Origin of the sequence: Streptomyces sp. NBC_01176 (assembly GCF_045039825.1) — a bacterium.
In the GTDB taxonomy this organism is placed as follows: domain Bacteria; phylum Actinomycetota; class Actinomycetes; order Streptomycetales; family Streptomycetaceae; genus Streptomyces.
Genome location: NZ_CP108600.1, coordinates 6,088,952 through 6,204,294, shown reverse-complemented (window position 1 = coordinate 6,204,294; position 115,343 = coordinate 6,088,952). Strand labels below are relative to the sequence as shown.

95 protein-coding genes and 1 tRNA gene (1 of these 96 cut by a window edge) are annotated in these 115,343 nt (G+C 71.7%); 48 read left to right on the top strand and 48 right to left on the bottom strand.

Going from position 1 to position 115,343, the window contains the following annotated elements:
• The 3 genes from OG199_RS26765 to OG199_RS26755 all read right to left on the bottom strand — a co-directional run.
• Positions 1-793 carry the 5' portion of a von Willebrand factor type A domain-containing protein gene (locus tag OG199_RS26765; protein ID WP_405831621.1) on the bottom strand. 908 nt of this gene lie to the left of the window's left edge, so 793 of the gene's 1,701 nt are visible here — the first part of the coding sequence; its start codon is at positions 791-793; its stop codon lies off the left edge, out of view.
• A 161-nt stretch (positions 794-954) separates the two neighbouring features.
• Positions 955-1,818, bottom strand: coding sequence for an ABC transporter permease (locus OG199_RS26760; protein ID WP_405831619.1), 864 nt, complete (start codon positions 1,816-1,818; stop codon positions 955-957).
• Positions 1,815-4,469 carry an alpha/beta fold hydrolase gene (locus OG199_RS26755; protein WP_405831617.1) on the bottom strand — a complete coding sequence of 885 codons (2,655 nt, stop codon included), beginning with the start codon at positions 4,467-4,469 and terminating at the stop codon, positions 1,815-1,817. The genes OG199_RS26760 and OG199_RS26755 overlap by 4 nt, the downstream gene beginning before the upstream one ends.
• A gap of 116 nt (positions 4,470-4,585) precedes the next feature.
• On the opposite strand from OG199_RS26755, the gene OG199_RS26750 reads away from it, so the two are divergent.
• Positions 4,586-4,996 carry a GNAT family N-acetyltransferase gene (locus tag OG199_RS26750; protein ID WP_356798871.1) on the top strand — a complete coding sequence of 137 codons (411 nt, stop codon included), beginning with the start codon at positions 4,586-4,588 and terminating at the stop codon, positions 4,994-4,996.
• A gap of 3 nt (positions 4,997-4,999) precedes the next feature.
• On the opposite strand, the gene OG199_RS26745 is transcribed toward OG199_RS26750, so the two are convergent.
• The 6 genes from OG199_RS26745 to iolC all read right to left on the bottom strand — a co-directional run bounded on the left by OG199_RS26745 (position 5,000) and on the right by iolC (position 12,868).
• Positions 5,000-6,409 (bottom strand): APC family permease, encoded by a 1,410-nt coding sequence (locus tag OG199_RS26745; protein ID WP_405831615.1) that lies wholly within the window; start codon positions 6,407-6,409, stop codon positions 5,000-5,002.
• A gap of 329 nt (positions 6,410-6,738) precedes the next feature.
• Positions 6,739-8,250: a CoA-acylating methylmalonate-semialdehyde dehydrogenase gene (gene mmsA, locus OG199_RS26740; protein ID WP_356798867.1), complete on the bottom strand. Its 1,512-nt coding sequence runs from the start codon at positions 8,248-8,250 to the stop codon at positions 6,739-6,741.
• A gap of 14 nt (positions 8,251-8,264) precedes the next feature.
• Positions 8,265-10,166, bottom strand: coding sequence for a 3D-(3,5/4)-trihydroxycyclohexane-1,2-dione acylhydrolase (decyclizing) (iolD, locus tag OG199_RS26735; RefSeq protein ID WP_356798865.1), 1,902 nt, complete (start codon positions 10,164-10,166; stop codon positions 8,265-8,267).
• Positions 10,167-10,174: 8 nt separating this feature from the next.
• Positions 10,175-10,999, bottom strand: a complete 825-nt coding sequence (gene iolB, locus OG199_RS26730; protein WP_356798863.1) for a 5-deoxy-glucuronate isomerase — start codon at positions 10,997-10,999, stop codon at positions 10,175-10,177.
• 7 nt (positions 11,000-11,006) lie between these two features.
• Positions 11,007-11,921, bottom strand: coding sequence for a deoxyribose-phosphate aldolase (locus OG199_RS26725; protein WP_405831613.1), 915 nt, complete (start codon positions 11,919-11,921; stop codon positions 11,007-11,009).
• Positions 11,918-12,868, bottom strand: coding sequence for a 5-dehydro-2-deoxygluconokinase (gene iolC / locus OG199_RS26720; RefSeq protein ID WP_401803987.1), 951 nt, complete (start codon positions 12,866-12,868; stop codon positions 11,918-11,920). The genes OG199_RS26725 and iolC overlap by 4 nt, the downstream gene beginning before the upstream one ends.
• A 122-nt stretch (positions 12,869-12,990) precedes the next feature.
• On the opposite strand from iolC, the gene OG199_RS26715 reads away from it, so the two are divergent.
• Positions 12,991-13,920, top strand: coding sequence for a sugar phosphate isomerase/epimerase (locus tag OG199_RS26715; protein ID WP_356798857.1), 930 nt, complete (start codon positions 12,991-12,993; stop codon positions 13,918-13,920).
• A 501-nt stretch (positions 13,921-14,421) separates the two neighbouring features.
• Positions 14,422-14,622: an AlpA family transcriptional regulator gene (locus OG199_RS26710; RefSeq protein ID WP_266699298.1), complete on the top strand. Its 201-nt coding sequence runs from the start codon at positions 14,422-14,424 to the stop codon at positions 14,620-14,622.
• Between the two features lie 292 nt (positions 14,623-14,914).
• Here OG199_RS26710 and OG199_RS26705 read toward each other — a convergent pair whose 3' ends face one another.
• Both OG199_RS26705 and OG199_RS26700 read right to left on the bottom strand, forming a co-directional pair.
• On the bottom strand, positions 14,915-15,949 hold the full coding sequence (locus tag OG199_RS26705; protein WP_356798855.1) for a zinc-dependent alcohol dehydrogenase family protein: 1,035 nt from the start codon (positions 15,947-15,949) through the stop codon (positions 14,915-14,917).
• A gap of 42 nt (positions 15,950-15,991) precedes the next feature.
• Complete coding sequence (locus tag OG199_RS26700; protein WP_405831611.1) at positions 15,992-18,391, bottom strand: MMPL family transporter; 2,400 nt, start codon at positions 18,389-18,391, stop codon at positions 15,992-15,994.
• Between the two features lie 231 nt (positions 18,392-18,622).
• Between OG199_RS26700 and OG199_RS26695 the strand changes: the two genes are divergently transcribed.
• From OG199_RS26695 to OG199_RS26685, 3 genes are all read left to right on the top strand, one after another.
• Positions 18,623-19,309, top strand: coding sequence for a TetR family transcriptional regulator (locus OG199_RS26695; protein ID WP_356798907.1), 687 nt, complete (start codon positions 18,623-18,625; stop codon positions 19,307-19,309).
• A 401-nt stretch (positions 19,310-19,710) separates the two neighbouring features.
• Positions 19,711-19,950: a heavy-metal-associated domain-containing protein gene (locus OG199_RS26690; protein WP_356798851.1), complete on the top strand. Its 240-nt coding sequence runs from the start codon at positions 19,711-19,713 to the stop codon at positions 19,948-19,950.
• A gap of 195 nt (positions 19,951-20,145) precedes the next feature.
• Positions 20,146-22,341: a heavy metal translocating P-type ATPase gene (locus OG199_RS26685; RefSeq protein ID WP_405834675.1), complete on the top strand. Its 2,196-nt coding sequence runs from the start codon at positions 20,146-20,148 to the stop codon at positions 22,339-22,341.
• Positions 22,342-22,905: 564 nt separating this feature from the next.
• Here the strand turns inward: OG199_RS26685 and OG199_RS26680 are convergent.
• From OG199_RS26680 to OG199_RS26665, 4 genes are all read right to left on the bottom strand, one after another.
• A complete protein-coding gene (locus OG199_RS26680) occupies positions 22,906-24,195 on the bottom strand; it encodes a citrate synthase (protein WP_168528218.1) in 1,290 nt (429 codons plus the stop codon).
• Positions 24,196-24,470: 275 nt separating this feature from the next.
• The gene (locus OG199_RS26675; protein WP_405831609.1) at positions 24,471-26,765 is read right to left on the bottom strand and encodes an ATP-dependent RecD-like DNA helicase; all 2,295 of its coding nucleotides are present in this window, start codon (positions 26,763-26,765) and stop codon (positions 24,471-24,473) included.
• 75 nt (positions 26,766-26,840) lie between these two features.
• On the bottom strand, positions 26,841-27,041 hold the full coding sequence (locus OG199_RS26670; protein WP_401804001.1) for a DUF397 domain-containing protein: 201 nt from the start codon (positions 27,039-27,041) through the stop codon (positions 26,841-26,843).
• A gap of 8 nt (positions 27,042-27,049) precedes the next feature.
• Positions 27,050-27,886: a helix-turn-helix domain-containing protein gene (locus tag OG199_RS26665; protein WP_401804003.1), complete on the bottom strand. Its 837-nt coding sequence runs from the start codon at positions 27,884-27,886 to the stop codon at positions 27,050-27,052.
• A gap of 204 nt (positions 27,887-28,090) precedes the next feature.
• On the opposite strand from OG199_RS26665, the gene OG199_RS26660 reads away from it, so the two are divergent.
• The 6 genes from OG199_RS26660 to rbsD all read left to right on the top strand — a co-directional run bounded on the left by OG199_RS26660 (position 28,091) and on the right by rbsD (position 34,674).
• Positions 28,091-28,495, top strand: coding sequence for an ATP-binding protein (locus OG199_RS26660; protein WP_356798844.1), 405 nt, complete (start codon positions 28,091-28,093; stop codon positions 28,493-28,495).
• Positions 28,496-28,718: 223 nt separating this feature from the next.
• Positions 28,719-29,810 carry a LacI family DNA-binding transcriptional regulator gene (locus tag OG199_RS26655; RefSeq protein ID WP_405831607.1) on the top strand — a complete coding sequence of 364 codons (1,092 nt, stop codon included), beginning with the start codon at positions 28,719-28,721 and terminating at the stop codon, positions 29,808-29,810.
• Positions 29,807-31,363, top strand: a complete 1,557-nt coding sequence (locus OG199_RS26650) for a sugar ABC transporter ATP-binding protein (protein WP_356798840.1) — start codon at positions 29,807-29,809, stop codon at positions 31,361-31,363. The genes OG199_RS26655 and OG199_RS26650 overlap by 4 nt, the downstream gene beginning before the upstream one ends.
• Positions 31,353-33,305 (top strand): substrate-binding domain-containing protein, encoded by a 1,953-nt coding sequence (locus OG199_RS26645; RefSeq protein ID WP_405831605.1) that lies wholly within the window; start codon positions 31,353-31,355, stop codon positions 33,303-33,305. Before OG199_RS26650 ends, OG199_RS26645 begins: the two co-directional genes overlap by 11 nt.
• Before the next feature lie 83 nt (positions 33,306-33,388).
• Positions 33,389-34,288 (top strand): ribokinase, encoded by a 900-nt coding sequence (locus OG199_RS26640; RefSeq protein WP_356798836.1) that lies wholly within the window; start codon positions 33,389-33,391, stop codon positions 34,286-34,288.
• The gene (rbsD, locus tag OG199_RS26635; protein ID WP_356798834.1) at positions 34,285-34,674 is read left to right on the top strand and encodes a D-ribose pyranase; all 390 of its coding nucleotides are present in this window, start codon (positions 34,285-34,287) and stop codon (positions 34,672-34,674) included. Before OG199_RS26640 ends, rbsD begins: the two co-directional genes overlap by 4 nt.
• Before the next feature lie 44 nt (positions 34,675-34,718).
• Here the strand turns inward: rbsD and OG199_RS26630 are convergent, their stop codons facing one another.
• The 3 genes from OG199_RS26630 to OG199_RS26620 all read right to left on the bottom strand — a co-directional run bounded on the left by OG199_RS26630 (position 34,719) and on the right by OG199_RS26620 (position 37,616).
• A complete protein-coding gene (locus OG199_RS26630; protein ID WP_405831604.1) occupies positions 34,719-35,651 on the bottom strand; it encodes a hypothetical protein in 933 nt (310 codons plus the stop codon).
• Positions 35,652-35,858: 207 nt separating this feature from the next.
• Complete coding sequence (locus OG199_RS26625) at positions 35,859-36,272, bottom strand: hypothetical protein (protein ID WP_405831603.1); 414 nt, start codon at positions 36,270-36,272, stop codon at positions 35,859-35,861.
• Positions 36,273-36,611: 339 nt separating this feature from the next.
• Positions 36,612-37,616 carry an ArsR/SmtB family transcription factor gene (locus OG199_RS26620; protein WP_401804019.1) on the bottom strand — a complete coding sequence of 335 codons (1,005 nt, stop codon included), beginning with the start codon at positions 37,614-37,616 and terminating at the stop codon, positions 36,612-36,614.
• Positions 37,617-37,970: 354 nt separating this feature from the next.
• On the opposite strand from OG199_RS26620, the gene OG199_RS26615 reads away from it, so the two are divergent.
• The gene (locus OG199_RS26615; RefSeq protein WP_405831602.1) at positions 37,971-38,402 is read left to right on the top strand and encodes a DUF937 domain-containing protein; all 432 of its coding nucleotides are present in this window, start codon (positions 37,971-37,973) and stop codon (positions 38,400-38,402) included.
• An 88-nt stretch (positions 38,403-38,490) separates the two neighbouring features.
• Here OG199_RS26615 and OG199_RS26610 read toward each other — a convergent pair whose 3' ends face one another.
• The 3 genes from OG199_RS26610 to OG199_RS26600 are packed head-to-tail and all read right to left on the bottom strand — an operon-like array spanning position 38,491 to position 41,647.
• Positions 38,491-39,288, bottom strand: a complete 798-nt coding sequence (locus OG199_RS26610; RefSeq protein ID WP_405831600.1) for a sugar phosphate isomerase/epimerase family protein — start codon at positions 39,286-39,288, stop codon at positions 38,491-38,493.
• A 59-nt stretch (positions 39,289-39,347) separates the two neighbouring features.
• Positions 39,348-40,499, bottom strand: coding sequence for a dihydrodipicolinate synthase family protein (locus OG199_RS26605; protein ID WP_356798825.1), 1,152 nt, complete (start codon positions 40,497-40,499; stop codon positions 39,348-39,350).
• Positions 40,496-41,647: a Gfo/Idh/MocA family protein gene (locus OG199_RS26600; RefSeq protein ID WP_405831598.1), complete on the bottom strand. Its 1,152-nt coding sequence runs from the start codon at positions 41,645-41,647 to the stop codon at positions 40,496-40,498. Before OG199_RS26600 ends, OG199_RS26605 begins: the two co-directional genes overlap by 4 nt.
• Positions 41,648-41,967: 320 nt before the next feature.
• Between OG199_RS26600 and OG199_RS26595 the strand changes: the two genes are divergently transcribed.
• On the top strand, positions 41,968-43,017 hold the full coding sequence (locus OG199_RS26595; protein ID WP_356798821.1) for a LacI family DNA-binding transcriptional regulator: 1,050 nt from the start codon (positions 41,968-41,970) through the stop codon (positions 43,015-43,017).
• A gap of 374 nt (positions 43,018-43,391) precedes the next feature.
• On the opposite strand, the gene OG199_RS26590 is transcribed toward OG199_RS26595, so the two are convergent.
• A complete protein-coding gene (locus OG199_RS26590) occupies positions 43,392-44,819 on the bottom strand; it encodes an alkaline phosphatase family protein (RefSeq protein WP_405831596.1) in 1,428 nt (475 codons plus the stop codon).
• A 387-nt stretch (positions 44,820-45,206) separates the two neighbouring features.
• On the opposite strand from OG199_RS26590, the gene OG199_RS26585 reads away from it, so the two are divergent.
• The 3 genes from OG199_RS26585 to hemC all read left to right on the top strand — a co-directional run bounded on the left by OG199_RS26585 (position 45,207) and on the right by hemC (position 48,116).
• On the top strand, positions 45,207-46,160 hold the full coding sequence (locus OG199_RS26585) for a GNAT family N-acetyltransferase (protein ID WP_405831594.1): 954 nt from the start codon (positions 45,207-45,209) through the stop codon (positions 46,158-46,160).
• A 28-nt stretch (positions 46,161-46,188) separates the two neighbouring features.
• Positions 46,189-46,989 (top strand): sugar phosphate isomerase/epimerase family protein, encoded by an 801-nt coding sequence (locus OG199_RS26580; RefSeq protein WP_356797490.1) that lies wholly within the window; start codon positions 46,189-46,191, stop codon positions 46,987-46,989.
• 191 nt (positions 46,990-47,180) lie between these two features.
• Entirely contained in the window at positions 47,181-48,116 is a 936-nt protein-coding gene (gene hemC / locus OG199_RS26575; RefSeq protein WP_356797488.1) for a hydroxymethylbilane synthase, read from the top strand.
• Between the two features lie 55 nt (positions 48,117-48,171).
• On the opposite strand, the gene OG199_RS26570 is transcribed toward hemC, so the two are convergent.
• Positions 48,172-49,092, bottom strand: a complete 921-nt coding sequence (locus OG199_RS26570) for an EamA family transporter (RefSeq protein WP_356797486.1) — start codon at positions 49,090-49,092, stop codon at positions 48,172-48,174.
• 88 nt (positions 49,093-49,180) lie between these two features.
• Between OG199_RS26570 and OG199_RS26565 the strand changes: the two genes are divergently transcribed.
• From OG199_RS26565 to OG199_RS26555, 3 genes are all read left to right on the top strand, one after another.
• Positions 49,181-50,098 carry a LysR family transcriptional regulator gene (locus OG199_RS26565; protein WP_401804037.1) on the top strand — a complete coding sequence of 306 codons (918 nt, stop codon included), beginning with the start codon at positions 49,181-49,183 and terminating at the stop codon, positions 50,096-50,098.
• 331 nt (positions 50,099-50,429) lie between these two features.
• Positions 50,430-52,262, top strand: coding sequence for a glycoside hydrolase family 3 protein (locus tag OG199_RS26560; RefSeq protein WP_405831592.1), 1,833 nt, complete (start codon positions 50,430-50,432; stop codon positions 52,260-52,262).
• Positions 52,263-52,373: 111 nt separating this feature from the next.
• Positions 52,374-53,006, top strand: a complete 633-nt coding sequence (locus OG199_RS26555; protein WP_401804042.1) for a hypothetical protein — start codon at positions 52,374-52,376, stop codon at positions 53,004-53,006.
• A 24-nt stretch (positions 53,007-53,030) separates the two neighbouring features.
• Here the strand turns inward: OG199_RS26555 and OG199_RS26550 are convergent, their stop codons facing one another.
• Complete coding sequence (locus tag OG199_RS26550; RefSeq protein ID WP_405831590.1) at positions 53,031-54,473, bottom strand: S28 family serine protease; 1,443 nt, start codon at positions 54,471-54,473, stop codon at positions 53,031-53,033.
• Positions 54,474-54,614: 141 nt separating this feature from the next.
• Positions 54,615-55,004, bottom strand: a complete 390-nt coding sequence (locus OG199_RS26545; protein ID WP_356797476.1) for a hypothetical protein — start codon at positions 55,002-55,004, stop codon at positions 54,615-54,617.
• Positions 55,005-55,183: 179 nt separating this feature from the next.
• Between OG199_RS26545 and OG199_RS26540 the strand changes: the two genes are divergently transcribed.
• A complete protein-coding gene (locus OG199_RS26540; protein WP_356797474.1) occupies positions 55,184-55,690 on the top strand; it encodes a hypothetical protein in 507 nt (168 codons plus the stop codon).
• Positions 55,691-55,701: 11 nt separating this feature from the next.
• On the opposite strand, the gene OG199_RS26535 is transcribed toward OG199_RS26540, so the two are convergent.
• The 4 genes from OG199_RS26535 to OG199_RS26520 all read right to left on the bottom strand — a co-directional run bounded on the left by OG199_RS26535 (position 55,702) and on the right by OG199_RS26520 (position 61,043).
• On the bottom strand, positions 55,702-59,421 hold the full coding sequence (locus OG199_RS26535) for an ABC transporter ATP-binding protein (RefSeq protein ID WP_356797472.1): 3,720 nt from the start codon (positions 59,419-59,421) through the stop codon (positions 55,702-55,704).
• A 77-nt stretch (positions 59,422-59,498) separates the two neighbouring features.
• Positions 59,499-59,669 (bottom strand): hypothetical protein, encoded by a 171-nt coding sequence (locus tag OG199_RS26530; protein ID WP_405831587.1) that lies wholly within the window; start codon positions 59,667-59,669, stop codon positions 59,499-59,501.
• A gap of 190 nt (positions 59,670-59,859) precedes the next feature.
• Positions 59,860-60,801: a serine hydrolase gene (locus OG199_RS26525; RefSeq protein ID WP_405831585.1), complete on the bottom strand. Its 942-nt coding sequence runs from the start codon at positions 60,799-60,801 to the stop codon at positions 59,860-59,862.
• A gap of 56 nt (positions 60,802-60,857) precedes the next feature.
• Positions 60,858-61,043 (bottom strand): hypothetical protein, encoded by a 186-nt coding sequence (locus OG199_RS26520; RefSeq protein ID WP_405831583.1) that lies wholly within the window; start codon positions 61,041-61,043, stop codon positions 60,858-60,860.
• Positions 61,044-61,311: 268 nt separating this feature from the next.
• On the opposite strand from OG199_RS26520, the gene OG199_RS26515 reads away from it, so the two are divergent.
• Complete coding sequence (locus OG199_RS26515; protein ID WP_356797468.1) at positions 61,312-62,118, top strand: endonuclease; 807 nt, start codon at positions 61,312-61,314, stop codon at positions 62,116-62,118.
• An 85-nt stretch (positions 62,119-62,203) separates the two neighbouring features.
• Here OG199_RS26515 and OG199_RS26510 read toward each other — a convergent pair whose 3' ends face one another.
• From OG199_RS26510 to OG199_RS26500, 3 genes are all read right to left on the bottom strand, one after another.
• Complete coding sequence (locus tag OG199_RS26510; protein WP_356797466.1) at positions 62,204-63,892, bottom strand: thiamine pyrophosphate-binding protein; 1,689 nt, start codon at positions 63,890-63,892, stop codon at positions 62,204-62,206.
• Positions 63,889-64,881 carry an agmatinase gene (gene speB / locus OG199_RS26505; RefSeq protein ID WP_356797464.1) on the bottom strand — a complete coding sequence of 331 codons (993 nt, stop codon included), beginning with the start codon at positions 64,879-64,881 and terminating at the stop codon, positions 63,889-63,891. The genes OG199_RS26510 and speB overlap by 4 nt, the downstream gene beginning before the upstream one ends.
• A 396-nt stretch (positions 64,882-65,277) precedes the next feature.
• Positions 65,278-66,747: a sodium:solute symporter gene (locus OG199_RS26500; RefSeq protein ID WP_356797462.1), complete on the bottom strand. Its 1,470-nt coding sequence runs from the start codon at positions 66,745-66,747 to the stop codon at positions 65,278-65,280.
• A 258-nt stretch (positions 66,748-67,005) separates the two neighbouring features.
• Here OG199_RS26500 and OG199_RS26495 point away from each other — a divergent pair, with 258 nt between their 5' ends.
• Both OG199_RS26495 and OG199_RS26490 read left to right on the top strand, forming a co-directional pair.
• Positions 67,006-68,580, top strand: coding sequence for a PucR family transcriptional regulator ligand-binding domain-containing protein (locus OG199_RS26495; RefSeq protein ID WP_405831581.1), 1,575 nt, complete (start codon positions 67,006-67,008; stop codon positions 68,578-68,580).
• Between the two features lie 143 nt (positions 68,581-68,723).
• Positions 68,724-69,512: a phosphatase gene (locus OG199_RS26490; RefSeq protein ID WP_405831579.1), complete on the top strand. Its 789-nt coding sequence runs from the start codon at positions 68,724-68,726 to the stop codon at positions 69,510-69,512.
• An 87-nt stretch (positions 69,513-69,599) separates the two neighbouring features.
• Here the strand turns inward: OG199_RS26490 and OG199_RS26485 are convergent, their stop codons facing one another.
• The 4 genes from OG199_RS26485 to OG199_RS26470 form a co-directional block, all read right to left on the bottom strand.
• On the bottom strand, positions 69,600-70,574 hold the full coding sequence (locus OG199_RS26485; protein ID WP_356797458.1) for a cation diffusion facilitator family transporter: 975 nt from the start codon (positions 70,572-70,574) through the stop codon (positions 69,600-69,602).
• 19 nt (positions 70,575-70,593) lie between these two features.
• Entirely contained in the window at positions 70,594-71,484 is an 891-nt protein-coding gene (gene tesB / locus OG199_RS26480) for an acyl-CoA thioesterase II (protein ID WP_356797456.1), read from the bottom strand.
• 47 nt (positions 71,485-71,531) lie between these two features.
• Positions 71,532-72,689: an acyl-CoA dehydrogenase family protein gene (locus OG199_RS26475; RefSeq protein ID WP_356797454.1), complete on the bottom strand. Its 1,158-nt coding sequence runs from the start codon at positions 72,687-72,689 to the stop codon at positions 71,532-71,534.
• A 175-nt stretch (positions 72,690-72,864) separates the two neighbouring features.
• Complete coding sequence (locus tag OG199_RS26470) at positions 72,865-73,461, bottom strand: TetR/AcrR family transcriptional regulator (protein ID WP_356797452.1); 597 nt, start codon at positions 73,459-73,461, stop codon at positions 72,865-72,867.
• A gap of 99 nt (positions 73,462-73,560) precedes the next feature.
• Here OG199_RS26470 and OG199_RS26465 point away from each other — a divergent pair, with 99 nt between their 5' ends.
• The 10 genes from OG199_RS26465 to OG199_RS26420 all read left to right on the top strand — a co-directional run bounded on the left by OG199_RS26465 (position 73,561) and on the right by OG199_RS26420 (position 86,754).
• Positions 73,561-75,177, top strand: coding sequence for a carboxyl transferase domain-containing protein (locus tag OG199_RS26465; RefSeq protein WP_356797450.1), 1,617 nt, complete (start codon positions 73,561-73,563; stop codon positions 75,175-75,177).
• 13 nt (positions 75,178-75,190) lie between these two features.
• A complete protein-coding gene (locus tag OG199_RS26460; RefSeq protein WP_405831577.1) occupies positions 75,191-77,119 on the top strand; it encodes a biotin carboxylase N-terminal domain-containing protein in 1,929 nt (642 codons plus the stop codon).
• On the top strand, positions 77,116-78,081 hold the full coding sequence (locus tag OG199_RS26455) for a hydroxymethylglutaryl-CoA lyase (RefSeq protein ID WP_401804058.1): 966 nt from the start codon (positions 77,116-77,118) through the stop codon (positions 78,079-78,081). Before OG199_RS26460 ends, OG199_RS26455 begins: the two co-directional genes overlap by 4 nt.
• An 11-nt stretch (positions 78,082-78,092) precedes the next feature.
• On the top strand, positions 78,093-79,253 hold the full coding sequence (locus OG199_RS26450) for an acyl-CoA dehydrogenase family protein (RefSeq protein ID WP_356797500.1): 1,161 nt from the start codon (positions 78,093-78,095) through the stop codon (positions 79,251-79,253).
• A 245-nt stretch (positions 79,254-79,498) separates the two neighbouring features.
• Complete coding sequence (locus tag OG199_RS26445; protein WP_356797444.1) at positions 79,499-80,545, top strand: ABC transporter substrate-binding protein; 1,047 nt, start codon at positions 79,499-79,501, stop codon at positions 80,543-80,545.
• Positions 80,546-80,585: 40 nt separating this feature from the next.
• Positions 80,586-81,440, top strand: a complete 855-nt coding sequence (locus OG199_RS26440) for a siderophore-interacting protein (protein WP_356797442.1) — start codon at positions 80,586-80,588, stop codon at positions 81,438-81,440.
• Between the two features lie 281 nt (positions 81,441-81,721).
• Positions 81,722-83,164, top strand: coding sequence for a lysine decarboxylase DesA (desA, locus tag OG199_RS26435; RefSeq protein WP_356797440.1), 1,443 nt, complete (start codon positions 81,722-81,724; stop codon positions 83,162-83,164).
• Positions 83,148-84,440 (top strand): lysine N(6)-hydroxylase/L-ornithine N(5)-oxygenase family protein, encoded by a 1,293-nt coding sequence (locus OG199_RS26430; RefSeq protein ID WP_356797438.1) that lies wholly within the window; start codon positions 83,148-83,150, stop codon positions 84,438-84,440. Before desA ends, OG199_RS26430 begins: the two co-directional genes overlap by 17 nt.
• Positions 84,437-84,985 carry a GNAT family N-acetyltransferase gene (locus tag OG199_RS26425; protein ID WP_405831575.1) on the top strand — a complete coding sequence of 183 codons (549 nt, stop codon included), beginning with the start codon at positions 84,437-84,439 and terminating at the stop codon, positions 84,983-84,985. Before OG199_RS26430 ends, OG199_RS26425 begins: the two co-directional genes overlap by 4 nt.
• Positions 84,982-86,754, top strand: coding sequence for an IucA/IucC family protein (locus OG199_RS26420; RefSeq protein WP_405831573.1), 1,773 nt, complete (start codon positions 84,982-84,984; stop codon positions 86,752-86,754). The genes OG199_RS26425 and OG199_RS26420 overlap by 4 nt, the downstream gene beginning before the upstream one ends.
• Positions 86,755-86,809: 55 nt before the next feature.
• On the opposite strand, the gene OG199_RS26415 is transcribed toward OG199_RS26420, so the two are convergent.
• Positions 86,810-88,396 carry a beta-N-acetylhexosaminidase gene (locus OG199_RS26415; RefSeq protein ID WP_405831572.1) on the bottom strand — a complete coding sequence of 529 codons (1,587 nt, stop codon included), beginning with the start codon at positions 88,394-88,396 and terminating at the stop codon, positions 86,810-86,812.
• A gap of 105 nt (positions 88,397-88,501) precedes the next feature.
• On the opposite strand from OG199_RS26415, the gene OG199_RS26410 reads away from it, so the two are divergent.
• A complete protein-coding gene (locus tag OG199_RS26410) occupies positions 88,502-89,377 on the top strand; it encodes a DUF4429 domain-containing protein (RefSeq protein ID WP_356797430.1) in 876 nt (291 codons plus the stop codon).
• Positions 89,378-89,440: 63 nt separating this feature from the next.
• On the opposite strand, the gene OG199_RS26405 is transcribed toward OG199_RS26410, so the two are convergent.
• Positions 89,441-91,009: a purple acid phosphatase family protein gene (locus tag OG199_RS26405; RefSeq protein WP_405834673.1), complete on the bottom strand. Its 1,569-nt coding sequence runs from the start codon at positions 91,007-91,009 to the stop codon at positions 89,441-89,443.
• A 164-nt stretch (positions 91,010-91,173) separates the two neighbouring features.
• On the opposite strand from OG199_RS26405, the gene OG199_RS26400 reads away from it, so the two are divergent.
• Positions 91,174-91,431, top strand: coding sequence for a hypothetical protein (locus OG199_RS26400; RefSeq protein ID WP_148008533.1), 258 nt, complete (start codon positions 91,174-91,176; stop codon positions 91,429-91,431).
• A gap of 13 nt (positions 91,432-91,444) precedes the next feature.
• On the top strand, positions 91,445-93,262 hold the full coding sequence (glmS, locus tag OG199_RS26395; RefSeq protein ID WP_351716474.1) for a glutamine--fructose-6-phosphate transaminase (isomerizing): 1,818 nt from the start codon (positions 91,445-91,447) through the stop codon (positions 93,260-93,262).
• 112 nt (positions 93,263-93,374) lie between these two features.
• Here the strand turns inward: glmS and OG199_RS26390 are convergent, their stop codons facing one another.
• Complete coding sequence (locus tag OG199_RS26390) at positions 93,375-93,944, bottom strand: acetate uptake transporter (protein ID WP_405831569.1); 570 nt, start codon at positions 93,942-93,944, stop codon at positions 93,375-93,377.
• A gap of 211 nt (positions 93,945-94,155) precedes the next feature.
• Positions 94,156-94,683, bottom strand: a complete 528-nt coding sequence (locus OG199_RS26385) for a universal stress protein (RefSeq protein WP_054232865.1) — start codon at positions 94,681-94,683, stop codon at positions 94,156-94,158.
• 347 nt (positions 94,684-95,030) lie between these two features.
• Here OG199_RS26385 and OG199_RS26380 point away from each other — a divergent pair, with 347 nt between their 5' ends.
• The 5 genes from OG199_RS26380 to OG199_RS26360 all read left to right on the top strand — a co-directional run bounded on the left by OG199_RS26380 (position 95,031) and on the right by OG199_RS26360 (position 98,911).
• A complete protein-coding gene (locus OG199_RS26380) occupies positions 95,031-95,657 on the top strand; it encodes a hypothetical protein (RefSeq protein ID WP_405831566.1) in 627 nt (208 codons plus the stop codon).
• 378 nt (positions 95,658-96,035) lie between these two features.
• Positions 96,036-97,274 (top strand): helix-turn-helix domain-containing protein, encoded by a 1,239-nt coding sequence (locus OG199_RS26375; protein WP_356797423.1) that lies wholly within the window; start codon positions 96,036-96,038, stop codon positions 97,272-97,274.
• 179 nt (positions 97,275-97,453) lie between these two features.
• Positions 97,454-98,056, top strand: a complete 603-nt coding sequence (orn, locus tag OG199_RS26370; RefSeq protein WP_356797421.1) for an oligoribonuclease — start codon at positions 97,454-97,456, stop codon at positions 98,054-98,056.
• Between the two features lie 107 nt (positions 98,057-98,163).
• Positions 98,164-98,236, top strand: a tRNA-His gene (locus tag OG199_RS26365).
• A 120-nt stretch (positions 98,237-98,356) separates the two neighbouring features.
• Positions 98,357-98,911, top strand: a complete 555-nt coding sequence (locus OG199_RS26360) for a GNAT family N-acetyltransferase (protein ID WP_405831564.1) — start codon at positions 98,357-98,359, stop codon at positions 98,909-98,911.
• 143 nt (positions 98,912-99,054) lie between these two features.
• Here OG199_RS26360 and OG199_RS26355 read toward each other — a convergent pair whose 3' ends face one another.
• A complete protein-coding gene (locus tag OG199_RS26355; protein WP_356797417.1) occupies positions 99,055-99,885 on the bottom strand; it encodes a serine/threonine protein kinase in 831 nt (276 codons plus the stop codon).
• Positions 99,886-100,111: 226 nt separating this feature from the next.
• Positions 100,112-101,167 carry a LacI family DNA-binding transcriptional regulator gene (locus OG199_RS26350; protein WP_356797415.1) on the bottom strand — a complete coding sequence of 352 codons (1,056 nt, stop codon included), beginning with the start codon at positions 101,165-101,167 and terminating at the stop codon, positions 100,112-100,114.
• Positions 101,168-101,592: 425 nt separating this feature from the next.
• On the opposite strand from OG199_RS26350, the gene OG199_RS26345 reads away from it, so the two are divergent.
• From OG199_RS26345 to OG199_RS26330, 4 genes are all read left to right on the top strand, one after another.
• On the top strand, positions 101,593-102,921 hold the full coding sequence (locus tag OG199_RS26345; RefSeq protein WP_356797413.1) for an ABC transporter substrate-binding protein: 1,329 nt from the start codon (positions 101,593-101,595) through the stop codon (positions 102,919-102,921).
• Positions 102,918-103,946, top strand: coding sequence for a carbohydrate ABC transporter permease (locus OG199_RS26340; RefSeq protein WP_401804084.1), 1,029 nt, complete (start codon positions 102,918-102,920; stop codon positions 103,944-103,946). The genes OG199_RS26345 and OG199_RS26340 overlap by 4 nt, the downstream gene beginning before the upstream one ends.
• Entirely contained in the window at positions 103,943-104,854 is a 912-nt protein-coding gene (locus OG199_RS26335; protein WP_356797409.1) for a carbohydrate ABC transporter permease, read from the top strand. Before OG199_RS26340 ends, OG199_RS26335 begins: the two co-directional genes overlap by 4 nt.
• A 130-nt stretch (positions 104,855-104,984) precedes the next feature.
• Positions 104,985-106,418, top strand: a complete 1,434-nt coding sequence (locus OG199_RS26330) for a GH1 family beta-glucosidase (RefSeq protein ID WP_405831562.1) — start codon at positions 104,985-104,987, stop codon at positions 106,416-106,418.
• 210 nt (positions 106,419-106,628) lie between these two features.
• Here the strand turns inward: OG199_RS26330 and OG199_RS26325 are convergent, their stop codons facing one another.
• From OG199_RS26325 to OG199_RS26315, 3 genes are all read right to left on the bottom strand, one after another.
• On the bottom strand, positions 106,629-108,116 hold the full coding sequence (locus tag OG199_RS26325; protein ID WP_405831560.1) for a cellulose binding domain-containing protein: 1,488 nt from the start codon (positions 108,114-108,116) through the stop codon (positions 106,629-106,631).
• 208 nt (positions 108,117-108,324) lie between these two features.
• Positions 108,325-109,701, bottom strand: coding sequence for a HAMP domain-containing sensor histidine kinase (locus OG199_RS26320; protein WP_356797403.1), 1,377 nt, complete (start codon positions 109,699-109,701; stop codon positions 108,325-108,327).
• A complete protein-coding gene (locus OG199_RS26315; RefSeq protein WP_401804090.1) occupies positions 109,698-110,414 on the bottom strand; it encodes a response regulator transcription factor in 717 nt (238 codons plus the stop codon). The genes OG199_RS26320 and OG199_RS26315 overlap by 4 nt, the downstream gene beginning before the upstream one ends.
• 109 nt (positions 110,415-110,523) lie before the next feature.
• Here OG199_RS26315 and OG199_RS26310 point away from each other — a divergent pair, with 109 nt between their 5' ends.
• Positions 110,524-111,060: a hypothetical protein gene (locus OG199_RS26310; protein WP_405831558.1), complete on the top strand. Its 537-nt coding sequence runs from the start codon at positions 110,524-110,526 to the stop codon at positions 111,058-111,060.
• A 124-nt stretch (positions 111,061-111,184) separates the two neighbouring features.
• Here the strand turns inward: OG199_RS26310 and OG199_RS26305 are convergent, their stop codons facing one another.
• On the bottom strand, positions 111,185-112,054 hold the full coding sequence (locus OG199_RS26305) for a spermidine synthase (protein WP_401804092.1): 870 nt from the start codon (positions 112,052-112,054) through the stop codon (positions 111,185-111,187).
• A gap of 53 nt (positions 112,055-112,107) precedes the next feature.
• Positions 112,108-112,440, bottom strand: a complete 333-nt coding sequence (locus OG199_RS26300) for a hypothetical protein (RefSeq protein WP_356797498.1) — start codon at positions 112,438-112,440, stop codon at positions 112,108-112,110.
• A 396-nt stretch (positions 112,441-112,836) separates the two neighbouring features.
• Between OG199_RS26300 and OG199_RS26295 the strand changes: the two genes are divergently transcribed.
• Entirely contained in the window at positions 112,837-114,354 is a 1,518-nt protein-coding gene (locus OG199_RS26295; RefSeq protein ID WP_405831556.1) for a hypothetical protein, read from the top strand.
• A 163-nt stretch (positions 114,355-114,517) separates the two neighbouring features.
• On the opposite strand, the gene OG199_RS26290 is transcribed toward OG199_RS26295, so the two are convergent.
• On the bottom strand, positions 114,518-115,114 hold the full coding sequence (locus OG199_RS26290) for a histidine phosphatase family protein (protein ID WP_356797393.1): 597 nt from the start codon (positions 115,112-115,114) through the stop codon (positions 114,518-114,520).
• Positions 115,115-115,343 lie beyond the last annotated feature (229 nt).

Below are 115,343 nucleotides of genomic sequence, written 5' to 3'. Positions count from 1 at the left end.
CGGCCTCGTCGCTGAAGGTGACCAGGGCGACCGAGTCGTCGTCGCGGAGCTGGTCCGTCATCACACCGAGGGAGTCCTTGGCGAGGTCGAGCCGGCCGGGTTCGCCCATGGAGCCGGAGACGTCGATGACGAAGGTGAGGGCGGCGGGCGGCCGTTCGCCCTCGCGCGCGGCCGTGCGGGTGGCGAGGCCGACCCGGACCAGTGACCAGTCCTCGTCCCGGGTGCGGGCGCCGTCGACGGTGACGGAGAAGCCGTTGCCGTCGGGGCGCCGGTAGTCCTGGCGGAAGCTGTTGACGAACTCCTCGGGGCGGACGGTGGTGGGGTCGGGCAGCCGTCCGTCGGCGAGCGAGCGGCGGGCGTAGCCGTAGGAGGCGGTGTCGACGTCGAGGGCGAAGGTGGAGAGGTAGTCGGGGGACGGCGCGATCTCCCTCCGCGCGTCGCCCGTCTGTTCGCCGTCCGGCTCGCCCTGGCCGGAGCCCGAGGTCCGGTTCGGGGCGGGCAGCGGACCCGAGTATCCGCCGGAGCGGTGCGCGCCGTCCGCGGAGCTGTGGCTGCCGTCGCCCCCACTGCACCCGGAAAGCAGCAGACCACCCGCGAGTACGAGGGCGAGCAGGGTGCCGCGCGGCCGCCACCGACGAACGGGGCGCTCCGACCGCCCGGGGTGCTCAGGGGACCCGGCGCGTTCGGGCCGTCCCGGGTGTGCCGGCCACCCGGCGCGTTCGGGCCGTCCCGGGTGTGCCGGCCATCCAGGACGTACCGTCCGCCACGGTCGCCGTATGTGGTCGTTCCCCATCCGTGCCCCCTCGGTGAGTCGCCCGTCGGCCGTGTACTGGGCCGATGTCTGTGACTGTGACGTCCGAGGGGGCTCCGGCGTGCGCCACGGAGCGTTGCGGATGGATCTCGAAGCGGCCACGAAGGGCGGTCGTCGAGACCGGTAGGTGACGCTCCGGAGATCTACGACACGATGTCCTTGCGCCGGAAACCCCGGAAGGCCAGGGCGAACAGGACCAGCGCGTACGTTACCGAAATCGCCGTGCCCTTGATCATGCCCGCCCACTCCAGCTGCGGCTGAACGGCGTCGGCCCACGCGAACTGCCAGTGCGCGGGCAGGAAGTCACGCCAGTGGCCGAGGGCGGTGACGGCGTCCAGGACGTTGCCCACGATCGTCAGGCCGACCGCGCCGCCGACCGCGCCGAGCGGCGCGTCCGTCTTGGTCGACAACCAGAACGCGAGCCCCGCCGTGACCAGTTGGGAGACGAAGACGTACCCGATCACCACCAGGAGCCGCTGGGTCGCGGTGCCCGTGGGGAGCGCGCCGCCGGTGGGGATCTCCAGCGGGCCCCAGCCGTAGGCCGCGGTGCCCACCGCCAGCGCGACGACCGGCAGCAGCACCATCGCGGCGAGGCTGAGGCCCAGCGCGACACTGAGCTTGGACCACAGGAGCCGGGTCCGCGGCACCGGCGCCGCCAGCAGATAGCGCAGCGAGGACCAGCTCGCCTCGGAGGCGATGGTGTCCCCGCAGAACAGCGCGACCGGGATGACCAGCAGGAAGCCGGCGGACACGAACAGGTTCACCGCGGCGAAGTTCGCGCCCGACGCCGTGGCCGTGTCCATCAGTGTGACCTGCCCGTTGCGCGAGCCGGGCCGGCCGCCGATCGCGAACGCGACGACGAGCACGAAGGGCAGCACCGCCAGGATCGCCCCCATGACGAGGGTGCGGCGGCGCTTGAGCTGCCGCAGCAGCTCGACGCGCAGCGGCAGTGTGTGCCGCGGACGGTAGCCGTCCGCGGTCTCGGCCCGCTCGGCGAGCGTGCTCATGCGGCACCTCCGATCAGGGTGAGGAAGGCGTCTTCCAGGCGCCGGTGCGGGCCCACCGACGCCACCGGCACTTCGAGCCGTACGAGTTCCACGACCAGGCGTTCCGCGCTGCCGTCCGCGTCGAGGCGGATGAGCAGCCCGCCCTCGGCGGCGGCGGCCGAGGCCACGCCCGGCAGCGCGCCGATCTTCTCGACGACCGGCCCGTCCACGGGCGACCCCGTGCCGACGAGGAGGGTGTCGCCGGAGCCGATGATCTCGCTCACCGGGCCCGCCTGCACCAGCCGTCCGCGGTCCATGACCACCAGGTGCGTGCAGGACTGCTCGACCTCGGCCAGCAGATGGCTGGAGACGATGACGGTGCGGCCCGCCGCGGCGTAGCGGATCATGACCTCGCGCATCTCGCGGATCTGGGGCGGGTCCAGGCCGTTGGTCGGTTCGTCGAGGATCAGGAGGTCCGGCAGGCCGAGCATGGCCTGGGCGATGGCGAGGCGCTGGCGCATGCCCTGGGAGTAGGTGCGGACCGCGCGGGCCAGCGCGTCCCCCAGGCCCGCGATCTCCAGCGCCTCCGCCAGATGCGCGTCCTCGGGCGGACGGCCTGTCGCCCGCCAGTACAGCTCCAGGTTCTCGCGGCCCGAGAGGTGCGGCAGGAAGCCGGCGCCCTCCACGAAGGCTCCGACCCGGGAGAGGACCGGCGCGCCCGGCCGGATCGCGTGCCCGAAGACGCGGATCTCGCCGCCGTCGGGCTTGATCAGGCCCATGAGCATGCGCAGGGTCGTCGTCTTGCCCGCGCCGTTCGGCCCCAGGAGTCCCAGGACCTGGCCTCTTTCCACGCGGAACGACAGGTCGCGTACCGCGTACCGGTCCGCGGACTTCGCGTACCGCTTGCTCAGGTCGGTGATCTGGAGCGGGACTTCGGCGAGGGCCGGGTCGGGCGCCCCCGGCGTCATACGGCGGCGGCCGGTGAGCAGGAGCGCCAGGGCGACCAGCGCGCCGGCCAGGGGCAGCCACCACACCCACGAGGGCAGGGGCGCCGCGGCGGTCCGCACGCCGGGGGCCGTGGGCACCTTCAGGTCGCTCTTCAGGGAGACGGTGTACGTCGCCGGGGCGACCGGTGACGCGTAGCCGAGGTCGGTCGAGGCGAGGACCAGCCGCAGCCGGTGGCCCTTCTGGATCTCGTGGTCGATCGCGGGCAGGACGATCGTGACGTCCTTGCCCGCCTTGGCTCCCGTCACCCGCAGCGGGGCCACCAGTTGTGCCGGCAGCACCGGCTGGGTGCCGCCCGGGCCGACGTCGTACACCTTCCCGAAGAGGACCGCGTCGTCGGTGCTCGATGTGACGTGGACCCGCACGGTCGGCGATCCGGTGACCCGCAGGCCGGTGCGGACGGGCGCGGAGTCGAACCGCGCGTACTGGCCCGGGAAGTCGAGCGAGACGCCGACGCCGAGGGAGGAGAGCTGGGAGAGGCCGCCCGCGCCGCCGAGCCCCGGGAGGGCGGAGATCGCGGGTGGGCTCGCGCCCGCCGGGTTCTGGAAGCTCTGCTTCCGGCCGGTGCCGAGTGGAATCGCGTGCTCGGTGCCCTCCAGGCCGGGGTATGCGTCGCCGCTCGCGCCCTTGAGCTGTACGGCGCCGTCGGTGGAGTCGATGCCTCCGGTGCGGGTGACGCGGAACGCGGGGCCGGTGTCGGCGTTCTTGTCGTCCTTCAGATAGCGGTCGAACCAGGAGCCGACGCGGGCCTCGACCCGGCCGGTCTCCATGTCCCCGCCGTCGTGGCCGCCCGCGATCCAGTCGACGTCCACGGGCGCGCCGTTGGCCCGGATCGCCTGGGCCATGGCGTCGGCCTGGCCGAGCGGGAAGAGGGAGTCGGTCTGCCCCTGCATGATCAGCGTGGGCACCTTGATGCGGTCGGCGACGGCGGACGGGGAGCGGGCCTCGAGCAGGTCACGGGCGGCGGCGTCCGGCTTCCCGGCCTCCGCGACCCGGTTGTACATGGCGCACAGCTGCGGCTCGAAGTGGGAGCAGCCGCCGCCGGAGTTGATGAAGATGCCGGCCCAGAGCTTCTTGAAGACACCGTTCGGGAAGAGGGCGTCCGCCAGGTTCCAGTACGTGATCGACGGGGCGATCGCGTCGACCCGCGGGTCGTGTCCGGCGGCCAGCAGCGAGACCGCTCCGCCGTACGAGGCGCCGGTGACGCCCACGCGCGGGTCGCCGGCCTTGTCGAGCCGGACCTCGGGGCGCGTGGCGAGCCAGTCGATGAGCCTGGAGACGTCGGCGACCTCGCCCTCGGGGTCGTTCAGCCCGATCCTGCCGCTGGATCCGCCGAAGCCGCGCGCCGACCAGGTGAGCACCGCGTACCCGTCGCGGGCGAGCTTCTCGGCCTCCTGCCGGACGTCGTCCTTGCTGCCGCCGAAGCCGTGCCCGATCAGCACGGCGGGGCGACGGCCGGAGCCCGCGGTGAAGTACGAGGTGTCGACGCGCACCCCGCCGCCCATGGCCATGACGCGGTCGGCGCGGTGGACGGCCGGCCCGCCGTCCGAGGCCACAGCCGTCCACGTGCCGGCGCCGGCGAGCACGACGACGGCGGCCGCCGCGGCTGTCCACCGTCGCCGCTTCCGCGGTGCGGGCCCGCGCAGTCGGGGCAGTCGAAGATCCATGCGTCAACGGTACGGGCCGCCGCCGACAACCGATGCCGCCGCCGGTCTGAACCCTCGCCCCTCCTGCGGGAGTAGACGTGGGCTTCGGCGTACCGCGCCCGTGGTACGAACGCCCCATGGAGATTCGCCGCGCCACCTCCGTCACCGAACTCGTGGCGGCCGAGCACCTCTTCGACCACGCCGTCCGCCCCGAGTGGGCCCGGCGCTTCCTGGACTCCCCGGGTCATCACCTGTTCCTGGCCCACGAGGACGGCGGCCCGGTCGGTTTCGTCAGCGGTGTCGAGACCGTCCATCCGGACAAGGGCGCCGAGATGTTCCTGTACGAACTGGCGGTCGCCGGGCCCTTCCGGCGTCGCGGCACCGGTCGGGCCCTGGTCCTGGCGCTCGCCGCGCTCGCCCGTGAACGCGGCTGCTACGGGATGTGGGTCGGTGTGGACACCGGAAACGACGTCGCCCTCGCCGCGTACCGCAGTGCGGGTGGCGAGGACGACGGGACGTGCACGGTGGTGACGTGGGACTTCACATGAGGGTCAGGCCTGCGCGTCCTCGGGGATCGACACCAGCCAGCGGGTCTCGCGGCGCGGTCGCAGGTAGAAGGCCCAGTAGAAGGTGGCGACGGCCGTGATGCCGCCGGTCCACACGAGGTAGACCGTCTCCTGCTGACTGAGGATGTAGGCGAGGACGGCGATCAGCAGGACCGGCACGGCGGGCCACAGTGGCATGCGCCAGGCGGGGGTGTGGGCGTGGCCGCCGCGCCGGGCGAGCAGCGCGGCGACCGCGACGAGCAGGTACATGGCCGTCACGGACACACCCGTGACGCCGTACAGCGTGTCCAGGTTGACGAAGCAGAGGGCGGCGCCCGGGACGCCGACGAGGAGGGTGGCGACCCAGGGGGAGCCGAAGCGGCCGAGCCGTGAGAGGCCCTTGTTGACCGGTCCGGGCCAGGCCTTGTCGCGGGCCGAGGCGAACAGCACCCGGGAGTTCTGGATGACCATGACGATGCCCGCGTTGATGATGGCGAGGGCGACGCAGAGGCTGACGAAGGTGCCGACGGCGGAGTTGGACCAGGCGGTGACCATGGTGCTGATGTCGCCGCCGGTGAGGGCCGCGAGGTCCGGGGCGCCCATGGTGATCGCGACGACCGGGACCAGGATGATCACGGACGAGATGGCGAGGGTGGCCAGGACCGTACGGGCGACGTTGCGGCGCGGGTTCTCCAGTTCCTCGGAGAGGTAGACCGCGGTCGAGAAGCCCTGGGTGATGAAGAGCGCGATGGCGAGTCCGGAGACCACGAGCATGGCCGTCACGGTGTCCGTGTGCCCGCCGGAGCCCGCGATCTGCATCGAGACCAGGCTGCCAGCGCCCCGCTGGCTGTGCGCGAAGCCCAGGACGGCCACCACGGCCGCCGCGATGACCTCCAGGACCAGGAAGACACCGGTGATCCAGGCGTTGGCCCGCAGGTCGAGCAGGCCCGCGAGGGTGGCCAGGAGCATCACGCCCGCACCGGCCAGCGACGCGTTGAGGTGCACGATCGGCGCCAGGTAGTCCGCGGTGCCCATCGCGATCACCGGCGGCACGATCATGACGACGAGCAGGGAGAGCACGAAGACCAGCCAGCCCGCGAGCCGGCCGGCCAGCGTGGAGACCATGGCGTACTCGCCGCCCGCGCTGGGGATGAGGGTGCCCAGCTCCGAGTAGCAGAACGCCACGGCGATACAGAGCAGCGAGCCGATCGCGATGGTGAGGGCGGTCGCGGTGCCGAGGGACGAGAACAGGTCGGGCACGACCACGAAGAGCGTGGAGGCGGGCGTCACGCAGGAGAGCGTGAGCAGGGTGCCTCCGACGATGCCGATGGAGCGCTTGAGCTTCTGGGGGCTGTCGGAGGCCGTGGAGGCGGTGTCCGGGGCAGCGGTCTCGACAGGGCGGAGCGTGTCGGTCATGGAGCGGTTCCGATCGACTCGTGCGTCAGAAGACGACTCGTGCGTCAAGTGATTCGGTCGGGAGCGCTATCGCCTCCGGCGGCTCGCTTCGTGCATCTCTTCTCTTCGTCCGCTCCCGGTTGGACCGAATGGAACCCCGACGAAAACCGTCGCGTCAATGGGTGTTTACCTACGGAATCCGCACCCGTAAGACCGTCTCAACGTTCATCGGGACGCAACAGGTCAAGCGGAGGAGTGCGTTGGCTCACTACGGGAACCGCAGCACCCGCACAGAAAAAAGTGAGGCCGTCCGCTATACGGACGGCCTCACAGGACGTGTGCGGGGGTTCTCAGTGGTTGCGCGGGAAGCCCAGGTCGACGCCGGACGGCGCCTCCGACGGGTCCGGCCAGCGGGTCGTGACGACCTTGCCGCGGGTGTAGAAGTGCGTGCCGTCGTTGCCGTAGATGTGGTGGTCCCCGAAGAGGGAGTCCTTCCAGCCGCCGAAGGAGTGGTAGCCGACGGGTACCGGGATCGGCACGTTCACGCCGACCATGCCCGCCTCGATCTCCAGCTGGAAGCGGCGGGCCGCCCCGCCGTCCCGGGTGAAGATCGCGGTGCCGTTGCCGAAGGGCGAGGCGTTGATGAGGGCGACGCCCTCCTCGTACGTCTCCACACGCAGCACGCACAGCACGGGGCCGAAGATCTCGTCCCGGTACGCGTCCGCGGTCGTGGGCACCTTGTCGAGCAGCGAGAGGCCGATCCAGTGGCCGTCCTCGTACCCCTCCACGGTGTAGCCGGTGCCGTCGAGGACGACCTCGGAGCCCTGCGCCGCCGCGCCGTGCACGTAGGACGCCACCTTGTCGCGGTGCGCCGCCGTGATCAGCGGACCCATCTCGGAGGCCGGGTCGTCGCCGGGACCGATCTTGATCTTCGCGGCGCGCTCACGGATCTTCTCCACCAGCTCGTCGCCGATCGCGCCCACCGCGACGACCGCGGAGATCGCCATGCAGCGCTCGCCGGCCGAGCCGTACGCGGCCGAGACCGCGGCGTCGGCGGCCGCGTCCAGGTCGGCGTCCGGCAGGACCAGCATGTGGTTCTTGGCGCCGCCCAGGGCCTGGACGCGCTTGTGGTGCGCGGCGGCGGTGGTGTGGATGTAGCGGGCGATCGGCGTCGAGCCGACGAAGGACACGGCGGCGACGTCCGGGTGCTCCAGGAGCCGGTCCACGGCCACCTTGTCACCGTGCACGACGTTGAAGACACCGTCGGGCAGGCCGGCCTCGGCCAGCAGCTCGGCGAGCTTCATGGCGGCCGACGGGTCCTTCTCGGACGGCTTCAGCACGAAGGTGTTGCCGCACGCGATGGCGATCGGGAACATCCACATCGGCACCATGGCCGGGAAGTTGAACGGTGTGATGCCCGCGACGACGCCCAGCGGCTGCCGGATCGACGCCACGTCGACCCGGGAGGCCACCTCGGTCGACAGCTCGCCCTTCAGCTGCACGGTGATCCCGCACGCCAGGTCGACGATCTCCAGGCCGCGCGCGACCTCGCCGAGCGCGTCCGAGTGCACCTTGCCGTGCTCGGCGGTGATCAGCTCGGCGATCGCGTCCCGGTTGGCGTCCAGCAGCGCCCGGAACTTGAAGAGGATCGTGGTCCGCTTCGCCAGCGAGGACTGGCCCCAGGTCGCGTAGGCGTCCTTCGCCGCGGCGACCGCGGCGTCCACCTCGTCCACGGTCGCGAAGGCGACCCGCGTGGTCACGGCGCCGGTCGCCGGGTCGGTGACCGGTCCGTACGTACCCGACTCGCCCGCGGCGTTGGCGACGGGCTTGCCACCGATCCAGTGGTCGACGGTCTTCGTCATGGCCAAGAACTCCTTCACAGATGGCGGCGTCGGGCGGCGACGTGCCGGTCGTACTCCTCACGCGCCTTGACCGCCGACGTTCGGGTCGCGGTCTCGGCCACAGGTACATCCCACCAGGCTTGGGCCGGGGGCGCGCCCGACACTGTGTCTGCCGTTCTGGTCTCCACGTAGACACAAGTGGGAGTGTCCGCGGCGCGCGCCTCGGCCAGGGCCGAGCGCAGGTCACGGACGGTCTTCGCGCGCAGCACGCGCATGCCGAGGCTGGCCGCGTTGGCGGCGAGATCGACGGGCAGCGGGGCTCCCGTGTACGTGCCGTCCTCGGAGCGGTAGCGGTACGCGGTGCCGTACCGCTCGCCGCCCACGGACTCCGAGAGCCCGCCGATCGAGGCGTAGCCGTGGTTCTGCAGGATGAGGACCTTGATCGCGACGCCCTCCTGCACGGCGGTGACGATCTCGGTCGGCATCATCAGATACGTGCCGTCGCCGACCAGCGCCCACACGGGGCGGTCGGGCGCCGCCAGCCGGACGCCGATCGCGGCCGGGATCTCGTAGCCCATGCACGAGTAGCCGTACTCGACGTGGTACTGGTCCCGCGACCGGGCCCGCCACAGTTTGTGCAGGTCACCGGGGAGCGAACCGGCCGCGTTGATCAGGATGTCGTCGTCGGTGACCAGCTCGTCGAGGACGCCGAGGACCTGCGGCTGGGTGGGCCGCAGATCGATGTCCTCGGCCTCGAACGCCGCGTCGACCCGGTACTCCCAGCGCTCCTTGTCGTCCGTGTACTCGGTGACGTACCCGGGCTCGGCGTGGTGCTCGTGCAGCAGCAGCGCCTCGGTGAGGGCCTCGATCCCGGCCCGCGCGTCGGCGACCAGCGGTATCCCGGACAGCTTGTGACCGTCGTAGGGCGCGATGTTGAGGTTCAGGAAGCGGACGCCCGAGGCGGCGAAGAGGGTGCCGGAGGCGGTGGTGAAGTCGGTGTAGCGGGTGCCGACGCCGATCACCAGGTCGGCCGTGCGGGCGAGCTCGTCGGCGGTCGCGGTGCCCGTGTGGCCGATGGCGCCCACGTCCTGCGGGTGGTCCCAGCGCAGCGATCCCTTGCCCGCCTGGGTGGAGGCGACCGGGATCCTGGTGGACACGGCGAGTTCCGCGAGCGCCTCCTCGGCGCGGCTGTGGTGCACGCCGCCGCCCGCGACGATCAGCGGGCGCCGGGCCCCGCGGATCGCCGTGACGGCGGCGGCCAGCTCGACCGCGTCGGCCGCCGGCCGGCGCACGGTCCAGGTCCGCTCCGCGAAGAACTCCACCGGCCAGTCGTACGCCTCCGCCTGCACGTCCTGCGGCAGCGCGAGCGTGACGGCGCCGGTCTCGACCGGGTCGCTGAGCACGCGCATGGCCTGCAGGGCGGCCGGGATCAGCGCTTCGGGACGGGTCACCCGGTCGAAGTACCTCGACACCGGGCGCAGACAGTCGTTGACCGACATATCACCCGCGTACGGGAGTTCGAGCTGCTGGAGCACCGGGTCCGCGGGGCGGGTCGCGAAGGTGTCACCGGGCAGGAGGAGCACCGGGAGATGGTTGATCGTCGCGAGCGCGGCGCCCGTGACGAGATTGGTCGCGCCGGGGCCGATGGACGTGGTCACGGCGTGCGCCGACAGCCGGTTGCTCTGCCGTGCGTAGCCGACCGCCGCGTGGACCATGGACTGCTCGTTGCGGCCCTGGAGGTACGGCATCTCGTCCGGGTACTCGACGAGCGCCTGGCCGATCCCGGCGACGTTGCCGTGGCCGAAGATGCCCCAGGTGGCGCCGATCAGCCGCTGCCGCTCGCCGTCCCGCTCCGTGTACTGCGCGGCCAGGAACCGCACCAGCGCCTGCGCGACCGTCAGCCTGGTCGTCGTCGACTCCTCTGACACCTTCGCCATCGGACCTGTCATCGGTAGCCCTCTGTGCTTTCTACGTGTCCCGGGTGGAAGCAGATCCGCCATTCCCTCTCCTCGCCCGGTCCGGCCATCACATTCAGGTAGTACATCGTGTGGCCGGGGTGGGCGATGGACGGCCCGTGCCATCCGTCGGGGACGAGCACGGCGTCGCCGGTGCGGACCTCGGCGAGGACGTCGGTTCCGCCCTCACGCGAAGGGAATACGCGCTGATAGCCGAATCCGTTCGGGCCGTCGATCTCGAAGTAGTAGATCTCCTCGAGCTCGCTCTCCTCGCCCGGCCGGTGCTCGTCGTGCTTGTGCGGCGGATACGAGGACCAGTGGCCGCCGGGGGTGATGACCTCGACGGCGATGAGCTTGTCGCAGTCGAAGGCGTCGGCGGAGGCGAAGTTGCGCACCTGACGGGCGAAGCTGCCGCTGCCGCGGTCTTCGACGGGAACCTCCGGCGCGGGGCCGTAGCGGGCGGGGAGTCGGCGCTCGCACTTCGCTCCTGCCAGGGCGAAGCGGCCTCCCGCGCCGGAGGCGATCTGTGCCCGGGCGTCTCGGGGCACGTACGCGAAGTCGGTGACCCCCGCGAACACGCTTTCCCGACCCAGGATTTGGAACTCTTCGTCCTCTGTGCGCACCGTACAGGCGCCGTTCAGCGGAAGCACGATCCACTCGCTGTCACCGGTGGTGAAGATGTGCGTGCCGCCGGGCTCCAGCTCCACCACGCGCAGGCTGCTGTGGGTCCAGCCGGCCCGCTCGGGGTCGATGTCGACGGCGTACAGCCCTCCGGCGGTGGCGCCCTTGGGGACGTACAGGTCGTTGCTCGTCATCGGATCCTCACAACAGTCCTACGGCGGTGTCCACCGCGGCGGTCACATCACCGTCGGCCGGGTACAGCAGCGAGCGGCCGACGACCAGGCCCTGCACGGTGGGGAGCTGGAGCGCGCCGCGCCACTTCTCGTACGCGCCCTCCTGGTCCTCTCCGACGTCGCCGCCGAGCAGCACGGCGGGCAGGGTGGAGGTCTCCATGACCCGGGCCATGTCGTCCGGGTTCTCGGTGACGGGGACCTTCAGCCAGGTGTACGCCGAGCTGCCGCCCAGGCCACTGGCGATGGCGATGGACTTGATCACGGCGTCGGCGCTCAGATCGTTGACCAGTTTGCCGTCCGCACGGCGACGGGAAAGGAACGGTTCCACGAAGACCGGGAGTTGACGCTCCGCCATCTCGTCTATCGCGCGGGCGGTGGACTCCAGGGTGCGCAGGGAGCCCGGGTCGTCGTAGTCGATGCGCAGCAGCAGCTTGCCCGCGTCGAAACCGAGCCGCTCGATGTCCCGCGGGCGGTGGCCCGTGAAGCGGTCGTCCAGCTCGAAGGAGGCGCCCGCCAGGCCGCCGCGGTTCATCGAGCCGAGGACCACCTTGTGATCCAGGGCGCCGAGCAGCAGCAGGTCGTCGAGGATGTCCGCGGTGGCGAGCACGCCGTCGACGCCGGGGCGGGAGAGAGCGAGGCAGAGCCGCTCCAGCAGGTCGGCGCGGCTCGCCATGGCGAACTTGCGGTCGCCGACGGCGAGCGCCCCGCGGGCCGGGTGGTCCGCGGCGACGATCATCAGCCGCCCCGTGTCGTCGAGGAGGGGCCGGCGCGTGCGGCGCGCGGCGGCCTCGGCGATGGCCTCGGGGTGGCGGGCGCGCAGTTGGACGAGCGCGGAGACGTCGACGTCCAGGGGGCCCTCGTGGCCCACGCGTCCCGCCCTCATCGGACCGCTCCCGCCACGAGCGCGTCCTCGACCTCTTCGGGAGTCGGCATCGCCGAGGAGCACTCCAGCCGCGAGGCGACGATGGCCCCCGCGGCGTTCGCGTGCCGCATGATCCGCTCCAGGTCCCAGCCGGACAGCAGGCCGTGACAGAGGGAGCCGCCGAAGGCGTCACCGGCGCCGAGGCCGTTGAGGACCGTCACCGGAAGGGGCGGGACCTCGGCGGACGTGCCGTCGCGGTGGACGGCCAGGACGCCCTTGGGTCCCTGCTTGACCACGGCGAGTTCGACACCGGCGTCGAGGAGGGCGCGGGCGGCCGCGTGCGGTTCGCGCGCGCCGGTGGCGATCTCGACCTCGTCGAGGTTGCCGACGGCCACGGTGGTGTGGCGCAGGGCCTCGGCGTAGAAGGGCCGGGCGGATTCCGGGTCCTTCCAGAACATGGGCCGCCAGTCGAGGTCGAAGACCGTCGTACCGGACCTGGCGCGGTGGGCGAGCGCGGTGAGTGTCGCCGTGCGGCTGGGCTCCTCGCTCAGGCCGGTGCCCGTCATCCAGAAGATGCGCGCCTCGCGGACGGCGCCCAGGTCGAGGTCGTGGGCGTCGAGCTCCAGGTCCGGTGCCTTGGGCTGCCGGTAGAAGTACAGGGGGAAGTCGTCCGGCGGGAAGACCTCGCAGAACGTGACCGGTGTCGGCAGCCCGGCGACCGGGGTGACCCAGCGGTCGTCCACGCCGAAGTCGCGCAGGGCCTCGTGGAGGTACGTGCCGAAGGGATCGTCGCCCGTGCGTGTGATCACCGCCGTGTTCCGCCCCAGCCGGGCCGCCGCCACCGCGACGTTCGTCGCGGAGCCGCCGAGGAACTTCCCGAAGGACGACACCCTCGCCAGCGGGACCCCCGTCTGCAACGGATACAGGTCCACACCGATCCGTCCCATGGTGATCAGGTCGTACGCCATCGAGTTCCCTTCGCTTCGGCCTCCCCAAGGTCTAGCCCCGCTCGGGACGCCCTGTCAACGGTTTGTCCAGACATTCGGACCAGGCCTTGACACCTCACCGGGGCCGTCGGAAGCTGACGCCCATGACGTCGTTGTCACCGCAGACATCACCCCAGTCCTCACTGTCCCGCATCCGGATCGGTTCGGCTCCGGACTCCTGGGGCGTGTGGTTCCCCGACGACCCGCAACAGGTCCCCTGGCAGCGCTTCCTCGACGAGGTCTCCCAGTCCGGATACGAGTGGATCGAACTGGGCCCGTACGGCTATCTGCCGACCGACCCGGCCGTCCTCGGGGAGGAGACCGCGCGGCGCGGGCTCACCGTGTCGGCCGGCACCGTCTTCACCGGGCTGCACCGCGGGCCGGAGGTGTGGGACGCCACCTGGGCGCACGTCTCCGACATCGCTGCGCTCACCCAGGCGATGGGCGCCGAGAACCTCGTCGTGATCCCGGCCTTCTGGCGGGACGACAAGACGGGCGAGGTACTGGAGGACAGCACCCTCACGCCCGCGCAGTGGCGCGACCTGACCTCCCAGACCGAGCGGCTCGCCCACGAGGTGCGCGAGCGCTACGGGCTGCGGATCGTCGTCCACCCGCATGCCGACACGCACATCGACAGCGAGGAGAACGTCACCCGTTTCCTCGACGCGACCGATTCGTCGCTGGTGTCGCTGTGCCTCGACACCGGGCACTACGCCTACTGCGGCGGCGACAGCGTCAAGCTCATCGAGACGTACGGGGAGCGCATCGGGTACCTGCACCTCAAGCAGGTGGATCCCGCGATCCTGGCCGAGGTGCGGGCGAACGAGGTGCCGTTCGGGCCCGCCGTCGCGCGGGGCGTGATGTGCGAGCCGCCGTCCGGCGTACCGGCGCTGGAGCCGGTGCTCGCCGCCGCGCAGAAGCTCGACGTCGACCTTTTCGCGATCGTCGAGCAGGACATGTACCCCTGCCCGCCGGACAAGCCGCTGCCGATCGCCCAGCGGACCCGGGCGTTCCTGCGCTCGTGCGGGGCCTGACGGCCTCCGGGACTCCGCGGGGCTCGTAGACGGAGCTCGTGGACGCAGCTCATAAACGGGGCTCGTAGTCGGGGCTCGTAGTCGGGGTGGGCGGGGCCCGCGGCGCCCGTGGTCGGGGTGGGGGGCCGGGGCCGCGGAGGCGCAGGCGTGCCCTGGGGCCGCGGGGGCCGAGACGGGGGACGAGGGGACCGCGAGGCACTTCCGGCCGAGGCCGGCGTGGCACCCGGCAGCGGAAGCCCCGTGGCACCGGCCGCGGAGCCCGTCCGGCCCGCACCCTCGCGACGCTCCCTCCCATTGCGTCACCTGTGTCACAAATGCCACCTTCCTGTCACACATGTCCCGTGTACGCGGGTCTTGCGTCACACCCGGTCGACAAGCACTGCCCTGCTCTCACGCTGTGTCGTTCACCGGGCACAGGCTTTGTGATCACCAGCGCAGCGCCCGGCTCCCCCGACGGCCGCCCCCGGCCGCCGCCGCGGCGCGCGCAGGGAGGTGCCACTCATGACCGACCGAAGGCTCTGGTCGTACAAGGAGATCGCGGCGCACATCAAGGTGCAGCCGGACACCGTGCGGTCGTATCGCAAACACGGGCTGCTGCCCCCTCCTGACCATGTGGAGGGCGGGAAGCCCTACTGGTACGCGGACACCGTCCGCGCGTGGGTCGCCTCCCGCCCGGGAAACCGCGGCCGCAGATCCGACTGACCGACCGACCGACCGACCGCGCAGGCCGGCCCGCGGTCCCCGCCCCACCCCTGCCCCCGTCCCGGCCCGGTCCGTGTCGTCCCGTCCACTGCGCCGGTCCGTGCCGTCCCGTCCACTGCGCGGGTCCGTGTCGTCCCGTCCCCTGCCCCGGCCTGTCCCGCCCCGCCCCGCCCGGCGTCCACCGGGTGGGGGCGGGACACACGAACCCCGCTCCTCTCCCCCGCTCCGCACGGCCCCTGATCCGGGCGGGGGGGGTGGGCCGTCCGTCGCGGTCACCCCGCGACGGGCCCGCTCACCTCCACGGCTCGATGACCGTCACTCCGGTCCCGGGCGCCGTCCCCATCGCGGCCAGCGCGGCCGGTGCTCCGTCCAGCGGCAGGGTGGAGGTGACCAGGAGGTCGGGCCGGAGGACACCCGCGCGCACCAGCTCCAGCATCCGCGGGTAGGCGTGCGCCTGCATGCCGTGGCTGCCCAGCAGTTCCAGTTCGAGGCCGATCACCCGGGCCATCGGAACGGCGGGATCCTCGGGCAGCAGACCGACCTGGACGTGACGCCCCCGGCGGCGCAGCCCGTTCACCGAGGCCGCGCAGGTGACCGGGGAGCCCAGCGCGTCGAGGGAGAGGTGGGCGCCGCCACCGGTCAGTTCGCGCACGGCCTCCGCCGTGTCCCCGGCCCGCGCGGCGTCCACGGTCTCCACCGCACCGAACGTCCGGGCCAGCTCCAGCGCCCGGGGCGAGACGTCGACCGCCACGACCCGTGCCCCGGCCGCCGCCGCGATCATCACCGCCGACAGGCCCACACCCCCGCAGCCGTGCACCGCGACCCACTCCCCCGCGGCCACCCTGCCCTGCGCGGCCACCGCGCGGAACGCCGTGGCGAACCGGCAGCCCAGCGCCGCCGCCGTCGAGAAGGACATCTCGTCCGGCACCGCCACCAGATTCACCTCGGCGTGCTCCAGCGCCACGTACTGCGCGAACGAGCCCCAGTGCGTGAATCCCGGCTGGGTCTGCCGCTCGCACACCTGCTGGTCGCCCGCCGCGCAGGAGGGGCAGCTCCCGCAGGCGCAGACGAACGGGACGGTGACCCGGTCGCCGGCCCTCCAGCCCGCCACCCGCGAGCCCACCGCCTCGACGACTCCGGCGAGTTCGTGCCCCGGCACATGGGGCAGGGTGATGTCCGGGTCGTGCCCCATCCAGCCGTGCCAGTCGCTGCGGCACAGCCCGGTGGCCTCGACCCGCACCACCACCCCGTGGTCGGCGGGCACCGGGTCCGCCACCTCACGGACCCCGGCCGGCTCCCCGTACCGCTCGAACACCACTGCCCGCATATGACCCGCCCTCCGCCCGAAGATCACCTTCCGGGGTGAACGCTAGCCGCGCACCTCGACCCTGTCCCGGTCCCGGTCGTCCGTCTGCTCGCTCGGGCTGCCGGGTTCCTCGCCCTGCGTGGCCGCCGGCTCCCGTGTCTCGTCCTCGCTGAGCCCGAACCGGTCGTGGAAGCGGCGCAGTGGCGCGGGCGCCCACCAGGTCGCGCGCCCGGTGAGGCGCATGACCGCCGGGACGAGCAGACTGCGCACGACCATCGCGTCCATCAGGACGGCGAGCGCGATGCCCAGGCCGAGCATCTTGGTGTTGGTCACGCGCGAGGTGCCGATCGCGACCATGACCACCGCCAGGATGACCGCGGCGGCGGTGATCAGTCCGCCGGTGCGCTGGAGGCCGAAGCGGACCGACTCCCGGTGGTCGCCCGTGCGGTCGTACTCCTCCTTCATGCGGGAGAGGAGGAAGACGCCGTAGTCCATGGACAGTCCGAAGGCGACGCAGAACATCAGCACCGGGAGGGTCGTCTCGATCGATCCCGGGCTGGTGAAGCCGAGCGGGCCGGAGAGGTGGCCGTCCTGGAAGACCCAGACCACCGCGCCGAACATCGCCGTCAGACTGAGCGCGTTGAGCAGCACCGCCTGGACCGGGATCAGCACACTGCCCGTGAGCAGGAAGACCAGCAGCAGCGTGACGATCGCGATGAACGCCGCCGCCCAGGGGAGCCGGTCGGCTATCGCGCGCTTGGAGTCGACCAGGACCGCCGCCGTGCCGGTCACCGCCGTGCCGAACGGGGCTTCCGTCGCGCGCAGTTCACGCACCAGGTGCTGGGCCCCGTCACCGACGGCCTCGCCCTTCGGCTGCACCGTGAAGTACGCGGTGTCGCCCTTCACCAGGGGCCCGTCCACCCGCAGCGCCTCGGGGAGGGACGCGATACGGCTCTTGTAGGACGCGTACTGCTCCTCGGTGGCCGGGCCCTCCGCGAGGATCTCCAGCCCGCCGCCGGGGCTGCCCGGGAAACCGTCCCGGATGTGCTGCTGGACGACGTGGGACGCTGCGCCCGAGGGCAGCTGCCGGTCGTCCGCGGTGCCGAACTTCACGCCCAGGAAGGGCAGTCCGAGGACGATCAGCCCGACGGTGGTGGCCACCGCGAAGAGCGGCGCCCTGCGCATGACGAGGGAGGCCATGCGTCCCCAGGCCGCGCCGTCGCCGGACGTGCGCGGCTCGCCGCGCCGGAACAGGCGCCGCAGGTCGAGGGAGTTGACCCGGTGGCCGAGCAGCACCAGAGCCGCCGGGAGCAGGATCAGGGCGGCCGCCGCGGCCAGCAGCACCACCGCGATGCCCGCGTAGGCGAAGGACCGCAGGAAGTACTGCGGGAAGAGCAGCATCGCGGCGAGCGACACGGCGACCGTGAGGGAGGAGAAGAGGACCGTGCGGCCCGCCGTGCGCAGGGTGGTGCCGACAGCGGTCACCGGTTCGGCACCGGTCGCCAGTTCCTCGCGGAACCGGCGGACGATGAACAGGGCGTAGTCGATCGCGAGGCCGAGCCCGAGGGCCGTCGTGAGGTTCATCGCGAAGACCGAGACGTCGGTGAACTCCGTGAGACCGCGCAGCACGGCGTTCGTGCCCAGGATCGCGACGATGCCGACTCCCAGCGGCAGCAGGGCCGCGACCGCGCTGCCGAAGACCATCACCAGCAGCACGAGGGTCACCGGCAGGGCGATGAACTCGGCCCGGGTCAGGTCCTCCCGGATGGTGGTCTGCATCTCGTGCTGCACGGCGACGGGGCCGCCGACCTTGATCTCGACCGGGCCGTGCGTGCCGCGGTAGGAGGGGGCGAGACGGTCCAGGGTCTCGCTCGCCGTCTTCTCGTCGCCCGTGATCCGTGCGGCGATCAGTGCCTCGTGGCCGTCCTCGGCGCGCAGCGCCGGGGTTCCCGACGCCCAGTACGAACCGACTCCCGTGACACCCCGCTCGGTGGCGAGCCGTGCCGCCAGCCGCTTCGCCTCGGCCGCCACCGCGGGAGCGTCGACCGTGGCGCGCCCCGAGTTGACCAGGAGCAGCAGATTGGGCTGGGAGGCGGGGAACTCGCGCTCCAGCGCCTTCGTCGCGTACGTCGACTCGGCGGTCGGGTCCTGCCAGCCGCCGCTGCCCAGCCGGTCGGCGACCCCGCTGCCGGCGACCACCGCGAGGGCGGTGAGCACCAGCGCGACGAGCAGGGACAGCCGGGGCCGCGCGGTCACGAACCGGGTCCAACCCCCCACCCGTGGACCGCCGTCCGTCCGCGCGCTGTCGCCCGGCCGGGGGCTGTCGCCCGGCCCGGGACGGTGGCCCGCGAGCGCGGACTCACCCGTCGGTGGAGCACCGTCCGTACCGTCCCCGCCTCGCGCGCCCCTCTCGCGCCCCGCGCCCCTGCCCCGGTCCTGATCTGCGCTGTTGACTTCGGTCATCGCGCGGTGTCCCCTTCACCGTGACCCTGTGTCCGTGCGTCCGCGGCCGTCCGTGCGCTCAGGCAGCATGGGTCTGTCATTGCCACAGAATCGGCAAACACGAGAGATCGCTCGCGTTTCACCAGAATGCGAGCGACCGCTCGCGTTTGTCAAACACGTCCGGAGAGTTGGGGATAACTCGTGCCCGACAAGCCCGAGAAGCGGCGTACCGCCGACGAGCGGACCGCCGACGTGCGGCCCGCCGCCGAGCGGACCCCCGGCGACCGGACCGCCGACGACGAGCGGCCCCGCCGGCGACAGGCCCGCGGCGAACGACGGATCGCCCAGCTGCTGGAGGCCGCGGCCTCCGTCTTCTGCACCACCGGCTACACCGCCGCCAGCACCAACGCGATCGCCCGGGAGGCGGGCGTCTCGCCGGGCACGCTGTACCAGTTCTTCCCGAACAAGGAAGCCATCGCGATCGAACTGGGCGACCGGCTCATGCACGAGATGCGGGCCACCTACGGCGAGGCGCTCGGCCCGGTCACCCCCACGACCACGCTGGAGGAGGCCGTCGGCGCCGCCGTCGACCGCTTCGTCGCCTTCAACTGCGAGCACCCCGTCTTCTTCGCGCTGATGCACGGCCCCGACATCCCGGGCCGGATCGCCGAGGAGCACGACGCGCTGCACCTGACCCTGGTCTCGCGGGTCGAGGGCCTGCTCTCCGCGTTCCTGCCCGACGCGCCCGCCGCCGGCGTCACCCGCACGGCGCAGGTGTGCGTGGGCATCTACAAGGCGGGGCTCGAACTGATCCTCGCCCACGAGGGGGCCGAGCGCGCGGCGTACGTCCAGGAGCTGAAGAACGTCCTGTTCCGCTACGTCGAACCACTGGCCGACGGCAAGGCACTCGCCCCCGACACCTTCGCCACCCGGCCCTGACCCGGGTCCCGCCCTCCCGCGCATCCGCGACCGGGTCGGCCCGCGCGCGCCACCCGGCCGCCGGGTCGCGCCCACCTGGCCGCCGGGTCCCGCCCGTAAACCGCGCGGACACGCAGAACTGCGGCGTAGCAGGTTCTCTGCCATAAGGTTCGGACAAATCGGTCCGACATCCCGCACGACCCGAGACGCGCCCCCACTCCCCGCACCGACCCGCGCCCACCCCGACCCTGCTTGGAGAAATACCCCCTAGGGGTATAGTCTGGTGAGCATCGAAGGGAACCCTGGAATCTCAGGACCCCTTTAGACCCACAGGCACCACGCCGCGACCCGCCCCCGACCGACCCGCCTCCGACATTCCGCCCACCCCGCGACCCCGCACACGCCTCGACGAGGAGCACGCCATGACCGCGCAGACCGACACCCAGGGTTCCATCACGGCCGTCTACCAGGTGAGCGGCATGAGCTGCGGGCACTGCGAGGGCTCCGTCTCCGGCGAGATCTCCGGGATCCCCGGCGTCAGCTCGGTCCAGGCCGTGGCCGCGACGGGCGAGGTCACCGTGGTCTCCGTCGCGCCGCTGGACGAGGCGGCCGTGCGCGCCGCGGTCGACGAGGCGGGCTTCGAGCTCGTCACCAAGGCCTGAGCCGGCCGCCCTCCGCGTCGCACCCCAGTTCCGCCTAGCTCTCCACACCGGGCCGTACCGACCAGCTGATACTGGCTCCGTGCGGCCCGGCTCATTCCCTGGAGCCGGACCATGACCACCGCAGCACCCGAGTCACCCATAACCGAGACGCCCCCGACCGCCTCGCCGACCGCCGTCACCGCCGAAGTCGAACTCATGATCGGCGGCATGACCTGTGCCTCCTGCGCGGCCCGCGTCGAGAAGAAGCTCAACCGCATGGACGGCGTCACCGCCACGGTGAACTACGCGACGGAGAAGGCGAAGGTCGTGTACCCGGTGGGGGTACAGGTCGCCGACCTGATCGCCACCGTCGTGAAGACGGGATACACGGCCGAGGAACCCCCGCCGCCGCCGACCGCCACGCCGGAACCGGCCGCCACCGCCGCCGAGGACCCCGAACTCGCCTCCCTGCGCGAGCGGCTCGTCGTCTCCGCCCTGCTCGCGCTCCCCGTCGTCCTGATGTCGATGGTCCCCGCGCTCCAGTTCGACAACTGGCAGTGGCTCTCGCTGACGCTCGCCGCGCCCGTCGTCGTCTGGGGAGCGCTGCCGTTCCACCGGGCCGCGTTCACCAACGCGCGGCACGGCGCGGCCACCATGGACACGCTCGTCTCGGTCGGCACGCTCGCCGCGTTCGGCTGGTCCCTGTGGGCGCTCTTCGGAGGGGACGCGGGAATGCCCGGCATGCGGCACGGCTTCGACCTCACCGTCTCGCGCACGGACGGCTCGTCGACGATCTATCTGGAGGTCGCCGCCGGGGTCGTCGCGTTCATCCTGCTCGGCCGCTATCTGGAGGCCCGTTCCAAGCGGCGGGCGGGGGCGGCGCTGCGGGCGCTGATGGAACTGGGCGCCAGGGACGTGGCGGTGCTGCGGGACGGCCGCGAGGTGCGCGTCCCCGTCGAGCGGCTCACGGCCGGCGACCGTTTCGTCGTACGGCCCGGCGAGAAGATCGCCACGGACGGCACCGTCGTCGAGGGCGCCTCCGCGGTCGACGCCTCCATGCTGACGGGCGAGTCGGTGCCGGTCGACGTCACGGTGGGCTCGGCGGTGACGGGCGCGACCGTGAACGCCGGGGGCCGGCTCGTCGTCGAGGCGACCCGGGTCGGAGCGGACACCCAGCTCGCGCGGATGGCACGGCTCGTCGAGGACGCGCAGAACGGCAAGGCCGAGGTGCAGCGGCTCGCCGACCGGATCTCCGGCGTCTTCGTACCGGTGGTGCTGCTGATCGCGCTCGGCACCTTCGCGGTCTGGCTCGGCGTCACGGGCGACACGGCCGCCGCCTTCACCGCGGCCGTCGCCGTGCTGATCATCGCCTGCCCGTGCGCGCTCGGCCTGGCCACCCCGACCGCCCTGATGGTCGGTACCGGCCGCGGCGCCCAGCTCGGCATCCTCATCCGCGGACCCGAGGTGCTGGAGTCCACCCGCCGTGTCGACACCGTCGTCCTGGACAAGACCGGCACGGTGACGACGGGGCGGATGACACTGCGCGAGGTGTACGTCACCGCGGACGGCGACGAGAAGGAGCTCCTGCGGCTCGCAGGCGCCCTGGAACACGCCTCCGAGCATCCGGTGGCCCGGGCGATCGCCGCGGGCGCCCAGGAGCGGGCTGGAGCCCTTCCCGCGGTACAGGACTTCGAGAGCGCCCCCGGGCTGGGCGTGCGCGGGCGCGTGGAGGGCCATGACGTCCGCGTGGGGCGGCTCGATCAGGGACCGCTCCCGGAGGAGCTGGCCCGGGCGAAGGCCGGGGCCGAGGCGGACGGGCGGACGGCCGTCGTGGTCACCCGGGACGGGGTGGCGCTCGGCGTCCTGACCGTCGCCGACACGGTCAAGGAGACCAGCGCGCAGGCCGTGCGCGAGCTGCGCGCCCTGGGACTCACCCCCGTACTGCTGACCGGCGACAACCGGGCGGTCGCGGAGTCGGTGGCGCGCGCCGTGGGCATCGACCCCGGTGACGTGGTCGCCGAGGTGCTGCCGCAGGACAAGGTCGACGTCGTCAGGCGGCTGCAGGGCGAGGGACGGACCGTGGCGATGGTCGGCGACGGGGTGAACGACGCGGCGGCGCTCGCCACCGCCGACCTCGGCCTCGCGATGGGCACGGGCACGGACGCGGCGATCGAGGCGAGCGATCTGACGCTGGTGCGCGGGGACCTCCGGGTGGCGGCGGACGCGATCCGGCTGTCCCGCCGGACGCTGTCCACGATCAGGGGGAACCTGGTCTGGGCCTTCGCCTACAACGTGGCGGCGCTGCCGCTCGCCGCGGCCGGACTCCTCAACCCCATGATCGCGGGGGCCGCGATGGCCTTCTCGTCCGTGTTCGTGGTGACGAACAGCCTTCGACTCAGGACATTCTCATGACGACGGAGTAAGAGTCCCCCTAGAGTCCAACGGGAGCCTCACATAAGCTCTTCACAAGGCTCGCGCATCTTCCTTACGCTTGGCCCCCGATTCCCGTATCGGGGCTCTTGCGTATCTTCAGGACATACGCAAGAGACACAGATCACAGTGATGTGAACGTAACCAGCGAAGGGGTTCGTGAGTCTAAGTTGGCGATGCCAGGGACGTCTTGGGGGGCGTTTCTGACATCTGGGGATGTCTTGGGGGACGTTCCCGGAACTGCGTTGCCGGGGCACGTACACCGGGGAGCTTTGAGCGGCCCTCCCGTCGGTACGGGTCCCGGCAGATCGCACCGGAGCGCGCGCGGGAGCGCGCGGTAGCACGAAGAGTTCTGCTCGTTTTGCTCGCAGCGATTCAGGCGCTGTCCACAGACGCCCGGCCGGATCCCGTGGGGGGAATCCGCACCGGGACAAGGAAAGCGCCCTGACTGCCGGCCCGTGGGGGGACCGGTAGCAGGGCGCTTTCCGTTTTGCTCGGCTTGCTCGGTTGTGAACTCTTCGTACGGCTATGCCCGCACGAAGATGATCAGCGAGCCTCGACCGGCACGAAGTCGCGCTCGACGACACCCGTGTAGATCTGACGCGGGCGGCCGATGCGGGAGCCGGGCTCCTTGATCATCTCGTGCCACTGGGCGATCCAGCCCGGAAGGCGGCCGAGGGCGAACAGGACCGTGAACATCTCGGTCGGGAAGCCCATGGCGCGGTAGATCAGGCCCGTGTAGAAGTCCACGTTCGGGTAGAGGCTGCGCGAGACGAAGTAGTCGTCGGAGAGCGCGTGCTCCTCCAGCTTGAGCGCGATGTCCAGCAGCTCGTCGGACTTGCCGAGCGCCGAGAGGACATCGTGCGCGGCCGCCTTGATGATCTTCGCCCGGGGGTCGAAGTTCTTGTAGACGCGGTGCCCGAAGCCCATCAGGCGGACGCCGTCCTCCTTGTTCTTCACCTTGCGGATGAAGGAGTCGACGTCGCCGCCGGAGGCCTGGATGCCCTCGAGCATCTCCAGCACCGACTGGTTGGCGCCACCGTGCAGCGGGCCCCAGAGGGCGGAGATGCCGGCGGAGATCGAGGCGAACATGTTCGCCTGCGAGGAGCCCACCAGACGCACGGTGGAGGTCGAACAGTTCTGCTCGTGGTCCGCGTGCAGGATGAGCAGCTTGTCGAGCGCGGAGACGACGACCGGGTCGAGCTCGTACTCCTGGGCGGGGACCGAGAAGGTCATGCGCAGGAAGTTCTCGACGTACCCGAGGTCGTTGCGCGGGTAGACGAAGGGGTGGCCGATCGACTTCTTGTAGGCGTACGCCGCGATCGTCGGAAGCTTGGCGAGCAGGCGGATCGTCGAGAGGTGACGCTGCTTCTCGTCGAACGGGTTGTGGCTGTCCTGGTAGAACGTCGACAGGGCGCTGACCACCGACGACAGCATCGCCATCGGGTGGGCGTCGCGCGGGAAGCCCTGGAAGAAGCGCTTGACGTCCTCGTGCAGCAGGGTGTGCTGCGTGATCTCGTTCTTGAAGGTGGAGAGCTCGTCCACGTTCGGCAGTTCGCCGTTGATCAGCAGCGAGGCCACCTCCAGGAAGGTGGAGCGCTCGGCCAGCTGCTCGATCGGGTAGCCGCGGTACCGGAGGATGCCCTGCTCACCGTCGAGATAGGTGATCGCGGATTTGTAGGCGGCGGTGTTGCCGTACCCGCTGTCCAGCGTCACCAGCCCGGTCTGGGCGCGGAGCTTCCCGATGTCGAAGCCCTTGTCGCCGACGCTGCTGTCGATCACCGGGTAGGTGTACTCGCCATCGCCGTACCGCAGTACTACAGAGTTGTCGCTCACGTCATCCCTCACCGACGTTGTGCCTCTTCTTCGAGGTGCCCTGACTGTCTCTACCATCCCCCATTTGGCCCTGGAGAGTGCACTCGGGGTCGACCATTGGGCCTATCGGCGGCACTCAGTGCCGCCAACCTGCTCATCCTGCCCCCCTTCGCCCTGGTTCCGGAAGTGGTGTGTGACCTTTACGACTCCTTTGATCGATCATTTTTTTGGGAGACCCGGCCGAGCGGTCCGGACGGGGCCGTGCCCGGGGACCGGCCGGAACCGGTCAGGGCCGGTCAGGGCCGGTGGGCCGGTTCCGGCGCGGGCACGTGGGACAGGGGGCGGCCCGCGAGACGGAAGGCCAGGGCCGTACCGCGCCTGCCGGCCGACACCGTGCGGACGGCCTGGCCGATCGCCTTGCGGGAGCCGACGAGGACGACCAGCTTCTTGGCGCGGGTGACCGCCGTGTAGAGGAGGTTGCGCTGGAGCATCATCCAGGCCCCCGTGGTGACCGGGATCACCACCGCGGGGTACTCGCTGCCCTGGGAACGGTGGATCGTCACCGCGTACGCGTGGGCTAGCTCGTCCAGTTCGTCGAAGTCGTACGGAACCTCCTCGTCCTCGTCCGTCAGCACCGTCAGACGCTGTTCGACCGGGTCGAGCGAGGTCACGACGCCCACGGTGCCGTTGAAGACACCGTTCTGGCCCTTCTCGTAGTTGTTGCGGATCTGGGTGACCTTGTCGCCGACGCGGAAGACCCGGCCCCCGAAGCGCTTCTCGGCGAGCTCGGGACGCGCGGGCGTGATCGCCTGCTGGAGCAGGCCGTTGAGGGTGCCCGCGCCGGCCGGCCCCCGGTGCATCGGCGCCAGCACCTGCACGTCCCGGCGCGGGTCCAGCCCGAACTTGGCCGGAATCCGCCGCGCCACCACGTCCACCGTGAGCCGCCCGGTCTCCTCGGTGTCGTCCTCGACGAAGAGGAAGAAGTCCTTCAGTCCGTCGGTGACCGGGTGCTGCCCGGAGTTGATCCGGTGCGCGTTCGTCACCACCCCGGACTGCTGGGCCTGGCGGAAGATCCGGGTCAGGCGGACCGACGGGACGGGGCCGCCCTCGGCGAGCAGGTCCCGCAGGACCTCGCCCGCGCCCACGCTGGGGAGTTGGTCGACGTCTCCCACGAACAGGAGGTGAGCGCCCGGCGGCACCGCCTTGGCCAGCTTGTTGGCGAGCAGCAGGTCGAGCATGGAGGCCTCGTCCACGACCACCAGGTCGGCGTCCAGCGGCCGGTCCTTGTCGTACGCCGCGTCCCCGCCGGGCTTCAGCTCCAGCAGCCGGTGCACCGTCGAGGCCTCGGCGCCCGTCAGCTCGGCGAGCCGCTTGGCCGCGCGGCCCGTGGGCGCGGCGAGGACCACCTTCGCCCGCCTGGCGCGCGCCAGTTCGACGATCGAGCGGACCGTGAACGACTTCCCGCAGCCGGGGCCTCCGGTGAGCACGGCGACCTTCCTGGTCAGCGCCAGCCGTACGGCCTCCTCCTGCTCGGGCGCCAACTCGGCGCCCGTACGCCCCTTGAGCCAGGTCAGCGCCTTGTCCCAGGCCACGTCCCGGAATCCGGGCATCCGGTCCTCGTCGGCGCGCAGCAGCCGCAGCAGCTGTGCGGAGAGGGAGAGTTCGGCGCGGTGGAAGGGCACCAGGTAGACCGCCGTCACCGGCTCGCCACCGTCGGGACCGGGCACCTTCTCGCGTACGACGCCGGGGTCCGCGTCGTCCTCCGGGGGTGCCGCGAGTTCGGCCAGGCACTCGATGACCAGGCCCGGGTCCACCTGGAGGAGCTTCACCGCGTCCGCGATCAGCCGCTCCTCCGGGAGATAGCAGTGCCCCTGGTCGGTGGACTGCGAAAGGGCGTACTGGAGGCCCGCCTTGACGCGCTCGGGGCTGTCGTGCGGAATGCCGACGGACTGGGCGATCCTGTCGGCGGTGAGGAAGCCGATGCCCCAGACGTCGGCGGCCAGGCGGTAGGGCTGGTTCCTGACCACCGAGATCGACGCGTCGCCGTACTTCTTGTAGATGCGGACGGCGATCGACGTCGACACCTCGACGCTCTGGAGGAAGAGCATGACCTCCTTGATCGCCTTCTGCTCCTCCCAGGCGTCGGCGATCTTCTTCGTCCGCTTGGGCCCGAGGCCGGGGACCTCGATGAGCCGCTTCGGCTCCTCCTCGATGATCCGGAGCGTGTCCAGCCCGAAGTGCTGCGTGATGCGGTCGGCGAAGATCGGGCCGATGCCCTTGACCAGGCCGGAGCCGAGGTAGCGGCGGATGCCCTGGACGGTGGCCGGGAGGACCGTCGTGTAGTTCTCCACCGTGAACTGCTTGCCGTACTGCGGGTGGGAGCCCCAGCGGCCCTCCATCCGGAGCGACTCGCCGACCTGCGCGCCGAGCAGCGCGCCGACGACGGTCAACAGGTCCCCGGCGCCCCTGCCGGTGTCGACACGGGCGACCGTGTAGCCGCTCTCCTCGTTCGCGTAGGTGATCCGCTCCAGCACGCCTTCGAGGACGGCCTGGTGCCGTTCGCCTGTGGGAGTCCCCGCCTGGTGAGCCATGATCCGACGGTACCGGTGGGGACCGACAGGGGGGACCCTGCCCAGGGGCGCCGTCGAGGGGACACCCCCGACCGCTCACCGCCGCCGGGCGGGCCCCCCGGGTACCTGCTTCAGGGATTCGAGGAAGGCGGTGAAGGTGGGGGTGGGGAAGGTGAGGGTGGCCCGGGCGGGGGTCTTGGAGTCGCGGACGGCCACGTCGGTGTCCGTGGTCGCGATCTCCACGCACTCGTTGCCGTCTCCCGGGCCCGAGTAGGACGACTTCCGCCAGTTGTCCATGTGGTTCCTCATAGCTCTTTCGTCAGCCGGTGGATGAACTCGCGCGACTGTCCGGGGTCGAGTGACGCGCCCTCCACCTTACGGAAGCTCGTTCGATATGTGTCGAGCTGGGCTTCGGAATCGAGGAAGGCCGAACCGTGCAGCGCGTCGCGGACCACTGTGTCCAGCCTGGGCAGCGGGCCGCCCACGTACGTCATCGTGCCCGAGGCTCCGGCGAAGCCGTCCAGGTCCAAGGGGATGACGCGCACGGTGACGTGGTCGGCCTCGGAGAACTCAACCAGTCGGGTCAGTTGGGCCCTTGAGGTGGCACGGTCGCCGACTCTGATCCGAAGCGCCGCCTCGTGGATCACGGCCTCATACGGGATGGTGACCTGCTGACGCGCCTTTCGGTGCTGGATGCGCACCTCGATCTCGTCGCTGGTGAGTTCGGGCAGCCGGGACGAGAAGACCGCACGGGAGTAGTCCTCCGTCTGCAACAGTCCCGGTACGTACAGGATGGCCACGTGGCGCTGAAACCGGGCGTGGTGCTCCAACTCGGACAGGTCCAGGAATGACGTGGGGAGCAGGCCCCGGTACTCCTCCCACCAACCCCGCGTGCGGTCGATGGCCATCGCCACCAGAGCGTCGATGAGCTCCTCATCGGTACAGGCATAGTGCGAGGCGAAGCGGCGCAGTCGCTGCTCGCTCACACCCACGAGCCCTGCTTCGATCTGGCTGATCTGGACGCGACTCGTACCGAGCAGGGCAGCCGCCTCGGTGGCGCTGAGTCCCGCTGCCTCGCGGAGCCTGCGCAGTTCGGTGGCCAGGCGCATCTGACGCGCTGTCGGTTCGCGCCTCAGGACCATCTCGCTCCTCGGTTCAACACGCTTGCTGATGCGACTCGTTCGAGGGGCAGATTACGCGATCGACTTGCCCCGGATTAATTGTTAGCCGTACCGTCGGTGACGCAACACACACGCAGCGGAAGCGCACCGCTCCGTCCTGCCATGACGGATGCAGCAATGCCACCGTGCGTGCATTTCCCCCACAGTCACCGGAGTTGATGACGCATGCCCGAAGCATGGGAGTACACCCTCACCATCCCCAACGACCTCCGCGCGGTCACCGTCAGCCGCCGCACCCTCCGGCTGATCCTCACCGCCCACGGCCTGATCCGCCTGGTCGATGTCGCCGAGCTGCTCGCCAGCGAGCTGGTCTCCAACGCCGTACGGCACACGAAGGGACCGGCCGCCCTGCGGGTGCGCTGGGCGCCGCCGGGCACCCTGCGGCTCGGAGCGTGGGACGCCAACCCCGAACCGCCGGAGCCGCCACGGTCGCTGGACCGGTTCGCCGAACGGGAGGAGGGGCGGGGGTTGGCGCTGGTGCAGGCGTGCTCGGACCTGTGGGGCTGGCAGCCGTTGTCCAGGTTCGGCAATCGGGGCAAGTACGTGTGGTGCGAGCTGGCCGCGGCGTGATCCTCGCCCCGCCGCCGCCCGAGAGGCCCGGCGAGCGGGGAACCCCTCCGGAGCCCGCCCACGGGTGCCGCCGGCCGTCCCGCCGACCCTCCCGCGACGCCGGTGGGACCCGGATCACGTTCATCACGATCCGGTCTCAGAAGGCCTTTGGACCCTTGCCGGAAAGCCGTGTAATCGATTCCAATCCTCCGTGTAATCGATTCCACGAGGAGGTGGGGCGGTCATGGCGAGCATCAAGGATGTCGCCGCGGAGGCGGGTGTGTCCGTCGCCACGGTCTCCCGTGTGCTGAACGACCACCCGTCGGTCAGCCCGGACGCACGCACCCGAGTGCTGACGGCCGTGTCGAACCTGGGCTACCGCCCGAACGCCGTCGCCCGTTCGCTGCGCACCGACCAGACGCGCACCCTCGGCCTGGTCATCAGCGACGTGCTCAACCCGTACTTCACCGAATTGGCCCGCTCCGTCGAGGAGGAGGCCCGCGCCCTCGGCTACAGCGTGATCATCGGCAACGCCGACGAGCGGCCCGAGATCGAGGACCACCACGTACGGACCCTGCTGGACCGGCGCATCGACGGGCTGCTGGTCTCCCCCACCGACGGCGGCTCCCCCGGGATGCTGGACGCGGCGCGCGCGGGCACCCCGATGGTCTTCGTGGACCGCTGGATCGCCGGCGTGGACGTGCCCGTCGTACGGGCGGACGGACGCACGGCCGTACGTGACCTCGTGGCCCATCTGCACGGTCTCGGGCACCGCCGGCTCGCCATCATCGCGGGCCCGGCGGCGACCACCACCGGCAGTGAGCGCGTGGCGGCTTTCCGGGACGCGCTCGCCGCCCACGGCATCGCCCTGCCGGACGCCTACATCGGACAGGGCGACTTCCAGGCCGAGAGCGGGCGCCACGCCACTGAACGGTTCCTGGACCTGGCCGAACCGCCCGAGGTCGTGTTCGCCGCCGACAACCTGATGGCGCTCGGCGCGCTGGACGCCGTCCGGGCACGGGGGCTGCGGGTGCCCGAGGACATCGCGCTCGCCGCCTTCGACGACATCCCGTGGTTCGTGCACACCGATCCCCCGATCACCGCGATCGCCCAGCCGACCGGCGAGCTGGGACGGGCCGCCGTACGCGCGCTCGTCGACCGGATCGAGGGGCGCCCACCGCAGTCCGTCACCCTCCCCGCCCGTCTCGTCGTCCGCCGCTCGTGCGGCGAGCCGCCCCCGGTGCGGACGACCCCCGTACAACCGCCCCCCACCCAACCGACCCCACCAGAGACGACCCCCGCACAGCAGTCCCCCGTACAAAGGAGCCAGTCGTGAGCAACCAGGACGAGTTGCTGCGCATCGAGGGCATTCGCAAGACCTTCCCCGGCGTGGTCGCGCTGGACAGCGTGGACTTCGATCTGCGCCGCGGCGAGGTGCACGTGCTGCTCGGCGAGAACGGCGCCGGCAAGAGCACGCTGATCAAGATGCTCTCCGGCGCCTATCAGCCCGACTCCGGGCGCGTCCTCGTGGACGGCGAGGAGGTGCGCATCCACGGCGCGCAGGACTCCGAGCGCCTCGGGATCGCGACCATCTACCAGGAGTTCAACCTCGTTCCCGATCTGACGGTCGCCGAGAACATCTTCCTGGGACGGCAGCCGCGCCGCTACGGTCTGATCGACCGCGGCACGATGGAGACCGAGGCCGCCGCACTGCTCGAACGGGTCGGCGTGAACGTGTCGCCGCGCGCGCGGGTGCGTGAACTCGGCATCGCGCGCCTCCAGATGGTCGAGATCGCGAAGGCGCTGAGCCTGAACGCGCGCGTCCTGATCATGGACGAGCCGACCGCGGTGCTCACCTCCGAAGAGGTCGAAAAACTCTTCGTCATCGTGCGCCAGCTGCGCGAGGACGGGGTCGGCATCGTCTTCATCACCCACCACCTGGAGGAGATCGCGGCCCTGGGGGACCGGGTCACGGTCATCCGCGACGGCAAGAGCGTCGGCCAGGTGCCCGCGACCACGCCCGAGGACGAACTCGTCCGCCTCATGGTGGGCCGGTCGATCGAACAGCAGTATCCGCGCGAGCGCCCCGAGGCCGGGACCGAGGCCGGAACCGGTGCCGGCACCGCGTTGCTGACCGTCGAGGGGCTGACCCGGGACGGCGTCTTCCGCGACGTGAGCTTCGAGGTGCGGGCCGGCGAGGTCGTCGGCATCGCCGGGCTCGTGGGCGCAGGCCGTACGGAGGTGGTCCGCGCGGTCTTCGGCGCCGACCCCTACGACAAGGGCGCCGTGAAGGTCGCCGGCGCCGAGCTGCGCCGGCACGACGTGAACGCGGCGATGCGGGCCGGCATCGGGCTCGTCCCCGAGGACCGCAAGGGCCAGGGGCTTCTCCTCGACGCCTCCGTGGAGGAGAACCTCGGCCTGGTCACCATGCGGGCCGCCACCCACGGCGGACTCGTCGACCTCAGGGGTCAGCGGGTGGCCGCCGCGCGGATCGCCGAGCAACTCGGCGTCCGGATGGCGGGCCTCGGCCAGCACGTACGCACCCTGTCCGGCGGCAACCAGCAGAAGGTCGTCATCGGCAAGTGGCTGCTGGCCGACACCAAGGTGCTCATCCTCGACGAGCCGACCCGCGGCATCGACGTCGGCGCCAAGGTCGAGATCTACCAGCTCGTCAACGAACTGACGGCCGCGGGCGCGGCCGTCCTGATGATCTCCAGCGATCTGCCCGAGGTGCTCGGCATGAGCGATCGGGTGCTGGTGATGGCCCAGGGCCGGATCGCGGGCGAACTGTCCGCGGCCGAAGCCACGCAGGACTCCGTGATGGCACTCGCCGTCAGCACACCGACCACCAACTCCGAAACCGCTGTGGAGGGCTCCCGTGGCCACTGACACGCTCAAGAGCACATCGGGCGCGAGTGGCGCCTCGGCGGTCCGCCGCCTCCTGCTCGACAACGGAGCGCTCACCGCGCTCATCGCCCTCGTCATCGCGATGTCGGCACTGTCCGGCGACTTCCTGACGACGGACAACCTGCTCAACATCGGCGTCCAGGCGGCCGTGACCGCCATCCTCGCCTTCGGCGTGACCTTCGTCATCGTCTCGGCGGGCATCGACCTGTCGGTCGGCTCGGTCGCCGCGCTCTCCGCCACCGTGCTCGCCTGGACGGCGACCTCGGAGGGCGTCCCGGTCTGGATCGCGGTGATCCTCGCGGTCGCCACCGGCATCGCCGCCGGCCTGGTCAACGGCGTGCTCATCTCGTACGGGAAACTGCCGCCGTTCATCGCGACGCTCGCCATGCTCTCGGTGGGCCGCGGCCTGTCCCTGGTGATCTCGCAGGGCAGCCCGATCGCCTTCCCCTCCTCGGTCTCGCACCTCGGTGACACCCTCGGCGGCTGGCTGCCCGTCCCGGTCCTGGTCATGGTCGTCATGGGCCTGATCACGGCCGTGATCCTCGGCCGTACGTACATCGGCCGCTCCATGTACGCCATCGGCGGCAACGAGGAGGCGGCCCGTCTCTCCGGCCTGCGGGTGAAGAAGCAGAAGCTCGCGATCTACGCCCTGTCGGGTCTGTTCGCGGCCGCCGCGGGCATCGTGCTCGCCTCCCGGCTCTCCTCCGCGCAGCCGCAGGCCGCGCAGGGCTACGAGTTGGACGCGATCGCCGCGGTCGTCATCGGCGGTGCCTCGCTCGCGGGCGGCACCGGCAAGGCGTCCGGCACGCTGATCGGCGCGCTGATCCTCGCGGTGCTGCGCAACGGCCTCAACCTGCTGTCCGTGTCCGCCTTCTGGCAGCAGGTCGTCATCGGTGTCGTGATCGCGCTCGCGGTGCTGCTCGACACGGTGCGGCGCAAGGCCGGGGCGACCCCGGCGCCCGCGGGAGCCGGTACACCGGGCAACCGGGGCAAGCAGGCCGCGACGTACATCATCGCGGCCGTGGTCGCGGCGGCGATCGTCGGCGCGATGTCCTTCCTGCACACCGACTCCTCCTCGACGGCGTCGAAGAAGGTGGGCCTGTCCCTCTCCACGCTGAACAACCCCTTCTTCGTCCAGATCAAGGCGGGCGCGCAGCAGGAGGCGAAGAAGCTCGGTGTGCACCTGACGGTCACCGACGCGCAGAACGACGCCTCCCAGCAGGCCAACCAGTTGCAGAACTTCACCAGTTCGGGCCTCGGTTCGATCATCGTCAACCCGGTGGACTCGGACGCCGCGGGCCCGGCGGTCCGCTCGGCGAACAAGGCCGACATCCCCGTCATCGGTGTCGACCGGGGCGTGAACAAGGCGAACACGGCCGCGCTCGTCGCCTCCGACAACATCGCGGGCGGCAAGCTGGGCGCCAGGGCGCTGGCCGAGAAGCTGGGCGGCAAGGGCAAGATCGTGATCCTTCAGGGTCTGGCGGGCACGTCCGCGAGCCGTGAGCGGGGCGCGGGATTCGCCGAGGGCCTGAAGGCCTACCCCGGCATCAAGGTCGTCGCCCGGCAGCCCGCGGACTTCGACCGCACCAAGGGCCTCGACGTGATGACGAACCTGCTCCAGGCGCACCCCGACGTCCAGGGTGTCTTCGCCGAGAACGACGAGATGGCGCTCGGCGCGATCAAGGCGCTCGGTTCCAAGGCCGGCAAGTCGGTCTCGGTCATCGGCTTCGACGGCACCCCCGACGGGCTGAAGGCGGTCAAGAACGGCACGCTGTACGCCTCCGTGGCCCAGCAGCCGACGGAGCTCGGCCGGATCGCGGTGGAGAACGCGCTGAAGTCCGCCGAGGGCAAGAAGGTCGAGAAGACCGTGATGGTGCCGGTGAAGGTGGTCACGGCGCAGAACGTGGCCGGGTTCACCGGCTGAACCGACCGGCGACGGGGCGGCCCGGCGGTCCACGCGACCGGCCGGCCGCCCCGACTCACCTCAGCTACACAGGGAGACAGTTCATGTACGACTACGACCTGCTGGTCGTGGGCTCGGCCAACGCGGACCTGGTGATCGGGGTCGAACGGCGGCCCGCGGCCGGTGAGACGGTGCTCGGCTCCGACCTCGTCGTCCACCCCGGCGGCAAGGGCGCCAACCAGTCGGTCGCCGCCGCCCGCCTCGGGGCCCGTACGGCCCTGCTGGCCCGGGTCGGCGACGACGCGCACGGCCGGCTGCTGCTCGACTCGCAGCGGGCGGCCGGCGTCGACACCGCGGGGGTGCTCGTCGGCGGCGCACCCACCGGCGTGGCGCTGATCACGGTGGACCCGTCCGGGGACAACAGCATCGTGGTCTCCCCGGGCGCGAACGGCCGGCTGACACCCGAGGACGTCCGGGCGGCCACGCCTCTCGTGCGGGCCTCCCGGGTGGTCTCGGCACAGCTGGAGATCCCGTTGGAGACGGTCGCGGAGGCCGTACGGACACTCGCGCCCGGCAGTCGTTTCGTACTGAATCCGTCGCCGCCGCGGCCGCTGCCCGCCGAGGTGTTGGCGGCTTGCGATCCGCTGATCGTGAACGAGCACGAGGCCCGGGTGGTGCTCGGCGACGGTGCGGGCCCGGAGCCCGAGGACTGGGCGACGGCCCTGCTCGCCCTGGGCCCGCGCTCGGTGGTCGTCACGCTGGGCGCGCGGGGCGCACTGGTGGCGGACGCGGACGGTGCCGTGCGGGTGCCGTCCGTGCGGGTGGAGACCGTGGACACGACCGGTGCGGGGGACTCGTTCACCGCGGCGCTGGCCTGGCGGCTGGGGCTCGGCGAGCCACTGTCCGTCGCCGCCGCGTACGCGGCCCGGGTGGGTGCCGTCGCCGTCACCCGGCCCGGTGCTCAGGAGTCCTTCCCGACCGCCGAGGAGGTCGAGTCGTTGTGAAGAGAGCCGGAATTCTGAACCGTCATCTGGCGGGCGCCCTGGCCGAACTGGGCCATGGGCACGGGGTGCTGGTGTGCGACGCGGGCATGCCGATACCGGACGGGCCGCGCGTCGTGGACCTGGCCTTCCGGGCCGGGGTGCCCTCGTTCGCCGAGGTGCTCGACGGGCTGCTCGCGGAGCTGGTGGTGGAGGGCGCCGTGGCCGCGCGCGAGGTCCACGGGGCGAACCCGGCGGCCTCCGCGCTGCTGACCGCCCGCTTTCCCACGCTGGAACTGGTCCCGCACGAGGAGCTGAAGACGCTGTCGGCGGGCGCGCGGCTGATCGTCCGCACGGGGGAGGCACGGCCGTACGCGAACGTGCTGCTGCGGTGCGGGGTGTTCTTCTAGACGCCGGTGCCGGACCGGACGTGGTGCCGGACCGGACGGTTGGGCTACGGAGCCGGGAAGACGAGCCGCAGACCGTGCTCCCGCGCGGCCCGGTGGAGTGCCGGGACGATGGTCGCGCGCAGGGTGCGGACCTCGGCGGCGTGGTCGGCGAGGAAACGGGCGCGCAGCCGTAGACGGGCCGGTTCGCGGACGGCCTCGACGGGGCGCATGCAGTCGGCGTACGCACTGCCGAGGGCGCGATCGACGGCGGGCAGCCGGTCGGGGGCGGCGGTCTGTTCCTGGATGTCGGCGAGGGCGAAGAAGCCGTTCTCGTCGCGGACCCGGATCCCGTGCCCGGCCAGGCAGCCGGGCAGGGTGCGCAGTGCCTCCCGCACGGCGGGATCGCGGCGCAGGGGGACGAGGGTGTCGAACCACCGGCCCTGGAGGGCGGCGTAGGTGTCGCGCAGCGCCGTGGCGGCGGCCGTCCCCTCGGTGACGCAACGGCGCGCGGCGGCCGAAGCGCCGGAACCATCGCCGGACCCACCACCGTCACCGCTCACGCTCGCACCAGACGTAGCGGCGCCGGTCGTCACCGGTCCCGGTACGGCGGCGGGTACCGCGGCGCTCTCGCTCATCCCGTGCCGGGCGACGAAATCCAGGTCGGGGAGCTCGTAGTAGCGGATGAACGTGAGCGGGGCCCGCGCGGGAAGAGCCGTCCCGTGGTCCCGCGCGCACGACGCGGCGACGGCCCGCGCCTCCTGCCGTACGAAGACGTCCAGCCCCTGGGTCCAGCGGGTCTCGACGCCGGTCGCGGGCAGGACCATGCGGACCGGGTCGTCCGGCAGGGCGGCGCTGAGGCGGGCGGCGGCCACGCGTGCCGCCGGGGCCGGGGCCGACGGCGGGGCGGGGTCGGCCGAGCAGGCCGCGGTGAGCAGAGCGGCGACGGCCAGGACCCCGCCCCTGACCGGGAACCGGCGCCTGCCATCCGTCTCGGCCAAACGCACCATCCGAATCACTCCCCCCCCGCCTCCCCATCTCCTCCGCGGTCCCCCGTGTCCTGTCCCCGTGTCCCCCGCCCCTGGTCCCCTGTCCTCCGACCCCGGTCTCGCCCGTCGGCCCCCTGCCCCGGGCGGGGATGCCGTCGGCCCGCGCCGATGACATCCCCGCGGGACAGGAGACCGGGGCGGCGAACGCTCCGCTCCCGGTCAGTGGGTGATCTTGACGGAGTCGCCGCCGTCGAGCTGGCTCGCCACCGTGAACGGGGTGTTGTCGGAGACGTCGGTGCACAGCCAGTACGTGGAGTCGTTGACGCTGTGGCTGCCGTCGGAGGCCCAGACGTAGCCCTTGCTGCAGGTGTGCCAGACGCCGCTGGAGTTGCGCAGCCGGCCGGCGTAGTAGTCCCCGTACGGGGAGGTCGAGTCGTCCGAGTAGGTGAGGTTGAGGTCGCCGCAGCTGCTGGTGGCGGACTTGTTGCGGATGGTTCCGACGCCTTCGTTGCCCCCGGTGGTGAGCGTCGAGGTCACACAGGCCTGTGGGGCGGCGGAGGCCGCGGGAGCGAGCGTCAGACAGGTCGCGGCGGAGACGAGCGCGAGCGCGCCGGCGCCGATGGCTCTGTTCATGCTTCCCCTTTTCGGTGTTCCGGTTGTTCCGGTTGTTCCGGTGTTCCGGTTGTTCCGGTGTTCCGGTTGTTCCGGTGTTCCGGTGTTCCGGTGTTCGGTCGTGCCGTCGCTCGTGCACACGACGGTGGGTCCGGACGGACAGTGGCTGCCGCGCCCGGGGTGCACGCCACAGACGCTCGCAGAGCCGGCCCGTGCGGACCACGACCTTCGACCGGGCTCGAAAGTGCCCGGCCCGGCGGCGGAGTCCCTTGCTCCGGCGGTGACCGTGCGGCCGGTGGGGCCGGTGGGACGGTCCGGGGCGCGTTTCGCCTGCCGCGGACCGTGGGTCATGACCGGAACTCAGTGCCGGACCGCCGGGCCCCCCGGGGTCACCGGTCTCCGGCGGAGCAAGGCCGCCCCCAGCGGGGTGAGGGTGTGCAGCACGGTGTTGTGCCACCGCCTGCTGGTGATCAGCCCCGCGTCGCGCAGCACCGTGGTGTGGTGCGTGGCGGTGGAGGGCGAGACCCCGAGGAAGCGGGCCAGCTCCGAGGTGGTGGCGCCCAGGGCCAGGGACCGCAAGGCGGCGGCGCGGGTCCCGCCCAGCAGCGCGGCGAGGGGGGCGTCGGCGGCCGGCCCGGCGGCGGGCGGCCGGGAGGTGTGCAGGGGGTAGATCAGCACCGGTCGCAGGGTGTCGTCGGCCATCGAGATCGGCGACTGCCAGCAGAAGTACGACGGGACCAGGCGCAGCCCTCGGCCGCCGAGATACAGGTCGCGGTCCTCCACGTAGTCGACGTGGAGGACGGGTGGATGCCAGCGCATGACCGGCGACAGACCGGCGAGCAGCCCGTCGATGCCGGTGTCGAGGGTCTGGCGGGCCCGCAGCGCGCGCTCCCCGGCGATCCCCGCGCAGATGCGGTCGTGGTGCGGCGCGATGACCGCTTCGTGATAGGCGCGCAGAGCCTTGACGAGCTCCTCGCGGGTGTCGCGTTCGACCAGCCGGGGTGCCCAGGACGGGGCTCCGCTGAGCCGGTCCAGCAGACCCACCTCGTGGGCGACGCGGGCGGGCGGGGTGTCGACGATCGCCGCCAGTCCCCGGTCCAGCCCGTCGACGGCCTCGTACGGGGTGAGGAAGTCGGGGAGGTACAGCGCGCGGGGCAGGACCGGGACGAGCAGCCGGCGGACCGCCGCGCCGAGCCCAGTGCCCGCGAGGGTGTCCCGGGTGGTGCGGTACCAGTCGGCGTACGCCCAGCGCCCGCGCGTGGTCTGGAGCCTGTGCAGGCTACAGGTGATCTCCCAGAGCGGGTCGGGGGTGCCCGCCACCCGGATACGGGTGAAGTCCTCGGGCGTGAAGTGGATGCGCAGCACGGGATCCGCCCCCCGAATCGACCGTCGTCCGGCTCAGGGAGCAGCGTGGGCGTCCGCCGTCACGCGGGCAACGGTGGATTCAGCCGCTCCCCGTGGGGCACGGTCCGTGCACCGGTCCCGGCCATGGGCGGAGGCGGGGACACGAGCGGAGGCCGGAATGCTTCGAGGGGGCCCGGTCCGTCGACCGGGCCCCCTCGCGTTCCCCTCCGTATCAGAACCCCCGCGATCCCCCCAGATCCCCCCTCCAGAAGTCCTGATGCCAAGTACGACCCACCAGGTGCGGGGAGGGTTGTACGGACTTCCGGGATTTTTTTCGGCGCGCCGACCGACCGGGGTGGACGTAGCGTTTGCGGCATGAACGAGGAGCCACTCCAGAAGGATGTGCTCGACGCGCTCGACGACGCCGGGCTCCAGGAGATCGCGGGTCTGCTCGGCACGGACGCGGCCGGAGCGCGCGAGGTCGTCGGTACGACGGTGTCGGAGTTCTCCGGAGGCCTCCAGGACCGTGCGGTCACGGATCCCGGTGAGGTCCAGCAGGCCTACGCGGAGGCGCAGGAGGCCCCGCTGAGCGGTGTGGCCACCCTGGGCGGCATGGGCGGCCTGGGCGGCATGGGGACCGGCGGCCTGATGGGCGGCCTGCTCGCCCGCATCAGCAGGCCGGTCGCGAACGCGGTCGCCAGGAAGACGGGGCTGCCTCCGGCGACGGTGGCCCGGGTGATCGACCTGGTGATCCCGGTGCTGCTGTCGGTGCTGACCAGGCGGGCCGCCCGCGGTACCCGGAAGTAGCCTCCGCACGCTCCGGCGACGGGCGGCCGGCGCCACCCCGCGCGGCTGCCCACCACCGGCTACCGACTACCAGCCACTTGCCGCCCGGCTACCCGGCATGCTCCACGAACCGTGCCACCGTCTCCGCCAGCACCTCCCGCCCGTCTCGGGCCCAGAGCCCGTCGTTGAACAGCTCGACCTCGATGGGACCGGCGTAGCCCGCCGCCTCCACGTACCCCCGCCACTCCCGCATGTCGACGGTCCCGTCGCCGATCTGGCCGCGGCCGTTGAGGACGCCCTCGGGCAACGGGGTGATCCAGTCGGCGAGTTGGAAGGTGTGGATACGTCCGGACGCCCCCGCGCGAGCGATCTGGGCGGGTGCGGTGTCGTCCCACCAGATGTGGTACGTGTCCACGGCGACGCCCACCTGGTCGGCGGGGAAGCGTTCCGCGAGGTCCAGGGCCTGGGCGAGGGTGGAGACGACACAGCGGTCGGCGGCGTACATCGGGTGGAGGGGCTCGACGGCCAGCCGGACGCCGCGTCCGGCGGCGTACGGCCCCAGCTCCGCCAGCGCGTCGGCGATGCGCTCACGGGCGCCGCGCAGGTCCTTCGACCCGGCGGGAAGTCCGCCGGAGACCAGGACCAGCGTGTCGGTGCCGAGCGTCGCGGCCTCGTCGACCGCCGCCCGGTTGTCGTCCAGGGCGCGGGCGCGTTCGGCGGGCTCGATCGCCGTGAGGAACCCCCCGCGGCACAGTGTCGTCACCGACAGCCCCGCGTCCCGCACGAGCCTGGCGGTCGCCTCGATGCCGTAGGACCGGACCGGCTCCCGCCACAGCCCCACGCCCGGGACGCCGAACTCCGCGCAGGCACGGACCAGTTCGGGGATGCTGAGCTGCCTGACGGTCATCTGGTTGATGCTGAACCGCTCAAGGACGTCGCCTGCCGGCCGCACCGGGCCGACCGGGATCACTGGTCCACCCCGTACAGCGCGAGCAGGTTCTTGATCCGGGTCTCCGCCAGGGCCGGGTCGGGGAACAGCCCCAGTCCGTCGGCCAGTTCGTACGCACGCCCGAGGTGCGGGAGGGAGCGGGCCGACTGCAGGCCGCCCACCATCGTGAAGTGCCCCTGGTGTCCGGCGAGCCACGCCAGGAGGACGACTCCCGTCTTGTAGAAGCGGGTCGGCCTCCGGAAGAGGTGACGGGACAGCTCGACGGTGGGATCGAGCAGGCCACGGAATCCCTTCACATCACCCGTGTCGAGCACCCGCACCGCCTCGGCCGCCAGCGGCCCCAGCGGGTCGAAAATGCCCAACAGGGCATGGCTGAAGCCCTGTTCGTCGCCCGCGATCAGCTCCGGGTAGTGGAAGTCGTCGCCCGTGTAGCAGCGGACCCCGTGCGGGAGCCTGCGGCGCAGGCCGACCTCGCGCCGGGCGTCGAGGAGGGAGACCTTGATGCCGTCGACCTTGTCGGGACGGGCCGCGATCACCTCCAGGAGGACGTCCGTCGCCGCGTCCAGGTCGTTCGACCCCCAGTAGCCCTCGAGCGCCGGATCGAACATCGGGCCCAGCCAGTGCAGGACCACCGGCCGGGAGGCCTGGCGCAGGAGATGTCCGTAGACGTCGAGGTAGTCCTCGGGGCCCCGCGCGGCGGCGGCCAGGGCCCTCGAGGCCATCAGGACGGCCTGCGCGCCGCTCTCCTCGACGAGCGCGAGCTGCTCCTCGTACGCGGCGCGGACCTCCGCCAGGGAGCCGGCGGTGATCTGGTCGGTCCCCACTCCGCACGCGATCCGGCCACCGACCGCCTTCGCCTCCGCCGCCGACCGGCGGATGAGTTCGGCCGCGCCGGACCAGTCCAGGCCCATCCCGCGCTGCGCGGTGTCCATCGCCTCGGCGACACCGAGGCCGTGGGACCACAGGTGGCGGCGGAAGGCGAGGGTGGCGTCCCAGTCGACGGCGGCGGGTGAGTCGGGGGACACGTCGGCGTACGGGTCGGCGACGACGTGCGCCGCCGAGAAGACCGTACGGGAGGTGAAGGGCGGCCCGGTGGTGAGGGCCAGGGGCTCGGCGCGGGGCTCGTACAGCCGCACCCCGCCCGCCGGGTCCGGCAGTCGGACGGTCACAGCGAGATCTCCGGCACGACGAGACGGCGGCCCTCGGCCGAGGACTTCAGGCCCAGCTCGGCGAGCTGCACGCCGCGGGCGCCGGCCAGGAGGTCCCAGTGGTAGGGCGCGTCGGCGTAGACGTGCCGCAGGAACAGCTCCCACTGGGCCTTGAAACCGTTGTCGAACTCGGCGTTGTCGGGGACCTCCTGCCATTGGTCGCGGAAGGAGTAGGCGGCCGGGATGTCGGGGTTCCAGACCGGCTTGGGAGTGGCGGACCGGTGCTGGACACGGCAGTTGCGCAGTCCGGCGACAGCCGACCCTTCCGTCCCGTCGACCTGGAACTCGACCAGTTCGTCACGGTTGACGCGCACGGCCCAGGAGGAGTTGATCTGGGCGACGGCACCGCCCTCCAGCTCGAAGACGCCGTACGCGGCGTCGTCGGCCGTGGCGTCGTACGGCTTGCCCTGCTCGTCCCACCGCTGCGCGACGTGGGTGGCGGTGAGCGCCTGGACGGAAGTGACCCGGCCGAAGAGCTCGTGCAGGACGTACTCCCAGTGCGGGAACATGTCGACGACGATGCCGCCGCCGTCCTCGGCGCGGTAGTTCCAGGAGGGACGCTGGGCGGACTGCCAGTCGCCCTCGAAGACCCAGTAGCCGAACTCCCCCCGTACGGACAGGATCCGCCCGAAGAAGCCGCCGTCGACCAGGCGCTTGAGCTTCAGCAGCCCCGGGAGGAACAGCTTGTCCTGCACGACCCCGTGCTTGACGCCCTTCGCGTGGGCGAGCCTGGCCAGCTCCAGGGCGCCGTCCAGGCCGGTGGCGGTCGGCTTCTCGGTGTAGACGTGCTTGCCGGCCGCGATGGCCTTCCGGATGGCCTCCTCGCGGGCGGAGGTGACCTGCGCGTCGAAGTAGAGGTCGACGTCCGGGTCGGCGAGGACCGCGTCCACGTCCGTCGACCAGTGCTCCAGCCCGTGCCGCTCGGCGAGCGTCCTCAGGGCGTGCGCACGGCGTCCGACGAGGACCGGCTCGGGCCACAGCACCGTGCCGTCGCCCAGATCCAGGCCGCCCTGGTCGCGCAGGGCGATGATCGAGCGGACGAGGTGCTGGCGGTATCCCATGCGTCCCGTCACGCCGTTCATGGCGATACGCACCGTCTTGCGTGTCACGTCTTCCCCTTCGTACGCGGGTTCCGCGCCGCGTACGCCCCCCACTGACGAGCGTGACAGCAAGCGCTTTCTATCCTAGGGAGAAGCTAGCCTCTGTCCAGCCGATCGGACAAGACCACGCGGATGACGAGATGTTCGACCGCCCGGACGGCTGGACTTGGGGGCGCGGGCACGATCGGATGGACCCGCACGTGGCGGGCGTACACGGGTGCGGGGGTGTGTGCGACGCCTGGCCGCGCGCCTCGGCGCCCCGGCTCCTCGCACCCGCCTGTTTGACAGCACGACGACGACAACGCGACGCGTGACCGGAGGACGACGAGATGACCGTGACCCTGGCGGACGTGGCGGCGCGGGCGCAGGTCTCGCCGGCGACCGTGTCCCGGGTGCTGAACGGGAACTATCCCGTCGCGGCGTCCACGCGCGAGCGGGTGCTGCGCGCGGTGGACGACCTGGACTACGTACTGAACGGGCCCGCCAGTTCACTGGCCGCCGCCACCTCCGACCTGGTCGGGATCCTGGTCAACGACATCGCCGACCCGTTCTTCGGGATCATGGCGGCCGCGATCCAGTCGGAGATCGAGGGCCCCGGGGGGCGTGCGGGCGGGGAGCGGCTGGGGGTGGTGTGCAACACCGGTGGCATCGCGGAGCGTGAGCTGACGTACCTCACACTGCTGCAGCGGCAGCGCGCCGCGGCGGTCGTGCTGACCGGCGGCGCCGTCGAGGACGCGCCGCACGCGGCGGCGGTCGCGGCGAAGCTGCGCAAGCTCGGGGACGCGGGGACCCAGGTGGTCCTGTGCGGTCGTCCGCCCGCGCCGGACGCCCCCGGGGCGATCGCGCTCACCTTCGACAACCGGGGTGGCGGGCAGCGGCTCACCGAGCATCTGATCGGACTCGGGCACCGGCGGATGGGGTACATCGCCGGGCCCGAGGAGCGGACCACGACCCGGCACCGACTGGAGGGGCACCGGGCCGCGCTCGCCGCGCACGGGATCGAGGACGATCCGCGGTGGACCGTGCACGGGCGCTACGACCGTCGTTCCGGGTACGAGGCGACGGTCGAACTCCTGCGCAGGGAGCCGGGGCTGACGGCGGTCGTCGCCGCGAACGACACCGTCGCGCTCGGCGCGTGTGCGGCGTTGCGCGACGCGGGGTTGCGTATTCCGGACGATGTGTCGGTCGCCGGGTTCGACGATCTGCCGTTCAGTGTCGACGCGGTGCCGGCGCTGACGACCGTGCGGTTGCCGTTGTCGGAGGCGGGGGCGCGGGCGGGGCGGGTGGCGATGGGCCGTGAAGAGGCTCCCCCCGGGGGGATCGCCACGGTGCGGGGGGAGTTGATGGTGCGGGGGTCCACCGGGGTGCCCAGGGCTTGAGGCACCCCGGTCCTCTTGCCGGGCGCCGCCCCACCACCCAAACGGTTCCTCGCCCCAGCCGCCCCTACCCGACCCATCCCGTACCTGAGGGCTCCGCCCCCAGACCCCCGCCAAGGGGCTGCCGCCCCCTGGACCCCCGCTTCGCCCGAAGGGCTCGTCCTCAAACGCCGGACGGGCTGAAAAACCACACCGCACTCCCGTACCCGACGACGCACGGAAGGGGCCGTGCCGGTGTGTCGCAGGCCGTCGCTTACGTTCGGATCGAGCAGCGGCTCGCCCACCCGGCCCACGCCTGATCCAGCGGCGACGGCCTCGACACACCGGCACGGCCCCGACCCACCCACCGCGGACCACAAAGCGGCACCGGCAACCGCTCACACGTGCGGCCGCCGCCCCCGCTCCTGGTGCGGGAAGGACTGGTCGGCACCGGGAAGCGTCGGCTTCGGCAGCGTCGCCACCTCCTCCTTCGCCTTCTCCAACTGCTCCGCCGTGTCGTCCGGCAACCGCGGCGCACGCGGCCGGGAGTCGGAGAAACGGAACGCGGACGTCAGGTCACCGAACGCCGACCGCCGCCACTCACTGACGTTGGGCTCCTCGACCCCCGTGAACCGCTCCAGGAACTGCAGCGCCGACGTGTGGTCGAACGACTCCGTCGCCACCCAGCCCCCCACCGTCCACGGCGAGACGATGATCGCGGGCACCCGGAAACCACCCCCGATCGGCAGTCCCTGCACGAACTCGTCGGCCGTCCCCGCCGTCGGCGTGGGCGGCGGCACATGGTCGAACAGGCCGTCGTTCTCGTCGTAGTTGAGAATGAACGCCGTCTTCCGCCACACCTTCGGGTTCGACGCGATCGCCTCGATCTTCGAGGCGACGAAATCCGCACCCGCCGCGGGCAGATAGTCCGGGTGCTCCGACTGGTAGCTGGTCGGCATGATCCACGACACCGCCGGCAGCCGGTCGTTGCGGGCGTCGTCCTCGAACGTCCCCTCCGGCTGCGGCCGCACCCCCCGCTCGTACAGGTCGGATCCCGGCTGCGCGGCGCGGAAGTTCGCGAACTGCTCCAGCATGTTGCAGCCGTAGTCGTCGTCCTGCTGGTACACCTTCCAGCTGATTCCGGCCCCCTGCAGCCGCTCCGCGTACGTCGTCCACCGGTACGGCGTCGGCGCCTTGTTGACGAGGACCGGGCCGCCCTGGGTACCGCCCGGGTCGATCGTCCCCGTCATCCAGTAGAGCCGGTTGGGCCAGGTGGGTCCGAACACCGAGCAGAAGTAGTTGTCGCAGATGGTGAACGTCTCGGCGAGCGCGAACTGGAACGGGATGTCCTCGCGGGTGTAGTACCCCATCACGTACGGACCGTTCGCCCCGTCCGCCTTGCGGTGCGCCGGCAGCCACTGGTCCATCCTGCCGCCGTTCCACGCCTCGTGCTGCACCGCCCACGCATGGCTCGTGGAGGGGATGGCCTGGGCGCTGGACGTGTGCGTGTCGAGGTGGAAGGGGAGCAGGTACCCCTTCGGGTTCACGGCATCGGGCTGGTAGAAGACCGACCGGCCGGTGTCGAGCTTCAGCGCGTGGGGGTCGGCGAATCCCCGGACGCCGGACAGCGTGCCGAAGTAGTGGTCGAAGGACCGGTTCTCCTGCATCAGCATGACGACGTGCTCGATGTCGCGGAGCGAACCGTGCCGGGGCGGTCCGGCCGCGACGGCCTTCTGGACGCTCGGCGGGAGGAGGGAGAGTGCCGCGGCGCCGCCCAGCGCGCCGGCGGCCGAACCCAGGAGTCTACGACGGGTCAACTCGGCCATTGCTGCTCCTTCTTGAGACTTCGTCAGCTCTCCGGAGTCGAACTGCGGGGCACGCCGGGGCGCCCCCGCCGTTTCACTCTCCTAGGGGTTTCCGGGGGTTGGCAGAGGCGCGCGATGAACTTGTGGCCAACGCGCGGAAAGGGGTTGGCCAAGCCATGACCCCGGTCGCCGGAACGTCGCCCCGCCGTCGCCGGAGCTTGGCCGCCTTCACCTGGACTCCACGACCGCCGGACACGTCCGCCCCGTGGACTCCACCTCACCAACGCCCGTACGCTCGACCCGTCACCTCTGACTGGGTCAACCGTCCCCACCCCTCCCCCGATCCGCCCGCACCGCCCGCACCGCCCGCCCAGAGCCGAAAGCCAGAGCCGACATCCGGGGTTGACCATGACCGTCCAGGACATCCGCTCCTTCAACCGCTTCTACACGAACGTCATCGGCGCACTCGACTACGGCCGCCACCTCTACGCCCCGTACACCCTCACCGAGTCACGCGTGCTGTACGAGCTCGCGCACTCCCCGCACACCGACGCCGCCGACCTCCGTGGCGAACTGTCCCTGGACTCCGGGTACCTGAGCCGGATCCTGAGCAAGTTCGAGCAGGACGGCCTGATCGAACGGGCGCCCTCGGAGCGCGACCCGCGCCGCCGCCGGATCACACTCACCGAGCGCGGCCGGGAGACCGCGGCCGTCCTGGACGAGCGCTCCCGGGAATCCGTCGGAGCCCTCCTGGCGACCGTCCCGGCCGGCGACCGCCCCCGCCTCGCCGAGGCGATGCACACCGTGCGCACCCTCCTGTCCTCCCACCGCCTCCGCCCCGCTCCGGATGCGCGCCGCCACCGCGAGGACGTCGTGCTGCGCGAGCCCGTCCCCGGCGACCTCGGCTGGATCGTGCAGCGCAACGCCGCGCTGTACGCCGCCGAGTACGGCTGGAACACCGACTACGAGGGTCTGGTCGCCCGGATCGTCGCGGACTTCGCCGAGGACCACGATCCGCACCTGGAGCGGGCCTGGATCGCCGAGCTGGCCGGGCGGCCGGTGGGATGCGTGATGTGCGCGCGGGACGACGCCCCGGGAACGGCCCGGCTGCGGCTGCTCCTCGTCGAGCCGGACGCCCGCGGCCTCGGCATCGGCGACCGGCTGGTCGAGGCGGTCGTCGGTTTCGCGCGGGACGGCGGCTACCGGGACCTCGTCCTGTGGACCAACGACGTCCTGACCTCGGCCCGCCACATCTACCAGCGCCACGGTTTCTCCCTCGTCGCCGAGAAACCGCACCGCTCCTTCGGCGCGGATCTCGTCGGTCAGGACTGGCGGCTGGATCTGCACGGCTCCCCCGGATGATCCGGAGTGCCGGGTAGGGTCCCGGTCCATGAAGCTGGCCTTCTCCACGCTCGGCGTGCCCGGGCTCCCCGTCCCCGATGTCGTACGACTCGCCGCCGCGCACGGCTATCACGGCGTGGAGCTGCGCGCGCACCCCGAGGAACCGGTGCACCCCGGGCTCGGGCCGGCCGAGCGGGCCGGGGTGGCCGCCGCGTTCGAGGCGGGCGGTGTCGAGATCATGGGCCTGGCCGGGTACGCGCGGGTGGCGGCGCCCGGTGACGACGCCCGCGTCGTCACCGAGATCCGCGAACTCCTGGACCTGGCGCGGGACCTGTCGGCCCCCTTCGTCCGTGTCTTCCCGGGCGCGAGCGCCGACCAGAGCGCCGAGGAGGCCGACGCGACGGCGGCGCGACGGCTCGGCACGGCCGCGGAGTACGCCGCCGACCTGGGCGTACGCATCCTGCTGGAGACCCACGACTCGCACCGCACCGGCGCGGACGCGATGCGGATCCTGGGCCTGGTCGGCCATCACCACGTGGGCGCGCTGTGGGACGTCATGCACACCTGGCTCGGCGGCGAGGAGCCGCCGTCGACGTACGCGGCCCTGTGCACCTACCTCGGCTATGTGCAGGTCAAGGACATCGCGTCCGCCGAGGACACCACCCCGCTCCCGCTGGGCGCGGGTGTCCTGCCGCTCGCGGAGTGTGTGGAGCTGCTCTCCCGGGAGGGCTGGGACGGCTGGCTGTGCTGGGAGTACGAGAAGCGGTGGTACGAGGCCGCCGCGCCGCTCCCGGGACTGCTGGGTCCGGGCCGGGACCATCTCGCGCGGCTGCTGAACGAGTCGGCGTAGGCCCGCGCCGGCCCTCCGGGCCCGGCACCCGACCGCCCCGCGCGGGCCGGCACCGCACCCCGTCGCGGCACCCCTCGCCGCCCCCGGGCGCCCCACTCGTGTCCGAGGACCACCGCACCGTCTCCCCGCCACCACCTGGGGCGATCGCCCTACCCCCCACTGACCCCCGGCAAACCGCTATCGTGGTCGGCATGTCGGCCCCGGAACTGATCCGCATCGTCTCCCGCGACTCCCCCATGGCCCTGGCCCAAGTGGAGCGCGTACGCGCCGAGTTGAGCGCGCTCCGCCCAGAGATCCGCACCGAGGTGGTCCCGGTGAGGACCACCGGCGACAAGTGGATGGGCGACCTGTCCAAGGTCGAGGGCAAGGGCGCGTTCACCAAGGAGGTCGACGCGGCGCTGCTGGCCGGCGAGGCCGACCTCGCGGTGCACTGCGTGAAGGACATCCCCGCGGACCGCCCGCTGCCCGCGGGGACGATGTTCGCCGCCTTCCTGGCCCGGGACGACATCCGCGACGCGCTGATCCACCCCGCCGGTCTCACCCTCGACGAGCTGCCGCAGGGCACCCGGATCGGCACCTCCTCCGTGCGGCGCGTCGCCCAGCTGGCCGCCTCGCACCCGCACCTGGAGTGTGTGCCGTTCCGGGGCAACGCCAACCGCCGGCTGGAGAAGCTGGCGGCGGGTGAGGCGGACGCGCTGCTGCTCGCGGTGTCCGGACTCGAACGCATCGGCCGCACGGACGTGATCAGCGAGATCCTGTCGCCCGAGACGATGATGCCGCCGATCGGCGCGGGCATCCTGGCCCTCCAGTGCCGCGAGGGCGACACGGACCTGATCGAGACGATCAGCGACCTCGGCGACCCGGACACGCACCGCGAGGCCACCGCGGAGCGCATGTTCCTGCACGTGCTGCAGGGTCACTGCAACTCACCGATCGCGGGCTACGCGAAGGTCGGCGGCGGTGGCGAACTGTCGCTGCGCGCGTGCGTGTTCACTCCGGACGGCAAGACGGTCCTGAACGCGCACGAGTGGGCGGGCCGTCTCGACGCCGCGACCCTCGGCACCTCGGTCGCCGTCGCCCTGCTGCGCCAGGGGGCCCGCGAGCTGATCGACGGCATCCCGCACTGACCGACCGGCACCCACCGATTGGGCCCGGACCCGGGGATGCCGACCACGGCCACGCTCACGCGGGCTCCCCGATCCGGTCCCGTGCCGGTCCGTCCGCCGGGCGGACCAGCGCGCGGGGCGTCCGTGCGGGCGCCAGGGAGGTCAGGGCCACCCCTCCCACCAGCAGCGCCGCCGCTCCCCAGCGCAGTGGGCCGATCGACTCGCCCAGGAACAGGGCCGCGGACGACATGCCGAAGACCGGAACCAGCAGGGAGAAGGGCGCGACGGTGGACGCGGGGTGGCGGTGCAGCAGCCACCCCCATGCCCCGAAGCCGAGGACGGTCGTGATCCAGGCGACGTAGACCACGATTCCGGCGCTCCGCCAGTCGAGGGCGCGCAGCGCGTCGAGGTCTCGGGCCGGACCCTCCGTCAGCAGCGAGAGCCCCAGCAGCGGCAGTACCGGGACGGTGCTCACCCACACCATGAAGTTGAGGGAGTCGGGCGGGGACGCCCTGCGGGTGAGGACGTTCGACACGCCCCAGCAGGCCGCCGCCGCGATCACCAGCGCGAAGGCGCCGAGCGGGCCGCCGGTGCCCTCGTCCACGGCGGCCAGGCCCACCCCGCACAGCGCCACCGCCATGCCCGTGAGCCGTACACCGGTGGGCCGTTCACCCAGGACGACATAGGCGATCAGGGCCGTGAAGACGGCCTGGATCTGGAGGACGAGGGACGACAGGCCGGCCGGCATCCCGGCGTCCATGCCGATGAAGAGCAGTCCGAACTTGGCGACGCCCAGGACCAGTCCCACCGCCACGATCCACTTCCACGCGACCTTGGGCCGCCCCACGAAGAACACCGCGGGCAGCGCGGCCACCAGGAAGCGCAGCGCCGAGAAGAGCAGGGGCGGGAAGTGGCCGAGGCCGACCTCGACGACGGTGAAGTTCACACCCCAGACGGCGGCGACGAGGACGGCGAGACAGATGTGGGCGGGTCGCATGGGTCGAGGATCACGCCCGCGAACCGTTAAGCACCAGCGAATCCTGCTGCATGGTTGGATGAAGCATTCCTGATGAAAGGGGCGGCCCGTGCTCGATCTCCAGCGTCTGCGTGCCCTGCACGCCGTCTCCGTGCACGGCACGGTCGGCGCCGCCGCGGCCGCGCTCGGGTACACGCCCTCCGCCGTGTCCCAGCAGATCGCCAAACTGGAGCGGGAGACCAGGACCGTACTTCTCGAACGGCGCGGACGCGGTGTGCGGCTCACCGAGCAGGCCCTTCAACTGGCCTCCACCGCGCAGCAGTTGATGGCCATCGTGGAGCGGGCCGAGACCGATCTCGAGGAGCGGCGCGGGGTGCCCGCGGGCCGGCTGGACCTCGCCGCGTTCGCCAGCGCGGCACGCGGGCTGCTGCCCGCCGTACTGGCCGACCTGGCCGTCCGGCATCCGGCCCTCGACGCCCGGCTCACCGAGATCGACCCCCATCTCTCCGTGGACCTGGTCGCCAAGGGCGCCGTCGACATGGCCGTCGCGCACGACTGGGACATCGCGCCGCTCCCCGCTCCGCCGGGCGTGGAGCAGGCGGTGATCGGGGACGACCTGTGCGACCTCCTCGTGCCCGCCGGGCATCCCTTCGCCGGGCGGGCGTCCGTGCGGCGGGAGGAGCTGGCCGGCGAACGATGGATCTGCCAGCCGCCCGGCCGGGTGTGCCACGACTGGCTGGTGCGCACCCTGCGTGCGGCGGGCTGCGAGCCGGACATCGTCCACCAGGCGGACGAGAACCCGACCCTCGTCGCCCTGGTCGCGGCCGGGCTCGGTGTCGCGCTCCTCCCCCGGCTCGGGCGTGGCGCGCTTCCCGGCGGGGTGGTGGAGGTGCCGCTCGACCCGATGCCCGTACGGCGGCTGTACGCGGTGTGGCGCACCGGCGCGGCACGGCGTCCGGCCATCGCGGAGACAGTCCGCACCCTTCGGTCCCACTGGCCCTCGGCGTCCCGGCACGACGCCCCGTGAGCAGCGCCTCGGCGCCTCACCGGACCCGCCCGGCACTCCCGTACCGACTTCGGCGATCGGCCGGAATCCGGGAACCCGGACCCGTGCCGGCCCGTCCAATCCGCATGCTGCCGCACGAGTCTCGCAGTGCGGTGTCGGCCTCGCTGCTGGCTGCGATCGCTGACCACCCTCTCCGCCGCCTGCGGCCGGCAGCACGCCGTCACCGGCGCGCCCCCCTCCAACTGCGCCGGTGACGGCCCCTGTCCGGCTACTGTGCACACCCTTGACTGGAAGAAACTTCCCGGATATTCGTGTCTCCTCGGAAGTTTCCTTCACGAGGGAAGGAGCGCTCGTGCGCGACTCCAGCACGGGAAGCACCGCACCACCGTCCAGACGTACGGTTCTCGCCGCCACCGCCGCGACCACCGCCGCTCTCGCCCTGGGCGGCGTCCCCGCCCGGGCCGCCGGGGGCCATCATGACGAAACGTCACTCCGCGCCCTGATCTCCCGCATGACGCTGGAGGAGAAGGTCGGCCAGCTCTTCGTGATGCGGGTGTACGGCCACTCGGCCACCGCCCCCGACCAGGCCGACATCGATGCCAACCTCGCCGAACTCGGCGTCAGAACGGCCGCGGAACTGATCGCCCGCTACCGCGTCGGCGGCATCATCTACTTCACCTGGGCCCACAACACCCGTGACCCGCACCAGATCGCGGCTCTGTCCAACGGCATCCAGCAGGTCTCCCTGGCCCAGCCGCGCGGCCTGCCCGTGCTGATCTCCACCGACCAGGAGCACGGCATAGTGGCCCGGGTCGGCAAGCCCGCGACGCTCTTCCCGGGCGCGATGGCGCTGGGCGCGGGCCGCTCACGGGAGGACGCCCGCACGGTGGGGCGGCTCAGCGGGACCGAACTGCGCGCGCTCGGCATCCGGCAGGACTACTCCCCGGTCGCCGACGTGAACGTCAACCCGGCCAACCCGGTCATCGGCGTGCGCTCCTTCGGCGCCGACCCGGACGCGGTGGCCGACCTGGTGACGGCCGAGGTGCAGGGATACCGCGGCGCGGGCGTGGCCGCCACGTCCAAGCACTTCCCGGGGCACGGCGACACCGCCGTGGACAGCCACTTCGGCTTCCCGGTCATCACGCACAGCCGTGAGCTGTGGTCGGATCTCGACGCCGTGCCCTTCCGCGCCGCGATCCGGGCCGGCATCGACTCGATCATGACCGCCCACATCATGGTCCCGGCGCTCGACCCGGCCGGCGACCCCGCCACGCTCTCCCACCCGATCCTCACCGGCATCCTGCGCGAGGAACTCGGCTACGACGGTGTCGTGGTGACGGACTCGCTCGGCATGGAGGGCGTGCGCACGAAGTACGGCGACGACCGCGTCCCCGTGCTGGCCCTGAAGGCCGGCGTCGACCAGCTCCTCAACCCGCCGTCCATCGACGTCGCCTGGCACGCCGTGCTCGACGCGGTGCGCGGCGGAGAGCTGACCGAGGCGCGCCTCGACGAGTCGCTCCTGCGCGTCCTGCGCCTCAAGGCGAGACTCGGGCTGCTGGAGAACCCGTACGTCGGCGACGGCGGGGTCGACCGCGCGGTCGGCACCGCGGCCCACCTCAGGGCGGCCGACCGGATCGCCGAACGCACGACGACCCTGCTGGTCAACCAGCGCGGCCTGCTGCCGCTCTCCCGCCGTACGCACAGGAAGGTGCTCGTCGTGGGCGCCGACCCCGCCTCGCCCTCCGGCACCGACGGGCCGCCCACCACCGTCCTCGCGACCGCCCTGACCGCGCTGGGCTTCACGGCGACGGCGCTGTCCACGGGGACGACGCCCACCGAGGCGGCCATCGGGCAAGCGGTCACGGCGGCCTCGGGAGCGGACGCCGTCGTCGTCGGGACGTACAACGTCACGGCGACGAGTTCCCAGCGGACGCTCGTCGACCGGCTGGTCGCCACCGGCGTCCCGGTCGTCGTGATCGCCATCCGCAATCCGTACGACGTGGCGCATCTACCCTCTGCCGACGCCCACTTGGCGGCCTACTCCTGGACGGACGTCGAACTGCGGGCCGCCGCACGGGTGATCGCCGGGCGGGCGAAGCCGCGGGGCCGGCTTCCGGTCGCGGTGCAGCGGGCGGACGACCCTGCTCAGGTGCTGTATCCGATCGGGTACGGAATGACGTATTAGCCCTACGTCGCAGACCGGACGCACCACCCCCGACAGACGCAAAGCACCCCGGATGTCTGGCGTGTGCCCGCCGCGGCGGGTCACGCTGGGCAGGGGTATCGGGGGGAAGACATGCGAGCCAGCTCGGTGGGTCGGCGTTGCCTCGGGGCGGTGTGCGCGCTGCTGCTGGCCGCCGCCGCGCTCGCCGGCTGCGACCGCTGGTCGGACTCCGGCGACGCCGAACCCCGCCCGGTGACGACCTCGGCCAGACCCTCCGGCTACGGCGCGGTGTTCCTCGAGGTCGCCGAGTGCAGTTCCTTCGGGACCACCAGCTTCACCGAGGTGCCCTGCACCAGCGAACGGGCCGCCGCGCGCGTGATCGCCCGCTACGACGGCAGGGTCGCCGACGGCCCGCTGTGCCCGCCGGCCACCGACTTCGTCCTGCACATCAGCGAGACCCGGCCCACCGCGGACGGGAACGGCGACGCCGCGGTCCCGCAGGGCTACGCCTGCATGCGCAAACTGGAGGCCCCGCACCCCGGCGACCCGGGCGGCGGCGGAGGCCCCCGCACGATCGTCGGCGACTGCGTGTACAGCGCGGGCAGCGGTCAGGTCCGCGAGACCGCCTGCGACGGCAAGGGCAGGAAGGCCCCGCAGTACCGGGTGACCTCGGCGGTCGTCGACCGCTCCGAGTGCCCGTCCAGCACCGCTCTCTACGTCCAGTTGGGCGGCGGCAGACCGGTGGGCTGCGCCCGCCCGGTGTGACCGGCGGGCGGGCGCAGTCGCGCCTTACGGGCGCAGCGCGGGCTCGCGCTCGATGTCGCGCCGGTCGAGCCTCGCGTCGAATCCGGCCAGCGGCCGGGCCGCCGACGGGTCGGCCTGGACGGCCGCGGAGGCGACACCGGCCCATTGCAGGATGCGGGCCGTCGCGAGCGCCTTCTCGTCGGGGACGAGACCGGCGACGTTGGCACCGTGGTTGAGGCCGGGGGCCGTGAAGACGTAGGCGTCACGGGCGCCCCTGCCGAGGCGGAAGCGCTCCGCGCCCCACGGGTCGTTCTGGCCGTAGACGTACAGCATGTGGTGGGCGTGGTGCGCGACCCAGGTGTCCACGTCCCGCATCGCCGACCGCTGGAAGGTCATCGGGATGGAGCGCGGCACGAAGTTCCGCGGCGGCTGGTAGCCGTAGCGGATCAGCTTCTTCTCGATGGAGGGGAAGTGGATCGTGGGCGCGCCGAGCTGGGTGCCCGCCTGGTAGTAGTACGGCGTGTACGTCTCCAGGCCCTGGTCGGTGTAGGCCGAGAAGCCGGAGATGGTGTCGACGGAGTCCCAGATCGCGTCGTCCGTGGCGTGCGGCGCGTCGGCCGGGATCGTCGCGCAGTCGGCGAGCAGGCTGTACTGCCAGAAGCCCCACACGTAGTCGAGGACGACGGCCTCGTAGGCCTTGTCCAGGCTGCCGATCGTGGTGAAGGTGTAGCCGTTGTCGGCCGCGTACTGCGCGTACTTCTTCTCCAGCGGCTCCCGGCGCACCAGCGCCTCGCGCTGCACCGCGTTCAGCCTGTCGCGGCACTCCTTGGTGCCGACGTTCCTGAAGAAGCGGTCGTACGCCGAGTCCTCGTCGTTCACCACGTCGTTGGGGGCGACGTAGGCGACCACGCCGTCCATGTCGCGCGGGTAGAAGCGCTCGTAGTACGTGGCGGTCATGCCGCCCTTGGAGCCGCCCGTCGAGATCCACCTCTGGGTGTAGATCGGCTTGAGGGCCTCGAAGATGCGGTGCTGGTCACTGGCCGCCTGCCAGATGTCGAGCTTGGACCAGTCGGCCGGCTGGGGGCGGGACGGGGTGAAGAAGCGGTACTCCATCGAGACCTGGTTGCCGTCCACGATCTGGGTCGGCTCGCGGCGGCTCGGCGTCGTGGAGACGTTGTAGCCGCCGGTGTAGAAGACCGTCGGGCGTGCGGTGTCCTTGTGCAGCACCGTGATGCGCTGCTGGAACGTCCCCCTGGACGGGTGCCGGTGGTCGACCGGCTGGGTGTAGTCGAGGACGAAGAAGCGGTAGCCGGTGTACGGCTTCTCCTCGATCAGGCTCATGCCCGGTATCGCGAGGAGACGGTCCTTGATGTCCCCGGTGGTCGTGCCGGTGGTGGCCTCCGGCTGGGCCGCGGTGGCCGCCCCGGCCGTGCTCAGCGTGCCTATGAGCACCGTGAGCGCGAGCAGCCATCTGAGCGCCTTGCGCATGCACCCTCCCCTGGAGTTACACAGATGTCCGCCGGAACCTAGCGGAGCAATGGGTGTGACACCAGGGGGACTTGAGGGAACCCTGTGACTTCTCTGTGATTCAGCCGGGAATCGCCGGGCCTCCGGCCGGGACCGATCGGCTCAGCACAGGATCCAGCCCGAGCTCACGGAACCCGAGCCGACCGAGCCCCTGATGCGGACGCAGCGGTGGCCCGCGTGGACGGTGACCGGGCCCGCGTGGTGCGCGAAACGGCCCGCGTCGACCACCGGCCGGTTGCCGCGCGCCTGCACGCTGACCGACATCGGCCGCTTCTGCGCCTGCTGCTTCTTGGGGACCGTCACGGCGCAGACGTAACCGCCGTTCCGGTAGAGCTGCACCGAGCCGGTCGCGAAGGGGACCGTGCGCACCTTGCGTCCCGAGCAGTACGAAGCGGCCTGCGCGCTCCCCGGGCACACCAACGCGAGCAGCCCGGAGGCGGTCAGCACAGCCAGGCCGAGCGCCACGCGCCGACGGATCGCACCACTGTCCACAATCGCCCCTCCCCGACCATTGAGCGTACTGGTGTACGGACGCAGAACATATGTCGGATGGTTGCGCGCCGGCCATCCACCCCCGTCCGGTGACCCGGACGGGTTTTTTTCCGCTTTCGGGGCAACCGCACCGCTTTACCCGGTGTCCAACTGGTCAGAAAAGCGAAAGGTGGTATCCGATGTCCCGCACGTCCCGTTCCCGTTCGATCCGGTTCCGCACGTCCCGTTCCCGCGCCGTCGTCGGCGCGTTCGTCGGCGCCGCGGTCCTCGCCGCGGCCGGTGCCTCCGTGCCCGCGTTCGCCGGTTCCCCCGCTCCCCCGCCCGCACGTGGCGGCGCCAACGGCCCGGCGTACGACCGGGTGGCCGACTTCTACGGCGCCTACATCGACGCCGTGACCGACCAGGGCGCCGGCCGTCTCGGCTCCCAGCTGCGCTCGTTCTACCTGACCTCGGACCTGCGCACCCGGCTGGCCCGGTGGGAGAGCCGTGAGCACGCCGACGGCGTCCTGCGCGCCCAGGACGTGCCGCGCGCCTGGAAGGTGACGGCGGGCGACAGCGGCGCGGGCCACACCTGGTCGACCGTCCGGCTGACCTGGGGCTCCGCGCAGCACCCGACGTACACCTATCTGGCCGTCCAGTCGGATCTGTCGACGAAGAAGATCTCCGACATCAAGCAGAAGGGCTGAGCGGGCGGGCGTCAGGCGGTGGAGCCGACCGGCTCCTCCGGCTCCGACGCCCCCACGAAGGTCCGCCACAGCTCCGCGTACCGGCCGTCGAGCAGGAGCAGTTCGTCGTGCGTGCCGTCCTCCGCGACCCGGCCGTGGTCCATGACCACGACCCGGTCCGCGCGGGCGGCCGTGGTCAGCCGGTGGGCGACGACCAGGGTCGTACGGCGGCCCGCGAGCCGGTCGGTGGCCTGGTTGACCAGGCTCTCCGTGGCGAGGTCGAGCGCGGCGGTGGCCTCGTCGAGGAGCAGGACGTCGGGGTCGACGAGTTCGGCGCGGGCCAGCGCGATCAGCTGGCGCTGGCCCGCGGAGAGGTTGCGGCCGCGCTCGGCGACCTCGTGGAGGTAGCCGCCGTCCAGCGTGGCGATCATCTCGTGCGCGCCGACCGCGCGGGCGGCGGCCTCCACCTGGGCGTCGGTGGCGCCGGGGCGGCCGTAGGCGATGGCGTCGCGGACCGTCCCCTGGAAGAGGTACGCCTCCTGCGGGACCACACCGAGCCGGTGGCGGTAGGAGGTGATGTCGAGGGCGCGCAGGTCGGTGCCGTCGACGGTGACCCGCCCGCTCGTCGGATCGTAGAAGCGGGCGACCAGCTTCACCAGCGTCGACTTGCCCGCACCGGTCTCACCGACGAAGGCGACGGTCTGCCCGGCCGGGATGCTCAGGGAGACACCGCTGAGGGCCTCCTCGTCGTCGCCGTACGCGAAGCCGACGTCCTCGAAGGCGATGTCGCCGCGCAGCGAGAGCACCTCCAGCGGCTCGGCGGCGGCCTGTGTCGACGTCGGTTCCTGGAGCAGCTCCTGGATGCGGCCCAGCGACACCGTCGCCTGCTGATACCCGTCGAAGACCTGGGAGAGCTGCTGCACGGGCGCGAAGAACAGATCGATGTAGAGGAGGTAGGCGACCAGCGCGCCGGTCGTCAGCGTCCCGGCGTCGACCCGGTGCGCGCCCACCATCAGCACCGCGGCCGCCGCGACCGACGACAGCAGCTGCACGAAGGGGAAGTAGACCGAGATCAGCCACTGTCCGCGGATGCGCGCCGCGCGGTAGCCGGCGCTGCCCTCCGCGAACCGCCGGCTGCCCGCGCGCTCGCGCCGGAAGGCCTGCAGGATCAGCAGTCCGGAGACCGACTCCTGGAGGTCGGCGTTGACCGCCGAGACGCGCTCGCGGGCGAGTTCGTACGCCTTCACGCTCGCCCGGCGGAAGAAGAACGTGCCGACGACCAGCGGCGGCAGGGTCACGAACACGACCAGCGCGAGCTGGACGTCGATCACGAGCAGCGCGCCCATGATGCCGAAGAAGGTGACGACGGAGACGAACGCGGTGACCAGGCCGGTCTGCAGGAAGGTGGACAGGGCGTCGACGTCGGTCGTCATCCGGGTCATGATCCGCCCGGTCAGCTCCCGCTCGTAGTAGTCGAGTCCGAGGCGCTGGAGCTGCGCGAAGATCTTCAGGCGGAGCGAGTACAGGACCCGCTCGCCGGTCCGTCCCGTCATCCGCGTCTCGCCGATCTGCGCCGACCACTGGACGAGCACGGTGACCAGAGCCAGGGCCGCCGCGGCCCAGACCGCGCCGAGGGCCATCCTGGAGACACCCTGGTCGATGCCGTGCCGGATCAGCACGGGCAGCAGCAGGCTCATGCCGGCGTCGACGGCGACCAGTCCGAGGCTCACCAGGAGCGGGAGTCCGAAGCCGCGCAGCAGCCGGCGCAGTCCGTACGACTCCTCGGGCGTGACCGCGCGTGCCTCGTCGATGGCCGGGATGTCGGTGGCCGGGGGCAGCGCCTCGACCTGGGCGAGGAGCTCGGGCGTGGCCGGCATGCCCGCCAGCGCGTTGTCCCGGGGCTCGCGGTCGCCGGTCCACAGGTGCGGGGTGACACCGCGCTCGGCGTCGAACTCGGCGTCCAGTTCCTCTCGTACCGAGGTGTCCTCGGCCGCGGCCACGGGCTGGGCGTGTCCCGGGGAGACCCCGCCCAGTTCGTCCGGGTCGGTGAGCAGCCGCCGGTACAACGGGGAGCGGTCCTGGAGCTCTTCGTGGGTGCCGATGTCGGCGAGCCGGCCGCCGTCGAGCACGGCGATGCGGTCGGCGAGGTTGAGGGTGGAGCGGCGGTGCGCGATCAGCAGGGTCGTGCGGCCCTCCATGACCTGTTTCAGCGCTTCGTGGATCTCGTGCTCGACACGGGCGTCCACGGCGGAGGTGGCGTCGTCGAGGACGAGCAGGCGCGGGTCGGTGAGGATGGCGCGGGCGAGGGCGACCCGCTGGCGCTGGCCGCCGGAGAGGGTCAGGCCGTGCTCGCCGACCTTGGTGTCGTAGCCGGCGGGCAGCTCGGTGATGAAGCGGTCGGCCTGGGCGGCCCGGGCGGCCTGCTCGATCTCCTCCTGGGTGGCGTCGGGGCGGCCGTAGGCGATGTTGGCGCGCACGGTGTCGGAGAAGAGGAAGGAGTCCTCGGGGACCAGGCCGATCGCGGCGCGCAGCGACTCCTGCGTGAGCTCGCGGACGTCGTGGCCGCCGACGAGGACGGCGCCGTGCGTGACGTCGTAGAAGCGGGGCATCAGCAGCGACACCGTGGACTTGCCGGACCCCGAGGAGCCGACGACGGCCAGGGTCTCGCCGGGCCGGATCTCGAAGCTCAGCCCGTTCAGCACCGGCCGGCCGTCTTCGTAGGCGAAGGACACGTCGTCGAACTCGACGGTCGCGGGCGCGTCGGCCGGGAGGGCCTTGGTGCCGTCCTGGATGGCCGGTTCGGTGTCGATCAGTTCGAGCACGCGCTCGGCGCCGGCCCGGGCCTGCTGCCCGACGGTGAGGACCACCGCGAGCATCCGGACGGGCCCGACGAGCTGGGAGAGGTACGAGGAGAACGCCACGAACGTACCGAGCGTGATCTGTCCCCGTACGGCGAGCCAGCCGCCCAGCGCGAGCATCGCGACCTGGCCGAGGGCGGGCACGGCCTGGAGCGCGGGGGTGTACCGGGCGTTGAACCGGATGGTCCGCATCCGTCCGGCGAAGAGCCGTCGGCCGACCTCCCGGAGCTTGCCGGTCTCCTGCTCCTCCTGGCCGAAGCCCTTGACCACGCGGACGCCGCTGACGGCGCCGTCGACGACGCCCGCCACGGCGGCGGCCTGGGCCTGCGCGTACCAGGTGGCGGGGTGCAGCCTGGAGCGGCTGCGCTTGGCGACGAACCACAGGGCGGGCGCGACGGCCAGCGCGACCAGGGTGAGCGGCAGGGAGAGCCAGGCCATGATCCCGAGCGAGATCAGGAAGAGGAGCACGTTCCCGATGGTCATCGGGAGCATGAAGAGCAGGCCCTGGATCAGCTGGAGGTCGCTGGTGGCCCGGCCGACGACCTGTCCGGTGGACAGTTCGTCCTGGCGGCGTCCGTCGAGCCGGGTGATCGTGTCGTACATCTCGGTCCGCAGGTCGTGCTGGACGTCGAGGGCGAGGCGGCCGCCGTAGTAACGGCGGATGTAGGTGAGGACATAGACGACGACGGCGGCCGCTATCAGCGCGCCCGCCCAGGGGGCCATGGAGCGGGTGTGGTTCCCGACGACGTCGTCGATGATCACCTTCGTGATCAGCGGGACCACCGCCAGCACGGCCATGCCGCCGAGCGCGGACCCGAGCGCGAGCAGCACGTCCTTCGGGTACCGCCACGCATACCCGGCGAGTCGCCCTGCCCATCCCCGTTGACCTGCCACGCCGGTGCCTTCCGTAGATCTCACTCCGCCGGAAGACACCAACGCCGAACGAAGCGGATTTCATCCCTCCGCAACAATCATTCCCTCACCGTCCGTGGCAGTCGCACGCGCAGGGAGTACGGACGGGTGAGCCGCGCCGTGTTCCGGTTGTCGTCGCCGACCAGGGGCAGGCCGGGGCGGCCGTCCCCGGTGGGGGGGGTGAACGAGGACCGGCCGACGAGCGCGGCGGCGGCTCCGTCGCGGTTCACGGCGGATGAGAGATCGCCGACGAAGGTGCCCTCGCTCGTACGTCGTCCGGAGCCTGCCGGGGCGGCTGGATGGCGAGGGAGGGCGAACGGGCGGGGCCGGTGGGGCCCGGGCCGGGCCGGCGGCGGTCGGCGAGGCGGCCGCCGCCGGCCCGCGGTGACCGCTGTCGGCTCGCGGCGCGGGTGACCGCTGTCAGCTCGCGGGCGCGGGCACGGACGCCTCCTGCGGGGTGCCGGTGGGCACGTACCGCAGCACGCTCGCGCCGCTCTTGGCGGTGGCCGGCACGAGGTCCTTGTGGATCGCCTTGGCCACACCCTGGATCGTGCTGACGCCGTAGCTCATGGTGCTGTTCCCGTGGGTGAGAACGGTGATCATGTAGTCGTGGCCCGCACCGTTGAAGGTGCCGATGCTGTGGACGCGCCAGCCGTGCGTGGAGCGCGACAGCCAGCCGTTCTTGACGTGCACGGCGACCGAGGAGGGCGCTCCGGCCGGGGTGCCCCAGCGCTGCGAGGAGATGACCTTGCCCATCAGCTTCAGCTCGTACGCGCGGGAGTTGTCGCTCAGCACGGAGTTCTTGGCGGTGAGGAGCGCGAGCAGCTTCTGCTCGTCGCGCACGGTGATCTGGGTGAGACCCCAGTAGCCGTTCGCGCCCGGCTTGGTCTCGGTCATCCCGGCGGCGGCGAGGAAACCTTTCACCTTGGTCACGCCGAGCTGGTTCCACAGCGAGGTGGTCGCGGCGTTGTCCGACTTGGTGATCATGGCCGTGGTGAGCGTCTGCTCACGGCTGGTCAGATACCGGTTGTGCTTCTTCGCGTCCCACAGCAGCGTGGCCAGCACGGTGGCCTTGACCACACTGGCGGAGTCGTAGGCGGAGGTGGCGCGCAGGGTGCAGGTCGTCTTCGTCGTCCGGTCGTAGAGGCCGACGGCGATCGTGCCCGCGCGGTTCTTCACGGCCGCGGTGATGTCCTTCTGCAGCTTGGCGGCCAGGCCCGCCTTGGCCGAGGTGCAGCTGACCTGCGGCGCAGCGGCGGCCGAGGCCGGTGCCGCGGCCGCGGCCGCCGCGAACGGCACGAGCACCCCGGCGCCGAGGCTCGCTGCGAGCATCCGGGCACGCCGGGATATCCGGTGAGTCATGGAGGTTCCCCATCCCCTGTCGACCAGTACGAGCGCGCCTGCGGCGCACCCGACTGTCATGACTCGCAGGGGTGACCGAAAGTTGTACGTGCGTTCGTGGGGCGCGCGTACGTGCCGTCGCGTCGCCGCCGGCGTCCCTCACCTGTGCGCCGGGTCGCGACCGCCCGGGTGAGGAAGAACGCCACCGCGGTGAAGGAGAGCGCGTACAGCAGGACCGCGTCCACCGGGCCGGGTTCGGCCACGGCGACGCTCCGCCGCCCGGACCCGTCGGACGTCGGCCGACCCCCTCGGATACCGCCGACCGGCTCCAGGAACCCGGCCCCCGGCACCCCCGCGGCCCCCGACCCCTCCCCGGCCGGGGGCCGCTCGGCGCGTCACGCCGCCCACCCGGAAGGCGACCTGCCGGATTCCGACACGGAACCGACACCGCCCGTTCATTGCCCGCATCGCATGTCCATGTCACGCTCCCGTTGCCTGCTCAATCAACACGCGTAGAACGGACTCCCCACGATGCCCGCGACAACGCACATACGCCGCTGGAAGACGCTGGCGCTGACCACATCCGCCGTACTGGTGGGCCTCACCCTGCCGACGGTCGCCGCGACCCCCGCGAGCGCCACGACGACCGTGTACGACAGCACGTACTACAAGAACGCGGTCGGCAAGACCGGCGCGAGCCTCAAGTCCTCGCTGCACACCATCATCAGCAGCCAGAGCAAGATCTCGTACTCCGCGGTCTGGAACGCGCTGAAGGTCACCGACCAGGACCCGAACAACAGCAACAACGTGATCCTGCTGTACAGCGGCGTCTCCCGCAGCAAGTCCCTGAACGGCGGCGACGTCGGCGACTGGAACCGTGAGCACACCTGGGCCAAGTCGCACGGCGACTTCGGCGAGGTGACCGGCCCCGGCACCGACCTGCACCACCTGCGCCCCGCCGACGTCCAGGTCAACGGCGTCCGCGGCAACCTCGACTTCGACAACGGCGGCAGCGCGGTGACGAACGGCGGCGGCAGCCGCGTCGACTCCGACTCCTTCGAGCCGCGCGACGCGGACAAGGGCGACGTGGCCCGCATGATCCTCTACATGGCCGTGCGCTACGACGGCGGCGACGGGTTCGCCGACCTGGAGCCGGACGAGAAGGTGAACAACGGCAGCGCGCCGTACATCGGCAAGCTGTCCGTGCTGAAGCAGTGGAACGAGCAGGACCCGCCGAGCGCCTTCGAGGAGAAGCGCAACCAGGTCATCTACGACACCTACCAGCACAACCGCAACCCGTTCATCGACCACCCGGAGTGGGTCGAGGCGATCTGGTAGCGGCCCGTCCGGCTGCCGCGCTCGGTGCGGCAGCCGTTGGGTCCGGCCGTCGTTCGGTCCGGCAGTCGTTCGGTCCGGCGGCCGCTCAGCCGTCGAGGTGCGTGGGCGCGAACATCCGAAGGACCGCCGGGAGCAGCACCACCGACGGTCCGGGGGTCGCCAGCGCCTTCGACAGGTCCGCTTCGAGCGTCCCGGGGGTCGTACGGATCCCCGGGACACCGAAGGACTCGGCGAGGGCCACGTAGTCCGGGCGTGCCAGTTCCGTCGCCGTGGCCTGGCCGAAGGCGTCGGTCATGTACTCGCGCAGGATGCCGTAGCCGCCGTCGTCGACGATCAGCCAGGTGACGTCGAGGCCGTACTGCTTCGCCGTGGCCAGCTCGGCGATCGAGTACAGCGCTCCGCCGTCGCCGGAGACCGCGAGGACCGGGCGGGTGGGGTCGGCGGCCGCCGCTCCGAGGGCCGCCGGGAAGCCGTAGCCGAGGCCGCCGGCGCCCTGGGCGGAGTGCATGGCGTTGGGCCGGCGCGGGTCGAAGGCGGACCACGCCCAGTACGCCAGGATGGTCATGTCCCAGAAGGACGGGGAGCCGTCCGGCAGGGCGCGGCGCACGGCCGCCAGCACGTCCTGTTCCAGGGTGAGTTCCTGCGCGGCGATGCGCTCGCCGACCCGGGCGAGCAGCGTGCGCACGCGCTCGGGCGCCGTCGGGTCGGGGCGCTCGTCGACCGTCTCCAGGAGCGCGGAGAGCGCGAGCCTGGCGTCGGCGTGGATGCCCAGTGCCGGATGGTTGGACTCCAGTTTGCCGAGGTCGGCCTCGATCTGGATCACCCGGCCGCGGGGCTTGAACGTGTGGTAGTTCGACGAGAGTTCACCCAGGCCGGAGCCGACCACCAGCAGGACGTCCGCGTCCTCCAGGAGGTCGGTGGTGTGCCGGTCCTCCAGCCAGGACTGGAGGGACAGCGGGTGGTTCCAGGGGAAGGCGCCCTTGCCGCCGAAGGTGGTGACGACGGGGGCGTTCAGCCGCTCGGCGAGCTGGAGCAGCTTGCCGGAGGCGTCCGCCCGGACGACTCCGCCGCCCGCGATGATCGCGGGGCGGGCGGCCGTGGACAGCAGGTGGGCGGCGACCGCGGTCAGTTCGGGGCGCGGGACCACTTCCTCGGGGGTCGCGTCCATCGCGGTCACGACCGGCAGGTGCGTCGGGGCGAGCAGGACGTCCTGCGGGATCTCCACCCAGACCGGGCCGTGCGGGGCCGTCAGCGCCGACTCCCAGGCCGCCGCGAGGGCGGAGGGGATCTGGGACTGCGTGCGGACGGTGTGCACGGACTTCACGACGCCCCGGAACGAGGCCTGCTGGTCCGGGAGTTCGTGCAGATAGCCGTGGCGTCCGCCGCCCAGTCCGGCGGTCGGGATCTGGCTGCTGATGGCGAGGACGGGGGCCGAGGCGGCCTTGGCCTCCTGGAGCGCGGCCAGCGAGGTCAGCGCCCCCGGGCCGGTGGAGAGCAGCAGCGGCGCGGCCTCCCCCGTGATCCGGCCGTACGCGTCCGCCGCGAACCCGGCGTTGTTCTCGACGCGCAGCCCCACGTACTGGAGCGACGAGCGGCGCAGCGCGTCGAACATGCCCAGCGCGTGCTGGCCGGGCAGGCCGAAGACGGTGGTCGCGCCGAGCCCGGAGAGGGTCTCCACGACCAGGTCCCCGCCGTTGCGGCCGGGGGGCGGGTTCAGCGCGGCCTCCGTCTGCGCCGCCGACGGACGGAGTACCAGGTCGTGGTCGTGGGTCACTTCGCTGCCTTCTCCTGGGCGATCTGGCGGGACATGATCGTGGTCAGTTCGTACGCCGTGTGGGACGCGGCGACGGCGGTGATCTCGGCGTGGTCGTAGGCGGGCGCGACCTCGACCACGTCCGCGGAGACCAGGTTGCAGGAGGACAGGCCGCGCAGGATCTCCAGGAGTTCGCGGGAGGTCATGCCGCCCGCCTCCGGGGTGCCGGTGCCGGGCGCGTGCGCCGGGTCGAGGCAGTCGATGTCGATGGAGATGTAGAGCGGGCGGTCACCGATGCGCTGGCGCAGCTGGTCGGCGACCTCGTCGGCGCCGCGGCGGTAGATGTCCGCCGAGGTGACGATGCCGAAGCCCATCTTCTCGTCGTCGGTGAGGTCCTGCTTGCCGTACAGGGGGCCGCGGGTGCCGACGTGGGAGAGGGCGGAGGTGTCGAGGATGCCCTCCTCGACGGCGCGGCGGAACGGGGTGCCGTGGGTGTACTCGGCGCCGAAGTACGTGTCCCAGGTGTCGAGGTGCGCGTCGAAGTGGAGCAGGGCGACCGGGCCGTGCTTCTTGGCGACGGAGCGGAGCAGGGGCAGCGCGATGGTGTGGTCGCCGCCGAGGGTCATCAGCCGGGCGCCCGTGCCGAGCAGCTCGTCGGCCGCCGCCTCGACGGTCTCCACGGCCTCGTTGATGTTGAACGGGTTCGCCGCGATGTCGCCGGCGTCGGCGACCTGGGCGAGGGCGAAGGGGGACGCGTCCTGCGCCGGGTTGTACGGACGCAGCAGGCGGGAGGCCTCCCGGATCGCGTTGCCGCCGAAGCGGGCGCCGGGCCGGTAGGAGACCCCGGAGTCGAACGGCACGCCGACCACGGCGACGTCGGCGGTGCCGACCTCGTCGAGGCGGGGCAGCCGGGCGAAGGTCGCGGGGCCGGCGTACCGCGGGACGCGGGACGAGTCGACGGGGCCGCGTGGCTGACTGCCGCCTGCTGCCGGGTTCTCGGTGCTGCTCATCGTCGGACTCCTCCAGGTGATACCGGTGATGCGTGGTACGGGTGATACGGGTAGTACGTCTTCCAGTGTCGCGGACCCCGGTCACCGGGGTCCGCCCGGCCCGGCCGCCCCACGACGACCGGCCCGAAACTCTTCAGCCCTCCTCGGCCGCCGGGCCGCCGGCCCCGGGAGGCGACAGCGTCCCCTTCAGGGTCCGGCGGGCGAGGAGGCCCCTTCACGGCCCCGGGGAGGGCAGCGCCCCCTCAGGGGCGCGGGAAACGGCGCGACCAGCCGCGAACGACCCGCGGCCACACACGTCCCCCAGCGTTCCCGGGCCCTCGGGGGCCGGGACCCCGGGGCTCAGGAACCCGGGACCCCGAGAGCTCGCGCCCCGAGAACCCGGGGACCGATCCCCCCTCAGGCCGACACCCTCTCCCCCTCCACCGAGGGAACCCCACGCCCCGCCAGCCGCTCGCGCCAAGCGACCAGTACCGCCGGGTCGGTCGCGGGTGTGACCAGGGACACGATCACGTACACGACCAGGGAGGACAGCAGCCCGTAGTAGACCGGCTCGTTGGCGAGGATGCCGAACGCCGCCATCAGTCCGACGACCGCGAGCCCGCCGACCACGACGGACGCGAGCGCGCCCTGCGCGGTCCCGCGCTTCCACAGCAGTCCGCCGAGGATCGGCACGAGCAGCCCGCCGACGAGCAGGTTGTACGCGACGGTCAGCGCCTCGACGACGTTGTTGAGCGCGATGGCGGTGCAGATCACCGCGACGCCCATGACGAGGATGAAGAGCCGGTTGCCCTTGACCTCGTCGTGCTCGCCGCCGTGCTCCTCGCCCGCGGGCCGCACGGCTCCGCGCAGCCGGGACCAGATGTCGTTGTTGGCGACGGTGGCGCAGGCGATCAGCGCGCCGGAGGACGTCGACATGACGGCCGCGAGCGCCGCGGCCAGCACCAGCCCGCGCACGCCGACCGGGAGTTCGTCCTTGACGATGGTCGCGAAGGCGGCGTCGGCGCTGGGCAGCGTCGGGTAGAGGACCTTGGCCGCCGTGCCGATGACGGCGCCCGCGACGGCGTACACCAGGCAGTAGGTGCCGGCGACCGTGCCGCCCCACCTCGCCGTGGTGTCGCCGCGGGCGGTGAACACGCGCTGCCAGATGTCCTGGCCGATGAGCATGCCGAACGTGTAGATGAGCACGTAGGTGAAGATCGTCTCGCCGCCGATGCCCAGCGGATCGAAGTACTCGGTGGGCAGCTTGGCCTTCATCTCGCTGAACCCGCCGGCCTTGACGACCGCGATGGGCAGGAGCAGGAGCAGCACACCGATGGTCTTGACCACGAACTGCACCATGTCGGTGAGGGTGATCGACCACATGCCGCCGAGCGTCGAGTACGCGACGACGATCGAGCCGCCGATGATGATCGCGAGCGTCCGGTTCATGTCGAAGAGGACGTCGAAGATCGTGGCGTACGCGATGGTCGAGGTCACCGCGAGCATCAGGGTGTACGCCCACATGACGACGCCGGAGATGACACCGGCCCGGCCGCCGTAGCGCAGGTCCAGCATCTCGGAGACGGTGTAGACCTTCAGCCGGGCGATGCGGGCGGAGAAGAAGACGGAGAGGGCGAGCAGACCGAGCCCGATGGTGAACACCATCCAGGCCCCGGAGAGCCCGTACTGGTATCCGAGCCCGACGCCGCCGATCGTGGAGGCACCGCCGAGCACGATCGCGGCCATGGTCCCGGAGTACATCACGGGCCCGAGGCGGCGTCCCGCGACGAGGAAGTCGCTCTTGGACTTGGCGCGGCGCATGCCCCACCAGCCCATGGCCAGCATGCCGGCCAGATAGACGACGATCACTGTGTAGTCGACGGCCATGCGGGGCCCTCCTTCGCTCACTCTCGGTGGCGTGTCGTGCAGATGCGGACGGGGACGCGGCCGGGGCGAGCGCGGTCCGGCCGGGAAGACCGGCGGCGGATCCGCGAGCGGTTCCCGCCCGGTCGGTGCGGCAGCGGACCGCGGGGACAAACGCCCGTACCCGCGGCTGCCGACGGCACGACCCTAGGTGGCCGGAAGACGACTCTGAAGTGTACTTTTCATCCACTGTCGCCGAACCGGATGGAGGGAATGTCCAGCATGCCGGACGCATCCGCCCCGTCAGGCCCACCGCCCTCGTCCGCTCCCTCGGCTCCACCGGTCCCGCCGGCACCGCCGGTCCCGCCCACCCCGCCGGTCCCGCTGAGCGCGCTGCTGGCCCGGGAGGACCTGGCCCTGCGTCGCATCGCGGGCCCCTCGGACCCGGACACGGTGATCCACTGGGCCCACACCTCGGAGATGGCGGACCCGTACCCCTATCTGCTGGGCGGCGAGCTGCTGCTGACCGCGGGCGTGCACGTCCCGGAGACGGCGGGCCCGGCCGCGGACGCTCCCGGCCGGACGGAGTCGCGGCTCAGGGAGTACTTCGACGGCTACGTCTCCCGCATCGTCGCGGCGGGCGGCGCGGCGCTGGGCTTCGGCGTGGCGCCGGTGCACGACACGGTTCCGCGCGCGCTGGTCGAGGCCTGCGACGCCCACGGCCTGCCGTTGATCGAGGTGCCGCCCGAGACGACCTTCTCGGGGGTGGCCCGCGCGGTCTGGCAGCTGATGGCCCAGGCCCGCCTGGCGGAGCTGCGCCGGGTCACGGAGGGCCAGCAGAGTCTGGCCGCGGCGGCGGCCCGCCCCGACCCGGTGCCCGCGGTGCTGCGCCAGCTGGCCCAGCGGGTGTCCGGCCGGGCGGTGCTCTACGGGCCGGAGGGGGCGGAGCTGGCGGGTGCCGGAAGGACCCAGGAGGCGCCCGTCGCGCGGGCCCTCGCCGGGCTGGCGGCGGTGGTGCGCCCCGGGGAGACCCAGGGTCCGACCCCCTCCTCCGCCAGCGACACCGTCCAGGGAACCCATCTCGCCGCCTACGCCCTCGGCGGCGGGCAGGGCTTCGCCCTCGGCGTGGCGGCGCCGCGCCGCGACCCCGGCGACCACACCATCGCCTCCGTCGCGGCCGTGCTGCTCTCCCTGCTCACCGGGGAACAGCAGAGCGGGAGCGGCGCGGCCCGGTCGGCGGCGCTCGTCCGGCTGCTGCTCGGGGCCGCGCCGGAAACGGTCGCACCCCTGCTGGGCGGGGAACGGTGGACGGTCGTGCACGCGCGGCCCACGGCGGACGGTCCCGCTCCGGACGCCGTCGCCGCCTCCGCGCTGGGGACGGCACTGGGCTCCGCGCTCATCGACGCCGGCGGCGACGTGGTGCGCGTCCTCGTACCCGGCGACGGCGAGCCGACCGCCCAGCAGGGCTGGACCTGCGGGGTCAGCGCGCCCGTCGGTCCGCACGAGTGGGCGCTCGCCGACACCCAGGCCGCCCGGGCGCTGGCCCGCGCGCGGGCGACCCGTACGGCGCTGGTACGCCACGCGGAGCGTCCCGCGCTCGCCGACCTCGTTCCCGCGGCCGACGCGGAGGCCCACGCCCGCGCCCTGCTCGCACCCATCACCGCGACCCCGGCCCTCACCGAGACCCTGCGCACCTGGCTCTCCCTGCACGGCAGTTGGGACCGCACCGCGGTGGCCCTCGCCGTGCACCGCAACACCGTGCGTCAACGCGTGGCGCGCTGCGCGACGTTGCTGGGTGCCGATCTCGACGACGCCGACGTGCGCATGGAGTTGTGGTTCGCGCTGCGGGAGCGGTGAGCGGAACGCCCGGGAACGGCGTGGCGGGCGGGGACCGGGCGGCACGCCGAGGTCCGCGCCCGCGCTCCCCCGTCGCGAGTGACGCGCGTCCCAGGGCTCGGGACAGCCGTTCCCCGGGCGGGACGCCCCGGCACAATGGGGGCATGCCAATATCCGGGACCCCCAACCGCAGCGAGCTCGTCGACCACCTCGTACGGACGCGTATCGCGGGCGATGTCGCCACGCCCCGCGAGAACAACCTCTCCCACTACCGCAAGCTCGCGAACGGCGACCGCAACTTCTGGCTCGGCCTGGAGCTCGGTGACCGCTGGACCGACGAGCAGGACGTCCTCGCGGTGATGGCGGAGCGGTGCGGTGTGAACGACGACCCGGAGTACCGGTACGGGCAGGACACCATCGACCCGGAGCTGACGGTCGACGCCCTGGACCGGATGGCGGCACGGCTGCGCAAGGCGGCGGCCGCGAAGGAGCGGGTGCTGTTCGCGACCGGCCACCCGGGCGGGCTCCTCGACGTGCACCGCGCGACCGCCGCCGCGCTGCGTGCCGCGGGCTGCGAGATCGTCGTCATTCCCGAGGGGCTGCAGACCGACGAGGGGTACGTCTTCCAGTTCGCGGACGTCGCGGTGCTCGAACACGGCGCGACGCTCTGGCACACCCATTCGGGCGAGCCGATGCGGGCGATCCTCACCGGGCTGGAGCGTGAGGGCCGCCCGCTGCCCGGCCTGGTCGTCGCCGACCACGGCTGGGCCGGCTGCGCGGGCCAGCTCGGCGTCGACTCCATGGGCTACGCCGACTGCAACGACCCGGCCCTCTTCCTCGCCGAGTCCGAGGGCACCGTCCAGGTGACGATCCCGCTCGACGACCACGTGACGAGTCCCCGGCACTACGACCCGATGACGGCGTATCTGCTCAACGCGGCGGGCCTCGCCTGACACAGCCGCTTCGAGGAGACGCACCGCGTCCGACGCCGCACGCCGGTCCAGCGGGAACTCGGGGACTCGGGGACTCCCGGACGGCCCTCAGGGCCAGGGGTTCAGCCCCTCGGCCCGGCGTTGGGCGTGGCCCGGGGTCGGGTCCAGGTACACCCGGCTCACCACCGGGAACGCCTCCCGCAGTCGCTGTTCGGCCTGTTCGCAGGCCCACTCGATCTGCGCGGCGGTCGACACGTCGCGGAAGTCGACCTTGGCCGCGACGAGCGCCTCGCGCGGTCCCTGGACCAGGGTCGTCAGCTCCAGTACGGCCTCCACGTGCTCCACCGCGAGCAGTTCGGCCCGGATGCCCTCCCGGACGGCCTTCGGCAGCGGACGCCCGATGAGCAGCTCCGCGTTGGAGCGGCCGAGGACCCAGGCGACGTACAGCAGCAGGAGGCCGATGCAGAGGGACGCGACGGCGTCCCAGACGCCGGAGCCGGTGAGCTGCCCGCCGAGCAGACCGCCCGCGGCGAGGACGAGACCGATCAGCGCGGCCGAGTCCTCCAGGACCACGGCCTTCACGGCGGTGTCCGGGGTGTGGCGGAGGTAGCGCTTGAAGGGCGCCCCGATCCGTGCCGCCTCACCGCGCGCCTGCCGGACGCCGGTGCGCAGGGAGTAGCCCTCCAGCAGGAAGGCGACCGCGAGGACGACGTAGGAGACGAGGGGATTGCCCAGTTCCTCGCCCGCCACGAGGGTGTGCACCCCGTCGTAGATCGAGAAGACCGCGCCGCCGACGAAGGTCGCGACCGCCGCGAGCATCGCCCAGATGTAGCGTTCGGGCCCGTATCCGAGGGGGTGTTCCTCGTCGGCCGGTTTCTCGCTGCGCTTGAGCGCGGTGAGCAGCAGCACCTCGGTGACCGTGTCGGCCACCGAGTGCGCGGCCTCGGACAGCATCGCGCTCGATCCGCTGATGACGCCCGCGACCGCCTTGGCCACCGCGATCCCCAGATTGGCGAGGGCGGCGACGATCACCGTGACCGTGCTCTCGCCCGCGCCGTCGTCGTCCTGTGCAGCTTCAGTCATGCCCCAGTCTTACCGGGGATCAGGGCATCTCACGGGGGATCCGGACGACGCCCTCCTGGATCACCGAGATGGCCAGCCGGCCGTCCTGGGTGTAGATCCGGGCCTGGCCGAGCCCGCGGCCCCCGGACGCGGACGGGGACTCCTGGTCGTACAGCAGCCATTCGTCGGCGCGGAAGGGCCGGTGGAACCACATCGCGTGGTCGAGCGAGGCCCCGACGACGTCACCGGTCACCCACCCGCCGCGCCCGTGCGCGAGCAGGATGGAGTCGAGGAGCGTCATGTCGGAGACGTACGTGGCGAGGACGACGTGCAGCAGCGGTTCGTCGACGGCGCCGTCGAGTTTGCCGTTGGTGCGGAACCACACCTGGGAGTGCGGTTCGCGGGTCTCGCCCACGGTGCCGTAGGGCGGCGGGTCGACATAGCGCAGGTCGACGGACTCGCGCGCCTCCAGGAGGCGTTCCACGACGACGGGGTCCTTGAGGACGTCGGCGTAGCGCGGCAGCAGCTCGGCGGCCGTGGGCAGCGTCTCGGGGTCGGGCGCGGGCGGCATCGGGGCCTGGTGCTCCATGCCCTCCTCGTGCGCCTGGAAGGACGCGGAGAGGTGGAAGATCGGCTGCCCGTGCTGGACGGCGACCACCCGGCGGGTGGTGAAGGAGCGGCCGTCGCGGATGCGGTCCACCGAGTACACGATGGGCGCGCCGGGGTCGCCCGCACGCAGGAAGTAGGCGTGCAGGGAGTGGGCGAACCGGTCCTCGGGGACCGTGCGGCCCGCCGCGACCAGCGCCTGCGCGGCGACCTGCCCGCCGAAGACCCGGGGGACGACGGCGGAGCGGGACTGCCCGCGGAAGATGTCCTGCTCGATCCGCTCCAGGTCGAGCAGATCGAGCAGGGACTTCAGTGCCTGACTCATGGTGTCAGTTGTACCGCGCAGTTGTTTCCGGTGATCCTTCGCGGGCCCTACAGGCCCATGTTCTTGGCGATGATCGACTTCATGATCTCGCTGGTGCCGCCGTAGATGCGGTTGACGCGGTTGTCCGCGTACAGGCGGGCTATCGGGTACTCGTTCATGAAGCCGTAGCCGCCGTGCAGCTGGAGGCAGCGGTCGATGACGCGGTGCGCGACCTCGGTGCAGAACAGCTTGGCGCTGGCGGCCTCGGCCGGCGTCAGCTCGCCCTTGTCGAGGGCCTCCAGGGCGCGGTCGGCGACGGCCTCGGCCGCGTCCACCTCGGCCTGGCAGGCGGCCAGCTCGAACTTGGTGTTCTGGAAGGACGCGACGGGCTTGCCGAAGACGGTGCGCTCCTGGACGTACTCCTTGGCGAACCGGACGGCCGCCTTGGCCTGGGCGTACGCGCCGAACGCGATGCCCCAGCGCTCGGAGGCGAGGTTGTGGCCGAGGTAGTAGAAGCCCTTGTTCTCCTCGCCGAGGAGGTCCTCGACAGGCACCTTGACGTCGACGAACGCGAGCTCGGCGGTGTCGGAGGTCTTCAGGCCGAGCTTGTCGAGCTTGCGGCCGATGGAGTAGCCCTCGGACTTGGTGTCGACGGCGAAGAGGGAGATGCCGAAGCGGCGGTCCTCGGCGGTGGACGCGGAGGTCCGGGCACACACGATCACGCGGTCGGCGTGGACGCCGCCGGTGATGAAGGTCTTGGAGCCGTTGAGGACGTAGTGCGTGCCGTCCTCGGAGAGCTTGGCCGTGGTCTTCATGCCGGCGAGGTCGGAGCCGGTACCCGGCTCGGTCATCGCGAGAGCCCACATCTCCTCGCCGGTGACGAACTTCGGCAGGAACCGCTTCTTCTGCTCGTCGGTGGCGAGCATCTTGATGTACGGCAGGCCGAGCAGCACGTGCACGCCGGAGCCGCCGAACTGGACGCCCGCGCGGGCCGTCTCCTCGTACATCACGGCCTCGAACTTGTACGAGTCGATGCCGGCGCCGCCGAACTCCTCGTCGACACGGATGCCGAAGATGCCGAGCTCGGCGAGCTTGTGGTAGAAGTCGCGCGGCGCCTGGCCCGCGGCGAACCACTCGTCGTAGACGGGAACGACCTCGGCCTCGATGAAGGCCCGCAGGGTCTCCCGGAACGCCTCGTGGTCCTCGTTGAACACCGTACGGCGCACCGCCGCCTCCTCCGCCTGGTTACCTGACGCATGTCTAAGCGCTTGCTCAGAGCTCAGGTTACCCGCCGGTCACGACGGCCGTCCAGAGCCATCGGCCCCCCTCGGCCCATGACGCTCGTCACGCCGGCACCCGCCCGGCGCGCCCGGTCCGCCCGGTCCGCCCGGTCCGCCGGCTTCACTCCGCCCCGGCCGCCGCCTCGAACGCCCCCAGGGCCATCCGGTGCAGCAGGGCCGCCGTCACCCCGCGCCCCGGCAGCGCGCCCGGCCGTCCCAGGTGGGGCGTCGAGTTCAGCAGCCCGAACACCGAGTGCACCGCCGAGCGGGTGGTGGGTTCGGTGAGGGCCGGATACACCTCCCGCACGACCTCCACCCACAGCTCGACGTACTGCCGCTGGAGCTGCCGCACCAGCTTGCGGTCACTGTCCCGCAGGCGGTCCAGTTCGCGGTCGTGCAGGGTGATCAGGGGCCGGTCGTCGAGAGCGAAGTCGATGTGCCCCTCGATGAGCGAGTCGAGCAGCGCCTCCGGGCCGCCACCGGCCTCCGCCACCCGGCGCTTCCCCCCCGTGAGCAGCTGTCCGCTGATCCCCACCAGCAGCTCGGCGAGCATCGCGTCCTTGCCCGGGAAGTGCCGGTACAGACCGGGGCCGCTGATACCGACGGCCGCTCCTATCTCGTCCACGCCGACGCCGTGGAAACCGCGCTCGGCGAAGAGCCGCGCGGCCTCCTTGAGGATCTGCTCGCGTCGGGTGGGGGCGTCGGTTCTCGTGGCCATGAAAGCAATTCTAGACAGGGAGGTTAGCGGTCGTTAACCTGGACGACATGCGTTAACGCTCATTAACTGGTGGACCACTGGGCGAGGGGACCGCAGGACATGCACGAAGCACCGGAGCTGACGAGCGCGGCCGATCCCGCGTCGGAGGCCTGGCGGGCCAACGAGGCGGCACATCACGCCCTCGGGGAAGAGCTGCGCGCCAAGCTCGCCGAGGCGCGGCTCGGCGGCGGCGAGCGGGCCAGGCAGCGCCACACCGCGCGGGGCAAGCTGTTGCCGCGCGAGCGGGTGGACCAGCTGCTGGACCCGGGATCACCGTTCCTCGAGCTGGCCCCCCTGGCGGCGCACGGGATGTACGAGGGGCAGGCACCGGCGGCCGGAGTGATCGCCGGGATCGGCCGGGTCAGCGGCCGCGAGTGCGTGATCGTCGCCAACGACGCCACCGTCAAGGGCGGCACGTACTACCCGATGACGGTGAAGAAGCACCTGCGGGCGCAGGAGGTGGCGCTGGAGAACCGCCTCCCCTGCGTCTATCTCGTCGACTCCGGCGGAGCCTTCCTGCCCATGCAGGACGAGGTGTTCCCGGACCGCGAGCACTTCGGGCGGATCTTCTACAACCAGGCGCGGATGTCGGGAGCGGGAATCCCGCAGATCGCCGCCGTCCTCGGCTCGTGCACGGCCGGCGGCGCGTACGTCCCGGCGATGAGCGACGAGGCCGTGATCGTGCGCAATCAGGGCACGATCTTCCTCGGCGGCCCGCCCCTGGTGAAGGCCGCCACCGGTGAGGTCGTCACGGCCGAGGAGCTGGGCGGCGGCGAGGTCCACGCACGCGTGTCGGGCGTCACGGACCACCTCGCCGAGGACGACGCGCACGCCCTGCGGATCGTCCGGAACATCGCGGCCACCCTCCCCGCGCGCGGGGCGCTGCCCTGGGAGGTCGCACCGGCCGCGGAGCCCAAGGTCGACCCGTACGGCATCTACGGCGCCGTGCCCGTCGACTCCCGCACCCCCTACGACGTGCGCGAGGTCATCGCGCGCGTGGTCGACGGTTCACGCTTCGCCGAGTTCAAGGCGGAGTTCGGGCAGACCCTGGTCACCGGTTTCGCCCGCATCCACGGACATCCGGTCGGCATCGTCGCCAACAACGGCATCCTGTTCTCGGAGTCCGCCCAGAAGGGCGCCCACTTCATCGAGCTGTGCGACCAGCGCGGCATCCCTCTGGTGTTCCTGCAGAACATCTCGGGCTTCATGGTCGGTCGCCAGTACGAGGCGGGGGGCATCGCCAAGCACGGCGCCAAGATGGTGACGGCGGTGGCCTGCACCCGCGTGCCGAAGCTGACCGTCGTGATCGGCGGCTCGTACGGCGCGGGCAACTACTCGATGTGCGGCCGGGCCTACTCGCCGCGCTTCCTGTGGATGTGGCCCGGCGCCAAGATCTCCGTGATGGGCGGCGAGCAGGCCGCCTCCGTCCTCGCGACCGTCAAGCGCGACCAGCTGGAGGCGCGCGGGGAGTCCTGGCCCGCCGAGGACGAGGACGCCTTCAAGGCCCCGATCCGCGCCCAGTACGAGCAGCAGGGCAGTGCCTACTACGCGACGGCCCGCCTCTGGGACGACGGTGTGATCGACCCGCTGGAGACCCGGCAGGTGCTGGGCCTCGCCCTGACCGCGTGCGCCAACGCGCCCCTGGGTGACCCCCAGTTCGGCGTCTTCCGGATGTGAGGGACCTCTGACCATGTTCGACACCGTTCTTGTGGCCAACCGCGGCGAGATCGCCGTCCGGGTCATCCGCACCCTGCGGTCGCTGGGCGTGCGCTCGGTCGCCGTCTTCTCCGACGCGGACGCCGACGCCCGGCACGTGCGCGAGGCGGACACGGCGGTACGGATCGGCCCGGCGCCCGCCGCCGAGAGTTATCTGTCGGTGCCCGCCCTGCTGGAGGCGGCGGCGCGGACGGGGGCCCAGGCCGTGCACCCGGGCTACGGCTTCCTCGCGGAGAACGCCTCGTTCGCGCGCGCCTGCGCCGAGGCCGGCCTCGTCTTCATCGGCCCGCCCGCCGACGCGATCGCCCTCATGGGCGACAAGATCCGCGCCAAGGAGACGGTCCGGGCGGCGGGCGTCCCGGTCGTCCCGGGCTCCTCCGGCAGCGGCCTCACCGACGCACTGCTGGCCGAGGCGGCACGGGAGATCGGCATGCCGGTCCTCCTGAAGCCGAGCGCGGGCGGCGGCGGCAAGGGCATGCGGCTGGTGCGGGACACCGCGGACCTGGCCGACGAGATCGCCGCCGCCCGGCGCGAGGCCCGCGCCTCCTTCGGCGACGACACCCTCCTCGTGGAGCGCTGGGTCGACCGCCCCCGCCACATCGAGATCCAGGTCCTGGCGGACGGCCACGGGAACGTGGTGCACCTCGGCGAGCGCGAGTGCTCCCTGCAGCGCCGCCACCAGAAGATCATCGAGGAGGCGCCCAGCGTGTTCCTCGACGCCGGGACCCGGGCCTCCATGGGCGAGGCGGCGGTCCAGGCGGCCCGCTCCTGCGGGTACGAGGGCGCGGGCACCGTGGAGTTCATCGTCCCCGGCTCCGACCCGTCCTCGTACTACTTCATGGAGATGAACACCCGCCTCCAGGTGGAGCACCCGGTCACCGAACTGGTCACGGGACTCGACCTGGTGGAGTGGCAGCTCCGGGTGGCCGCCGGCGAGCGGCTGCCCTACGAACAGCAGGACATCACGCTCACCGGGCACGCCGTCGAGGCGCGCGTCTGCGCGGAGGACCCCTCCCGCGGCTTCCTCCCGTCCGGCGGGACGGTGCTCTCCCTGCGCGAGCCGCAGGGTGACTGGGTGCGCACCGACTCGGGGCTGAGCGAGGGCACGGAGGTCGGCAGCCTGTACGACCCGATGCTCTCCAAGGTCGTCGCGTACGGCCCGGACCGCGCGACCGCGCTGCGCAGACTGCGCGCCGCCCTCGCGGAGACGGTCACGCTCGGCGTCCAGACCAACGCGGGGTTCCTGCGCCGGCTGCTGGCCCATCCGGCCGTCGTGGCGGGCGAGTTGGACACCGGTCTGGTGGAGCGGGAGGCGGACGGGCTGGTCTCCGGTGACGTGCCGGAGGAGGTGTACGAGGCGGCCGCGGCCGTTCGGCTCGACGCGCTGGAGCCCCGGGGCGAGGGCTGGAGCGACCCCTTCTCGGTGCCGAGCGGCTGGCGACTGGGTGGCACTCCCGCGCCCGTGGGCTTCCACCTGCGGGTGCACGACCCCGTGGACCACGTCCCGCGCGGCACCCACACGGTCACCGCCGACCAGGTCTCCGTGACCCTCGACGGCGTACGCCACACCTTCCACCGGGCCGGTGACTGGCTCGGCCGCGACGGCGACGCCTGGCACGTCCGCGACCACGACCCGGTCGCCGCGTCCCTGACCGGTGCGGCGCACTCCGGCGCCGACTCGCTGACCGCGCCCATGCCCGGCACGGTGACCGTCGTCAAGGTCGCGGTCGGGGACGAGGTGGCCGCGGGGCAGAGCCTGCTGGTGGTCGAGGCGATGAAGATGGAGCACGTCATCTCCGCCCCGCACGCGGGAACCGTCAGCGAACTGGACGTCACCCCGGGCACGACGGTCGCCATGGACCAGATCCTGGCCGTGATCACCCCGTACGAGGAGACGACATGAGCACCCCGGAACTCGGCCTCCCGATGGTCGTACCGGCCCAGGACCTGCCCGCGCGGGTGCGGATCCACGAGGTCGGCGCGCGCGACGGACTGCAGAACGAGAAGGCGACCGTACCGACCGAGGTCAAGGCCGAGTTCATCCGGCGCCTCGCCGACGCCGGCCTGACCACGATCGAGGCCACCAGCTTCGTCCACCCCAGGTGGGTGCCCCAACTGGCGGATTCGGAGCAGTTGTTCCCGCTGGTGAGCGACCTCGGCGGCACGGCCGGCGCGCCCGGGGTGCGCCTCCCGGTCCTCGTACCGAACGAACGCGGTCTCGACCGCGCCCTCGCCCTCGGCGCCCGCCATGTCGCCGTCTTCGCCAGTGCGACGGAGTCCTTCGCGAAGGCCAACCTCAACCGCACCGTCGACGAGTCGCTGGCCATGTTCGAGCCGGTGGTGTCCCGGGCCAGGGCGGACCGGGCGCACGTCCGCGGCTACGTCTCGATGTGCTTCGGCGATCCCTGGGAGGGCGCCGTCCCCATCCACCAGGTCGTGCGCGTGTGCAGGGCCCTGCTGGACATGGGCTGCGACGAGCTGAGCCTGGGCGACACGATCGGCGTGGCGACGCCGGGCCACGTCCAGAACCTGCTGGCCGAGCTCAACGAGGAGGGCGTGCCGACCAGCGTGCTCGGTGTGCACTTCCACGACACCTACGGCCAGGCGCTCGCCAACACCCTGGCCAGCCTGCAGCACGGGGTGACGACCGTCGACGCGTCCGCGGGCGGCCTCGGCGGCTGCCCGTACGCGAAGTCGGCGACCGGCAACCTCGCCACCGAAGACCTCGTATGGATGCTCCAGGGCCTCGGTGTCGACACCGGGGTCGACCTCGGCCGCCTCACCGCCACCAGCGTGTGGATGGCCGGACAACTGGGCCGACCCAGCCCGTCCCGCACCGTCAAAGCCCTCTCCCACCAGGAGTGAATCCCATGTCCCTGGACCACCGCCTCTCCCCCGAACTCGAGGAACTGCGCCGTACGGTGGAGGAGTTCGCGCACGACGTCGTGGCGCCGAAGATCGGTGACTTCTACGAGCGGCACGAGTTCCCGTACGAGATCGTGCGGGAGATGGGCCGCATGGGCCTGTTCGGCCTGCCCTTCCCCGAGGAGTACGGCGGCATGGGCGGCGACTACCTCGCCCTGGGCATCGCCCTGGAGGAACTCGCGCGCGTGGACTCCTCGGTGGCCATCACCCTGGAGGCCGGCGTCTCGCTCGGCGCGATGCCGATCCACCTCTTCGGCACCGACGCGCAGAAGGCCGAGTGGCTCCCCCGTCTGTGCTCCGGCGAGATCCTGGGCGCCTTCGGCCTGACCGAACCGGACGGCGGCTCGGACGCGGGCGCGACCCGGACGACGGCCCGGCTCGACCCGGACACGGACGAGTGGGTGATCAACGGCAGCAAGTGCTTCATCACCAACTCGGGCACGGACATCACGGGCCTGGTCACGGTCACGGCGGTCACGGGCCGCAAGCCCGACGGCAAGCCGCTGATCTCCGCGATCATCGTCCCGTCCGGCACCCCCGGCTTCACGGTGGCAGCGCCGTACTCGAAGGTTGGCTGGAACGCCTCGGACACCCGTGAGCTGTCCTTCGCCGACGTCCGTGTCCCGGCCGCGAACCTGCTGGGCGAGGAGGGCCGCGGGTACGCGCAGTTCCTCCGCATCCTGGACGAGGGCCGCATCGCCATCTCGGCCCTGGCGACGGGACTGGCCCAGGGCTGCGTGGACGAGTCCGTGAAGTACGCCAAGGAGCGGCACGCGTTCGGCCGGAACATCGGCGCGTACCAGGCCATCCAGTTCAAGATCGCGGACATGGAGACGAAGGCCCACATGGCCCGCGTCGGCTGGCGCGACGCCGCCTCCCGGCTGGTCGCGGGTGAGCCCTTCAAGAAGGAGGCGGCGATCGCCAAGCTCTACTCCTCCACGATCGCCGTGGACAACGCCCGCGACGCCACGCAGATCCACGGCGGCTACGGCTTCATGAACGAGTACCCGGTGGCCCGCATGTGGCGCGACTCCAAGATCCTGGAGATCGGCGAGGGCACCAGCGAAGTGCAGCGGATGCTGATCGCGCGGGAGTTGGGGCTCACGGGCTGAGCACCCCCCTGCGCCGAAGTCTCGTGCACAGCCCCCTGACCAGGACGCGTCCGCGCCGGGCAGGGGGCTGTTCGGCCCGGTTCCTCGAACGGTCTCGGCACGCTTCCCGGGCAGCGGTCCGGACCTGACGGGTGGCACCGGCGGGCGGCCGGCACCCGCCCCCTGGACAAGCAGTGAGGTTAGGCTAACCTACCTTTGAACTTGTCCGGCGGGCGCTCCGCCCCGTGCCGAAAGCAGCCACTCTCATGTCCAACGCCCGTGCCACCCACCTCTCCCGCCGCGGCATCCTCGCCGCCGGCGGCGCCCTCGGCCTCGGTGCCGTCCTCGCCGCCTGCGGCGACGACGACGCGAAAAGCGGTGGCTCGGACTCGACGAAGGCGGCCGCCAAGTCCGGCCCCTGGACGTTCAAGGACGACCGCGGCACCACCGTGAAGCTCGACAGGACACCGGCGAACATCGTCGCCTTCACCGGGGTCGCCGCCGCGCTCCACGACTACGGCATCGAGGTCAAGGGCGTCTTCGGCCCGACCACGACCAAGGACGGCAAGGCCGATGTCCAGGCCGGCGACATGGACGTCACCAAGCTGACCGTGCTCGGCAACGAGTGGGGCCAGTTCAACATCGAGAAGTACGCGGCCCTCGCGCCCGACGTGCTGATCTCCACGATGTTCGACGCCGCGGGCACCCTCTGGTACGTCCCCGAGGAGTCCAAGGACAAGATCCTCAAGCTCGCGCCGAGCGTCGGCATCTCCGTCTACGACCGCCAGATGCCGCAGTCCCTGGAGCGCATGTACGCGCTGGCCGAGTCCCTCGGCGCGGACGTGAAGTCCGCCGCGATCGTCGAGGCGAAGAAGAAGTTCGAGACGGCCGCCGAGCGGCTGCGCAAGGCCGCCAAGGCCCGCCCGGAGATCAAGGTCCTGGCCGGCTCCGCGAGCCAGGACATCTTCTACGTCTCCGGCTCGAACCTCTCCATCGACCTCGAGTACTTCAAGGCGCTCGGCGTGAACATCGTCGAGCCCTCCGCCAAGGCCCTGAAGGCCAGCGGCGGCTGGTTCGAGAACCTGAGCTGGGAGAACGTCGACAAGTACCCGGCGGACGTCATCATCATGGACGACCGCAGCTCGACCATCCAGCCGGCCGACATCACCGAGGCCACCTGGAAGAAGCTGCCCGCCGTCAAGGCCGGCCAGGTCATCGCCCGCTCCCCCGAGCCGATCATCTCCTACGACAAGTGCACCCCGCTGCTCGACAACCTCGCCGAGGCCATCGAGAAGGCCAAGAAGGTCGCCTGACACCCCGCCGCGCAACCCTGACCAGCACTCAGGAGTACCGATGACGACGGCCGTCGCCGCCCCGTTCCGTTTCTTCTCCCTCCAGGTCGTACGGACGAGGCGGCTCGGCCCGTCGCTGGTCCGGGTCTCCTTCGCGGGCGCCGATCTGGACGCCTTCGCCTCCGGCGGCCGGGACCAGAGCCTCTCGCTCTTCCTGCCGCACCCCGGCCAGACCGACCCCGCCGTCCCCTTCGAACGGGGCGACGACTGGTGGCAGGGCTGGCGCGAACTCCCGGAGGACGTGCGGGCGGTGATGCGCTCGTACACCCTGCGCGCGCTGCGCCGCGACGCCCAGGGCCGTACGACCGGGATCGACATCGACTTCGTACTGCACGGAGTGGAGCCGGACGCCGAGGTCCCCGCGGGTCCGGCGTCCCGGTGGGCCTCGCGCGCGGCGGCGGGTGACCGCGTGGTCCTGCTCGGCCCGGCGGTCGAGGACAACCGGGCGATCCGCTTCCGGCCGCCCGCCGACGCGGACCTGATCGTGCTGTGGGCGGACGAGACCGCGCTGCCGGCCGCCTCCGCCGTCCTGGAGTCACTGCCGGCCGGCACCCGGGTCCGGGCCTGGCTGGAGGTCCAGCACCACGAGGACGTCCAGGACCTGTCCGTCGCGGCCGACGCGGAGATCACCTGGCTCGTGCGCGACAGCGGCTCCCCCATGGCCGCCGATGCCGTACGGGCCGCCCGGATGCCGTCCGCCGAGCGGCCGTACGCCTGGATCGCGGGCGAGTCCGGGTGCGTGAAGGAGCTGCGCCGTCATCTCGTGCGCGAGCGCGGGATCGACCGCAGGCGCGTCACCTTCGTGGGCTACTGGCGGCGCGGGCTGACGGAGGAGCAGCTGCGCGAGGAGGAGTAGCGACGGGACGGCCGCGCGGGCGGGACGGGTGCGCCCGCCCGCGCCGGCGTGCCGAGCGCCGTGCCACACACGGGTGAGGCCCGTCAAACAGAGGCGTACGTCACTGCCGGGACCCGGGGAACAGGGTCGCGGAACCAACTTAGGTTAGGCTAACCTAAGTTGAACGACGCGACTCCGTCCCTCTCGTCTTCTCGCCCTCTCGCCTTCTCGTCTTCTCGCCCGAGCCGTCCCTCTGCCACGCCGCCCGGACGCTCCCTCTTCCCCGCCCGGAGGACCCCCACATGCGCTCGCACCTGCTCAATGACAGGACCGCGGAGCGGTATCGCCGCTCCGTGACCGAAGGAATCGAGCGGGTGGCGGCCAAACTCGCCACCACCGACCGTCCGTTCACGGGCGTCACGGTCGACGCCCTCGCGCCCCGCATCGACCGGATCGACCTGGACCGCCCGCTGCACGACACCGGCGCGGTCCTCGACGAACTGGAGGAGGTCTACCTCCGGGACGCGATCTACTTCCACCACCCCCGCTACCTCGCGCATCTCAACTGCCCGGTCGTCATACCGGCCGTGCTCGGCGAGGCCGTGCTCTCCGCCGTCAACTCCTCCCTGGACACCTGGGACCAGTCGGCCGGCGGCACCCTCATCGAGCGCAGGCTCATCGACTGGACCAACGAGCGCATCGGCCTCGGCCCCGCCGCCGACGGCGTGTTCACCAGCGGCGGCAGCCAGTCCAACCTGCAGGCACTGCTGCTGGCCCGCGAGGAGGCCAAGACCGACAACCTCGCCCGACTGCGCGTCTTCGCCTCCGAGGTGAGCCACTTCAGCGTCAAGAAGTCGGCGAAACTCCTCGGCCTGAGCGCCGACTCCGTCGTGTCGATCCCCGTCGACCACGACAAGCGCATGCAGACGCTCGCGCTCGCCCGCGAACTGGAGCGCTGCAAGAACGAGGGCCTGGTCCCGATGGCGGTCGTCGCGACCGCGGGCACCACCGACTTCGGCTCCATCGACCCGCTGCCCGGGATAGCCGAGCTGTGCGCCCGGTTCGGGGCCTGGATGCACGTCGACGCCGCCTACGGCTGCGGACTGCTCACCTCCCTGAAGAACCGGGACCGCATCGACGGCATCGAGCGCGCCGACTCCGTCACCGTCGACTACCACAAGTCCTTCTTCCAGCCGGTGAGTTCGTCCGCCGTGCTGGTGCGCGACGCCTCGACCCTGCGCCACGCCACCTACCACGCGGAATATCTGAACCCGCGCCGCATGGTCGAGGAGCGCATCCCCAACCAGGTCGACAAGTCCCTGCAGACCACCCGCCGCTTCGACGCGCTCAAGCTGTGGATGACGCTGCGGGTGATGGGCGCCGACGGCATCGGCGAACTCTTCGACGAGGTCTGCGACCTCGCGCGGGAGGGCTGGCGGCTCCTGGCCGCCGACCCGCGCTTCGACGTGGTGGTCGAGCCCTCGCTGTCCACCCTGGTCTTCCGGTTCATCCCGGCCGCCGTCACCGACCCGTCCGAGATCGACCGCGCCAACCTCTACGCCCGCAAAGCCCTGTTCGCCTCCGGTGACGCCGTCGTGGCGGGCACCAAGGTCGGCGGACGCCACTACCTGAAGTTCACCCTGCTCAACCCCGAGACGACGGTCGACGACATCGCCGCCGTCCTCGGTCTGATCGCCGGCCACGCCGAGCAGTACCTGGGAGAGTCCCTTGACCGCGCTTCCTGAATCCGCCGAAGGCACCGGAAAGACATACGACTTCGTAGGGATCGGTCTCGGCCCCTTCAACCTCGGTCTGGCCTGCCTGACCGAGCCGATCGCCGAACTGGACGGCGTCTTCCTGGAGTCCAAGCCGGACTTCGAGTGGCACTCCGGGATGTTCCTGGAGGGCGCGCACCTCCAGACCCCGTTCATGTCGGACCTGGTGACCCTCGCCGACCCGACCTCCCCGTACTCCTTCCTCAACTACCTGAAGGAATCGGGCCGTCTGTACGCGTTCTACATCCGCGAGAACTTCTACCCGCTGCGGGTGGAGTACGACGACTACTGCCGCTGGGCCGCGTCGAAACTCTCCGGCGTCCGCTTCTCCACCACGGTCACCGAGGTGACGTACGACGACGCGGCCGGGGTCTACGCCGTACGGACCGAGGCCGGTGAGACCTACCGCGCCCGCCACCTGGTCCTCGGCACGGGCACCCCGCCGTACATCCCCGAGGCCTGCGCGGACCTCGGCGGCGACTTCATCCACAACTCCCGTTATCTGGCGCACAAGAAGGAACTCCAGGCGAAGGAGTCCATCACGCTGGTCGGCAGCGGGCAGTCCGCCGCCGAGATCTACTACGACCTGCTCAGCGAGATCGACGTCCACGGCTACCGGCTGAACTGGGTCACCCGCTCCCCGCGCTTCTTCCCCCTCGAATACACCAAGCTCACGCTGGAGATGACCTCCCCGGAGTACATCGACTACTTCCACGCGCTGCCCGAGCAGACCCGCTACCGCCTCCAGACGGAGCAGAAGGGCCTCTTCAAGGGCATCGACGGCGAGCTGATCGACGCGATCTTCGACCTGCTCTACCAGAAGAACCTCGGCGGCCCCGTCCCCACCCGGCTGCTCACCAACTCGGCCCTGAACAGCGCGCGTCACGAGCACGGCGCATACACCCTCGGCCTGCGCCAGGAGGAGCAGGGCAAGGACTACGAGCTGCGCTCGCAAGGCCTCATCCTGGCCACCGGCTACAAGTACACCGAGCCCGCGTTCCTGGCACCGGTCCGCGACCGGCTGCGCTACGACACCCGCGGCAACTTCGACGTCGCCCGCAACTACGCCATCGACACCACCGGGCGCGGCGTCTTCCTGCAGAACGCCGGCGTGCACACGCACAGCATCACCAGCCCCGACCTGGGCATGGGCGCCTACCGCAACGCGTCCATCATCCGGGAGCTGCTCGGCACCGAGTACTACCCGGTCGAGAAGTCGATCGCGTTCCAGGAGTTCGCCGTATGAGCCGCACCGACATAGGTGTCCTCACCGTCCGCCCGCTCGATCCGATCCAGGACGCCGGGCTGCTGCACGGCTGGGTGACGCACCCCAAGTCCGCGTTCTGGATGATGCAGGACGCGAAACTGCACGACGTGGAGCGCGAGTACACGGCCATCGCGGCCGCCGAGCACCACCACGCGTACCTCGGGCTGCGCGACGGCGAGCCCGCGTTCCTGATGGAGGAATACGACCCGCGCCACGTCGAACTGGTCGGCCTGTACGAGCCCGAGCCCGGCGACGTCGGCATGCACTTCCTGGTCGCGCCGACCGACACGCCCGTGCACGGTTTCACCCGGGCCGTGATCACCACGGTGATGAAGCACCTGTTCGCCGACCCGGCGACCCGGCGTGTCGTCGTCGAGCCCGACGTGCGCAACACGGCCGTGCACGCGCTCAACGAGGCCGTCGGCTTCGTGGCCGAGCGGGAGATCCAGAAGCCCGAGAAGCGCGCCCTGCTGAGCTTCTGCACGCGGGAGCGGTTCGAGGCAGTGGTAGGAGCAGCCGTATGACCCTGTCCGACGCCGTGTCCCACCTCTCCCCCGAACGCTGGGAGCACGCCAACCGCCTCCTCGTCCGCAAGGCACTCGCCGAGTTCGCTCACGAGCGGCTGCTCACACCGGAGGCCGCCGGTGACGGCGGCTACGTCGTCCACAGCGACGACGGCCTGACCCGCTACGGTTTCACCGCGACCGTCCGCTCCCTCGACCACTGGCAGATCGACGCCGAGTCGATCACGCGTCATCGCGACGGGACCGAACTCCCGCTCGCGGCGCTGGACTTCTTCATCGAGCTGAAGAAGTCGCTCGGTCTGAGCGACGAGGTCCTGCCGGTCTATCTGGAGGAGATCTCCTCCACCCTCTCGGGCACCTGCTTCAAACTCACCAAGCCGCAGGTCACCTCGGCCGAACTCACCCGGGCGGGGTTCCAGGCGATCGAGACGGGCATGACCGAGGGCCACCCCTGCTTCGTCGCCAACAACGGGCGGCTCGGCTTCGGTGTCCACGAGTACCTGTCCTACGCGCCCGAGACCGCGAGCCCGGTCCGGCTGGTGTGGCTGGCCGCGCACCGCTCCCGGGCCGCGTTCACCGCGGGCGTGGGCATCGCGTACGAGTCCTTCGTACGCGAGGAGCTCGGCGAGCCGGCCCTGACACGGTTCGCCGCCACGCTCACCGGGCAGGGACTCGACCCGGAGGACTACCTCCTGATCCCCGTCCACCCGTGGCAGTGGTGGAACAAGCTCTCGGTGACCTTCGCGGCCGAGGTCGCCCGGCGTCACCTGGTGTGCCTGGGCGAGGGGGACGACGAGTATCTGGCCCAGCAGTCGATCCGCACGTTCTTCAACACGTCGAGTCCCGAGAAGCACTATGTGAAGACCGCTCTGTCGGTCCTCAACATGGGCTTCATGCGCGGGCTTTCGGCCGCGTACATGGAGGCGACACCGGCGATCAACGACTGGCTGGCCCAGCTCGTCGAGAACGACCCGGTGCTCAGGTCCACCGGCCTGACGATCATCCGCGAACGTGCCGCCGTCGGTTACCGCCACCTGGAGTACGAGGCCGCCACCGACCGCTACTCCCCGTACCGCAAGATGCTCGCCGCCCTGTGGCGGGAGAGCCCGGTGGCCTCCCTCCAGGAGGGCGAGACCCTGGCGACGATGGCCTCCCTGGTCCATGTCGACCACGAGGGCGCCTCCTTCGCGGGCGCGCTCATCGAGCGGTCGGGGCTGACGCCGGTGGAGTGGCTGCGCGGCTATCTGCACGCCTACCTCACCCCGCTGCTGCACAGCTTCTACGCCTACGACCTCGCCTACATGCCGCACGGCGAGAACGTCATCCTGGTCCTCAGGGACGGTGTCGTGCGGCGCGCGATCTACAAGGACATCGCGGAGGAGATCGTCGTCATGGATCCGCAGGCGGTACTGCCGCCCGCGGTCGAGCGGATCCGCGTCGAGGTCCCCGAGGACAAGAAGCTCCTGTCGATCTTCACCGACGTCTTCGACTGCTTCTTCCGCTTCCTGGCGGCGAACCTCGCGGCCGAGGGCATCCTCGACGAGGACGTCTTCTGGCGGACGGTCGCCGAGTCGGTGCGCGCGTACCAGGACTCGACGCCCGAACTCGCGGACAGGTTCGCGCAGTACGACCTGTTCGCGCCCGAGTTCGCGCTGTCCTGCCTCAACCGGCTCCAGCTGCGGGACAACCGGCAGATGGTGGATCTGGCGGATCCGTCCGGAGCGCTGCAACTGGTCGGCACGCTGAGGAACCCGATCGCGGGCCGATGAGCCGGGTGGGGCTCAGGGGACGGTCCCCCTGAGCCCCACCTCCGTTCACCGGGTGTCAGACGCCGGGCCAGGGGACCTGGGGCGACTTGTAGTAACCGATGCCCAGCGCGTCCCAGCGCGGCCCCTGGGCCGCGAGCCGCACCTTGTAGCTGTCCCAGTCGTGCGTCGAGGCGGGCGACCAGCCGAGTTCGGCCACTCCGGGCAGCCGCGGGAAGGCCATGTAGTCGATGTCCGCTCCGGTGACGAGGGTCTCCGTCCACAGCGGCGCCTCGACGCCCCGGATCGCCGACGCGGGCGCGCCGGGAAGGTAGGTGCCGGGATCCCAGTCGTACGCGCGCTTCACCTCGACCAGGCCCGCCCAGTCCTGCCCGAGCGGGGTGTCCTGCGTGTACTTCATGTCGAGGTAGATCCGGTCGGCCGGCGACAGCACGACCCCCGTCCCGTTCCGCGCGGCCTGCGCGACCTGCTCCTTCTCCGCCGCGCTGGTGTCGTCGAGCCCCCAGTACTGCGCGATCGCGCCCTTCGCCGGGGTGGCCCCGGTCAGCTGGTGCCAGCCGATCACCTTCTTGCCGTACTTGGCGACGAGGGGCTGCACCTTGTCCATGAAGGTCACGTAGTCGGCGTGGCTGGTGGAGTGGGCCTCGTCCCCGCCGATGTGGAGGTACTCGCCGGGCGTGAGCGCGGCCAGCTCCCGGATCACGTCGTCCACGAAGTCGTACGTCGCCGGCTTGGCCACGCACAGCGAGCTGAAGCCGACTTCGGTGCCGGTGTAGAGCGGCGGCGCGGTCCCGTCGCAGTTCAGCCGGGCGTACGAGGCGAGCGCGGCGTTGGTGTGCCCCGGCATGTCGATCTCCGGAACGACGTCGAGATAGCGCTCGGCGGCGTACCGCACGATCTCCCGGTACTGGGCCTTGGTGTAGAAGCCGCCGGGTCCGCCGCCGACCTGGGTGGAGCCGCCGTACGCGGCGAGCCGCGGCCGGCTGTCGACGGCGATGCGCCAGCCCTGGTCGTCGCTCAGGTGCAGATGCAGCTTGTTGATCTTGTACAGGGCCAGCTCGTCGATGTACCGCTCGACCTGGGCGACGGTGAAGAAGTGCCGGGAGACGTCCAGCATGGCGCCGCGGTAGCCGTAGCGCGGGGTGTCCTCGATGGTGCCGCCCGCGACCAGCCAGGGGCCCGGCTGCACGGAGTCGCTCTCCACGGCGGCCGGGAGGAGCTGGCGCAGGGTCTGCACTCCGTGGAAGAGACCGGCGGGTCTGCCCGCGGTGATGGTGACGCCGTTTCTGCCGCTGTCCAGCCGGTATCCCTCGGCACCCAGGCTCCGGTCGCCGAGCCGCAGCCGGATGCCGCCGGTGCCCCGGTCGGTGACCGGCAGCCGGTAGCCGGTGGACGGCCGCAGGACGCCGGCCAGGTACGCGCCGACCCGGCGGACCTCACGCGAGTCGTCGACCCTGATGCGGGTGTCCCGGGTGATGCCGTACGGTGACCCGCCCGCGTCCACCGAGGCGGGCGCCGGGACAACCCGGCCCAGCGGGACGGCTGTTCGGCCGGCGGCGGAGGACGTCGCGCCGACGACGGAGATGCTTGCGGCCGCCACGAGCAGCAGCGTACCGAGAAGGCGGGGCGTTCTGTGCTGTCTCACATGCGCTCCCTTCAGGTCCCACGAGCTGTCATGAGCCCCTTGGCTTCCCTGGGCTCCAATGGGTATAGACCACTCTGCCGCAGAGGCGGTGAAACAATCCCCCTCATGGCGGAAATCATCCAGAAGGACGGGACCTGGATCTTCGACGGCGACGCGCTGCGGCTGACTCCCGGGCGCGACAGGAACGTGAGCGTGCTCCGCAGGGCCCTGGGTGAACTGACCGTCCCGCTGGGGGCGTTGGCCGGAATATCCTTCGAACAGGGCAAGCGCACCGGGCGGTTGCGGCTCCGTCTGCGGGACGGCGCCGATCCGCTGCTGCAGGCCACCGGCGGCAGGCTCGCCGAGCCCAACGACCCGTATCAGCTGACCGTCGAGTCCGAGCGCTACGGCGTCGCCGAGTACCTCGTGGACGAGGTCCGCAACGCGCTGCTCCTGGACCAGGTCCCGGCCGGTCCGGTCGACGGCTATCTGCTCCCCGGACCCGCCGTGCCGCTGTCCGCCTCCGCGGGCGACGGCACGGCGAGCTTCGACGGGGAGCGGGTGCGCCTGGAGTGGAACTGGAAGACCGAGGACGCGAAGGCGTCCGCCGGCGCCCGCTGCCTCGCGCTCCGCGACATCACGGGCGTCGAGTGGCACCCCGCGGTCGGCCTGGAGAACGGCTGTCTGCGCTTCACCGTGCGCGGCGCCGGGACCAAGGCTCCGCCGAAGTACGACCCGCACGCGGTGGAGCTGTGGGGCTTCAAGAAGGATCCGCTGATGGCGCTGGTCGCGGCGGCGGTGCAGGCGCGACTCGACCATCCGACGGCGCCCCCCGAGCGGCCACCGGTCAAGGAATCCCCGGCGATCCCGCACCCCGCCCCGGAGGCCGACCACGACGCCCTGTTGCGGCGCCTGCGCGAACTGGGCGACCTCCACAGGTCCGGCGTCCTGACGGACGACGAGTTCGCCCTGGCCAAGCAGGCGGTCCTCAGGCGCATGTGAGCACCGGCGGAACGAGGACCGCCTGCGACGCGTACGCCCCGGTTCACGGGCGTACTTGGTGGCCTACTTGGCCCGGCGGGCCACCGTGAAGTGGTCGACCTCGGCACCGGTCTCGGCGATACCGCGCACCGTCAGCGTGGTCAGGCGGCCCTTCGACGCGGGGGTGACGTCCACGCGCAGGAACGAGTAGTTGAGGTAGCGCACCCGCGACCAGGCGACCGTCTCGTTCTGCTTGCCGTCCTTCAGGTTGATGAAGGAGGCGACCGAGTCGACCTCGTTCTCGTGACCCTCGTACGACTCCGCCGCGGTGAACGCGTACAGGCTGCGTCCGGCCGCTCCCGCCGTCACGTACACGACACCGTCGGTCTCCGGGTACGCCGTGCCGCCGATCGGCAGCTTCTTGGTGACCTTGTTGCCCTTGATGACGTCCGTGCGCTCGTACTGGTGGTTGTGACCGTTGATCACCAGGTCCACCGTGTACTTCTCGAACAGCGGCACCCACTCCTGTCGCACGCCCCCCTCCGAGGCGTGCGCCGTGGAGGTGCAGTAGGCGCAGTGGTGGAAGAAGACGACCACGAAGTCGACGTCCCTGGAGGCCCGGAACTTCTTGAGCTGCCCCTCCAGCCACTTGGTCTGGGTCCCGCCGGAGATGCCGAGGTTGGCCGGGATCTCGAACGAGATGTCGTTGGCGTCCAGCGAGATGATCGCCGTGTTGCCGTAGACGAAGGAGTACACGCCCGGGAGGTTCTTCGCGTCCGGGCCGTTGTCCGGGAGGTTCCAGCGGGCCTCTTCGCCGCCGTAGCCGTTGGGCGAGTACCAGGCCTCCATGTCGTGGTTGCCGTACGCCGGCATCCACGGGACCTGCTTGGCGACCGTCTCGGTCTGGGCGAGGAACTGGTCCCAGATGCGCGAGTCGAAACCGGCGTCGTCCGTCTTGCCCGCGCCGGCCGGGTCCGCGTACGCGATGTCGCCGGCGTGCAGGTGGAAGGCCGGGTTCTGGCCGAGCAGCAGGGCGTCGTTGGCGAGGCCGTGGTAACCGACACCCTCGTCGCCGAAGGCCGTGAAGGTGAACGGCTCGGCGTGCGCGGGCGCGGTGGTGAAGGTGCCGAGGGTGCCCAGCAGGTGGGGCGCGGCCGGGTCGAAGCCCGCGTGGCCGACGCCGTAGTAGTACGTCTTGCCGGGGCGCAGGTGGGTGAGCTTGGCGTGCAGGTAGTACTGCGTGTGGTCGCCGCTCGCGCCGACGCCGGCCGGGGTGTGGAGCGTGCGCACCTCGGCCTCGATCTTGCGGGAGAGGTCCCAGGGGTGGGCGCCGATACGGATGAACGGCTTCTTCACCGCGGTCGGGACCTGCCAGGAGACCGTGATCTCCGTGCGCGGGTCGTTGCCGAAGGCGAGGTGGCGGCCGAAGGGGGCGACGAGGGCACCGTCGACCTTCTCGGCGGCCGGGGCCGCGGTGGCCCGGGTCGGGGCCGCGGCCTGCGCCACGGCGCCCGGCACGAAGGCACCGCCCGCGACGGCGCCGAGGGTCACGGCTCCGCCTCTGATCATGTTGCGCCGCGAGAACTTGGCGCGGAGATACTCGTGCTGCTCGGCCATGCTCATGTGCTCGGCGAGCTTCTCCGGTACGCCCATGCGTGGAGTGTCCATGGGCTCAGAAGTTGCTCCCGGCAATCGACGCGGCGCAAGACGGAGTATGGACAGATCGCAAACAGCGGCCCATAAGAGATTCAACAGCCGCTTGCCCGATATCGGGCAGGATTCTTGCGAATCGACTCCTGGTACTCCAGGATCATCGGGTGCACGACGAACTTGCGGATCATCTGACGCGCTCCACGCCCCTGAACCGGGGCGAGGCGCTGCGGGTGATCCAGGACGTGCTCGCCTACTTCGACGAGCCGACCGAGGAGTACGTCCGCCGCCGCCACCGCGAACTCCAGGCCCAGGGCTGGGTCAACACGGCGATCTTCGAACGGATCGAGGCGGACCTGAAGTACCGGGCGGTCGCACCGCCGGAGCTCACGCTCAGGCAGCTGCGCCGCATTGTCTACGGTTGAGGAATACGTATATATGTGCGGAATCGTCGGATACATCGGCAGGCGTGACGTGGCTCCGCTGCTGCTCGAAGGTCTGCAGCGGCTGGAGTACCGCGGCTACGACTCGGCGGGCATCGTCGTCACCACGCCGAAGTCGGCCGGCCTGAAGATGGTCAAGGCCAAGGGCCGGGTCCGCGACCTGGAGGCCAAGGTCCCCGCACGCTTCAAGGGCACCACCGGCATCGCCCACACCCGCTGGGCCACCCACGGCGCCCCCTCCGACGTCAACGCGCACCCGCACATGTCGGCCGACAACAAGGTCGCGATCGTCCACAACGGCATCATCGACAACGCCGCCGACCTGCGGAAGAAGCTCGAGGCCGACGGGGTCGAGTTCCTCTCCGAGACCGACACCGAGGTCCTCACCCACCTCATCGCCCGCTCCCAGGCCGAGACCCTGGAGGAGAAGGTCCGCCAGGCGCTGCGTGTGATCGAGGGCACCTACGGCATCGCCGTGATGCACGCCGACTTCCCCGACCGCATCGTGGTGGCCCGCAACGGCTCCCCGGTCGTCCTCGGCATCGGCGAGAAGGAGATGTTCGTCGCCTCGGACATCGCCGCCCTGGTCACCCACACCCGGCAGATAGTGACGCTGGACGACGGCGAGATGGCGACCCTCAAGGCCGACGACTTCCGCACGTACACCACCGAGGGCACCCGGACGACGGCCGAGCCGACCACCGTGGAGTGGGAGGCCGCGTCGTACGACATGGGCGGCCACGACACGTACATGCACAAGGAGATCCACGAGCAGCCCGACGCCGTGGACCGCGTGCTGCGCGGCCGCATCGACGACCGCTTCTCCACCGTGCACCTCGGCGGTCTGAACCTGGACGCCCGCGAGGCGCGTCAGATCCGCCGTGTGAAGATCCTCGGCTGCGGCACCTCGTACCACGCGGGCATGATCGGCGCCCAGATGATCGAGGAGCTGGCCCGCATCCCCGCGGACGCCGAGCCGGCCTCCGAGTTCCGCTACCGCAACGCCGTGGTCGACCCCGACACGCTGTACGTCGCGGTCTCCCAGTCCGGTGAGACGTACGACGTCCTGGCCGCCGTCCAGGAGCTGAAGCGCAAGGGCGCGCGGGTCCTCGGCGTGGTCAACGTCGTCGGCTCGGCGATCGCGCGCGAGGCGGACGGCGGCATGTACGTGCACGCGGGTCCCGAGGTCTGCGTCGTCTCGACGAAGTGCTTCACCAACACCACCGTCGCCTTCGCGCTGCTCGCGCTGCACCTCGGCCGTACCCGTGACCTGTCGGTCCGTGACGGCAAGCGGATCATCGAGGGGCTGCGCAGGCTGCCCGGGCAGATCTCCGAGATCCTGGAGCAGGAGGACGAGATCAAGAAGCTGGCCGAGCAGTACGCCGAGGCCCGCTCGATGCTCTTCATCGGCCGGGTCCGCGGCTACCCGGTGGCCCGCGAGGCCTCGCTGAAGCTCAAGGAGGTCTCGTACATCCACGCCGAGGCCTACCCGGCCTCCGAGCTCAAGCACGGCCCGCTGGCGCTCATCGAGCCCGCGCTGCCGACGGTCGCGATCGTGCCCGACGACGACCTGCTGGAGAAGAACCGCGCCGCCCTGGAGGAGATCAAGGCGCGCAGCGGCAAGATCCTCGCGGTCGCACACCAGGAGCAGGAGAAGGCCGACCAGACGATCGTCGTCCCGAAGAACGAGGACGAGCTGGACCCGATCCTGCTGGGCATCCCGCTTCAGCTCCTCGCCTACCACACGGCGCTGGCGCTCGGCCGGGACATCGACAAGCCGCGCAACCTCGCGAAGTCGGTGACGGTCGAGTAGGACCGCCCGTTCGCGGCTGCCCGGACATGAACGGCCCCCTGTGCGTGCCACCTTCGCACAGGGGGCCGTTCCTTCCAGGCCGGAGCCGCCTGTACCCCGGCCCGCGCCGGGCTCAGCCGGTGGCCGTCACCCCCCGGCCGGCGGCGCGTCCGGGAAGAGCGGTGGGCCAGTGGGCCAGCGCCGCCGTGGCCGCGTACCAGGCGAGCAGCCCGCCTGCCGCGGCGAACCAGCCGCCGGCCTTGGCGAGGGCGGCGTTGTCGCCGAACCGGCCGACGGCCAGCAGGAGCAGGGCCACGAACAGCAGCGCGTACGTCCCCCGGGCGAGCAGCGGGGCGCCGCTCGCGCCCGCGGTCAGGCTCAGCGCGACGAGCGCGAACAGGAGCAGGAAGAGGCCGGTGGCGTTGGCGGACATCCGCCCGTCGGAGGTGACGCCCCAGGTGAACCAGAACGCGCCGAGTGCCGTGAACGCCGTACCGGTGAAGGCGTCACGGTCGCGGAAGGCGAACAGGCCCGCGACGAAGAGCGCGATCCCGCCGACGTACGTGGCGAGGGAGACGGAGTCGGCCGCCGTCACGCCGTCGATCACCCGGGTGTTCCCGAGGCCGAAGAGCAACAGGGTCAGTCCGAGGGCGAGTTGGCCGAGAGTCGAGGTAGTGCTTCCCGAGGGGACGTCATTGTCCACGGCGGGCTCCCTTCGTGCGGGTGCAGTCGTGCTGCGCGGTGCCGGCCGAGGGATGGGGCCGGTGACCGGTATGTACCCTTCACAAGGGCACAATCCACCTCGTCGCGCGAGCGGATTCACGCGTTTTCGGACGCGTGTCAAAGGGAGTTGACGGTCCGGCAGAAAATCGACCGGATCACCCCGCCTGGAACAGAGGCGAGTTGACGACCGGTCAGGGGATGACGATCACCGGACGCTGCGCGCGCTTCGCCAACCGCCCCGCCACCGAGCCGAAGATGCGCCCGACGATGCCGTGCGTGGAGCCGACGACGATCGCGTCCGCCTCGTACTCGCGCCCCACCTCCTCGAGTTCGTGGCAGATGTCTCCGCCGCGCTCGACGAGGATCCAGGGCACCTCGGCCAGGTATTCGGCGCAGGCGAGCTCGAGTCCGAGCACCTCGGTGCGATGGTCGGGCACGTCGACGAAGACCGGTGGTTCACAGCCCGCCCACACCGTGGTGGGCAGCCGGTTCGCGACATGCACGATGATCAGGCCCGAGCCGGAGCGATGGGCCATCCCGATCGCGTAGGCGAGGGCGCGTTCGCTGGACGTCGAACCGTCGAAACCGACGACGACGCCGTGCTTGAAGGCGGGATCGCAGGACTGGCGGGGTTCCTCCGCCGCCAGGGGCTCGGCCGCCGTGGGATCGGCGAGCGGGCGCTTGCGGTCCGCGGGATCGAAGAATTCGTGACCGGCCATGGGTATCTCGGCGTTTGGATCCTCGTGGTGGGGACGACAACGATCGGCAGAGCTGTGTCCGGGAATCATCTTCCCAACCCCATACCCCCAAGGGTACGGCGGCACGCCTCCTCTGCCCAGATACCGCGCGCGCTGTGCGGCGTTCCCCGGAGCATGCATGAGAGGCGCCCGTAACGCAATGGTTGCTGCCCCGTACAGGCGGTTTGCGCAGGGTTCACCCAGGGATGCACCCCCGGCACGGGATCGGAGACCGGTGGCCGGGCAGTGACCGGCCGGTCGAACACGCGTTGAACAGGTGAGCCACCGCCATGGAGAGCAATGGAGTACCAGGAACCAGGGAGCAGACCGTGCCCGGACCAGAGACCGCGTCCCGCCCCTCCTCCGGAGCACGCTCCGGACCGCCCCCCGCGCCGGACACGGCGAGCGAGGTGGCGCGCTGGGCGGCCTTCAGCTGCGTCCTCGTCCCGGTCGTCCTCGTCTGGTTCGGCACCTCGCTCGCCGGGGCGGCCGGTACGGCGCTGGGCCTGGCCGCCGTGACCGCGGCGTGCCTGGTGCTGCTGCGCCAGTCCGAACGGGGCGCGGCGCGCATGCGGGCCGGCCAGCGGGCCCCGCACCGCGCGCCGCGGCACGGCAGGTGCGGTCCGCGGGAGCGCGGGCCCCGGGAGCGGACACATCGGGACCGGGGCGGTCGGGACCGGGACGGGGGCGGCCGGAACCGGGACCGCAACGGATGGGATCCTGCCGCTCGCACCCCTGTCGCCCGGGATCGCGCCCTCGGCGCGCGGGATCGTGACGGCGGAGATCGCGTCGCGGGAGTTCCCGGGCCCGGCATCGGCCCCGGGGGCGCTCCGGCGCCGGCTCCCGGCGCGCAGGATGTGGCCGACACGCACATCATGAACGGCTTGCCGGGCAGGAGTGGCGCAGGGGCGCACAGGGGCGGACGCCGCGGTACGGGAAAGAAGCCGGTTGACTGACCGGTTTGCGCGCACGCCCCCGCTTCTTTTCAGCCAACTTCGGCCTCCGGGGCATCCCTTGTCGGAACGACCCCCCAACCCGCGTTCGACCTGCGGCTAAAGGCCCCTGGAGGGCCCGTGCACCCTATGTGGATTGGCCACTGACACGAGGCGCACTTCCCTGCACGGCCCACGAGTGCAACGCTTCGTGATCGAATGCTTCACGCCAAGTTGCCATGTCGACATTCTGCCGAGTGTCGAAGTGGTCACCCAGGCGTGACGGGACACAGTAGATTCGATCTTGACTGTCTTACGGCGGGGGACTCGTGCAGGACCGAGGGGAAACGTGCAGGAGCGACACAACCGAGGAGCCGCGACCACCGAGGGGGGCTTAGCAGTATGAGCCACGACTCCACTGCCGCGCCGGAAGCCGCGGCCCGGAAACTCTCCGGGCGACGCCGCAAGGAGATCGTCGCGGTGCTGCTGTTCAGCGGCGGCCCCATCTTCGAGAGTTCCATTCCGCTGTCGGTGTTCGGGATTGACCGCCAGGACGCCGGCGTGCCGCGCTACCGACTTCTGGTCTGCGCCGGCGAGGACGGCCCGCTGCGGACCACAGGGGGCCTGGAACTCACCGCGCCGCATGGCCTGGAGGCGATCTCGCGAGCGGGCACCGTCGTGGTGCCCGCCTGGCGCTCGATCACCTCGCCGCCACCGGAGGAAGCGCTCGACGCGCTGCGCCGGGCGCACGAGGAGGGGGCCCGCATAGTCGGACTGTGCACCGGTGCTTTCGTGCTGGCCGCCGCCGGACTGCTGGACGGCCGCCCGGCGACGACGCATTGGATGTACGCGCCGACGCTGGCCAAGCGCTATCCGTCCGTGCACGTCGATCCGCGCGAGCTGTTCGTCGACGACGGTGACGTACTGACATCGGCGGGCACCGCGGCCGGAATCGATCTCTGTCTGCACATCGTGCGGACGGACCACGGCAACGAGGCGGCCGGCGCGCTGGCCCGTCGTCTGGTGGTCCCGCCGCGCCGGAGCGGCGGACAGGAGCGCTATCTCGACCGGTCTTTACCGGAGGAGATCGGCGCCGACCCCCTCGCGGAGGTCGTCGCCTGGGCGCTGGAGCACCTGCACGAGCAGTTCGACGTCGAGACGCTGGCGGCACGCGCGTACATGAGCCGCCGCACGTTCGACCGCCGCTTCCGCTCGCTGACGGGGAGCGCGCCGCTGCAGTGGCTGATCACCCAGCGGGTGCTGCAGGCACAGCGGCTGCTGGAGACGTCCGACTACTCGGTCGACGAGGTCGCCGGACGCTGCGGCTTCCGCTCGCCGGTCGCGCTGCGCGGACACTTCCGGCGCCAGCTCGGGTCGTCCCCGGCCGCCTACCGGGCGGCGTACCGGGCACGTCGGCCGCAGTCCGAGCGGCCGTCGGACCCGGACGGTTCCGTGGGCTCGGCCGGGCAGTCCGCGGTCCTGAGCCAGGAGAGTCCGGTCCCGCCACAGACCCGTCGTACGGCGGCCGCCGGCGCCCTGAGCCCGGCCTCGCTGTCGACCGCGACGGATCCGGGCAAACCGGGCGCGGAGCTGTACGCCGCGGGTCGGCCGAGCCTGCCGGGGCAGCGCAGCGCGCCCTAGCGCTCGGGCGCCGTGGCGCCCCGGCGCCGTGACGACGTCACACCGCCCGTGCCGTGAACGGCCCGGGGCCCTCGGGTCCCGGGCCGTCGCCGTGCGCGCGGGCGCGCGGGCGCGAGGGCCCCGGGCCATCGCCGTCCCGGACCTGCCCGTGCGCCGGGGCGCGCCGTAGGGTTGGGGCCATGAACGATCGCATGGTGTGGATCGACTGCGAGATGACCGGGCTCTCGCTGTCGGAGGACGCACTCATCGAGGTGGCCGCACTGGTCACCGACTCGGAGCTGAACGTGCTCGGCGAAGGGGTGGACATCGTGATCCGCCCGCCGGACGCGGCCCTGGAGACGATGCCGGACGTGGTGCGCCAGATGCACACGGCCTCCGGCCTCCTCTCCGAACTCGCCGATGGCACCACCCTGGCCGACGCCGAGGCACAGGTCCTCTCCTACGTGCGTGAGCACGTCAAGGAGCCGGGCAAGGCCCCGCTGTGCGGGAACTCGGTCGGCACGGACCGGGGTTTCCTGCTCCGCGACATGGCCACGCTGGAGGGCTATCTCCACTACCGCATCGTGGACGTCTCCTCCGTCAAGGAGCTGGCCCGCCGCTGGTACCCGCGGGCGTACTTCAACAGCCCGGACAAGAACGGCAACCACCGCGCCCTCGCCGACATCCGCGAATCCATCGCCGAACTCCGCTACTACCGCGAGGCGATCTTCGTCCCGCAGCCCGGCCCCGACTCGGAGACCGCCCGCACCATCGCGGCGAAGCACGTACTGCCCGTGGAATGACGCGTGTCCGGGGTCCCGGGGGACCCCGGACAAAAGCCGGGCGCGAGCACCCCTCCGGACCCTGTACACTTTTTCTCGGCCGGTCAGGGAAACCAAGACCGGACATGGTGGGTGTAGCTCAGCTGGTAGAGCACCTGGTTGTGGTCCAGGATGCCGCGGGTTCAAGTCCCGTCACTCACCCTGACAGACCGAGGCCCGGTCCGCACAAGCGGACCGGGCCTCGCTCATGTGCGGATCCCGATCGAGTCCGGTGTCCGGTGCCCGGTCGTACGCGGGAGGGTCTGCCCCTAGGCTCACCGCGTGCCCCTCCACACCGACACCCTCCGCACCGCCCGCCTCGACCTGCTCCCCCTGCGCGTAGAACACGCCGAGGAGATGGCCGCGGTACTGGCCGACCCGGAGCTGCACACGTTCACCGGTGGCGCGCCCCACACCCCCGAGTCCCTGCGTTCACGTTACGAGCGTCTGGTCGCGGGCTCCGCCGATCCCGCCGTCCTCTGGTGCAACTGGGTGCTGCGGCTGCGCGAGGCCGCGGAGGACGGGAGCGACGGAGGCGACGGGAGCGACGGAGGTGACGCAGGCCCCCTGGTGGGGACCGTCCAGGCGACGGTCACCGCGGGGACCGCGGAGGTCGCCTGGGTGGTCGGCACCCGTCGGCAGGGGCGCGGGTTCGCCGGGGAGGCGGCGCGGGCGCTGGTCGCCCGGCTCGGCGAGGAGCCGGGCGTCCGTACGGTCGTCGCCCATGTCCACCCCGACCACCGGGCGTCCGCGGCCGTCGCCGCGGCGGCCGGGCTGACCCCCACCGGCATCGTCCACGAGGGCGAAGTCCGCTGGCAGCGAGCGGTACGGGCCTGAGGACCGATGCCGGGGGTCCGTCCGCCCGGCATCGGACCCCCGAATCCGCGCTGCCGGGTCCGGGCTCCTGGATCCCGGCGCCCGACCTCGGACAACCGACCTCGGACGGCCGACCTCGGACGGCGCGCCTCAGACAGCCGGCCTCAGTTGACCGGCGTGGTGTTGGCCGCCCGCCACGCCTCGGCGAAACGGTGGACGTTCTCGAAGCGCTCCCCGGGATCGGTCCGGGTCGCACGGACGATGACCGTCTGCTGGGCCGGAGTGCCCCGCCAGGCTCGCTCCTCGTCGCCCGCGTCCAGCAGGAGCCGGGCGGCACGGCCCAGCGTGAACACGGTCGTCCGGGTGTCGATCACGGCCCCGCGCACCCACTCCTCGGGAGCCATGAACCGCCGGGAGCCCGGCAGGCGTTCGTCCTCGACCACGAACGGACCCGGCCGGTACTCGTCGAGGTCGACCAGATGGGCCACGTCACGGTCGAAGTCGTACAGCAGCGCCCCGTCGTAGAAGTCGACGGCGACCTGGCCGGCGGCCTCCACCGCGAGGTGGGCGTCCAGGACCCGGTCGAAGGCGCGCAGGACCGCGTCGGCCGGCAGCGCGCGGAAGCGTGCCATCGCACTGGCCGGGTCCGTACGGTCGCGCACCCCGTCCACCTCCGCGGGGTAGAGCACCTCGCCCTCCCGCCAGGGCATCACCACCGCCCAGCCGCCGCCCTGCACGGCGATGCGGTGCACCTGCGGGACGATCGCCCGGTGCCGAACCGACCGGTGGAAGGCCCAGCCGCGCTCCAGCGAACGCCGGCCGTGCTCCGTGACCGCCTCCTTGAGGAACCACCGGCCGCCGTCGAGCAGTCTCACCCCGTACGACACGCACCCCGAGTCCTGCTCGCGGAACGTCCGGAACACCTCGCCCACCCGGCCCAGATAGGGCTCCACGGCGGGCACTTCATCGACTCCCAGCAAGGGATGCAGGACCATACCCGCCAGACTGCCCTACGGAGCTCTTCCCGTGCGGCAACAGCGGCAACAGCGGCGGGGCGGCTCGGCCGTCAGCAGTACAGGCGGTGACAGGGCAGCGGCGTGACGGGACGGGGCGGCCGCCGCAGTGGTGGCGGGACGATGGCGTGCGGCAGGACGGTCGCGAACGCCGGAGCGGTCGCGTACACCGGAGCGGTCGCGTACACCGGAGCGGTGGCGGGCGGCGTCAGGACGACGCCCGCGCCACCAGCTCGGTGGGCAGCACGACCTGACGCTTCTCCAGGTCCCGCGACACCGCCGGGCGGCGGTCGGCGATCTCCCCGAGCAGCAGGTCGATCATCGCCCGTCCCATCTCCTCTATCGGCTGGCGCACGCTCGTCAGGGGCGGATCCATGTGGCGGGCGATGGCGGAGTCGTCGTACCCGACGAGGGCCACGTCGTCCGGTATACGGCGGCCCGCCTCGCGCAGGACCTGGCGGGCGCCGGCCGCCATCACGTCCGATCCCGCGAAGACGGCGTCCAGGTCGGGGCAGCGGGCCAGCAGTTCGGTCATCGCCCGGCGCCCGCCCTCCTCGGTGAAGTCGCCGGCGACGATGAGGCCGTCGTCCACCGGACGGCCCGCGGCACGCAGACCCTCGCGGTAGCCGTCGACACGACGCTGGGCACCGAAGACGTCGAGGCGGCCCGCGAGGTGGACGATCCTGCGGCGCCCCCGGGCGACCAGGTGCTCGACGGCGAGGCGCCCCCCGCCGTAGTTGTCCGAGTCCACGGACGGCAGCGTCTCCTCCGCCGAGCGCCGGCCGCTGATCACCGCCGGGATCTCCAGCTGGGAGAGCAGGTCGGGCAGCGGGTCGTCCGCGTGCACCGAGACCAGCAGGACACCGTCCACCCGGTGCGCCGCCAGGTACTGGGCCAGGCGCTGCCGCTCCCGGTCGCTGCCCGCGAAGATCAGCAGCAGCTGCATCTCGGTGTCGGAGAGCTCCGCGCCGACACCCCGGAGCATGTCCGAGAAGTACGGTTCCGCGAAGAACCGGGTCTCCGGCTCGGGGACGACGAGCGCGATCGCGTCCGTGCGGTTGGCGGCGAGGGCGCGTGCCGCCGTGTTCGGGACATAACCGAGCTCCGCCACCGCCGCCTCCACCGCGGCACGGGTCGCGTCGCTGACCCGCGGGGAACCGTTGATCACCCGGGACACCGTGCCGCGGCCCACACCGGCGCGCGCGGCGACCTCCTCGAGGGTCGGCCGCCCGCCGCTCCGGCCCCGCGCTCCGTGGCCTGCCATGGTCCGCCTCCCGTCGACGCCGCGTTCCTGAGCGGCTGGCCTGGAATCTAACAGTCCCGTTCATGGACAGGGGCCCGGCCGTGGTGGCAACCTCGCCGGGGCTGCTGGTGCCGGCCTCGCCGCCACCGCCGGCCGACGCCGGGACGTCACCTCGGCACGACCCGCTCCACCCGTCCCCCCACCCTCTTGCGCCCTGCCCCTCGGAGTTAGTTAACAGGCCGATAACTGAACGCGGCTCTCCGTGTCCGCTCCCTTGACACCCCCGCGTGAACCGACGACTCTTCAACACATCACCTGTGGGAGCGCTCCCACGGTACCTGACACCTACACATCCCGCACGTTCCCCGCCCGAGCCGCAGCGAGAAAAACGGGCCCAACAATGCAGTTGGCCGGGGGGTCGGCACGTCAGGCAACAGGAGGACGCAATGCGCACGAGTACCCGCCGATCCCGCAGGCTGGGGGCCCTCGCGGCCGTCGCCGCGCTGACCACAGGGCTGCTGGCCGGCTGCGCCAACGACTCGAACGACGGCTCGTCGACCTCGGGCGACGGCGGTGGTGGCGGCAAGGGCAAGACCACGCTGACCATCGGTACCTTCGGCGTCTTCGGCTACAAGCAGGCCGGTCTCTACGACGAGTACATGAAGCTGCACCCGGACATCTCGATCAAGGAGAACGTCACCACCCGTACCGACGTGTACTGGCCCAAGACGCTCACCCGTCTCCAGGCCGGCTCCGGTACCGACGACATCCAGGCGATAGAGGTCGGCAACATCACCGAGGCCGTCCAGACCCAGGCCGACAAGTTCGTCGACCTCGGCAAGGAGGTCGACAAGTCGCAGTGGCTGGACTGGAAGACCGCCCAGGCCACCACCAAGGACGGCAAGACCATCGGGCTCGGTACGGACATCGGCCCGATGGCGATCTGCTACCGCAAGGACCTCTTCCAGAAGGCCGGTCTGGAGACCGACCGCACCAAGCTCGCCGCGCAGTGGAAGGGCGACTGGGCGAAGTACGTCGACCTGGGCAAGCAGTACATGAAGAAGGCACCGAGCGGCACCAAGTACGTGGACTCCGCCTCGTCGGTCTACAACGCGGCGCTCGGGGGCGAGAGCGAGCGGTACTACGACAAGGACGGCAACGTCATCTGGGACAAGTCCACGGGCGTGAAGAAGTCCTGGAACGCCGCGATGACGGTGGCGACCAGCAACATGTCGGCGAAGCTGAAGCAGTTCGACCCGACGTGGGACCAGGGCTTCGCCAAGGGTTCGTTCGCGACGGTGGCCTGCCCCGCCTGGATGATGGGCTACATCCAGGAGAAGTCCGGTGACGCCGGCAAGGGCAAGTGGGACGTGGCGGCGGCGCCGACCGCGGCCAACTGGGGCGGTTCGTTCATCGGTGTCCCGACGGCGGGCAAGCACCAGAAGGAGGCCGTCGCGCTGGCCAAGTGGCTGACCGCGCCGGAGCAGCAGGCGAAGGTCTTCGCCAAGCAGGCCAGCTTCCCGTCGACGCCCGCGGCCTACGACAGCCTGAAGCCGGCGGCCGCGACGACGTCGTACTTCTCGGACGCGCCGATCACGCAGATCTTCGCCGACTCGGCGAAGACCATCCCGGTCCAGAACTTCGGCACCAAGGACCAGCCGATCGGCACCGCGATCACCGACGTCGGCATCCTCCAGGTCGAGCAGAAGGGCAAGTCCCCCGACCAGGGCTGGAACGCGGCGAAGGCTGAGATCAAGGACGTGCTCGGCCAGTGACCAGCTCCAAGCAGGCTCTCGCGCATCCCGCGACGAGCGCCGACGCCGCGCCCGGCTCCCAGCCGGGCGCGGCCCGGGGCGCTCGGGGTCGCGGTACGCCGCCGCCGGACCCGGGTTCCTGGCGCAGCCGGCTGTACCGCTGGGACATGAAGGCGTCTCCCTACGCGTTCATCGCCCCCTTCTTCGTCATCTTCGGGGCCTTCGGGCTCGTGCCGCTCCTGTACACGGCCTGGTACTCGCTGCACAACGTGCAGCTGTCCGGCCTGGACCACCAGACCTGGGCCGGCCTGGACAACTACAAGAACCTGCTGTCCTCGGAGTTCTTCTGGAACGCCCTGGAGAACACCTTCACCATCGGCGTGATCTCCACGGTGCCGCAGCTGGTCATGGCGCTCGGGATCGCCCACCTGCTCAACTACCGGCTGCGCGGCTCGACCGTGTGGCGGGTCGTGATGCTCACCCCGTACGCCACCTCGGTGGCGGCGGCGACGCTGGTCTTCACGCTGCTGTACTCGTGGGACGGCGGCATGATCAACTGGCTGCTGCACTTCGTCGGGGTCCACCCGGTCAACTGGCGTGAGTCGGACTGGGGTTCGCAGTTCGCCGTCTCCTCGATCGTGATCTGGCGGTGGACCGGTTACAACGCGCTGATCTACCTCGCGGCGATGCAGGCGATCCCCACCGACCTGTACGAGTCGGCGGCGCTCGACGGCGCGGGCCGCTGGCAGCAGTTCCGCCACGTGACGGTCCCGATGCTGCGGCCGACGATCCTGTTCACCGTGGTCGTCTCCACCATCGGCGCGACGCAACTCTTCGGTGAGCCGCTCCTGTTCGGCGGGGTCAGCGGCTCCAAGGGCGGCTCCGCGCACCAGTACCAGACGCTCGGCCTGTACATGTACGACCAGGGCTGGGGCATCGGCAACCTCGGCAAGGCGTCAGCGATCGCGTGGACGATGTTCCTGATCCTGCTGATCGTCGCCGCGATCAACCTGCTGGTCACCCGACGGCTGAGGAAATCCCAATGACCACCACTGAACTGACTGTCCCTCAGGCAGCGGCGCAGGGACCCGGCGACGACCGGGGCCGCGGACGCCGCCGGGTGCTGGGCGCGGGCAAGCAGCTGCACGCGGGTCCGGTCACCTATGTCGTCCTGGCCGTCTTCGCGCTGGTCTCGCTCGCTCCGCTGGTCTGGACGGCCATCGCGGCCTCCCGCAACAACGAGCGGCTGGCGCAGACACCGCCGCCCCTGTGGTTCGGCGGCAACCTGTTCAAGAACCTCCAGGCCGCGTGGGAACAGGCCGGGCTCGGCACCGCGATGCTCAACTCCACGATCGTCGCCGGGACCATCACCGTCGGTACGGTCGTCTTCTCCACGCTCGCCGGGTTCGCCTTCGCCAAGCTGCGGTTCAGGTTCTCCAGCACCCTGCTGCTGCTGACCATCGGCACGATGATGATCCCGCCGCAGCTGGCCGTCGTACCGCTGTACCTGTGGATGAGCGACCTGGGCTGGTCCAACCAGTTGCAGACGGTCATCCTGCCCACCCTGGTGAGTGCCTTCGGCACGTTCTTCATGCGGCAGTACCTGGTCCAGGCGCTGCCCACCGAGCTGATCGAGGCGGCGCGGGTCGACGGCGCCAGCAGTCTGCGGGTCGTCTGGCACGTCGTCTTCCCGGCGGCGCGGCCGGCGATGGCGGTCCTCGGCCTGCTGACCTTCGTGATGGCCTGGAACGACTTCCTGTGGCCGATCATCGCCCTCAACCAGCAGAACCCCACCGTGCAGGTCGCCCTCAACTCGCTGGGCACCGGTTACGTCCCCGACCAGGCCGTGATCATGGCGGGCGCGCTGCTCGGCACGCTGCCGCTGCTCATCGCCTTCCTGCTGTTCGGCAAGCAGATCGTGGGCGGCATCATGCAGGGCGCGATCAAGGGCTGACCCGCCGCACCGCCGCCCGTGGGGGCCGGGTCACCGCCGCCCCGGCCCCATCGCCCCTTTCTCTCTCCCCTTCTTCTCCCCCTACTCCTCCTTACCGTCGTTCGCCACGACCTCCTATGGGAGCGCTTCCATGCCTGAACCCTCATCGCCCGTGTCCTTTCCCCCCGCGTTCCTCTGGGGCGCGGCGACCTCCGCGTACCAGATCGAGGGGGCGGTACGGGAGGACGGCCGCACGCCCTCCATCTGGGACACCTTCAGTCACACGCCCGGAAAGACGGCCGGCGGCGAGACCGGTGACATCGCTGTCGACCACTACCACCGCTTCCGCGACGACGTGGCCCTGATGGCGGACCTGGGCCTGTCCGCGTACCGCTTCTCGATCTCCTGGTCCCGGGTGCAGCCGACGGGGCGCGGACCGGCGGTCCAGCGGGGTCTGGACTTCTACCGCAACCTGGTCGACGAACTGCTGGCCCACGACATCAAGCCGGCCATCACCCTCTACCACTGGGACCTCCCCCAGGAGTTGGAGGACGCGGGCGGCTGGCCCGAGCGCGACACGGCTCTGCGCTTCGCCGACTACGCCCAGATCGTGGGCGAGGCGCTGGGCGACCGGGTGGAGCAGTGGATCACCCTGAACGAGCCGTGGTGCAGCGCGTTCCTGGGCTACGGCTCCGGGGTGCACGCGCCGGGCCGCACGGACGCGGCGGCGTCGCTGAAGGCCGCCCACCATCTGAACCTGGCGCACGGCCTGGGCGCGAAGGCGCTGAGGTCCGTGATGCCGGCCCGCAACTCGGTCGCGGTGAGTCTCAACTCCTCCGTCGTCAGGCCGCTTTCGCAGAGCCCGGCGGATCTCGCGGCGGTCCGCCGCATCGACAACCTGGCCAACGGTGTCTTCCACGGCCCGATGCTGCACGGCGCCTACCCGGAGGGCCTGTTCGAGGAGACGTCCGCGATCACGGACTGGTCGTACGTCCTGGACGGCGACCTGGCGGTGATCAAGCAGCCCCTCGACGCGCTGGGGCTGAACTACTACACCCCGACGCTGGTGTCGGCGACGGACGCGACCGCGTCCGGTCCCCGGGCGGACGGTCACGGGGCGAGCGCGTACACGCCGTGGCCGGGCGCCGACGACGTGATGTTCCACCAGACTCCGGGCGAGCGGACGGAGATGGGCTGGACGATCGACCCGACGGGCCTGCACGACCTGATCACGCGCTACACGCGGGAGGCGCCCGGCCTGCCGCTGTACATCACCGAGAACGGCGCCGCGTACGACGACAAGCCGGACCCGGAGGGCCGCGTCCACGACCCCGAGCGCATCGCCTACCTGCACGGCCACCTGTCGGCGGTCCGGCGCGCGATCGCCGACGGCGCGGACGTCCGCGGGTACTACCTCTGGTCCCTGATGGACAACTTCGAGTGGGCGTACGGCTACGACAAGCGCTTCGGCGCGGTGTACGTCGACTACGCGACCCTGGCCCGTACGCCGAAGTCGAGCGCCCACTGGTACAGCCGGGCGGCCCGGACGGGGACACTGCCTCCGGTGACGGACGCGGCCGAGTAGGTCACGGCCCGGTGGGCCGACGGGCTCGGCCCCGGACGGCGGCGGGACCTTCGTCCGGAAGGGCGGCGGGCCCGTCGCCCGCGGGAGACCGGGGCGGGGTGTCGGGGGGCGGGGCGCGGCGTCCGGAACGGGGGCCGCGCCCCGGCCGGATGGGGGGTGGTCCCGGCCGGGACGCTCTTCCCGTGGGGGAGGACTCGGTGGCTGCCGGGCCTACTTGTAGGCGCCGAGGGCCTTCGAGAACGCCCCCGCGTCCTGGACGACCGAGCTGCACGTCGCGTCCGCGGAGTTCTTCGCGCCGCCCGGGCACTGCTTGTCGCGGCTCGCGGACCACATGGAGAGCCAGCCGAGCCCCTTGGACTTGGCGAACGCCACCAGCTGGGCGGCGTCGTCGACCTTGAAGATCTCGGACGCCACGTCGTTGACGCCGATCATCGGGGTGACGGCCACGGTCTTCCAGGCCGCGCTGTCGGAGAGCCCGAGGACGCTCTTGACCTGGGCCTGCGTGGCGGTGGCGGCCTGCTCGGCGTAGGCGCCCATGTCACCGCTGTACGCGGGCCCGTAGTCCATCGCCATGATGTTGACGGCGGAGATCTTCACGCCGTTCGACCTGGCGTCGGTCAGGAGGTTCACGCCGTCCTGGGTGAGGCCCTCGGGCATCACGGGGAGCGTGTAGGACACGTCCAGGCCCGGGTGCTGCTGCTGGAGCTTCGCGATGGCCTTCGCCCGGTTCGTGTTCGCCGTGGTGTTCGGCAGCGCGCCGCCCTCGACGTCGAAGTCCACCTTCGTCAGCTTGTACGCGTCCACGGCCTTCCCGTACGCCGTCGCCAGCGCGTCCGCCGACGAGCAGGTCGTCGCCAGCTCCGAGCCGGAGGCGCCGCCGAAGGAGACGCGGACGTCGCCGCCCTTCGCCCGCAGTGCGCCGATCTGCGCGGCCACCGCGTCACTGGCGAGGTCGCTCACCCCACCCCACTTGGGCGTGCAGCCGCCGCCGTCGGTGATGAAGGCGAGGTTGTAGTCCTTGACCCCGGTGGCCGTCGCGCTGCCGACCAGGTCGAAGGCCGGGTAGAGGGAGGTGTCGACGTAGGGCGCGAAGCCCGCGCCGGCGGTGGTGCCGCTGCCGGTGCTCGCCGAGGTGGACGGCGTCGGGGGGGCCGGGGTGGAAGCCGGGGTGGTCGGGGTGCTGCTGCGGGAGGCGGTCGGGGTGGGCTTCGGCGTGGCCGTGGGGGTGGCCGTCCGCGTGGGGCGACCGCTCGGTTCCGGGGTCGCGCCGTCGTCCACCGAGCACTTGGCGCCGTCGATCAGACAGCTCTTCGGGTCCGCGGTGCCGTTCACGACGAAGCCGACGGTGACCGACTCGCCGGCCGCCAGGCCGTCCTTGTCCCAGGACGGCGGCTTCACGGTGACGTGGCTTCCGCTCACGCCCGCCTCGCCGTTCCACAGTGAGCCGAGCCGGGCGCCGGAGGGCAGGTCGAACTCCAGTGTCCAGTCGCTCTTCGCCTGGCCGGTGTCGTTCGTGATGACGTACTGCGCGGTGTAACCCGTCGACCAGTCACTGGTCTTGGTGTACGCGGCGCCGACACCGGCGGCGAGCGCGGTGCCGGAGAACAGGAAGGCGCCGCCGCCGACCACGGCAGCCGCCACGACGCCGCCTATCGCCTTGTTCCTGCCACTGACCTTGCGCCGGTGCGTACTGCTCATCGCGTGCCTGCCTTCGCGGTTTCACGGGAGTTCGCTGGGGATTCCCAGGGGGTGCGGGCAGCACGCTAGCGATCCGGAATCGGGCAAACCGCTTCATCCGGACGGAGGCCTGCGATCTTAGGGTGCGCTTAAGGAAGGCATCGGGGACGGTTAAAGGTCGAGACCAGTTGAGGGCCGTGGACCGGCCGGGATCGGGATCGGCCTCGGCTCAGCCCGCGCCGACGCTGCGTCTGCGCCGCCGTACGGATCCCCGGTGCCCGCGCCGCACCGGCGCCCGCCCGTCCAGCTGGATCCATATCCGCACCTCGGTGCCTCCCAGTACCGACGAACCCAGCCGTACGTCGCCGCCCGTCGACTCCGCGAGCCGCCGTACGATGTCCAGCCCGAGGCCGGTCGAGCCGTCGCTGCCCGAGCCCCGCCCGCGTGCCATCGCCGACTCCCGGTCCACGATCCCCGGTCCCGCGTCCGACACCAGCACGATCACCGCGTCGTCGCCGTTGTGCACGTCGACCGCGAAGGCCGTGCCCTCGGGGGTGTGCCGGAAGACGTTGCCGAGGAGCGCGTCGAGCGCGGCCACCAGGTCGGCGCGCGCGACCGGTATGCGGACCGGACGGTCCACGCCCGCGACCCGTACCTTGCGGCCCTCGTCCTCGGCGAGCGCCGACCAGAAGTCCATCCGCTCGCGGACCACCTCGGACGCGTCGCACCCGGCTCCGACGCCCAGCGCGACCGTCTGCGGCTTGGCCTCCCGCGCCGTCCGGATGATCGTGTCGACCTCCCGCTCCAGTTGCGCCACGGCCGCCCGGGTCTGCTCGGCGGCCGGTCCGTCGCCGAGCGAGGCCGTGTTCAGCCGCAGTACGGTCAGCGGGGTGCGCAGGCGGTGCGAGAGATCCGCCGCCAGCTCCCGCTCGTTCGCCAGGAGTTGGACGACCTGGTCGGCCATCGAGTTGAACGCGACGGCCGCCAGCCGCAGTTCGGTGGGTCCTTCCTCGGGGACCCGTGCTCCCAGCTTGCCCTCGCCCAGTTCGTGCGCGCCCTCGACCAGCCGCTGGGCCGGCTGGACCATGCGCACGCCCAGCCGGTCGGCGACCGCGACCGAGCCGACGATGAGCGCGACGCCGACCGCGGCGAGCACCGCCCAGGCCGTCCCCACGCCGTTGCTGACCTCGGACTCGGGGACGTAGACCTCGACGACCGCGATCTCGCCGGAGCTCAGCGCGGTGGGCTGGAGCAGGGTGGAGCCGCCCGGGACCTCGGTGGTGGAGGCCCGGCCCAGTCCGCGGGTGGTCGCGATGTCCTTGGCGGCGGCGCGCTGCCGGCCGATGTCGACCGCCTTGGCGCCGTCGCTCGCCGGTATGTGCACGGCCATGCCGTCGTCGGAGCCGGCGGAGGCGACGACCCGCTCCAGCTGGTCCCGGTCGGTGGTGATGGAGAGCGCGGGCGCGACGGCCGCGGCCTCCCGTTCGGCGTTCGAGAACGCACGGTCCCGGGCCATCTCCTTGATGACGAGCCCGAGCGGCACCGCGAAGGCCACCACGACCATCGTGGTCACCGCCACGCACACCTTGACCAGTGCCCACCTCACAGCGGCGGCTCCGCTCGCGGGAACTCCGTCCGCGGTGGCTCCAGCTTCACGCCGACACCGCGCAGGGTGTGCAGATAGCGCGGCCTCGCCGCCGTCTCGCCCAGCTTCCGCCGCAGCCAGGACAGATGGACGTCGATGGTCTGGTCGTCCCCGTACGACTGCTGCCACACCTCGGCGAGCAGCTCCTTGCGGGCCACGACGACACCGGGCCGGCCGGCCAGGAAGGCGAGCAGGTCGAACTCGCGCCGGGTGAGGTCCAGTCGGACGCCGTCCAGCTCGGCCCGGCGGCGCAACGGATCGATGGCCAGACCGCCGACCCGGATGACCGGCGACGCGGGCGCCTCCCCCACCGCCCGCGAGCGGCGCAGCACGGCGGCCATCCGCGCGGACAGGTGCTCGACCGAGAACGGCTTGGTCAGGTAGTCGTCCGCGCCGTCGTTCAGCAGGCGGACGATCTCCGTCTCGTCGTCCCGGGCGGTGGCGATGATCACGGGGACGTCGGTGATGCCGCGCAGCATCTTGAGGGCCTCGGCCCCGTCCAGATCGGGCAGACCGAGGTCCAGGATGACGACGTCGAAGGAGAAATGAGCGACCTCGCGCAGCGCCTCGAGCGCGGTGCCGACACTGCGCACCGTGTGCGCGGCGTCGGTCAGATGCCGGATGAGGGCCGAGCGTACGAACTGGTCGTCCTCGACCACGAGCACACTTGCCATGGGCGGCACCGTACGCCATCCGTGCGATGCCGGTCCGGCGCCTGTGGACAACTGCGGCCGCACGACGGGCACGAGACACCCGTGGGGCGCGTGAGGCAGTATGGCCGCGATGCGCAGAGGACTCGTACACGTACTGGCTTGGACGCTCGCCACGGGCGCGGCGGTCACGCTGTCGTGGTGGGGTGTCCACACGGTCATGACGGGGACCGCCTACGACCCGCCGCGGGCACTGCCCGTCACGGTGGGCGACTCCCTCACGCAGAAGGCGAAGCCGCTCCCGTCCCCGACCGGCCGGACCGGGGTGCCGCACGAGGCGGCGACCCCGGAGCCGGAGCGGAGCCGGCGGCCGGCCGCCACCCCCTCGCCCTCGAAGTCGCCCTCCTCCGGCCCGAGTCCGAGCCCCTCCGCACCGGCCGGACGGACGGGTCGGGTCAGGAGTTACGACACCGACGGCGGGCGGGCGGTCTTCGACCTGGGCACGACCTCCGCGACGCTCGTCTCCGCGACGCCGGGCTCGGGCTGGTCGATGCAGGTGTGGAAGACCGAGTCGTGGATCCGGGTGGAGTTCACGTCGGGTGCGGACCGGGTGTCGGTCTTCTGCACGTGGCACGACGGGCCGCCGCGGGTGGAGGTCGGCACCTACTAGTGCCGCGGCAGGCGACGTTCGCCCCGGATCGTGCCGATCCGTCCGAGGCCGTCGGAGCGTCGCGCCGGACCGTGCCGGGCCGGTGTCGTCGTGGCGCCGGACGGCACCCGGCGGGCCGGTGTCGTCAGCGGAACACCGAGGGGGGCGGGGCCGGTGAGGCCACCGCCGCCGCGTCCAGGACCGGTGCCGCTCCCCCGGTGAAGTCGGCCAGCTGTCTGCCGTGTTCGACCCGTCCGGGGTGCGGGTCCGAGGCCGCTCGGCGGGTCAGTTCGGCCAGCGGCAGCGGCCGGTCGCAGGCGACGAGGACGGCGTTGCCGAAGCGCTTGCCGCGCAGCACCGTCGGGTCGGCGACCAGGGCCAGTTCGGGGAAGACCGCCGCGGCGGTGGCGATCTGGCCGCGCAGATGGGCCAGCGGGGGTCCGTCGGCGAGGTTGGCGGCGTACAGGCCACCGGGTTTGACGACCCTGCGGACGTCGTCGAGGAATTCCACGGAGGTCAGGTGGGCCGGGGTCCGCGCGCCGCTGAACACATCGGCGATGACCAGGTCCGCCCAGCCGTCCGGCACCTTGGCGAGTCCGTCACGGGCGTCCACGGAACGCACCCGGACACGGGCGTTGGGGTCCAGCGGGAGCTCACGCCGGACGAGTTGGACGAGGAGGCCGTCGCGTTCGACGACCTGCTGGGTGGAGCGGGGGCGGGTCGCGGCGGTGTAGCGGGCCAGCGTGAAGGCGCCGCCGCCGAGATGCACGGCGTGCACGGGCTTGCCGGGCGGGGCGACCAGGTCGATGACGTGGCCGAGGCGTCGCTGGTACTCGAAGCTCAGGTGGGCGGGGTCGTCGAGGTCGACGTGGGACTGCGGGGCGCCGTCGATCAGCAGGGTCCAGGCGCGCGGGCGGTCCCGGTCGGGTATCAGCTCGGCGAGCCCGCCGTCGACCGTCTCGACGAGGGGCTCGGTGGGCGCCTGGCCGCGCCGCGGGTTCTTCGACCTTCCCATCCCGCCATTATCAGGGGCTCCGGGACGGTCGGCCCAGCGGCCGCTTCGGGTGCTCAGCGACAGTTGTCCGCGGCCTCGATGAGCCGTGCCGCCTCGCCCAGCGCCGCCCGCAGGACGGCCGGGTCGGTCGCGCGGTCCGCCTCCCCCGGCGGCAGCAGCCAGTCCGAGCCCTCGACCGGCGGTTCGGGGACCGGTCGCAGGCCGCGGCCGACGGTCCGCGTACAGGTGCTGCCCGGCACGTCCCAGCCGTCGGCGGTGCCGCGCGGCACCAGGAAGCCGAGGGTGTCGCAGCCGCCGTCGAGCAGAACGGGCCCGACGGATTCGCAGGCGCCGCGGCGGAGAATGTCCACCGCCTCCAGGCCCTGGCGCGCCGGAACGGTCACCACGTCGCAGCCGGCGACCGGCTGCGGTGGGGCGCCGTACTCCGGGGACGACCCGTACGCGGCGGTCGACGGCGGTCTACGGAACTCGGTGTTCTCCAACCCGGCCTCCAACACGGAACCCCTCCTCCTGCACGAGCGGGTCGGGAGTTCGGGTGCGCTCCCGGTCCACCGGGTTCAACGCGTCAGAACGTCAACGGCTACGGCGGAACACCGCCGCAAAGGATGGCAGTTCATGGCAGATCATGCATGAGATATCCGTTTTGTAGCCAAACCCAGCGTGGCGACGTCGTCACAGCAGGTACGTTCTTGCTCCGCCGGAGCAGGACACCCCACGGCATGACACAGGCATTTCGCCCTGCTTCCGGCATGGTTCGACGGTTCGCAAGAGAGGGCCCGGCCATGGCGTCGTCAACGATGACCTCGTCCCAGTCCCCCCGGCCACCGCGGCCGAACCTCGCCTTCCGGCGGCTGCGCGGACAGCGCTCGCCGGGCGAGTTCGCCGCGGCGGTCCGGCGGGCCGCGCGCGAGATCGGCGAGCGGGTCAGCTGCGACGCGCGCTATGTCGGGCGGGTGGAGGCCGGCGAGATCCGCTGTCCCAACTACGCGTACGAGCGGGTGTTCCTGCACATGTTCCCCGGCCGCACACTGACCGACCTGGGCTTCTCGCCCCGCTCGTCCGTGCGCGGACGAGGGGCGCGCGGCACGGACGAAGAGCCCCCCACGCACACCACAAGCCTTTCGTGCACCACGGGTGAGACGGAAGGGGCGTGCGAGACGTATGAGACCACGCAGGCCCCGTACGACCCGCAGAACCCGCATGAGCCTTACGAACCGCACGACCCGCAAGACCCGCACGAGCACCATGAACAGAACCACGAGGAGAGCGACGTGCAGCGTCGCGCATTCATGACCGGAGGCACCGCCACCATGGCGGCAGCCACGCTGGGCCCCTTCGGGGGCACGTTCGACGGAACGGCCGAGGCCGCGGACCACCGTGTCCCCCGAGTCCATCGGGTGGGGACGTCCGAGGCGGGCGCCCTCGAAGAGGCCGTACGAAGGATCCGGCTGCTCGACGACCGGCACGGGGCCGACGGCCTCTACCGGCGGGCCGCCGCCCCTCTGCGCACCGCGTACGAACTGCTCGACGCGGGCACCACCCGCCGGCGGACCGCCGACCGGCTGTACGCGGGGGCGGGTGAACTGGCCATCTCGGTCGGCTGGTTGGCACACGACTCCGGGCGTTTCGACGACGCCCGCTCGCACTACGCCGAGGCGCTGGCGACCGCACGGATGTCCGGTGACCCGGGCCTGGAGGCCCATGCCTTCTGCAACACGGCCTTCCTCGCGCGCGACGCGGGCCGCCCGCGTGAGGCGGTGCGCGCGGCACAGGCGGCGCAGCGAGCGGCCCGCCCGCTCGGCTCCTCGCGACTGCTCTCGCTGCTCGCGCTGCGTGAGGCGGGCGGCTGGTCGGGGCTCGCCGACCGCGCGGAGTGCGAACGGGCACTCGTGCGCGCCCAGGCCCTCTTCGAGCGCGGCCCCTCGGAGACCGATCCCGAGTGGATGACCTTCTACGGAGAGGCCGAACTGGAAGGCCTGGAGGCGCAGTGCTGGTCCACGCTGGGCGACTGGCCGCGCGCGGCCCGTCACGCCCGTCGCGCGGCCCACCTGCAGGATCCGCACTTCACCCGCAACATCGCCCTCTACACCGCGGAACTGGCCGACGACCTCGCCCGCGGCGGCCGCCCCGACGAGGCCGCCGTCGCGGGTCTGCGCGTCCTCGACCTGCTGGCCGAGGTCCAGTCGTCCCGCATCCAGACCATGCTGGCGGCCACCGCGCGGGTGCTGCTGCCGCACCGCAGGGCGTCGGGCGTCTCGACGTTCCTGGAGCGCCACGCGAGTCTGCCGCGGACCGCCTGAGCCGGCCCCGCCGGGCAGAAGGCGGCCCCGACGCGAAGGGTGCGGACCCGGTACGAAGGGGCGGACCCGAAGCGAAAGGGCCGACCCGACGCGAAGAGCCGACCCGACGCGAAGAGCCGACCCGACGCGAAGAGCCAACCCGACGCGAAAGGGCCGACCCGGCCTACACGGTCAGATGTCCGAGGTCGTTCCAGGCCTCGATGGCGGGCTCCCCGTAGGCCCAGCCGAGCACCGACAGCGAGGTCGGGTGGAGACGGATCCGGGCGGCGAAGTCGAGCGGAAGGCCCAGCCAGCGGGCACCGATGGAGCGCAGGATGTGGCCGTGCGCGAAGACCAGCACGTCGCGGTCCGCGGCGCGGGCCCGGGCGACGACCTCGTCCGCGCGCGCGGTGACCTGCTCCAGGCTCTCGCCCCCGGGCACACCGTCGCGCCAGATGAACCAGCCCGGGCGTACGGCCTGGATCTCGGCCGGGGTCATCCCCTCGTACGCGCCGTAGTCCCACTCCATCAGCGTGTCCCAGGAGGTGGCGCGTTCACCGAAGCCGGCCAGCTCGCACGTCTCCCGCGCGCGTGCCAGGGGGCTGGTCAGCACCTCCGCCCCCGGGAGTCCGTCGAAGGGAGCCCGGTGCAGTCGCTCGCCCAGCGTCTTGGCTCCGCGCCGACCCTCGTCCAGCAGCGGTATGTCGGTCCTGCCGGTGTGCTTTCCGGACAGCGACCACTCCGTCTGTCCGTGCCGGGCCAGCAGGATGCGCGGTGCCATGAGGAGAAGCCTTCCCGATTCGCCGGATAAATGGGTCACTCCATCATCCCGCACCCCCGCGCGGGGCAACCCGCCGGGCGATCTCAGCGTCCTTGACGACCGGGGGCGCTTCCCATGGCCGTTCACATACGCCGTAAAATCCGGTGCGGCCACGCATCGTCACGAACAGACCTGCGCACCGTCACACCGCGAGCGGTAGCCCGCGCACGGCCGGTGCGGCCACCGGCGG

Excerpts from the sequence above, each read along its gene's own strand:
- OG199_RS26325 (WP_405831560.1), bottom strand. The coding sequence starts at position 108,116 with ATGAGCAGTACGCACCGGCGCAAGGTCAGTGGCAGGAACAAGGCGATA.
- OG199_RS26750 (WP_356798871.1), top strand. The coding sequence starts at position 4,586 with ATGGAGATTCGCCGCGCCACCTCCGTCACCGAACTCGTGGCGGCCGAG.
- OG199_RS26455 (WP_401804058.1), top strand. The coding sequence starts at position 77,116 with ATGAGCACCCCGGAACTCGGCCTCCCGATGGTCGTACCGGCCCAGGAC.
- OG199_RS26355 (WP_356797417.1), bottom strand. The coding sequence starts at position 99,885 with ATGGTCCTGCATCCCTTGCTGGGAGTCGATGAAGTGCCCGCCGTGGAG.
- OG199_RS26725 (WP_405831613.1), bottom strand. The coding sequence starts at position 11,921 with ATGAGGGCGGGACGCGTGGGCCACGAGGGCCCCCTGGACGTCGACGTC.
- OG199_RS26385 (WP_054232865.1), bottom strand. The coding sequence starts at position 94,683 with ATGGCCGGTCACGAATTCTTCGATCCCGCGGACCGCAAGCGCCCGCTC.
- OG199_RS26470 (WP_356797452.1), bottom strand. The coding sequence starts at position 73,461 with ATGGCCACGAGAACCGACGCCCCCACCCGACGCGAGCAGATCCTCAAG.
- tesB (WP_356797456.1), bottom strand. The coding sequence starts at position 71,484 with ATGAGTCAGGCACTGAAGTCCCTGCTCGATCTGCTCGACCTGGAGCGG.
- OG199_RS26485 (WP_356797458.1), bottom strand. The coding sequence starts at position 70,574 with ATGACTGAAGCTGCACAGGACGACGACGGCGCGGGCGAGAGCACGGTC.
- OG199_RS26675 (WP_405831609.1), bottom strand. The coding sequence starts at position 26,765 with ATGGCTCACCAGGCGGGGACTCCCACAGGCGAACGGCACCAGGCCGTC.
- OG199_RS26660 (WP_356798844.1), top strand. The coding sequence starts at position 28,091 with ATGCCCGAAGCATGGGAGTACACCCTCACCATCCCCAACGACCTCCGC.
- glmS (WP_351716474.1), top strand. The coding sequence starts at position 91,445 with ATGTGCGGAATCGTCGGATACATCGGCAGGCGTGACGTGGCTCCGCTG.
- OG199_RS26685 (WP_405834675.1), top strand. The coding sequence starts at position 20,146 with ATGATCGGCGGCATGACCTGTGCCTCCTGCGCGGCCCGCGTCGAGAAG.
- OG199_RS26690 (WP_356798851.1), top strand. The coding sequence starts at position 19,711 with ATGACCGCGCAGACCGACACCCAGGGTTCCATCACGGCCGTCTACCAG.
- OG199_RS26655 (WP_405831607.1), top strand. The coding sequence starts at position 28,719 with ATGGCGAGCATCAAGGATGTCGCCGCGGAGGCGGGTGTGTCCGTCGCC.
- OG199_RS26580 (WP_356797490.1), top strand. The coding sequence starts at position 46,189 with ATGAAGCTGGCCTTCTCCACGCTCGGCGTGCCCGGGCTCCCCGTCCCC.
- OG199_RS26590 (WP_405831596.1), bottom strand. The coding sequence starts at position 44,819 with ATGGCCGAGTTGACCCGTCGTAGACTCCTGGGTTCGGCCGCCGGCGCG.
- OG199_RS26495 (WP_405831581.1), top strand. The coding sequence starts at position 67,006 with ATGCCGGACGCATCCGCCCCGTCAGGCCCACCGCCCTCGTCCGCTCCC.
- OG199_RS26420 (WP_405831573.1), top strand. The coding sequence starts at position 84,982 with ATGACCCTGTCCGACGCCGTGTCCCACCTCTCCCCCGAACGCTGGGAG.
- OG199_RS26335 (WP_356797409.1), top strand. The coding sequence starts at position 103,943 with ATGACCACCACTGAACTGACTGTCCCTCAGGCAGCGGCGCAGGGACCC.
- OG199_RS26570 (WP_356797486.1), bottom strand. The coding sequence starts at position 49,092 with ATGCGACCCGCCCACATCTGTCTCGCCGTCCTCGTCGCCGCCGTCTGG.
- OG199_RS26715 (WP_356798857.1), top strand. The coding sequence starts at position 12,991 with ATGACGTCGTTGTCACCGCAGACATCACCCCAGTCCTCACTGTCCCGC.
- OG199_RS26345 (WP_356797413.1), top strand. The coding sequence starts at position 101,593 with ATGCGCACGAGTACCCGCCGATCCCGCAGGCTGGGGGCCCTCGCGGCC.
- OG199_RS26515 (WP_356797468.1), top strand. The coding sequence starts at position 61,312 with ATGCCCGCGACAACGCACATACGCCGCTGGAAGACGCTGGCGCTGACC.
- desA (WP_356797440.1), top strand. The coding sequence starts at position 81,722 with ATGCGCTCGCACCTGCTCAATGACAGGACCGCGGAGCGGTATCGCCGC.
- OG199_RS26295 (WP_405831556.1), top strand. The coding sequence starts at position 112,837 with ATGGCGTCGTCAACGATGACCTCGTCCCAGTCCCCCCGGCCACCGCGG.
- OG199_RS26445 (WP_356797444.1), top strand. The coding sequence starts at position 79,499 with ATGTCCAACGCCCGTGCCACCCACCTCTCCCGCCGCGGCATCCTCGCC.
- iolC (WP_401803987.1), bottom strand. The coding sequence starts at position 12,868 with ATGGCGTACGACCTGATCACCATGGGACGGATCGGTGTGGACCTGTAT.
- OG199_RS26330 (WP_405831562.1), top strand. The coding sequence starts at position 104,985 with ATGCCTGAACCCTCATCGCCCGTGTCCTTTCCCCCCGCGTTCCTCTGG.
- mmsA (WP_356798867.1), bottom strand. The coding sequence starts at position 8,250 with ATGACGAAGACCGTCGACCACTGGATCGGTGGCAAGCCCGTCGCCAAC.
- OG199_RS26525 (WP_405831585.1), bottom strand. The coding sequence starts at position 60,801 with ATGACTCACCGGATATCCCGGCGTGCCCGGATGCTCGCAGCGAGCCTC.
- OG199_RS26585 (WP_405831594.1), top strand. The coding sequence starts at position 45,207 with ATGACCGTCCAGGACATCCGCTCCTTCAACCGCTTCTACACGAACGTC.
- OG199_RS26755 (WP_405831617.1), bottom strand. The coding sequence starts at position 4,469 with ATGGATCTTCGACTGCCCCGACTGCGCGGGCCCGCACCGCGGAAGCGG.
- OG199_RS26760 (WP_405831619.1), bottom strand. The coding sequence starts at position 1,818 with ATGAGCACGCTCGCCGAGCGGGCCGAGACCGCGGACGGCTACCGTCCG.
- OG199_RS26640 (WP_356798836.1), top strand. The coding sequence starts at position 33,389 with ATGTACGACTACGACCTGCTGGTCGTGGGCTCGGCCAACGCGGACCTG.
- OG199_RS26440 (WP_356797442.1), top strand. The coding sequence starts at position 80,586 with ATGACGACGGCCGTCGCCGCCCCGTTCCGTTTCTTCTCCCTCCAGGTC.
- OG199_RS26705 (WP_356798855.1), bottom strand. The coding sequence starts at position 15,949 with ATGCGGGCAGTGGTGTTCGAGCGGTACGGGGAGCCGGCCGGGGTCCGT.
- OG199_RS26405 (WP_405834673.1), bottom strand. The coding sequence starts at position 91,009 with ATGGGCGTACCGGAGAAGCTCGCCGAGCACATGAGCATGGCCGAGCAG.
- OG199_RS26540 (WP_356797474.1), top strand. The coding sequence starts at position 55,184 with ATGTCCCGCACGTCCCGTTCCCGTTCGATCCGGTTCCGCACGTCCCGT.
- OG199_RS26665 (WP_401804003.1), bottom strand. The coding sequence starts at position 27,886 with ATGGTCCTGAGGCGCGAACCGACAGCGCGTCAGATGCGCCTGGCCACC.
- OG199_RS26410 (WP_356797430.1), top strand. The coding sequence starts at position 88,502 with ATGGCGGAAATCATCCAGAAGGACGGGACCTGGATCTTCGACGGCGAC.
- iolD (WP_356798865.1), bottom strand. The coding sequence starts at position 10,166 with ATGGCGAAGGTGTCAGAGGAGTCGACGACGACCAGGCTGACGGTCGCG.
- iolB (WP_356798863.1), bottom strand. The coding sequence starts at position 10,999 with ATGACGAGCAACGACCTGTACGTCCCCAAGGGCGCCACCGCCGGAGGG.
- OG199_RS26625 (WP_405831603.1), bottom strand. The coding sequence starts at position 36,272 with ATGAACAGAGCCATCGGCGCCGGCGCGCTCGCGCTCGTCTCCGCCGCG.
- OG199_RS26550 (WP_405831590.1), bottom strand. The coding sequence starts at position 54,473 with ATGCGCAAGGCGCTCAGATGGCTGCTCGCGCTCACGGTGCTCATAGGC.
- OG199_RS26615 (WP_405831602.1), top strand. The coding sequence starts at position 37,971 with ATGAACGAGGAGCCACTCCAGAAGGATGTGCTCGACGCGCTCGACGAC.
- OG199_RS26610 (WP_405831600.1), bottom strand. The coding sequence starts at position 39,288 with ATGACCGTCAGGCAGCTCAGCATCCCCGAACTGGTCCGTGCCTGCGCG.
- OG199_RS26305 (WP_401804092.1), bottom strand. The coding sequence starts at position 112,054 with ATGGGAAGGTCGAAGAACCCGCGGCGCGGCCAGGCGCCCACCGAGCCC.
- OG199_RS26460 (WP_405831577.1), top strand. The coding sequence starts at position 75,191 with ATGTTCGACACCGTTCTTGTGGCCAACCGCGGCGAGATCGCCGTCCGG.
- OG199_RS26670 (WP_401804001.1), bottom strand. The coding sequence starts at position 27,041 with ATGGACAACTGGCGGAAGTCGTCCTACTCGGGCCCGGGAGACGGCAAC.
- OG199_RS26375 (WP_356797423.1), top strand. The coding sequence starts at position 96,036 with ATGAGCCACGACTCCACTGCCGCGCCGGAAGCCGCGGCCCGGAAACTC.
- OG199_RS26595 (WP_356798821.1), top strand. The coding sequence starts at position 41,968 with ATGACCGTGACCCTGGCGGACGTGGCGGCGCGGGCGCAGGTCTCGCCG.
- OG199_RS26350 (WP_356797415.1), bottom strand. The coding sequence starts at position 101,167 with ATGGCAGGCCACGGAGCGCGGGGCCGGAGCGGCGGGCGGCCGACCCTC.
- OG199_RS26710 (WP_266699298.1), top strand. The coding sequence starts at position 14,422 with ATGACCGACCGAAGGCTCTGGTCGTACAAGGAGATCGCGGCGCACATC.
- OG199_RS26500 (WP_356797462.1), bottom strand. The coding sequence starts at position 66,747 with ATGGCCGTCGACTACACAGTGATCGTCGTCTATCTGGCCGGCATGCTG.
- speB (WP_356797464.1), bottom strand. The coding sequence starts at position 64,881 with ATGAGCAGCACCGAGAACCCGGCAGCAGGCGGCAGTCAGCCACGCGGC.
- OG199_RS26315 (WP_401804090.1), bottom strand. The coding sequence starts at position 110,414 with ATGGCAAGTGTGCTCGTGGTCGAGGACGACCAGTTCGTACGCTCGGCC.
- OG199_RS26700 (WP_405831611.1), bottom strand. The coding sequence starts at position 18,391 with ATGACCGAAGTCAACAGCGCAGATCAGGACCGGGGCAGGGGCGCGGGG.
- OG199_RS26490 (WP_405831579.1), top strand. The coding sequence starts at position 68,724 with ATGCCAATATCCGGGACCCCCAACCGCAGCGAGCTCGTCGACCACCTC.
- OG199_RS26745 (WP_405831615.1), bottom strand. The coding sequence starts at position 6,409 with ATGACCGACACGCTCCGCCCTGTCGAGACCGCTGCCCCGGACACCGCC.
- OG199_RS26290 (WP_356797393.1), bottom strand. The coding sequence starts at position 115,114 with ATGGCACCGCGCATCCTGCTGGCCCGGCACGGACAGACGGAGTGGTCG.
- hemC (WP_356797488.1), top strand. The coding sequence starts at position 47,181 with ATGTCGGCCCCGGAACTGATCCGCATCGTCTCCCGCGACTCCCCCATG.
- OG199_RS26310 (WP_405831558.1), top strand. The coding sequence starts at position 110,524 with ATGCGCAGAGGACTCGTACACGTACTGGCTTGGACGCTCGCCACGGGC.
- OG199_RS26555 (WP_401804042.1), top strand. The coding sequence starts at position 52,374 with ATGCGAGCCAGCTCGGTGGGTCGGCGTTGCCTCGGGGCGGTGTGCGCG.
- orn (WP_356797421.1), top strand. The coding sequence starts at position 97,454 with ATGAACGATCGCATGGTGTGGATCGACTGCGAGATGACCGGGCTCTCG.
- OG199_RS26425 (WP_405831575.1), top strand. The coding sequence starts at position 84,437 with ATGAGCCGCACCGACATAGGTGTCCTCACCGTCCGCCCGCTCGATCCG.
- OG199_RS26465 (WP_356797450.1), top strand. The coding sequence starts at position 73,561 with ATGCACGAAGCACCGGAGCTGACGAGCGCGGCCGATCCCGCGTCGGAG.